99 protein-coding genes, 2 pseudogenes, 3 CRISPR repeat arrays and 2 riboswitches are annotated in these 108,858 nt (G+C 73.3%); of the genes and pseudogenes, 53 read left to right on the plus strand and 48 right to left on the minus strand.

All coding sequences use genetic code 11. The annotated features are described in order from the left end of the window. Nucleotides 1–156: 156 nt before the first annotated feature. The 10 genes from clsA (at nucleotide 157) to AC3EVP_RS28460 (ending at nucleotide 10,360) form a co-directional block, all read left to right on the plus strand. Nucleotides 157–765, plus strand: coding sequence for a cardiolipin synthase ClsA (gene clsA, locus AC3EVP_RS28415; protein ID WP_335984268.1), 609 nt, complete (start codon nucleotides 157–159; stop codon nucleotides 763–765). Nucleotides 766–787: 22 nt separating this feature from the next. Beyond that, a complete protein-coding gene (locus tag AC3EVP_RS28420; RefSeq protein ID WP_335984270.1) occupies nucleotides 788–3,283 on the plus strand; it encodes a sugar phosphate nucleotidyltransferase in 2,496 nt (831 codons plus the stop codon). Nucleotides 3,284–3,481: 198 nt separating this feature from the next. Next, the gene (locus tag AC3EVP_RS28425) at nucleotides 3,482–4,417 is read left to right on the plus strand and encodes a DUF881 domain-containing protein (RefSeq protein ID WP_335984272.1); all 936 of its coding nucleotides are present in this window, start codon (nucleotides 3,482–3,484) and stop codon (nucleotides 4,415–4,417) included. 4 nt (nucleotides 4,418–4,421) lie between these two features. Next, nucleotides 4,422–4,754 carry a small basic family protein gene (locus tag AC3EVP_RS28430; RefSeq protein ID WP_202237672.1) on the plus strand — a complete coding sequence of 111 codons (333 nt, stop codon included), beginning with the start codon at nucleotides 4,422–4,424 and terminating at the stop codon, nucleotides 4,752–4,754. Nucleotides 4,755–4,761: 7 nt separating this feature from the next. Continuing rightward, nucleotides 4,762–5,574, plus strand: coding sequence for a DUF881 domain-containing protein (locus tag AC3EVP_RS28435; RefSeq protein ID WP_335984274.1), 813 nt, complete (start codon nucleotides 4,762–4,764; stop codon nucleotides 5,572–5,574). A 105-nt stretch (nucleotides 5,575–5,679) separates the two neighbouring features. Continuing rightward, a complete protein-coding gene (locus tag AC3EVP_RS28440; protein WP_435134678.1) occupies nucleotides 5,680–6,474 on the plus strand; it encodes a double zinc ribbon and FHA domain-containing protein in 795 nt (264 codons plus the stop codon). Nucleotides 6,475–6,507: 33 nt separating this feature from the next. After that, nucleotides 6,508–7,254 carry a transcriptional regulator FtsR gene (ftsR, locus tag AC3EVP_RS28445; protein ID WP_335984278.1) on the plus strand — a complete coding sequence of 249 codons (747 nt, stop codon included), beginning with the start codon at nucleotides 6,508–6,510 and terminating at the stop codon, nucleotides 7,252–7,254. 173 nt (nucleotides 7,255–7,427) lie between these two features. Continuing rightward, nucleotides 7,428–7,901 carry a bifunctional nuclease family protein gene (locus AC3EVP_RS28450; RefSeq protein WP_335984280.1) on the plus strand — a complete coding sequence of 158 codons (474 nt, stop codon included), beginning with the start codon at nucleotides 7,428–7,430 and terminating at the stop codon, nucleotides 7,899–7,901. Nucleotides 7,902–8,226: 325 nt separating this feature from the next. Beyond that, nucleotides 8,227–8,772 (plus strand): MerR family transcriptional regulator, encoded by a 546-nt coding sequence (locus tag AC3EVP_RS28455; protein ID WP_335984297.1) that lies wholly within the window; start codon nucleotides 8,227–8,229, stop codon nucleotides 8,770–8,772. A gap of 169 nt (nucleotides 8,773–8,941) precedes the next feature. Next, on the plus strand, nucleotides 8,942–10,360 hold the full coding sequence (locus AC3EVP_RS28460; protein WP_435134682.1) for a DNA polymerase IV: 1,419 nt from the start codon (nucleotides 8,942–8,944) through the stop codon (nucleotides 10,358–10,360). Here the strand turns inward: AC3EVP_RS28460 and AC3EVP_RS28465 are convergent. Further along, nucleotides 10,282–10,653 (minus strand): PRC-barrel domain-containing protein, encoded by a 372-nt coding sequence (locus AC3EVP_RS28465; protein ID WP_335984283.1) that lies wholly within the window; start codon nucleotides 10,651–10,653, stop codon nucleotides 10,282–10,284. The two genes, AC3EVP_RS28460 and AC3EVP_RS28465, sit on opposite strands and share 79 nt — an antisense overlap. 146 nt (nucleotides 10,654–10,799) lie before the next feature. Then, a riboswitch (glycine riboswitch) is annotated at nucleotides 10,800–10,912 on the plus strand. Between the two features lies 1 nt (nucleotide 10,913). Next, nucleotides 10,914–11,037, plus strand: a riboswitch (glycine riboswitch). A gap of 62 nt (nucleotides 11,038–11,099) precedes the next feature. On the opposite strand from AC3EVP_RS28465, the gene gcvP reads away from it, so the two are divergent. Both gcvP and AC3EVP_RS28475 read left to right on the plus strand, forming a co-directional pair. Further along, a complete protein-coding gene (gene gcvP / locus AC3EVP_RS28470) occupies nucleotides 11,100–13,997 on the plus strand; it encodes an aminomethyl-transferring glycine dehydrogenase (RefSeq protein WP_435134685.1) in 2,898 nt (965 codons plus the stop codon). 260 nt (nucleotides 13,998–14,257) lie between these two features. Then, nucleotides 14,258–14,452: a DUF5999 family protein gene (locus tag AC3EVP_RS28475; protein WP_335984286.1), complete on the plus strand. Its 195-nt coding sequence runs from the start codon at nucleotides 14,258–14,260 to the stop codon at nucleotides 14,450–14,452. A 96-nt stretch (nucleotides 14,453–14,548) separates the two neighbouring features. Here the strand turns inward: AC3EVP_RS28475 and AC3EVP_RS28480 are convergent, their stop codons facing one another. Next, on the minus strand, nucleotides 14,549–15,136 hold the full coding sequence (locus AC3EVP_RS28480; RefSeq protein ID WP_335984288.1) for a hypothetical protein: 588 nt from the start codon (nucleotides 15,134–15,136) through the stop codon (nucleotides 14,549–14,551). A 475-nt stretch (nucleotides 15,137–15,611) separates the two neighbouring features. Between AC3EVP_RS28480 and AC3EVP_RS28485 the strand changes: the two genes are divergently transcribed. Together AC3EVP_RS28485 and AC3EVP_RS28490 are read left to right on the plus strand one after the other, a co-directional pair. After that, nucleotides 15,612–17,105: a glutamate-cysteine ligase family protein gene (locus AC3EVP_RS28485; RefSeq protein ID WP_435134688.1), complete on the plus strand. Its 1,494-nt coding sequence runs from the start codon at nucleotides 15,612–15,614 to the stop codon at nucleotides 17,103–17,105. A gap of 235 nt (nucleotides 17,106–17,340) precedes the next feature. Beyond that, on the plus strand, nucleotides 17,341–18,147 hold the full coding sequence (locus AC3EVP_RS28490; protein ID WP_435134864.1) for a CPBP family intramembrane glutamic endopeptidase: 807 nt from the start codon (nucleotides 17,341–17,343) through the stop codon (nucleotides 18,145–18,147). A 118-nt stretch (nucleotides 18,148–18,265) separates the two neighbouring features. Here the strand turns inward: AC3EVP_RS28490 and AC3EVP_RS28495 are convergent, their stop codons facing one another. Then, on the minus strand, nucleotides 18,266–18,457 hold the full coding sequence (locus AC3EVP_RS28495; protein WP_335984292.1) for a DUF1059 domain-containing protein: 192 nt from the start codon (nucleotides 18,455–18,457) through the stop codon (nucleotides 18,266–18,268). Between the two features lie 119 nt (nucleotides 18,458–18,576). Between AC3EVP_RS28495 and AC3EVP_RS28500 the strand changes: the two genes are divergently transcribed. Next, nucleotides 18,577–19,437 (plus strand): MOSC domain-containing protein, encoded by an 861-nt coding sequence (locus AC3EVP_RS28500; RefSeq protein WP_435134691.1) that lies wholly within the window; start codon nucleotides 18,577–18,579, stop codon nucleotides 19,435–19,437. Nucleotides 19,438–19,514: 77 nt separating this feature from the next. Here the strand turns inward: AC3EVP_RS28500 and AC3EVP_RS28505 are convergent, their stop codons facing one another. Next, on the minus strand, nucleotides 19,515–20,339 hold the full coding sequence (locus tag AC3EVP_RS28505) for an SAM-dependent methyltransferase (protein WP_435134867.1): 825 nt from the start codon (nucleotides 20,337–20,339) through the stop codon (nucleotides 19,515–19,517). Nucleotides 20,340–20,504: 165 nt separating this feature from the next. Between AC3EVP_RS28505 and AC3EVP_RS28510 the strand changes: the two genes are divergently transcribed. Beyond that, nucleotides 20,505–21,116 carry a PadR family transcriptional regulator gene (locus tag AC3EVP_RS28510; RefSeq protein WP_335982019.1) on the plus strand — a complete coding sequence of 204 codons (612 nt, stop codon included), beginning with the start codon at nucleotides 20,505–20,507 and terminating at the stop codon, nucleotides 21,114–21,116. 103 nt (nucleotides 21,117–21,219) lie between these two features. Here the strand turns inward: AC3EVP_RS28510 and AC3EVP_RS28515 are convergent, their stop codons facing one another. Then, on the minus strand, nucleotides 21,220–22,299 hold the full coding sequence (locus AC3EVP_RS28515) for a LacI family DNA-binding transcriptional regulator (RefSeq protein ID WP_335982017.1): 1,080 nt from the start codon (nucleotides 22,297–22,299) through the stop codon (nucleotides 21,220–21,222). Nucleotides 22,300–22,531: 232 nt separating this feature from the next. Between AC3EVP_RS28515 and AC3EVP_RS28520 the strand changes: the two genes are divergently transcribed. The 3 genes from AC3EVP_RS28520 (at nucleotide 22,532) to AC3EVP_RS28530 (ending at nucleotide 25,902) form a co-directional block, all read left to right on the plus strand. After that, nucleotides 22,532–23,266, plus strand: coding sequence for a pyridoxine/pyridoxamine 5'-phosphate oxidase (locus AC3EVP_RS28520; protein WP_435134696.1), 735 nt, complete (start codon nucleotides 22,532–22,534; stop codon nucleotides 23,264–23,266). A 94-nt stretch (nucleotides 23,267–23,360) separates the two neighbouring features. Further along, a complete protein-coding gene (locus AC3EVP_RS28525) occupies nucleotides 23,361–24,437 on the plus strand; it encodes an EamA family transporter (protein ID WP_435134698.1) in 1,077 nt (358 codons plus the stop codon). 319 nt (nucleotides 24,438–24,756) lie between these two features. Then, nucleotides 24,757–25,902 carry a DMT family transporter gene (locus tag AC3EVP_RS28530; RefSeq protein WP_435134700.1) on the plus strand — a complete coding sequence of 382 codons (1,146 nt, stop codon included), beginning with the start codon at nucleotides 24,757–24,759 and terminating at the stop codon, nucleotides 25,900–25,902. Here AC3EVP_RS28530 and AC3EVP_RS28535 read toward each other — a convergent pair. Then, the gene (locus AC3EVP_RS28535; protein WP_435134703.1) at nucleotides 25,891–26,535 is read right to left on the minus strand and encodes an FMN-binding negative transcriptional regulator; all 645 of its coding nucleotides are present in this window, start codon (nucleotides 26,533–26,535) and stop codon (nucleotides 25,891–25,893) included. The two genes, AC3EVP_RS28530 and AC3EVP_RS28535, sit on opposite strands and share 12 nt — an antisense overlap. Continuing rightward, nucleotides 26,529–27,305: a pyridoxamine 5'-phosphate oxidase family protein gene (locus tag AC3EVP_RS28540; RefSeq protein ID WP_435134706.1), complete on the minus strand. Its 777-nt coding sequence runs from the start codon at nucleotides 27,303–27,305 to the stop codon at nucleotides 26,529–26,531. Before AC3EVP_RS28540 ends, AC3EVP_RS28535 begins: the two co-directional genes overlap by 7 nt. A 35-nt stretch (nucleotides 27,306–27,340) precedes the next feature. Here AC3EVP_RS28540 and AC3EVP_RS28545 point away from each other — a divergent pair, with 35 nt between their 5' ends. After that, a complete protein-coding gene (locus AC3EVP_RS28545; RefSeq protein ID WP_435134709.1) occupies nucleotides 27,341–28,672 on the plus strand; it encodes an aminotransferase class I/II-fold pyridoxal phosphate-dependent enzyme in 1,332 nt (443 codons plus the stop codon). Nucleotides 28,673–28,783: 111 nt separating this feature from the next. Here AC3EVP_RS28545 and AC3EVP_RS28550 read toward each other — a convergent pair whose 3' ends face one another. Next, nucleotides 28,784–29,767 (minus strand): serine/threonine dehydratase, encoded by a 984-nt coding sequence (locus AC3EVP_RS28550; RefSeq protein ID WP_435134870.1) that lies wholly within the window; start codon nucleotides 29,765–29,767, stop codon nucleotides 28,784–28,786. Between the two features lie 76 nt (nucleotides 29,768–29,843). Next, nucleotides 29,844–30,881 carry a DMT family transporter gene (locus tag AC3EVP_RS28555; protein ID WP_435134712.1) on the minus strand — a complete coding sequence of 346 codons (1,038 nt, stop codon included), beginning with the start codon at nucleotides 30,879–30,881 and terminating at the stop codon, nucleotides 29,844–29,846. 72 nt (nucleotides 30,882–30,953) lie between these two features. On the opposite strand from AC3EVP_RS28555, the gene AC3EVP_RS28560 reads away from it, so the two are divergent. Beyond that, nucleotides 30,954–31,868 carry a LysR family transcriptional regulator gene (locus tag AC3EVP_RS28560; protein WP_435134714.1) on the plus strand — a complete coding sequence of 305 codons (915 nt, stop codon included), beginning with the start codon at nucleotides 30,954–30,956 and terminating at the stop codon, nucleotides 31,866–31,868. A 97-nt stretch (nucleotides 31,869–31,965) separates the two neighbouring features. Here AC3EVP_RS28560 and AC3EVP_RS28565 read toward each other — a convergent pair whose 3' ends face one another. Together AC3EVP_RS28565 and AC3EVP_RS28570 are read right to left on the minus strand one after the other, a co-directional pair. Beyond that, nucleotides 31,966–32,457, minus strand: coding sequence for a Rieske (2Fe-2S) protein (locus AC3EVP_RS28565; protein ID WP_335981996.1), 492 nt, complete (start codon nucleotides 32,455–32,457; stop codon nucleotides 31,966–31,968). 78 nt (nucleotides 32,458–32,535) lie between these two features. Then, nucleotides 32,536–34,659, minus strand: a complete 2,124-nt coding sequence (locus AC3EVP_RS28570; protein ID WP_435134717.1) for a S9 family peptidase — start codon at nucleotides 34,657–34,659, stop codon at nucleotides 32,536–32,538. A 32-nt stretch (nucleotides 34,660–34,691) separates the two neighbouring features. On the opposite strand from AC3EVP_RS28570, the gene AC3EVP_RS28575 reads away from it, so the two are divergent. From AC3EVP_RS28575 to ung, 5 genes are all read left to right on the plus strand, one after another. Beyond that, complete coding sequence (locus AC3EVP_RS28575; protein ID WP_335981992.1) at nucleotides 34,692–35,510, plus strand: HipA family kinase; 819 nt, start codon at nucleotides 34,692–34,694, stop codon at nucleotides 35,508–35,510. Then, nucleotides 35,507–35,890: a DUF3037 domain-containing protein gene (locus AC3EVP_RS28580; RefSeq protein WP_335981990.1), complete on the plus strand. Its 384-nt coding sequence runs from the start codon at nucleotides 35,507–35,509 to the stop codon at nucleotides 35,888–35,890. The genes AC3EVP_RS28575 and AC3EVP_RS28580 overlap by 4 nt, the downstream gene beginning before the upstream one ends. A gap of 323 nt (nucleotides 35,891–36,213) precedes the next feature. After that, nucleotides 36,214–36,975, plus strand: a complete 762-nt coding sequence (fabG, locus tag AC3EVP_RS28585) for a 3-oxoacyl-ACP reductase FabG (protein ID WP_435134721.1) — start codon at nucleotides 36,214–36,216, stop codon at nucleotides 36,973–36,975. 39 nt (nucleotides 36,976–37,014) lie between these two features. Further along, complete coding sequence (locus tag AC3EVP_RS28590) at nucleotides 37,015–37,776, plus strand: SDR family oxidoreductase (protein WP_335981985.1); 762 nt, start codon at nucleotides 37,015–37,017, stop codon at nucleotides 37,774–37,776. 90 nt (nucleotides 37,777–37,866) lie between these two features. Continuing rightward, entirely contained in the window at nucleotides 37,867–38,550 is a 684-nt protein-coding gene (gene ung, locus AC3EVP_RS28595) for a uracil-DNA glycosylase (RefSeq protein ID WP_335981984.1), read from the plus strand. Nucleotides 38,551–38,615: 65 nt separating this feature from the next. Here ung and AC3EVP_RS28600 read toward each other — a convergent pair whose 3' ends face one another. Next, on the minus strand, nucleotides 38,616–39,035 hold the full coding sequence (locus tag AC3EVP_RS28600) for a hypothetical protein (RefSeq protein ID WP_335981982.1): 420 nt from the start codon (nucleotides 39,033–39,035) through the stop codon (nucleotides 38,616–38,618). Between the two features lie 208 nt (nucleotides 39,036–39,243). On the opposite strand from AC3EVP_RS28600, the gene AC3EVP_RS28605 reads away from it, so the two are divergent. Continuing rightward, on the plus strand, nucleotides 39,244–40,161 hold the full coding sequence (locus tag AC3EVP_RS28605) for a Gfo/Idh/MocA family protein (protein ID WP_435134873.1): 918 nt from the start codon (nucleotides 39,244–39,246) through the stop codon (nucleotides 40,159–40,161). On the opposite strand, the gene lnt is transcribed toward AC3EVP_RS28605, so the two are convergent. From lnt to AC3EVP_RS28620, 3 genes are all read right to left on the minus strand, one after another. Further along, nucleotides 40,124–41,704, minus strand: a complete 1,581-nt coding sequence (gene lnt / locus AC3EVP_RS28610) for an apolipoprotein N-acyltransferase (protein WP_435134724.1) — start codon at nucleotides 41,702–41,704, stop codon at nucleotides 40,124–40,126. The genes AC3EVP_RS28605 and lnt overlap by 38 nt on opposite strands. A gap of 203 nt (nucleotides 41,705–41,907) precedes the next feature. Beyond that, nucleotides 41,908–42,441 (minus strand): DoxX family membrane protein, encoded by a 534-nt coding sequence (locus AC3EVP_RS28615; protein WP_335981978.1) that lies wholly within the window; start codon nucleotides 42,439–42,441, stop codon nucleotides 41,908–41,910. A 128-nt stretch (nucleotides 42,442–42,569) separates the two neighbouring features. After that, entirely contained in the window at nucleotides 42,570–43,166 is a 597-nt protein-coding gene (locus AC3EVP_RS28620; protein WP_335981977.1) for a histidine phosphatase family protein, read from the minus strand. A gap of 326 nt (nucleotides 43,167–43,492) precedes the next feature. Between AC3EVP_RS28620 and AC3EVP_RS28625 the strand changes: the two genes are divergently transcribed. The 3 genes from AC3EVP_RS28625 to AC3EVP_RS28635 all read left to right on the plus strand — a co-directional run bounded on the left by AC3EVP_RS28625 (nucleotide 43,493) and on the right by AC3EVP_RS28635 (nucleotide 51,531). Next, a complete protein-coding gene (locus AC3EVP_RS28625; RefSeq protein ID WP_435134728.1) occupies nucleotides 43,493–44,923 on the plus strand; it encodes a dihydrolipoyl dehydrogenase family protein in 1,431 nt (476 codons plus the stop codon). A 200-nt stretch (nucleotides 44,924–45,123) separates the two neighbouring features. Continuing rightward, nucleotides 45,124–47,172, plus strand: a complete 2,049-nt coding sequence (locus AC3EVP_RS28630; RefSeq protein ID WP_435134731.1) for a vWA domain-containing protein — start codon at nucleotides 45,124–45,126, stop codon at nucleotides 47,170–47,172. A gap of 492 nt (nucleotides 47,173–47,664) precedes the next feature. Beyond that, nucleotides 47,665–51,531, plus strand: coding sequence for an ABC transporter ATP-binding protein (locus AC3EVP_RS28635; RefSeq protein WP_435134876.1), 3,867 nt, complete (start codon nucleotides 47,665–47,667; stop codon nucleotides 51,529–51,531). A gap of 10 nt (nucleotides 51,532–51,541) precedes the next feature. Here AC3EVP_RS28635 and AC3EVP_RS28640 read toward each other — a convergent pair whose 3' ends face one another. From AC3EVP_RS28640 to ku, 8 genes are all read right to left on the minus strand, one after another. Further along, on the minus strand, nucleotides 51,542–52,888 hold the full coding sequence (locus tag AC3EVP_RS28640) for an NtaA/DmoA family FMN-dependent monooxygenase (protein WP_435134733.1): 1,347 nt from the start codon (nucleotides 52,886–52,888) through the stop codon (nucleotides 51,542–51,544). Between the two features lie 28 nt (nucleotides 52,889–52,916). Next, complete coding sequence (locus AC3EVP_RS28645) at nucleotides 52,917–53,672, minus strand: GNAT family N-acetyltransferase (protein ID WP_335981970.1); 756 nt, start codon at nucleotides 53,670–53,672, stop codon at nucleotides 52,917–52,919. Nucleotides 53,673–53,793: 121 nt separating this feature from the next. Continuing rightward, nucleotides 53,794–54,807 carry a transporter substrate-binding domain-containing protein gene (locus AC3EVP_RS28650; protein WP_435134736.1) on the minus strand — a complete coding sequence of 338 codons (1,014 nt, stop codon included), beginning with the start codon at nucleotides 54,805–54,807 and terminating at the stop codon, nucleotides 53,794–53,796. A 161-nt stretch (nucleotides 54,808–54,968) separates the two neighbouring features. Continuing rightward, nucleotides 54,969–55,826, minus strand: coding sequence for an amino acid ABC transporter ATP-binding protein (locus tag AC3EVP_RS28655; protein WP_435134739.1), 858 nt, complete (start codon nucleotides 55,824–55,826; stop codon nucleotides 54,969–54,971). After that, nucleotides 55,823–56,848, minus strand: a complete 1,026-nt coding sequence (locus tag AC3EVP_RS28660) for an amino acid ABC transporter permease (protein WP_435134741.1) — start codon at nucleotides 56,846–56,848, stop codon at nucleotides 55,823–55,825. Before AC3EVP_RS28660 ends, AC3EVP_RS28655 begins: the two co-directional genes overlap by 4 nt. A gap of 461 nt (nucleotides 56,849–57,309) precedes the next feature. Then, complete coding sequence (locus tag AC3EVP_RS28665; protein WP_335981962.1) at nucleotides 57,310–57,924, minus strand: acyl-CoA-like ligand-binding transcription factor; 615 nt, start codon at nucleotides 57,922–57,924, stop codon at nucleotides 57,310–57,312. A 17-nt stretch (nucleotides 57,925–57,941) separates the two neighbouring features. Beyond that, nucleotides 57,942–59,564, minus strand: a complete 1,623-nt coding sequence (locus AC3EVP_RS28670; RefSeq protein WP_435134744.1) for an MFS transporter — start codon at nucleotides 59,562–59,564, stop codon at nucleotides 57,942–57,944. 96 nt (nucleotides 59,565–59,660) lie between these two features. Then, nucleotides 59,661–60,605, minus strand: coding sequence for a non-homologous end joining protein Ku (ku, locus tag AC3EVP_RS28675; protein WP_435134745.1), 945 nt, complete (start codon nucleotides 60,603–60,605; stop codon nucleotides 59,661–59,663). A gap of 38 nt (nucleotides 60,606–60,643) precedes the next feature. On the opposite strand from ku, the gene ligD reads away from it, so the two are divergent. Continuing rightward, on the plus strand, nucleotides 60,644–61,552 hold the full coding sequence (gene ligD, locus AC3EVP_RS28680; protein WP_435134747.1) for a non-homologous end-joining DNA ligase: 909 nt from the start codon (nucleotides 60,644–60,646) through the stop codon (nucleotides 61,550–61,552). Between the two features lie 19 nt (nucleotides 61,553–61,571). Here the strand turns inward: ligD and AC3EVP_RS28685 are convergent, their stop codons facing one another. The 3 genes and pseudogenes from AC3EVP_RS28685 to AC3EVP_RS28695 all read right to left on the minus strand — a co-directional run bounded on the left by AC3EVP_RS28685 (nucleotide 61,572) and on the right by AC3EVP_RS28695 (nucleotide 64,264). Further along, nucleotides 61,572–62,063 carry a DUF1269 domain-containing protein gene (locus AC3EVP_RS28685; RefSeq protein ID WP_335981955.1) on the minus strand — a complete coding sequence of 164 codons (492 nt, stop codon included), beginning with the start codon at nucleotides 62,061–62,063 and terminating at the stop codon, nucleotides 61,572–61,574. Between the two features lie 702 nt (nucleotides 62,064–62,765). Then, nucleotides 62,766–63,305 (minus strand): annotated as a pseudogene (locus AC3EVP_RS28690) (GNAT family N-acetyltransferase); the annotation flags it as partial. Between the two features lie 125 nt (nucleotides 63,306–63,430). Then, a complete protein-coding gene (locus AC3EVP_RS28695) occupies nucleotides 63,431–64,264 on the minus strand; it encodes a helix-turn-helix domain-containing protein (protein ID WP_435134751.1) in 834 nt (277 codons plus the stop codon). 127 nt (nucleotides 64,265–64,391) lie between these two features. Between AC3EVP_RS28695 and AC3EVP_RS28700 the strand changes: the two genes are divergently transcribed. After that, on the plus strand, nucleotides 64,392–65,474 hold the full coding sequence (locus AC3EVP_RS28700; protein WP_335981951.1) for an aldo/keto reductase: 1,083 nt from the start codon (nucleotides 64,392–64,394) through the stop codon (nucleotides 65,472–65,474). A gap of 156 nt (nucleotides 65,475–65,630) precedes the next feature. Further along, entirely contained in the window at nucleotides 65,631–66,746 is a 1,116-nt protein-coding gene (gene hemE, locus AC3EVP_RS28705) for a uroporphyrinogen decarboxylase (RefSeq protein ID WP_435134754.1), read from the plus strand. 25 nt (nucleotides 66,747–66,771) lie between these two features. On the opposite strand, the gene AC3EVP_RS28710 is transcribed toward hemE, so the two are convergent. Next, complete coding sequence (locus AC3EVP_RS28710) at nucleotides 66,772–67,179, minus strand: DUF779 domain-containing protein (RefSeq protein ID WP_435134757.1); 408 nt, start codon at nucleotides 67,177–67,179, stop codon at nucleotides 66,772–66,774. A 112-nt stretch (nucleotides 67,180–67,291) separates the two neighbouring features. Then, on the minus strand, nucleotides 67,292–68,368 hold the full coding sequence (locus tag AC3EVP_RS28715) for an SDR family oxidoreductase (protein ID WP_435134760.1): 1,077 nt from the start codon (nucleotides 68,366–68,368) through the stop codon (nucleotides 67,292–67,294). A gap of 137 nt (nucleotides 68,369–68,505) precedes the next feature. Between AC3EVP_RS28715 and AC3EVP_RS28720 the strand changes: the two genes are divergently transcribed. Then, on the plus strand, nucleotides 68,506–68,964 hold the full coding sequence (locus tag AC3EVP_RS28720) for a MarR family winged helix-turn-helix transcriptional regulator (protein ID WP_435134763.1): 459 nt from the start codon (nucleotides 68,506–68,508) through the stop codon (nucleotides 68,962–68,964). A 100-nt stretch (nucleotides 68,965–69,064) separates the two neighbouring features. On the opposite strand, the gene AC3EVP_RS28725 is transcribed toward AC3EVP_RS28720, so the two are convergent. After that, nucleotides 69,065–69,919, minus strand: a complete 855-nt coding sequence (locus AC3EVP_RS28725) for an alpha/beta fold hydrolase (RefSeq protein ID WP_435134766.1) — start codon at nucleotides 69,917–69,919, stop codon at nucleotides 69,065–69,067. Nucleotides 69,920–70,024: 105 nt separating this feature from the next. Between AC3EVP_RS28725 and AC3EVP_RS28730 the strand changes: the two genes are divergently transcribed. After that, the gene (locus AC3EVP_RS28730) at nucleotides 70,025–70,423 is read left to right on the plus strand and encodes a winged helix-turn-helix transcriptional regulator (RefSeq protein WP_435134769.1); all 399 of its coding nucleotides are present in this window, start codon (nucleotides 70,025–70,027) and stop codon (nucleotides 70,421–70,423) included. Nucleotides 70,424–70,481: 58 nt separating this feature from the next. Here AC3EVP_RS28730 and AC3EVP_RS28735 read toward each other — a convergent pair whose 3' ends face one another. Beyond that, nucleotides 70,482–70,946, minus strand: a complete 465-nt coding sequence (locus AC3EVP_RS28735; protein ID WP_435134771.1) for an ester cyclase — start codon at nucleotides 70,944–70,946, stop codon at nucleotides 70,482–70,484. A gap of 135 nt (nucleotides 70,947–71,081) precedes the next feature. Here AC3EVP_RS28735 and AC3EVP_RS28740 point away from each other — a divergent pair, with 135 nt between their 5' ends. Beyond that, the gene (locus tag AC3EVP_RS28740; RefSeq protein ID WP_435134774.1) at nucleotides 71,082–71,960 is read left to right on the plus strand and encodes a LysR family transcriptional regulator; all 879 of its coding nucleotides are present in this window, start codon (nucleotides 71,082–71,084) and stop codon (nucleotides 71,958–71,960) included. Between the two features lie 187 nt (nucleotides 71,961–72,147). After that, complete coding sequence (locus tag AC3EVP_RS28745) at nucleotides 72,148–72,585, plus strand: glutaredoxin domain-containing protein (protein WP_435134777.1); 438 nt, start codon at nucleotides 72,148–72,150, stop codon at nucleotides 72,583–72,585. 617 nt (nucleotides 72,586–73,202) lie between these two features. Here the strand turns inward: AC3EVP_RS28745 and AC3EVP_RS28750 are convergent. After that, nucleotides 73,203–73,499, minus strand: a complete 297-nt coding sequence (locus tag AC3EVP_RS28750; RefSeq protein ID WP_435134779.1) for a hypothetical protein — start codon at nucleotides 73,497–73,499, stop codon at nucleotides 73,203–73,205. A 40-nt stretch (nucleotides 73,500–73,539) separates the two neighbouring features. Further along, a pseudogene (locus AC3EVP_RS28755) lies at nucleotides 73,540–74,363 on the minus strand (helix-turn-helix domain-containing protein). 259 nt (nucleotides 74,364–74,622) lie between these two features. Here AC3EVP_RS28755 and AC3EVP_RS28760 point away from each other — a divergent pair. Next, entirely contained in the window at nucleotides 74,623–75,654 is a 1,032-nt protein-coding gene (locus AC3EVP_RS28760) for a PhlD (RefSeq protein ID WP_435134781.1), read from the plus strand. A gap of 391 nt (nucleotides 75,655–76,045) precedes the next feature. Then, nucleotides 76,046–76,320: a CRISPR direct-repeat array (repeat unit 29 nt). A 91-nt stretch (nucleotides 76,321–76,411) separates the two neighbouring features. Continuing rightward, nucleotides 76,412–76,686: direct repeats of the CRISPR family, unit length 29 nt. 703 nt (nucleotides 76,687–77,389) lie between these two features. Further along, a CRISPR array of direct repeats spans nucleotides 77,390–78,028; the repeat unit is 29 nt; unit sequence GTGCTCCCCGCGCGTGCGGGGTTGGTCCC. Between the two features lie 116 nt (nucleotides 78,029–78,144). Here the strand turns inward: AC3EVP_RS28760 and AC3EVP_RS28765 are convergent. Beyond that, nucleotides 78,145–78,750, minus strand: a complete 606-nt coding sequence (locus tag AC3EVP_RS28765) for a TetR/AcrR family transcriptional regulator (RefSeq protein WP_435134783.1) — start codon at nucleotides 78,748–78,750, stop codon at nucleotides 78,145–78,147. A 79-nt stretch (nucleotides 78,751–78,829) separates the two neighbouring features. On the opposite strand from AC3EVP_RS28765, the gene AC3EVP_RS28770 reads away from it, so the two are divergent. Further along, nucleotides 78,830–79,711, plus strand: coding sequence for an NAD(P)H-binding protein (locus AC3EVP_RS28770; protein WP_435134786.1), 882 nt, complete (start codon nucleotides 78,830–78,832; stop codon nucleotides 79,709–79,711). A 140-nt stretch (nucleotides 79,712–79,851) separates the two neighbouring features. Here AC3EVP_RS28770 and AC3EVP_RS28775 read toward each other — a convergent pair whose 3' ends face one another. Continuing rightward, entirely contained in the window at nucleotides 79,852–80,313 is a 462-nt protein-coding gene (locus tag AC3EVP_RS28775; RefSeq protein WP_435134788.1) for a MarR family winged helix-turn-helix transcriptional regulator, read from the minus strand. A 62-nt stretch (nucleotides 80,314–80,375) separates the two neighbouring features. Between AC3EVP_RS28775 and AC3EVP_RS28780 the strand changes: the two genes are divergently transcribed. Next, nucleotides 80,376–81,287: an LLM class flavin-dependent oxidoreductase gene (locus AC3EVP_RS28780; protein ID WP_435134791.1), complete on the plus strand. Its 912-nt coding sequence runs from the start codon at nucleotides 80,376–80,378 to the stop codon at nucleotides 81,285–81,287. Between the two features lie 73 nt (nucleotides 81,288–81,360). Here AC3EVP_RS28780 and AC3EVP_RS28785 read toward each other — a convergent pair whose 3' ends face one another. Next, nucleotides 81,361–81,708, minus strand: a complete 348-nt coding sequence (locus AC3EVP_RS28785) for a hypothetical protein (protein WP_435134793.1) — start codon at nucleotides 81,706–81,708, stop codon at nucleotides 81,361–81,363. Nucleotides 81,709–82,149: 441 nt separating this feature from the next. Between AC3EVP_RS28785 and AC3EVP_RS28790 the strand changes: the two genes are divergently transcribed. After that, on the plus strand, nucleotides 82,150–85,473 hold the full coding sequence (locus AC3EVP_RS28790; RefSeq protein ID WP_435134879.1) for a GH92 family glycosyl hydrolase: 3,324 nt from the start codon (nucleotides 82,150–82,152) through the stop codon (nucleotides 85,471–85,473). An 87-nt stretch (nucleotides 85,474–85,560) separates the two neighbouring features. On the opposite strand, the gene AC3EVP_RS28795 is transcribed toward AC3EVP_RS28790, so the two are convergent. Next, complete coding sequence (locus AC3EVP_RS28795; RefSeq protein ID WP_435134796.1) at nucleotides 85,561–88,224, minus strand: alpha-L-rhamnosidase-related protein; 2,664 nt, start codon at nucleotides 88,222–88,224, stop codon at nucleotides 85,561–85,563. 134 nt (nucleotides 88,225–88,358) lie between these two features. Here AC3EVP_RS28795 and AC3EVP_RS28800 point away from each other — a divergent pair, with 134 nt between their 5' ends. Then, nucleotides 88,359–88,652, plus strand: coding sequence for a hypothetical protein (locus AC3EVP_RS28800; RefSeq protein ID WP_435134799.1), 294 nt, complete (start codon nucleotides 88,359–88,361; stop codon nucleotides 88,650–88,652). 28 nt (nucleotides 88,653–88,680) lie between these two features. Here AC3EVP_RS28800 and AC3EVP_RS28805 read toward each other — a convergent pair whose 3' ends face one another. The 8 genes from AC3EVP_RS28805 to AC3EVP_RS28840 all read right to left on the minus strand — a co-directional run bounded on the left by AC3EVP_RS28805 (nucleotide 88,681) and on the right by AC3EVP_RS28840 (nucleotide 97,193). Further along, a complete protein-coding gene (locus tag AC3EVP_RS28805; RefSeq protein WP_435134802.1) occupies nucleotides 88,681–89,487 on the minus strand; it encodes an ABC transporter ATP-binding protein in 807 nt (268 codons plus the stop codon). Beyond that, on the minus strand, nucleotides 89,484–90,284 hold the full coding sequence (locus tag AC3EVP_RS28810) for an ATP-binding cassette domain-containing protein (protein ID WP_335981917.1): 801 nt from the start codon (nucleotides 90,282–90,284) through the stop codon (nucleotides 89,484–89,486). The genes AC3EVP_RS28805 and AC3EVP_RS28810 overlap by 4 nt, the downstream gene beginning before the upstream one ends. Next, on the minus strand, nucleotides 90,281–91,150 hold the full coding sequence (locus AC3EVP_RS28815; protein ID WP_435134806.1) for an ABC transporter permease: 870 nt from the start codon (nucleotides 91,148–91,150) through the stop codon (nucleotides 90,281–90,283). Before AC3EVP_RS28815 ends, AC3EVP_RS28810 begins: the two co-directional genes overlap by 4 nt. After that, entirely contained in the window at nucleotides 91,147–92,112 is a 966-nt protein-coding gene (locus AC3EVP_RS28820; protein ID WP_435134809.1) for an ABC transporter permease, read from the minus strand. The genes AC3EVP_RS28815 and AC3EVP_RS28820 overlap by 4 nt, the downstream gene beginning before the upstream one ends. Further along, a complete protein-coding gene (locus AC3EVP_RS28825; RefSeq protein ID WP_435134811.1) occupies nucleotides 92,112–93,629 on the minus strand; it encodes an ABC transporter substrate-binding protein in 1,518 nt (505 codons plus the stop codon). Before AC3EVP_RS28825 ends, AC3EVP_RS28820 begins: the two co-directional genes overlap by 1 nt. A 55-nt stretch (nucleotides 93,630–93,684) precedes the next feature. Continuing rightward, nucleotides 93,685–94,416, minus strand: coding sequence for a DUF1684 domain-containing protein (locus tag AC3EVP_RS28830; protein WP_435134814.1), 732 nt, complete (start codon nucleotides 94,414–94,416; stop codon nucleotides 93,685–93,687). 346 nt (nucleotides 94,417–94,762) lie between these two features. Next, complete coding sequence (locus AC3EVP_RS28835; protein WP_435134817.1) at nucleotides 94,763–95,914, minus strand: alpha/beta hydrolase family protein; 1,152 nt, start codon at nucleotides 95,912–95,914, stop codon at nucleotides 94,763–94,765. A 427-nt stretch (nucleotides 95,915–96,341) separates the two neighbouring features. Then, nucleotides 96,342–97,193 (minus strand): helix-turn-helix domain-containing protein, encoded by an 852-nt coding sequence (locus tag AC3EVP_RS28840; protein ID WP_435134820.1) that lies wholly within the window; start codon nucleotides 97,191–97,193, stop codon nucleotides 96,342–96,344. Between the two features lie 352 nt (nucleotides 97,194–97,545). Between AC3EVP_RS28840 and AC3EVP_RS28845 the strand changes: the two genes are divergently transcribed. The 3 genes from AC3EVP_RS28845 to AC3EVP_RS28855 all read left to right on the plus strand — a co-directional run bounded on the left by AC3EVP_RS28845 (nucleotide 97,546) and on the right by AC3EVP_RS28855 (nucleotide 98,868). After that, nucleotides 97,546–98,373 (plus strand): helix-turn-helix domain-containing protein, encoded by an 828-nt coding sequence (locus AC3EVP_RS28845; protein ID WP_435134823.1) that lies wholly within the window; start codon nucleotides 97,546–97,548, stop codon nucleotides 98,371–98,373. Further along, nucleotides 98,370–98,579, plus strand: coding sequence for a DUF397 domain-containing protein (locus AC3EVP_RS28850; RefSeq protein WP_435134826.1), 210 nt, complete (start codon nucleotides 98,370–98,372; stop codon nucleotides 98,577–98,579). Before AC3EVP_RS28845 ends, AC3EVP_RS28850 begins: the two co-directional genes overlap by 4 nt. Nucleotides 98,580–98,646: 67 nt before the next feature. After that, on the plus strand, nucleotides 98,647–98,868 hold the full coding sequence (locus AC3EVP_RS28855) for a DUF397 domain-containing protein (RefSeq protein WP_435134829.1): 222 nt from the start codon (nucleotides 98,647–98,649) through the stop codon (nucleotides 98,866–98,868). Here the strand turns inward: AC3EVP_RS28855 and AC3EVP_RS28860 are convergent. Beyond that, nucleotides 98,852–99,343, minus strand: coding sequence for a GNAT family N-acetyltransferase (locus tag AC3EVP_RS28860; protein WP_435134831.1), 492 nt, complete (start codon nucleotides 99,341–99,343; stop codon nucleotides 98,852–98,854). The two genes, AC3EVP_RS28855 and AC3EVP_RS28860, sit on opposite strands and share 17 nt — an antisense overlap. Nucleotides 99,344–99,470: 127 nt before the next feature. On the opposite strand from AC3EVP_RS28860, the gene AC3EVP_RS28865 reads away from it, so the two are divergent. The 3 genes from AC3EVP_RS28865 to AC3EVP_RS28875 all read left to right on the plus strand — a co-directional run bounded on the left by AC3EVP_RS28865 (nucleotide 99,471) and on the right by AC3EVP_RS28875 (nucleotide 101,732). Beyond that, complete coding sequence (locus AC3EVP_RS28865; protein ID WP_435134834.1) at nucleotides 99,471–99,680, plus strand: DUF397 domain-containing protein; 210 nt, start codon at nucleotides 99,471–99,473, stop codon at nucleotides 99,678–99,680. Between the two features lie 16 nt (nucleotides 99,681–99,696). Then, nucleotides 99,697–100,629 (plus strand): P-loop nucleotide/nucleoside kinase family protein, encoded by a 933-nt coding sequence (locus AC3EVP_RS28870; protein ID WP_435134837.1) that lies wholly within the window; start codon nucleotides 99,697–99,699, stop codon nucleotides 100,627–100,629. Between the two features lie 197 nt (nucleotides 100,630–100,826). Continuing rightward, the gene (locus tag AC3EVP_RS28875) at nucleotides 100,827–101,732 is read left to right on the plus strand and encodes an NADP-dependent oxidoreductase (RefSeq protein WP_435134840.1); all 906 of its coding nucleotides are present in this window, start codon (nucleotides 100,827–100,829) and stop codon (nucleotides 101,730–101,732) included. Between the two features lie 36 nt (nucleotides 101,733–101,768). Here AC3EVP_RS28875 and AC3EVP_RS28880 read toward each other — a convergent pair whose 3' ends face one another. Beyond that, a complete protein-coding gene (locus AC3EVP_RS28880; protein WP_435134842.1) occupies nucleotides 101,769–102,314 on the minus strand; it encodes a 2'-5' RNA ligase family protein in 546 nt (181 codons plus the stop codon). A 12-nt stretch (nucleotides 102,315–102,326) separates the two neighbouring features. Next, nucleotides 102,327–103,295 carry a LysR family transcriptional regulator gene (locus tag AC3EVP_RS28885; RefSeq protein ID WP_435134845.1) on the minus strand — a complete coding sequence of 323 codons (969 nt, stop codon included), beginning with the start codon at nucleotides 103,293–103,295 and terminating at the stop codon, nucleotides 102,327–102,329. 118 nt (nucleotides 103,296–103,413) lie between these two features. Here AC3EVP_RS28885 and AC3EVP_RS28890 point away from each other — a divergent pair, with 118 nt between their 5' ends. Further along, the gene (locus tag AC3EVP_RS28890; protein WP_435134848.1) at nucleotides 103,414–104,259 is read left to right on the plus strand and encodes an alpha/beta hydrolase; all 846 of its coding nucleotides are present in this window, start codon (nucleotides 103,414–103,416) and stop codon (nucleotides 104,257–104,259) included. A gap of 104 nt (nucleotides 104,260–104,363) precedes the next feature. Then, a complete protein-coding gene (locus tag AC3EVP_RS28895; protein ID WP_435134850.1) occupies nucleotides 104,364–105,743 on the plus strand; it encodes an MFS transporter in 1,380 nt (459 codons plus the stop codon). 50 nt (nucleotides 105,744–105,793) lie between these two features. On the opposite strand, the gene AC3EVP_RS28900 is transcribed toward AC3EVP_RS28895, so the two are convergent. Further along, on the minus strand, nucleotides 105,794–106,813 hold the full coding sequence (locus AC3EVP_RS28900; protein ID WP_435134853.1) for an SDR family NAD(P)-dependent oxidoreductase: 1,020 nt from the start codon (nucleotides 106,811–106,813) through the stop codon (nucleotides 105,794–105,796). Between the two features lie 63 nt (nucleotides 106,814–106,876). Between AC3EVP_RS28900 and AC3EVP_RS28905 the strand changes: the two genes are divergently transcribed. The 3 genes from AC3EVP_RS28905 to AC3EVP_RS28915 all read left to right on the plus strand — a co-directional run bounded on the left by AC3EVP_RS28905 (nucleotide 106,877) and on the right by AC3EVP_RS28915 (nucleotide 108,740). Next, the gene (locus tag AC3EVP_RS28905) at nucleotides 106,877–107,452 is read left to right on the plus strand and encodes a TetR/AcrR family transcriptional regulator (protein WP_435134856.1); all 576 of its coding nucleotides are present in this window, start codon (nucleotides 106,877–106,879) and stop codon (nucleotides 107,450–107,452) included. 139 nt (nucleotides 107,453–107,591) lie between these two features. After that, nucleotides 107,592–107,969, plus strand: coding sequence for a DUF2255 family protein (locus AC3EVP_RS28910; RefSeq protein WP_435134858.1), 378 nt, complete (start codon nucleotides 107,592–107,594; stop codon nucleotides 107,967–107,969). Between the two features lie 105 nt (nucleotides 107,970–108,074). Continuing rightward, a complete protein-coding gene (locus AC3EVP_RS28915) occupies nucleotides 108,075–108,740 on the plus strand; it encodes an SDR family NAD(P)-dependent oxidoreductase (protein WP_435134861.1) in 666 nt (221 codons plus the stop codon). Nucleotides 108,741–108,858: the final 118 nt, after the last annotated feature.

Genomic DNA, 108,858 nt, shown 5'->3' on the forward strand with positions numbered 1-108,858 from the left:
ATTGGGGCCCGGCCTCGGATGATGAATCCGAGGCCGGGCCTTTGTCATTTCCGGCCCTGGGGTAGAGTCGGCCCGCGACATCGGCACGGGGCCCCTCGGGATCGTAGCTGCCGGCAGCCAAACGTACACGCACAGACATCAGCAGGAGGGGCCCCGGTGGAGGTCCAGGAGACACGGGTGCAAACGGATCGGATCTTCACGATCCCCAACATCCTGAGTATGGCGCGCCTGGTCGGTGTTCCGGTGTTCCTGTGGCTGATTCTGTGGCCCGAGTTCGGCGGGCCGAAGGCCGACGGATGGGCACTCCTCGTGCTCGCCTTCAGCGGGGTGAGTGACTACCTCGACGGCAAGCTGGCCCGGCGCTGGAATCAGATCAGCGAACTGGGCCGGGTGCTGGACCCCGCGGCCGACCGCCTGTACGTGCTGTCCACCCTGGTGGGCCTGACCTGGCGCGGCATCCTGCCGCTGTGGCTCACCGTGCTGCTGCTGGCCCGGGAGGCCATGATGGCGGTGATGCTGCTGATTCTGCGGAGGCACCGCTACGGCCCACCCCAGGTGAACTTCATCGGGAAAGCGGCTACCTTCAACCTCATGTACGCCTTTCCGCTGCTGCTGTTGAGCGACGGCAGCGGGTGGGTCGCGAGCGTGGCGACTGTTTTCGGCTGGGCGTTCGCGGGTTGGGGTACAACCCTGTACTGGTGGGCAGGGTTCCTCTATGTGGTGCAGGTCCGGCGACTTGTCAGGACGGACGCCACGGCTGGCTGAGTCACGAGGAGGACGTTTCCATATGAAGGCGGTTGTAATGGCCGGCGGCGAGGGCACACGCCTTCGCCCCATGACGTCGAGTATGCCGAAACCGCTGCTGCCGGTGGTGAATCGCCCCATCATGCAGCACGTTCTCAATCTGCTCAAGCGGCACGGGCTCACCGAGACAGTGGTCACCGTCCAGTTCCTGGCGTCCCTGGTGAAGAACTACTTCGGGGACGGCGAGGAATTGGGCATGGAGCTCTCCTACGCCAACGAGGAAAAGCCGCTGGGAACGGCGGGCAGCGTCAAGAACGCCGAGGAGGCGCTCAAGGACGACGCGTTCCTGGTGATCTCGGGCGACGCCCTGACGGATTTCGACCTGACCGAACTGATCGCGTTCCACAAGGAGAAGGGCGCCCTCGTCACGGTGTGCCTGACCCGGGTGCCGAATCCGCTGGAGTTCGGCATCACCATCATCGACGACGACGGCAAGGTCGAGCGCTTCCTGGAGAAGCCGACCTGGGGCCAGGTCTTCTCGGACACCGTCAACACCGGTATCTACGTGATGGAACCCGAGGTGTTCGACTACGTCGAGCCCGATGTTCCGGTGGACTGGTCCGGCGATGTCTTCCCGCAGCTGATGAAGGAGGGCAAGCCGGTCTACGGCTTCGTCGCCGAGGGCTACTGGGAGGACGTGGGTACCCACGAGAGCTATGTGAAGGCCCAGGCGGACGTCCTGGAGGGCAAGGTCGACGTCGACATCGACGGCTTCGAGATCTCGCCCGGCGTGTGGGTCGCCGAGGGTGCCGACGTGCACCCGGACGCGACGCTCCGCGGCCCGCTCTACATCGGCGACTACGCGAAGGTCGAGGCCGGCGCGGAGATCCGCGAGCACAGCGTCATCGGCTCCAACGTCGTGGTGAAGACCGGCGCGTTCCTGCACAAGGCGGTGATCGCCGACAACGTCTACGTCGGTCCGCAGACGAACCTGCGCGGCTGCGTCATCGGCAAGAACACCGACGTGATGCGGGCCGCGCGGATTGACGAGGGCGCGGTCATCGGCGACGAGTGCCTGATCGGCGAGGAGTCGATCATCGCGGGCACCGTACGGGTCTACCCGTTCAAGACCGTCGAGGCCGGCGCGTTCGTCAACACCTCGGTGATCTGGGAGTCCCGCGGGCAGGCGCACCTGTTCGGCGCGCGCGGCGTCTCCGGCATCCTGAACGTGGAGATCACCCCGGAGCTGGCGGTACGGCTGGCGGGCGCGTACGCGACGACGCTGAAGAAGGGCGCCACGGTCACCACGGCCCGTGACCACTCCCGCGGTGCCCGGGCGCTGAAGCGGGCGGTCATCTCGGCGCTCCAGGCGAGCGCGATCGACGTCCGCGACCTGGAGAACGTGCCGATGCCGGTGGCCCGGCAGCAGACCGCGCGCGGCAGTGCCGGCGGCATCATGATCAGAACCAGCCCCGGGCGCCCGGACTCGCTGGACATCATGTTCTTCGACGAGCGCGGCGCGGACCTGTCGGGTGCCGGGCAGCGCAAGCTGGACCGGGTGTTCTCGCGGCAGGAGTACCGCCGGGCGTTCCCCGGCGAGATCGGCGACCTGACCTTCCCCGCGACGGTCTTCGACTCGTACACCGGTGCGCTGCTGCGGGCGGTGGACACCACCGGGATCGCCGACGCCGGGCTGAAGGTCGTGGTGGACGCGGCCAACGGCAGCGCGGGTCTGGTGCTGCCGAGCCTGCTCGGCCGGCTGGGCGTGGACGCGCTGACCATCAACCCCGGGCTGGACGAGGCGCGGCCGACCGAGACCGAGCAGAGCCGCCGGGCCGGGCTGGTGCGGCTCGGTGAGATCGTCTCCTCGGCGCGTGCCGCGTTCGGGGTGCGCTTCGACCCGGTCGGCGAGCGGATGTCGCTGGTCGACGAGCGGGGCCGGATCGTGGAGGACGACCGGGCGCTGCTGGTGCTGCTCGACCTGGTGGCGGCGGAGCGGCGCAGCGGCCGGGTGGCGCTGCCGGTGACCACCACCCGGATCGCCGAGCAGGTCGCCGCCTACCACGGCACCCAGGTGACGTGGACGACGACGTCGCCGGACGACCTGACGCGGGTGGGCCGGGACGAGGGCACGATCTTCGGCGGTGACGGGCGCGGCGCTTACATGGTGCCCGAGTTCAGCAGTGTCTTCGACGGCACGGCGGCGTTCGTGCGGCTGATCGGCCTGGTGGCCAGGACGCAGCTCACGCTGAGCCAGATCGACGCCCGTATCCCCAAGGCGCACGTGCTCAAGCGGGACGTGCCTACGCCGTGGGCGGTGAAGGGCTCGGTGATGCGGCGGGTGGTCGAGGAGGCCGGCGACCGGTCGGTGGACACCACCGACGGGGTGCGGGTGGTGGAGTCCGACGGCCGGTGGGTGATGGTGCTGCCGGACCCGGCGGAGGCCGTCACGCACCTGTGGGCCGAGGGGCCGGACGACGCGTCCGCGCAGGCGCTGCTGGACGAGTGGTCCGAGGTGGTGGAGAGCGCCGGTCCGTGACCGGTTCCGAGGGTCCCTGGCGGGTACCGCGACCGGTCGGTAGGTGACTGGTAGGTGATCGGCGGGTGAGCGGCAACCGGTCGGCTTCCGGCAGCATTGCGGTCGGAATGCCGACCGGGGCCGACCCGAACCGGTCGCGCGGTGTGAACGGCGCGTCGGCGGGGGCCCGTTCGAAAGTGGGCGCCGCGACGTGCGACGATGTGCGGCATGCCGCAGCAGCAACCCGATCGGAGTAACCCCGTGCCCGGGGCCGCCCCGCGACGCCTCGACGCGTCGATGTCGCTGCTGACGAACATCATCGAGCACAGCCTCGACGACGGGTACGCGCAGGCCGCGGCCCGGCGCGGGCAGGTCGGCACGTCGCGGCTGCCGAAGGCGCTGGGCGGGAAGTTGGGGCTGGCGGCCGGTCTGGTGCTGGCCGCGCTGGTGGTGACGCTCGGTGCCGCGCAGGCGCGGGTGTCGGCGCCCACGGTCGCCAAGGAGCGGCAGAACCTCATCGACCGTATCCGGACCGAGACCAAGAGCACCGACGGGTTGCAGCAGAACGTCGACGCGCTGCGTGCCACCGTCTCCGCGGAGCAGCAGGCCGCGTTGAAGCGGAAGGGCGACGGCGGGGAGCGGCTGGTCGAACTGCTCGCCGCCGCCACGCCTGTGCACGGTCCGGGGGTGAAGCTGGTCGTCAACGACGCCGAGGAAGCCTCTGAAGGGGGCACCGGCGGCCCGCGGGAGAGCAGTGGCTTCTCCGACACCGGGCGGGTCCGCGACCGCGACATGCAGCACGTGGTCAACGGGCTGTGGGACTCGGGCGCCGAGGCGATCTCGGTCAACGGCGAGCGGCTGACGGCGCTGTCGGCGATCCGGGCCGCCGGGGACGCCATACTGGTCGACAACAAGCCGCTGGTGCCGCCGTACACGGTGCTGGCGATCGGGGACGGGAAGCGGTTGGGCACGGCGTTCCAGCACAGCGCGGACGGGGACTACCTGCACGTGCTGGTGGCGAACTACGGCATCAGATCGAGCCTGAGCGTGCAGGGGGACGTACACCTGCCCGCCGCGCCCTCGCTGATCCTGCGGTACGCCACACCGGGCGCGTCCACGACGCCGCCGAAGACGCCGTCCAACGGGAAGGGTTGACGAAGTGATCGCCGTACTTGGCCTCGTCGTGGGGGTCGTGGTCGGGCTGGTGGTGCGCCCGGTGGTGCCCTCGGGTGTCGAGCCGTACCTGCCGATCGCCGTCGTGGCCGCGCTCGACGCCGTCTTCGGCGGGCTGCGTGCCATGCTGGACGGCATCTTCGACGACAAGGTCTTCGTGGTCTCCTTCCTGTCCAACGTGGTGGTGGCGGCGCTGATCGTCTTCCTGGGCGACAAGCTCGGGGTCGGCGCGCAGCTGTCGACCGGTGTGGTGGTCGTCCTCGGCATCCGGATCTTCTCCAACGCCGCCGCGATCCGCCGGCACGTCTTCCGGGCGTGAGGTCCGGATGAGCGACGAGCAGGAGAACCAGGAGAACGGGGACTGCGGCGTGCAGCCGGGTGCGGGGGAGCAGGAGCGGGAGAAGCCGGCCGCCGCACCGGGGAGCGGGCGGCAGCGCCTGCTGGCCGGGCTGTGGCCGCCGCGGCTGACCCGCGCCCAACTCATCGTCGCGGTGCTGCTGTTCGTGCTGGGGCTGGGGCTGGCCATCCAGGTGCGCACCACCAGCGACGACAACAGCACGCTGCGCGGGGCGCGCCAGGAGGACCTGGTCCGCATCCTGACCGAGCTGGACAACCGCGGCCAGCGGCTCCAGGACGAGAAGCGCGGACTGGAGAACCAGCGCAGCGAGTTGGAGACCAGTTCCGACCAGGCCGCCGAGGCGCTCAAGCAGACGCAGGAGAAGGCGCGGGAACTCGGTGTGCTGGCCGGTACGGTGGCGGCTCAGGGCCCGGGGATCACCCTGACGGTCAGGGACCCGCACGGCCAGGTCGAGGCCGACTCGCTGCTGGACACCGTCCAGGAGCTGCGTGCGGCCGGCGCGGAGGCGATCCAGGTCAACAACGTACGTGTCGTCAGCGACACTTACTTCACCGACGGCACCGACAGTGTGCTGGTCGACGGGCACCAATTGGCCCAGCCGTACGTCTTCAAAGTCATCGGCAACCCACCGGACCTCGAGCCGGCGCTGAACATCCCCGGAGGGGTGGTGCAGACGCTGGAGAAGGAGCAGGCGAGTGCTGATGTGGTCAGGTCGCAGAAGATCGTCGTGGACGCCTTGCGGCCGTCGAAGCAGCCTGACTACGCTCGGTCATCCCAGTGAGGATGGGGTCGGGGATCTGGCCGGGTGCTGAGTGGTGGAAACTGTGAGTAGTGAGAGTTCGTCCTGCCCCACGGGCGGGTCTGCTTCTTTCAAGGGGAATCGCCCGTGAAGTTGTTTGGGAAGTTGTTCGGCAAGAGCGCCCGCCAGTCGGGTGACCCGGCCACGGCACGCCACCGTGCGCCGCGCAGCGGGGCGGAGGACGTCGGCCAGCCGGCCGAGCGTCCGCTGTTCCGCGCGGACCCGTCGCAGGAGGGCGGCGGGTTTTCGGCTGCGCCCGGCGTGGCGCCTGTTGACCCCGGTTCGGCCCCGCGCATAGGTTTCGGGGAATCGTCGGCCTCGGACACGGGTGGTGAGCACGGCGTGCTGGTCTGCGGCAGGTGCGGGCACCAGAACGCGGCGGCGAGCCGGTTCTGCAACAACTGCGGCGCTCCGTTGCGCGGCGGGCAGGCCGCGGCGCCCTTCGAGCGGCCCTCGGAGACCACGTCGACGATCTCGATCTCCAGCATCGAGGCGTACGAGGCGGAGGCGACGGGGCAGACCCCGATGCCGTCGCTCTCCCCGGAGGCGCAGGCGGCCGTGGCGGCGCTGCCGCCGGGTTCGGCCCTGCTGGTGGTGCGGCGCGGACCGAACTCCGGCAGCCGCTTCCTGCTGGACGGCGAGCTGACCACCGCCGGCCGGCACCCGCAGAGCGACATCTTCCTGGACGACGTGACGGTCTCGCGCCGCCATGTGGAGTTCCGGCGCGGTGCCGACGGCGTGTTCACTGTCTCCGACGTCGGCAGCCTCAACGGCACCTACGTCAACCGGGAGCGGATCGACGCGGTGCAGCTGTCCAACGGGGACGAGGTGCAGATCGGCAAGTACCGGCTGGTGTTCTACGCGAGCCAGGCGGGTGTCTGACCCTCCCGCCGCACGGTCCCAGGGAAGGTGTGCATGCCGAGAACGTCAGGCGGTGCCGGTGACGGCACCGCCGCCGTCTCCGCCGGGGACGACGGCGCCCTGCTGAGCATCGGCGCGGTGCTCTCCCGGTTGCAGGACGAGTTCCCCGAGGTCACCATCTCCAAGATCCGCTTCCTGGAGGCGGAGGGGCTGGTGGAGCCGCAGCGCACCCCCTCGGGGTACCGGAAGTTCAACGGGGCGGATGTCGACCGCCTGGCGTACGTCCTGCGGGTGCAGCGCGACCACTACCTGCCGCTGCGGGTGATCCGGGAGCACCTGGACGCCATGGACCGGGGCGAGCCGGTCGCGCTGCCCGGCCCGGGTGAGTCGCGTGAGGCGCTGGAGGGCTCCCTGGAGCCCGAGGAGCCCGCGCGGATGCGGATCGGCCGGGACGAGCTGCTGGCCGCCACGGGGGCCGACGGCGACGCGCTCGCGGAGTGGGAGTCGTACGGGCTGATCGCGGCGGACTCCCGGGGCGGTTACGACGCCGACGCGGTGAACGTGGCCCGGCTGATCGTGGACCTCGGCCGGTTCGGGCTGGAGCCGCGCCATCTGCGCGCGGTGAAGGCGGCCGCCGAGCGGGAGGCGGGCCTGGTCGAGCAGGTGGTGGCGCCGTTGCGGCTGCACCGCAACCCGCAGACGCGGCTGCACGCGGAGGCGACCGCCCGGGAGCTGGCCACGCTGTCGGTGCGGCTGCACGCGGCGATGGTGCAGTCGGCGCTGCGGGTCCGGCTGGACTGACCCTCCGGCGGCCGACCGGCACCGGATTTCGGCCGGATCGCGGCCGGAAGTGCCGCCCGGGGCGGCCGGCAGGGGGAGAACCGCCGGGCGGAGGGGGCTCCGGATGGCTTTCGGGCCGCGCCCGGGGCCTGCCCGACTACCCAAACCCCGCGGGCACGGCCTAGGGTTGCTGTGTGAACGAGCTCGACGTTGTGGGTGTCCGGGTCGAAATGCCCTCCAACCAACCGATCGTGCTCCTGCGTGAAGTAGGAGGCGACCGGTACCTGCCCATCTGGATCGGGCCGGGAGAGGCGACGGCCATCGCATTCGCGCAGCAGGGCATGACCCCTGCGCGACCGCTGACTCACGACCTCTTCAAGGACGTGCTCGAGGCGGTGGGACAGACGCTGACGGAGGTGCGTATCACCGACCTGAGGGACGGCGTGTTCTACGCGGAGCTGGTCTTCGCCGGCGGGGTCGAGGTCAGTGCCCGCCCGTCCGACGCCATAGCGCTCGCCCTGCGCACCGGTACGCCGATCTACGGCAGCGAAGGTGTGCTGGACGACGCGGGGATCGCGATCCCGGACGAGCAGGAGGACGAGGTCGAGAAGTTCCGCGAGTTCCTCGACCAGATCTCGCCCGAGGACTTCGGGACCAGCAACCAGTAGGCCCGGACGTCGCCGCCGTGCGGCGGTGGGCCCGGCTCGCGGGCCGGGCCGCTGCGGGCTGCCCGGATGGGGGCAATATTGCCGCCGCGGGGGCATTCGGAACTGGGTTCCCGCTGTGCAATCAGATCAAACCACTCCTGGGGTGAATTTCACTCGGCGTGCCGAGCGTGGCGATCGTTGACGCACGTGTGACGACTGCCTACCGTCAGAGGGAAAGTCCGGTGGCACGTGCACGCGGCCAGTGGACGCGAAGGGGACGGAGGGCGTCGTGAGAAGTACCGGCGACGGTTTGGCGACCGGCGGCCCGTATCCGGCCCGGGGGACACTGGCTCCCGCGGCGGTGGGCGCCGACGGCGGCCCGCCGGCCGAGACGCCGCCCGAGCAGGTCGGCTACCGGGGCCCCGCGGCCTGCGCCGCGACGGGCATCACCTACCGCCAGCTCGACTACTGGGCCCGGACCGGCCTCGTCGAGCCCAGCGTGCGCCCGGCCTACGGCTCGGGCACCCAGCGGCTGTACGGCTTCTCCGACGTGGTCGTGCTCAAGATCGTCAAGCGGCTGCTGGACACCGGCGTCTCCTTGCAGAACATCCGCACCGCCGTCCAGCACCTGCGCTCGGTCGGCCCGGGCGAGCTGGCCCGGATGACCCTGATGAGCGACGGCGCGACCGTCTACGAGTGCACCTCGCCCGACGAGGTGGTGCAGCTCCTCCAGGGCGGCCAGGGCATCTTCGGGATCGCCGTCGGCGTCGTGTGGCGCGACGTCGAGAGCGCGCTGTCGCAGATGCACGGCGAGCGCGTGGACACCGGCGAGACCCTGATCGGCCACAATCCGGCCGACGAGCTGGCCCGGCGCCGCAACAAGGCGGTCTGAGCCCCCGGCCGCAGGTGCCTCCGGCCCGTGACAGGCCGGCCCCGCAAAGGCCCGGCCGATAAAGCCCCGCCCCGTAAGGACCTGACCCCACCCGTACGCCCCGGCCGCGACCCGCCGTCGCCGTACACCTGTACGGCTGCTGTCGGTGGGATGCGGGAGGCTTGGGGGTGTGAGAAGTGCGCCGACGATCCTGCACCTGGACATGGACGCGTTCTTCGCCGCGGTCGAGCAGGCGTCCAAGCCGAGCCTGCGGGGCAAGCCGGTGGTGGTCGGCGGCCTGGGACCCCGCGGCGTGGTGTCGACCGCGTCCTACGAGGCACGTGTGCACGGCGTCCACTCCGCCATGGCGATGGCCCACGCCCGCCGACTGGCCCCGAACGCGGCCTACCTCGTGCCGAGGTTCGGCCTCTACCGGCAGATCAGCGAGATCGTCATGGGCCTGCTGCGCGAGGCGTCACCGCTGATAGAGCCGCTGAGCGTGGACGAGGCGTTCCTCGACCTGGAAGCCGGCGCCTACGCCGACGACCCGCGGGCCGTGGCGCGCGGGCTGCGCGCCGACATCAAGGCCGCCACCGGCCTGACCGCCTCGGTCGGGCTGGCCGGCTCCAAGCTGCTGGCGAAGATCGCCTCGGAGCAGGCCAAGCCGGACGGCCTGGTCGTGGTCGAGCCGGGCACCGAGCGGGCGCTGCTGGACCCGATGCCGGTGCGCACCCTGCCCGGCGTCGGCCCGGCCACCGCCGAGCACCTGCGCCGGGCCGGCATCCTCACCGTCGCCGAGATCGCCCAGGCGGGCGAGGCGGAGCTGGTGCGGCTGCTCGGCAAGGCCCACGGCGCGGGCCTGCACGCCATGGCCGCCGGCGTCGACAACCGCCCCGTGGTCGCCGACCGCGACGTCAAGTCCATCTCCGTCGAGGACACCTTCGACAGCGACCTCACCGACCGCGCCCATGTGCGGTACGAGATCGACCGGCTCGCCGAGCGCTGCGTGCAGCGGCTGCGCGGCGCGGGCCGCTCCGGCCGCACCGTCGTGGTGAAGGTCCGGCGGTACGACTTCTCCACCCTCACCCGCTCCGAGACGCTGCGCGCCCCCACCGACGACCCGGCCGTCGTCCGCGAGACCGCCCGCCGTCTGGTGGAGGCCGTGGACACCACCGGCGGGGTGCGGCTGCTCGGGGTGGGCGTGGCGGGGCTGGCCGACTTCACGCAGGAGGACCTGTTCGCGCAGGCCGAGGGCGAGCGCGCGCTGCACGGCGGCCCCGAGCCGGACGCCCCCGAGCCGCTGCCCAGCCGCCCGCCGCCCGCGGCCGAACGGGCCGACCGCTGGATGCCCGGCCATGACGTCACCCACGACAGCTACGGCGCCGGATGGGTGCAGGGCAGCGGCGTCGGCCGGGTGACGGTCCGCTTCGAGGTGCCCACCGACACCGTGCCCGGCCGGGTGCGCACCTTCCCCGTGGACGACCCGGCACTGCGCCGCAGCGACCCGCTGCCGCTGGCCGCCCAGCAGGCTCACTCCTCGTCGGCCAGCTCCCCGAAGTCCCCGGACGGCGCCGGCTCGGCCGCCGAGCGCGGCACGTCCATCCCGTAGTGGTGGTAGAGCTGCAACTCCTGCTCGGGCGACAGGTGCCGGCCCACCCCGAAGTCCGGGGCGTCCTTGATCAGCGCCTTCTCGTACGGCACCCGCAGCTTGTCGCCGTCCAGCTCGCTCGGGCCGAGCGGCACGAAGGCGTCCCGGGTGAACAGGCCGGTGCGCACCGCGGCCCACTCCGGTGTGCCGGTCGCGTCGTCGAGGTAGACCTCGTCCACCGTGCCGATCCTCGTCCCGTCACGGTCGAAGGCGCGGCGGCCGATCAGGCTGCGCGGATCGATGTCGGTCTGCACGGTCCCTCCAACCAGTCCAACCAACCCCAGGCCGCCGCCGTACGGCGGCCGCTGGTACCTACCCAAGGCCACAACCGGGGCGGTGTCGACTCGGCACCTGTTCCGACCCCTGTTCGGAACGCGCTGGTAGGCTGGACAACGGCCGTCGACCCCGTGCGGGAGAGTCCTCCGAGAACCCCGCCTGGCGGCGGTTGGCGGAGGGCGCCGAAGGAGCAAATCCTCCCCGGAAACTCTCAGGCATCCGTACCGCTCGGGTGAGGTCACTCTGGAAAGCAGGACCTGTCCCGGAAGCAGAGCGGCCGCCGGGACGCGTCCTCACCGACGGTGAAAGCCGCCCTGTGGGCCGGGGCGGTGAAGCTCTCAGGTTGTGATGACAGAGGGGGAGGCCGTACGGGTGCCCTGGCGGCACCCCCCGAAGGTCGTCACGGACCAGGAGGCCCCCGAAGATGAGTGACCGCCGAACCACCCTCGCCGAGCTGGAAGCAGGCCGGCCCTTCGCCCGCCGCCACATCGGTCCCGACGTCGAGGCGCAGGCCAAGATGCTCGCCCAGGTCGGCTACGGCTCGCTGGACGAACTGACCGCCGCGGCCGTCCCCGACACCATCAAGAGCACCGAGGCGCTCGCCCTGCCGGCCGCCGTCACGGAGGCCGAGGCGCTCGCCGAGCTGCGCGCGCTCGCCGACCGCAACCAGGTGCTCACCCCGATGATCGGCCTGGGCTACTACGGCACCTTCACCCCGCCGGTCATCCTGCGCAACGTGCTGGAGAACCCCGCCTGGTACACCGCCTACACCCCTTACCAGCCGGAGATCTCCCAGGGCCGCCTCGAAGCGCTGCTGAACTTCCAGACCGTCGTCGCCGACCTCACCGGCCTGCCCACCTCCGGGGCCTCCCTGCTGGACGAGGGCACCGCGGCCGCCGAGGCGATGGCGCTGTCCCGCCGGGTCGGCAAGGTCAAGAACGGCGTCTTCCTGGTCGACGCCGACACCTTCCCGCAGACCCTGGCGGTGATCCGGACCCGGGCCGAACCGACCGGCGTCGAGGTCGTCACCGCCGACCTGTCCGCCGGCATCCCCGCCGACGTCGCCGAGCGCGGTGTCACCGGTGTGCTGCTCCAGTACCCGGGCGCCTCGGGCGCCGTCCGCGACCTGCGGCCGGTGATCGAGCAGGCGCACGAGCTGGGCGCGATCGTCACCGTGGCCGCCGACCTGCTGGCGCTGACCCTGCTCACCCCGCCCGGCGAGCTCGGCGCGGACATCGCGGTCGGCACCACCCAGCGCTTCGGCGTCCCCATGGGCTTCGGCGGCCCGCACGCCGGCTACATGGCCGTCCGCGACGCCTACGCCCGCAACCTGCCCGGCCGCCTGGTGGGCGTGTCGGTCGACGCCGACGGCGACACCGCCTTCCGCCTCGCCCTCCAGACCCGCGAGCAGCACATCCGCCGGGAGAAGGCCACCAGCAACATCTGCACCGCGCAGGTGCTGCTCGCCGTGATGGCCGGCATGTACGCCGTTTATCACGGCCCCGACGGGCTGGCCGCCATCGCGCGCCGCACCCACCGCTACGCCGCGGTGCTCGCCGCGGGCCTGCGCGCGGCCGGCGTGGAGGTCGTCGAGGACGCGTTCTTCGACACCCTGACCGCCCGGGTGCCGGGCCGGGCCGCCGACGTGGTGGCCGCCGCCCGCGCCGCGGGCATCAACCTGCGGCAGACCGACGCCGACCACGTCGGCATCGCCTGCGACGAGACCACCGACCGCGCCGCGCTCACCTCGGTGCTCGCCGCGTTCGGCGCGGACACCGCGGACACCGCCGACCTCGACGCCCTCGACGCGGCCACCGCCGACGCGCTGCCGGCCGCGCTGCTGCGCACCGGCGACTACCTCACCCACCCCGTCTTCCACCGGCACCGCAGCGAAACCTCGATGCTGCGCTACCTGCGCCGGCTCGCCGACCGCGACTACGCCCTGGACCGCGGCATGATCCCGCTGGGCTCGTGCACCATGAAGCTCAACGCGACCACCGAGATGGAGCCGGTCACCTGGCCGGAGTTCGGCGCGCTGCACCCCTTCGCGCCCGCCGACCAGGCCGAGGGCTACCTCAGCCTGATCCACGGCCTGGAGGACCAGCTCGCCGCGATCACCGGCTACGACAAGGTCAGCCTCCAGCCCAACGCCGGGTCGCAGGGCGAACTGGCCGGGCTGCTCGCGGTCCGCGCCTACCACCGCGCGGCCGGCGACCTGGACCGCACGGTCTGCCTGATCCCGTCCTCCGCGCACGGCACCAACGCCGCGAGCGCGGTGATGGCCGGGATGAGCGTGGTCGTCGTCAAGACCGGCCAGGACGGCGACGTGGACGTCGACGACCTGCGGGCGAAGATCGAGCAGCACCGCGACCGGCTCGCCGTGCTGATGGTCACCTACCCCTCCACGCACGGCGTGTTCGAGGAGCACATCACCGACATCTGCGCGGCCGTGCACGACGCGGGCGGCCAGGTCTACGTGGACGGCGCCAACCTCAACGCGCTGGTCGGGCTCGCCCGCCCGGGCCGCTTCGGCGCCGACGTCTCCCACCTGAACCTGCACAAGACGTTCTGCATCCCGCACGGCGGCGGCGGACCCGGCGTCGGCCCGGTCGCGGTCCGCGCCCACCTCGCCCCGCACCTGCCCAACCACCCGCTCCAGCCGCAGGCGGGCCCGGCCACCGGCGTCGGCCCGGTCTCCGCCGCGCCGTGGGGCTCGGCGGGCATCCTGCCGATCTCCTGGACGTACGTCCGGCTGATGGGCGCCGAGGGCCTCAGGCAGGCCACCCAGATCGCCGTACTGAGCGCCAACTACGTCGCCAAGCGGCTGGAGGCGCACTACCCGGTGCTCTACACCGGCCCCGGCGGCCTGGTCGCCCACGAGTGCATCATCGACCTGCGGCAGCTGACCAAGGACACCGGCGTCAGCGTCGACGACGTCGCCAAGCGGCTCATCGACTACGGTTTCCACGCCCCGACGATGTCCTTCCCGGTGGCCGGCACCCTGATGATCGAGCCCACCGAGAGCGAGGACCTCGCCGAACTCGACCGGTTCTGCGAGGCGATGATCGCGATCCGCGGCGAGATCGACCGGGTCGGCGCGGGGGAGTGGCCCGCCGACGACAACCCGCTGCGCTCCGCCCCGCACACCGCGGCCGCCCTCGGCGGCGACTGGCAGCACCCCTACAGCCGCCAGGAGGCCGTCTTCCCCGCCGGCGTGCACCCCGCGGACAAGTACTGGCCGCCGGTGCGCCGGATCGACGGGGCGTTCGGCGACCGCAACCTGGTCTGCTCCTGCCCGCCGCTGGACGCCTACGAGGGCTGACCGGCCCGGCGGCAGCACTGTGGGAAGGCGGCGCCTTCCGACCCGGAAACGGGCGGAAAGCGCCGCCTTCGTGTCCGCAACCGGCCGCGCGGATGGCGCGTCCTGCACCAATGAGCAGCGCGCACGTGAAACACCTGCGGAAGGCCGTCCGGGGCGCAAGACTGGGACCGGCCGCGCGAGAACGGGGGACCCACATGAGCCAGGCAGGCCACGCGACCGACCGCACCATTCACCTCTCGCAGCGAAAGACACCAGTGACCATGTGCAAGCACGAGCCGCAGTGCCCCACCGCCGACAGCGCCGACCGTGAGGCCGCCCTGATCGTGGCCCACCACCCGGAGCAGGGCTGGAGCCTGCTGTGCAATGGGGTGCTGCTCTTCGAGGACACCGGGGAGATCCTGCCCGACGGGCAGATCATCGCGCCGCACCGGCCGCTGGCCGCGGCAGGCGCCTGACGGGGAGTACGACGGGGGCAACGAAAGCCGGTTCCCCCGGGCCTTGCCGCGCCCGGGGAAACCGGCTTTGCTCGTGCCGAAGGCGTGCTCTGCGGGCTACGCGGGCGAGCCGGCCAGCGGCGGCGGGGCGAGCCAGCTGTTGAGCAGCGGCGCCATCTCCACGATCCGGTACACCCGGTGCGAGGCGATCCCGGGCGGCGCCGGGGCCAGCGGGATGACCAGGTCGGCCGGGTCCGGCTGCGCGGTGGCGGCGTCGGCCCGCGGCACCGAGTGCAGCCACAGCGCCATCATGTAGCGGCTCGGCACCGACAGCAGGTGCGGCTGGTAGGTGGCCGGCAGCGGTTCGGCCTGGCGCAGCGCGCGCTCGGTGGAGGCCAGGTAGGGGCCCTCGGAGAAGCGCGAGAACACCCATCCGTCGGGGGTCGCCACGGTCTCGCCCGCCGCGGCCACCCGGGCCCCCGCCCTGATATGGAACCGCCAGCCGGCCAGCCGCGCGTGGGGCAGGCCGCCGGGCACCGACGCGGGTTCGAACACATGGACCGGCAGGGGGTGTTCGGCGTCCAGCGGCCCCTCCGCGGTGCGCAGGGCGGGGGTACGGGCTTCCAGGACCGCGGTGGGCGAACTGAGCGCCGCCAGGACGCTCAACAGGGCGGGTGCGGGTGCTGGGGGGACAAGCAGCGGCATGGTGTTGTCGCCTCTCACTGGGAGACACGTGGTGCGGGCACAAAGCGGTGCGGGCGAGATGCGGACGGCCGCGGTCAGTACCTGGTGAGGGTTACTGCTCAAGCTCGCCCGGCGACGGCGGATACTCTGCCTCGTGCGCGGAGTTTATACGACGTATGTTCGCTCCATGTTTCATCTACCGGCCGCCGGCATTACCCGCAAGGCGGTAATCCGCCTTCCTCCGGACGGCCGCAGCCGACATTACCGCAGGCTGCCGCGCGGTCGTCGGCGATTTCCGCGGTGTACGGTCGGCCGGAAACATACGGTGCCAATAGGCGGGATTTCCCGCCGTGTCCTGGGCCGAATGTGCCATCGGCACGTGCCCGCTGTCGGCCACTACGGCAAGCGTAGCGTGCACACCCGGTCGAGGTGGGCGTTATCGATCAGTTCCATGGGGCATCCTCCCGTGAGGACCCGCACGAGGAGGGACGCTTCGATGGGGGAGAAGGTCGCGGCCGGGGCGTTCGACCTGGCCGACCGGCGCATGTACCGGAACAAGCTCCAGCAGTGCCTGCTGGGGCTGGAGCGGCTGCTGGCGGAGAAGCGCTTCGACCGGCCGCGCAATCTCATGGGCCTGGAGATCGAATTGAATCTCGCGGATTCCCGCGGGCTGCCCCGCATGATGAACGAAGAGGTGCTGGAGCGCATCGCGAGCCGTGATTTCCAGACCGAGCTGGCCCAGTTCAATATCGAGGTGAACATCGCGCCGCACGCGCTTTCCGGCCGGGTCCTCGACCGGCTCGCCGAGGAACTGCGCACCGGCCTCGGCTACGCCGACCGGATGGCCGGCGAGGTCGGCGCCGGCATCGTGATGATCGGCATCCTGCCCACCCTCCAGGCCCAGGACCTGGTCTCGGCGAACCTCTCCCGCGCCGACCGCTACACCCTGCTCAACGACCGCATCCTCGCCATGCGCGGCGAGGACATCACCCTCGACATCGAGGGCGTCGAGCACCTCGTCTACACCTCCGCCTCGATCGCGCCCGAGGCGGCCTGCACCTCCATGCAGATGCACCTCCAGGTCACCCCGGGCCGCTTCGGGCCGGCGTGGAACGCCGCGCAGGCGGTGTCCGCGCCGCAGGTGGCGATCGGGGCGAACTCGCCCTTCCTCTTCGGCCGCGAACTGTGGCGCGAGACCCGCCCGCTGCTCTTCCAGCAGGCCACCGACACCCGCCCGCAGGAACTGCGGGCCCAGGGCGTACGGCCGCTGACCTGGTTCGGCGAGCGCTGGATCGATTCCGCGGCCGACCTGTTCGCGGAGAACCTGCGCTACTTCCCCTCGCTGCTGCCGATCTGCCACGAGGAGGACCCGCTGCGCGTGCTCGACGAGGGCGGGGTGCCCGAACTGCGCGAGCTGACCTTGCACAACGGCACTATCTACCGCTGGAACCGCCCGGTCTACCAGGTCGTCGACGGGGTGCCGCACCTGCGGGTGGAGAACCGGGTGATGCCCGCCGGGCCGACCGTCGCCGACGTCATCGCCAACGCGGCGTTCTACTACGGCCTGGTGCGCTCGCTCGCCGAGGCGCCGCGGCCGGTCTGGCAGCGGCTGCCGTTCGGCGCCGCCGCCGCGAACTTCGACGCGGCCTGCCGGGACGGCGTGGACGCGGTGCTGCACTGGCCGCGCCCGCGCGGCACCGCGCTCGCCCAGGTGCCGGCGGCCGACCTGATCCGCGACGAACTGCTGCCGCTGGCCGCCGCCGGGCTGGACGCCTGGGGCATCGACCCGGCCGACCGCGACCACTACCTCGGCATCATCGAGCAGCGCTGCCGCCGCCGGACGAACGGCGCCCGCTGGCAGGCCGACGCCTTCCACCACTACCTCGACCGCGGCCTGGACCGCCGGGCGGCGCTCGCCGCGATGACGCAGCGCTACCGGGCCCTGTCCACCGAGGGCGCCCCGGTCCACACCTGGCAGCTCCCGGGCTGACCGGCCCCGGCCGCACATCCCTCCGCACACCCCGCCGCCCGCCCCGCCGCGCGCCTGCCGCCGTACGGGTGCCGGGGCGCGCTGCGGACCGGTCGCGGACATGACGACCCAGGCGGGTGGCGTAGGCTCGCGCGGCGCACCCACCGCGCGAGCGCGGCACCGGGGCGGGGTGGTGCGGTGGTAGGGCGGCGGGCGGGATCTTCGTATCGTGTCCACGACGACACGGGAGGACCGCGTGCAGGCATCAGTACAGGCCGAGGCCGGGCAGCCGGAGCGGCCGCAGCCGCTGCTGGAGGAGCGGACGCTGCGCAGCGAGACGCTGATCGTGCTGGCGCTGTCGCTCGGCGCGAGCGGCGTCTCCGCGGTGATCAGCTTCATCGGGTCGGTGACCCGGCCGGGCGCGCTGAAGGACCAGGCCGCGACGCTGGTGGGTTCGGCGGCGCCCGGCCGCCCCTGGCTCGACCTGGCCTGGCAGGTGTTCTACATCGCCACCGCGCTCGTCCCGGTCGCGCTGGTCGCCCACCTGCTGGCGCGCGAGCGGGTCGGGATGCCCGCGCTCGGCTTCGACCTCACCCGGCCGCGCTGGGACCTGGCCCGCGGCGCGCTGGTCGCGGCGGTGATCGGCGGCACCGGGCTCGCCTTCTACCTGGGCGCGCGGGCCGCCGGGTTCAACCTCACGGTGGTGCCCGAGTCGCTGCCGGCGGTGTGGTGGCGCATCCCGGTGCTGATCGCCTCAGCCGTGCAGAACGCGGTGCTCGAAGAGGTCATCGTGGTGGGGTACCTGCTGCGCCGGCTCGACCAGTTGAAGTGGTCGCCGACCGCGGCGCTGGCCGCCAGCGCGGTGCTGCGCGGGTCCTACCACCTGTACCAGGGCGTGGGCGGCATGGTGGGGAACATGGCGATGGGCGTGGTGTTCGTGCTGCTCTACCGCCGCTGGGGCCGGATCGGGCCGCTGGTCGCCGCGCACTCGCTGATCGACACGGTCGCCTTCGTCGGGTACGCGCTGCTCGCCGGGAAGGTCGGCTGGCTGCCCACCGGATGACGGGCGCCGCGGCGGCAGGAGGCGGCGCCGGGGCGTACCGCGTACGGGCCGCGCACGGAAAGAGGGGTACCGGTCGTGCGCGGGAGCCGGGGACGGGCCGCCCGGCGCCGGGGGCGGGTCAGACGTGCTGCGGGACCTCGTCCTTGAGCATGCCGCGGATCTGCTGGCGCAGTTCAGGGCTGTCGTCGTGGCCGTGCACGGATGTCGCGTGCTCGCTGGCGGCACGGACGACCTCGTCCTCCTCGCCGGAGATGGTGAGGGTGCAGTTCGACTCGCTCGGGTAGTCCCGGCAGTCGGCTACTTTGCGCATGACGCACCTCCTCTCCTTCGTCTCCCAGGGTAGTGCGGGCGCTGCCCGGGACGCGGGGACCGGTGCGGCACGGGATATATGGCTTGACCGGGAAAACCGGGGTGGGCAGGCTCTGCACGGTGACCGGACCCGAGGCTGTGCCCGCTGCCGTGGTGGGGGCGCTGCTGCGCTACCCCGTGAAGTCGATGCTCGGCGAGGCGGTCACCGCTGCCGACGTGACCGAGCGCGGGATGCCGTACGACCGGGCGCTCGCGCTGGTGCACCGCGGCAGCGGCAAGGTCGCCAGCGCGAAGAACCCGAGGCTGTGGCGGCGGCTGCTCACGCTGAGCGCCGAGGCGGCACCGGAGGCGGTACGGATTCTGCTGCCGGACGGCAAGGAGCTGCGGAGCACCGACGCCGACGTGGACCAGCGGCTCTCCGACGTCCTGGAGCAGCCCGTCACGCTGACCGCCCGGCCGCCGGAGCGGGCGGAGCTGGACCGGGCACACCCCGACGAGGTGCTGCGCGAGGGCGTCCGCGCCCGCGTCGGCGTGGACGTGGGACGGCTGGGCGGCGCCGCCCCCGCCGGCACCTTCTTCGACTTCGCCCCGCTGCACCTGATCACCTCGGCCACGCTGCGCCGGATCGGGGAGCTGAGCCCGCAGGGGGCGCCGGCGGTGGCGCGCTACCGGCCGAACATCGTGATCGACGGCGCCGGGAGCGGCTTCGTGGAGAACGACTGGCTCGGCCGGGACCTGCGGATCGGCGACCACCTCACGCTGCGGGTCATCGCCCGCACCCCGCGCTGCGCCATCCCGACCCTCCGGCACGGCGCCCTGCCGCGCGACACCGGCGCCCTGCGGGTTCCGGCGGCCCACAACCGGGTGGCCCCCATGCCCGACTCCGACCCGCAGCCCTGTGCCGGTGTGTACGCGCAGGTCCTCCGCCCGGGCCGCATCACCCCCGGTTCTCCGCTCACCCTCCTCCCGGCGGCCGGGTAGCCCGCCCTGCGCGCCGCCCGCGGCGGCCCCCGCGCCTCCCGCGGCGGCCCCCGCGCCGCCCGCAGCCGCGCCGAGCGCTACCGGCGGACCGCCGAGACCAGCCTGCCGAGCCGCTCCTCGCGGTGCGGCGGGGCGCCGTACGGGCGGCCGTAGGCGGCGGCAAGCCCGCGCAGGGTGTGGTCATCGGCGTCCCAGCCGTGCCCGGCCAGCCAGCCCACCGGGTCGTCGGGCACCTCCGAGACCCACAGGGACGTGGCCGAGCCCGGCGCGGCGTCCGCGCCGAAGCGCCTCACCGCGCCGCGCGCGGCCAGCGTCAGCCCCATCCGGCTGCCGGCCGCCGACTGCGCGCCGATCCGGGCCACCAGCCCTTCCACCGCGTCCCGCGGCAGGTAGACCAGCAGTCCTTCGGCGACCCACACGGTGGGCGTGGACGGGTCGTGCCCCGCGGCGGCCAGCGCCGCCGGCCAGTCCTCCCGCAGGTCCACCGCGACGGTGCTCCGCTCGCAGCGGGCGACGGCCCGCTCCTGGCGCAGCACCGCTGCCTTGAAGTCCAGCGGCGCGGCGGTGTCGACCTCGAACAGCCGGGTGCCCTGCGGCCACTCCAGCCGGAAGGCCCGGCTGTCCAGTCCGGCGCCGAGCAGCACGACCTGCCGGACCCCGGACGCCGCCGCCTGCCGCACCAGGTCGTCCAGGAACCTCGTCCTGATCACGATCCAGGACGCCACGGCCAACCGGCGCCGGCGCTCGCCCGCGTCATCAGCGACGTCGGCCGGCGGCGCGGAAGCGGGCCACCGTCCGCCCGCGGCGGCGAACGCCCGGGCCAGCGGGTCGTGGAACAGCGCGTCGTGCCGCTCGCTCTCCAGCGCCCGCACCCGGGCCACCTCCACGGCCGTGGCCCACACCCCCGACGGCCGCACCGGCTCCCGCTCATCCGTCACCGCGCCAGCCTAGAGGACTGCTCCCCTCGGGGGGCCGGGTCGGCGGCTTCCACCCGGGGGTTGCTCTTCGATGTATTCCGATATATCGTTGAGCTGTCGCGAACGATCAACGATGGAAGGAGCGACATCATGCGTTCCCAAGGACATGCACATGGACACGGAAAGCGCGGACCCGGACATCACGGGTGGGGCGAGTACGAGGGGTCGCGGGCGGCGTTCGGGCCGTTCGGGCCGCCCTTCGGCGGTGGGCCGTTCGGGCCCGGCGGGCGGGGGCGCGGCGGACCGCGCGGACGCGCCCGGCGCGGTGACGTGCGGGCGTCGATCCTGGCGCTGCTCACCGACCGCCCGATGCACGGCTACGAGATGATCCAGGAGATCGCCGACCGCAGCGGCGGCGCGTGGCGGCCGAGCCCCGGCTCGGTGTACCCGACGCTGCAACTGCTGGAGGACGAGGGCCTGATCGGCAGCGAGACCGAGGGCGGCAAGAAGCTGTTCACGCTCACCGACGCGGGCCGGACCGAGGCCGAGGCCGGCCCCGACGCGCCCTGGGAGGACGCCGGTCGCGGCGTCGACTGGGACGCGCTCCATGAGGTCAGGAAGGCCGGCGGCGGGCTGATCGAGGCGTTCCGCCAGGTCTGGGCGACGGGCACACCGGAACAGCGCGACAGGGCGCTGACCGTGGTGAACGACGCGCGCAAGAAGCTGTACCTCATCCTCGCGGACGAGGACATCGGGAAGTAGGACCCGTGGCGGCGCCGGACGGACCGGCGCCGTGTCCGACGTATCCGAGCGGTCCGCCGCCGGGCATCGCGCCCGGCGGCGGACCGCTCGTGCGTGGCAGGCCCTACCCGCCGCTGGAGCCGCGCACCAGCAGCCGGGTCGGCACGATGTAGGAGTGCACGAGGTCCGCCGGGCGCCCGGCCTCGGTGTCCAGCAGCCCGCGCAGCGCCGCGACCGCGGCCTCGCCCAGCGCGCGCTGGTCCTGCGCGACCGTGGTGAGCGCCGGGCGGACCAGCGCCGCCGCGTCGATGTCGTCGAAGCCGACGACCGCCAGGTCCCGCGGCACCGACAGCCCCGCGTCCGCCGCCGCGTGCATCGCCCCGATCGCCATCTGGTCGCCCGCCGCGAAGATCGCGGTCGGCGGCTCGGGCAGGTCCAGCAGCCCCCGCGCCGCCGCCTCGCCGCTGGCCAGGAAGAAGTCCCCCTCGACCACGTAGGAGTCCGGCACCGGCAGCCGCAGCCGTTCGCACGCCCGCCGGTATCCGGTCAGGCGCTCGGCCGCGGGCGGCAGGTGCAGCGGGCCGGTGACGGTGGCGATCCGGCGGTGCCCCAGCTCGTACAGGTGCTGGACGGCCGCCGCCGCGCCCGCCGCGTTGTCGGAGCTGACCCGCACCGTACGCGGGCCGGTGAACGCGGTGTCGATGCCCGCGCAGGGCACCGTGGAGGCGGCGAGCGCGCGCAGGCAGCGGTCGTCCGGCGGCGTGGTCAGCACGATCACGCCCTCCAGGTTGTGCCGCCGCACCGCCTGGAGATAGGCGCCGTCGGGCTCGTCGGCGCCCGCGGTGGTGAGCAGCATGAGGTGGTAGTCGGCCTCGGACAGCGCGGTGCGCACCGCGCTGAGCAGCCCGAGCAGGAACGGGTTGTGCAGGCCCTGCGCCTCCTGCCCGCTGTCCCAGATCAGCCCGATCGTGTCCGAGCGGCGCCGGACCAGGGTGCGGGCCGGCTCGTTGGGCGCGTACCCCAACTCCGTGGCCAGTTGGCGTATCCGCGCGCGGGTGGCCTCGCTCACCTCCGCGCGGTCGTTGAGCGCCCGCGAGACGGTGGCGGTCGACACCCCGCTGCGGCGGGCGAGTTCACGGATGTTCACGAGGTACCCGTTCTGCGCGAGTTCGGACAGGAAAGCGCTCCCGTAAGGGTGCGGCACGACAACAGCCTGCGTACAGTCCCGGCCGCCGGCGAATACCGGCGGGGGCGTCCGCGGGGCCGGAAGCGTTTACGGCTCCGGCGGCCTGCTCGGGCCCGCCGGGCGGGGCAACCCGCGCTTCCCCCGGGCGCGGTGTGTGATGGACGGTGCCCGCTGCGACAAGGTGGCGGGACGGCGCAAGCGGGCCGACCCAAGCGGGACGGCGCAGGCGGTACGGCAGAAGGGGCACGGCATGGACGAGCAGGCGGACGGCGGCAACAGCCCGGGCGAGGGCCCCGGTTCGGACCCGGCGCGGCGCGCGGACGAGGAACTCCTCGCCCGTACCCGCGCCGTGCCCGTACTCGCCGGAGCGCTGCCGCACCTCGATCCGGAGCGGGTACCGGACGCCCCCGGGCCGTTCTTCGCCCGCTGGCTGGCCGAGGCGATCGACGCCGGAGTGCCCGAGCCGCAGGTCATGACGCTCAGCACGGCCGCCCCCGACGGCGCCCCCAGCGCCCGCGTCCTGATCCTGCGCGGCATCGACACCGCCGGCTGCGCCTACGACTTCGCGTCCGACTCCCGCAGCCGCAAGAGCCGCGACCTGGCCGCCAACCCCCGGGCGGCCCTGACCTGGTACTGGCCCTCGCAGGGCCGGCAGATCCGGATGGCCGGACCGGTCGAGGTGCTCGGCCGCGACGCCGCCGCGCGCGACTTCCGCGGCCGCGGCGAGTCCGCCCGCGCCGCCGCCTTCGCCGGCCCGGTGAGCGCGCCGCTGGAGTCCGCCGGACAGTACGACGCGGCGCTGCGCGCGGCCCGCGACCTCGTCGCCGCCGAGCCGGAGCGGGTGCCGGCCACGCACACCCTGTACCGGCTGCACGCGGCCGAGGCCGAGTTCTGGCAGGCCGACCCGGCGCGTTTCCACGTACGGGTCCGGTACGGGCGGGCGGCCGCGGGGGAGGGGTGGTCGCGGACGCTGCTGTGGCCGTGACCAGGGTCTTCCGGATGATCGGCTTCCGGATCGCCGCAGGTGGGCGGGCGGCACCCGGCGTGACGCTGCTGTCGTGGACTGCCATCATGTCCTGATGCGGTCAACTCAGGTGCGGAGCAACGGTGTCGGGCTCGCCCTGCTGTCGGCCGCGGCCTTCGGCGGTTCCGGGGTGGCGGCGAAGCCGCTCATCGAGGCGGGCTTCGAGCCGCTGCACGTGGTGTGGATGCGGGTGGCGGGCGCGGCGCTGGTGCTGCTGCCCGTCGCGCTGCGGCACCGGCGGCTGCCGTTCCGGCAGCCCGGGCTGGTGATCGGCTTCGGGCTGCTCGGCATCGCAGGCGTCCAGGCGCTGTACTACCTGGCGATCTCCCGAATACCCGTCGGCATCGCGATCCTCGTGGAGTACCTCGGCCCGGCGCTGCTGCTCGGCTGGGTGCGGTTCGTGCAGCGGCGCCGGGTCAGCCGCTCGGCGGTGGCCGGTGTGGTGCTCGCCGTCGGCGGCATGTGCTTCGTGGTCCGGATCTGGTCCGGGCTCGCCTTCGCTCCGGTCGGCCTGGCCTGCGCGTTCGGCGCGGCCTGCTGCCAGGTCGCGTACTTCCTGCTGGCCGGCCACCGGGGGCGCGACGGCGCGGCCGCCGAAACCGGCCGCGAGCGGGCGAACGGCCTGCTGGACGGCGGCGGTGACGACGGCCTGCTGGACGGCGGCGGTGACGAGGAGGGCGGGCCGGACCCGGTCGCGGTCATCGCCCACGCGCTGCTGGTCGCCACCGCGGCGCTCACCCTCGTCGCGCGCCCGTGGGACATCGCCTGGACCTCCCTCGCGCACCAGGTGCCGCTGGGCGACGCGGACGTCCCCGGCATCCTGCTGGTCGGCTGGATCGTGCTGGTCTGCACGGTCGTCGCCTACCTGACCGGTGTGATGGCCGTACGGCAGCTGAGCCCGCCGGTCGCCGCGGTCGTCGCCTGCATCGAGGCCGTGGTCGGCGCGGTGCTCGCCTGGTTCCTGCTCGGCGAGCACCTCGGGCTTCCGCCGGTGCTGGGCGGTGCGCTGGTGCTGGCCGGGGCGTTCGTGGCGCAGACGGCCCTGCCCGGCGCGGTGCCGGAGCCCGGCCCGGCCGCACCGCCGGCGCTTCCCGAGCAGCCCGCCGAACCGGACCTCGCGCCGCCGCGGTAGCGCGGGGGCCTGCGGGCGCGGGTCGGCGGATCTGTGGGTCGGCGGTCGGCGGGTCGGCCGGTCTGCGCGTCGCCGGGTCCGCCGAGTTGTGTGATCGCGTCCGTCCGTCGGCCGCGCGACCGCTAGGGTGGTCGCATGCGCTCTTTCGCTGTGCTCCCCCCGCCCGCCGCCTGACGCGGGCGGCGTGAACCGGGCCGCAGGCCGGCCCGGGTCCAGATAACGGCCCGCCGTGGCGCCGTTCGGCGCCCCACGGCGATGTGTGCTGCCCGCAGACGGTGATGTTCGCTCCTCAACTCACCTTTCCGGCGGGAGACTTCCCTTGTCACGTCCACAGGTTTCGGCTGCCCGGGTCACGTCCGGGCGAGGGCTGCTGTATGTGGTGTTCGCGGCGACCGCGTGGGGCACGGCGGGCGCCGTCGCCGCACTCCTCTACCGCGGGAGCGGCCTCGGCCCGCTCGCGCTGACCTTCTGGCGGGCGGCGGGCGGCTTCGCCCTGCTGCTCGCCGCCCGTGCGCTGCGCCCGGCGCGGGGCGAGGCCCCGGATGCGCTGCCCGCGCCGCGGGTGGCCGCGCCCGGGGCCGTCGCACCGGCGCCGGTCGCCGTACCGGCCGGCGGCACCGCGGGGGCGGCGCCCGACCCGTACGAGGGCGCCTATGAGGGCGCGTACGACGACGTCGGCGCGGGCGGGCTGCGGCCGTCGACCGTACGACCGGTTCCGGCCGTGCCGCTGCGGGCGCGGCTGGTGCGGATCGCGGTCACCGGCGCCGGGCTCACCCTCTTCCAGGTCGCGTACTTCTGCGCGGTGCGGTCGACCGGGCTCGCGGTGGCCACGGTGGTCACGCTCGGCTCGGGGCCGGTGCTGATCGCGCTGGTCGCCCGGGCGGTGATGGGCGAGCGGCTCGGCCGGGGCGGCGCGGTCGCGGTGGGCGGCGCGCTGGTGGGCCTGGCGGTGCTGGTGCTCGGCGGCGGTCACGCCCAGGTGCGCCCGGCCGGGGTGCTGCTGGCGGTGCTGTCGGCGGCCGGGTACGCCGGGATGACGCTGCTGACCCGCTGGCACGGCAGCCGCGGCGACGCCGGCGACCCGCTGACCACCTCGCTGTGGTCGTTCGGGATCTGCGCGGTCGTCCTGCTGCCCGCCGCGTGGGCGGAGGGCCTGCTGCCGCACGCCGAACACCTCGGCCGCACCCTGGCGCTGCTGTGCTTCCTCGCCTCGGTGCCGACCGCGCTCGCCTACGCGCTGTACTTCGCGGGCGCGGCGGTGCTGCGCGCGGCCACGGTGTCGGTGGTGGCGCTGATCGAACCGGTGTCGGCGGCCGTGCTGGCGGTCACCCTGCTCGGTGAGCGGCTCACCGCGGCCACCCTGGCCGGGACGCTGGTGCTGCTGGTGGCGGTCGGGGCGCTGGCCTGGGAGGAGGCCAGGCAGCAGCCGGGAGGCGCCGAGGCGACCGCTTCGTCAGCCGGCTGACCTGCGGCGCAGCTGGTGGGCTCGCGCGGCCGCGTCGCCGGGTGCGGCGCGGTCGGCGAGCAGGCCGGTGACGCGGCGCTGCACCTCCTCGGGCTTGTTGCCGCCGTACTTGAACTTCGCCCGGACCCGGGTGACTTCGATCCGCACCCCGCGGATGCCGGCGAGTTTGCGGCCGAAGGGCTCCTGGCCGGGGGCGACCGGGGCGATGCCGCCATCGGGCTGGAAGTGGGCGAGTTGGCGCTCCAGCAGGTCGGCCTTGGCCTGCGGATCGTCCAGGACGTGGGCGGTGCCGGTGAGTTGCACCGCGGCGTAGTAGCTAGTGGGGGTGCCGTGCTCGGGCGGGGTGCCGGGCACGGCGTGCCAGGGGCCGGGGATGAAGGTGTGGTCGTCCACGACGCTGAGGGTGACCTGCGGCGCGGCCGCCAGCGCCGGCCACATCGGGTTCGGCCGGGCCAGGTGCAGCAGGACCTCGCCGTGCGGGCCGGGCGCCGGGTCGTAGAGGAAGTGGGTGGGCTGGACGAACGGGGGCTCGCCGTCGAGGCCGTTCACCGCGAGCTGGCCGAAGTCGTGGGCGGCCAGCCACTGCTGCCACTCGGCGTCGTCGGCGGCCGCGTCCCAGGGGTGGATCAGCATGCCGCGCCCTCCGTCCGGGCAGTGCCGCGCGGGCCGGCGGGCGCGAGGTAGCCGGGCAGCGGCGCGGCCGGGGCCTGGTGGGCGGCCGGGACGGGGGCGGCGTAGGCGGGCGCGACCGGGACCACCCCGGCCCAGTGCGGCAGGTCGAGGTCCTCGGGCTCGTCGTTGGGGCCGCCGGTGCGGATCTTCGCCGACACCTCGTGCAGGTCCAGCCGGATCACGGCGGTGGCGGCCAGCTCCTTGGCGTTGGCCGGGCGGGAGTCGGCGGCCCGGCCCGGTACGGCCTGGTCCACGATGGCGTCCAGCGCGAGGGCCCGCTCCTGCGGGTCGGTGACCTGGTGGGCGGTGCCGTGCACCACCACGGAGCGGTAGTTGATCGAGTGGTGGAACGCCGACTTCGCCAGCACCAGCCCGTCGATGTGCGTCACCGTCAGGCACACCGCCAGGCCCTCGGCGCCGCGCGCGCCCCGCAGCGGCCGCGAACCGGTCGACCCGTGCACGTACAGCCGCTCGCCGTGCCGCGCGTAGAGGGTGGGCAGCACCACTGGGGCGCCGTCGCGGACGAAGCCGAGGTGGCAGAGGTAGCCCGCGTCGAGGATGGCGTGCACGACGTCGCGGTCGTAGGAGGCCCGGTCGGCGGAGCGGGTGGGGACGGTGCGGTCGGTGGCGGGGTAGGGGCCCGGGGTGGACGCGGTGGAGGCGGCGGAGCCGGCAGGGGGTGCGGGTTCGGCGGGGGAGGGCCCGTCAGGGGAGGTAGGCGCGGTGGACATGGCGCGATCCTTTGAACTAGTGCATACTGTCGTTTGTGCTAGGAGAATACTCAATTACCGGGCGCGGCGCATCGGCAATTGCCGCCGACATCGAACGCGCGGTCGGCGCGGGCGCGTTGGGGCCCGGTGCCCTGCTGCCGCCGCTGCGCGAACTCGCCCGCGAACTGGCGGTGAACCCCAACACGGTGGCCGCCGCCTACCGGCTGCTGCGCGACCGCGGTGTGATCGAGACCGCCGGGCGCCGCGGCAGCCGGGTGCGGGAGCGCCCGGCCGTCGCGCCGCGCGCGGCCATCCGGATCGAGGTCCCCGCCGGCACCCGCGACCTGTCGACCGGCAACCCCGACCTCGCGCTGCTCCCGCCGCTCGCCGACGCCCTGGCCGCGGCCGCCGCCCACCACGCCATCGCCCCCGGCCTGTACGGGAGCACCGCCGTCGACCCCGACCTCGCCGACCTCGCCCGCGCCGCCCTCGACGCCGACGGGGTGCCCGCCGGGCCGATCGGCCTCGCCTCCGGCTCGCTCGACGCGATCGAACGCGTCCTCACCGCCCACCTGCGGCCCGGCGACGCGGTCGCCGTGGAGGACCCGGGCTGGGGCAGCGTGCTCGACCTGGTACCCGCGATGGGGCTGCGCGCGGTGCCCGTCGCCGTCGACGACGAAGGGCCGCGCACCGCCGACGTCGAGCGCGCGCTGTCCGCCGGGGTACGGGCCCTGCTGGTCACCGACCGCGGCCAGAACCCCACCGGCGCGGCCCTGTCCGCGCCCCGCGCGGCCGAACTGCGCGCCCTGCTGGCCGCCCACCCGCATGTGCTGGTCGTCGACGACGACCACCTGCACGGCATGGTGGACCTGCCCCTGCACTGCCTGTCCGGCGCCACCGACCACTGGGCGCTGATCCGCTCCACCGCCAAGGCGTACGGCCCCGACCTGCGGCTGGCGGTCTTCACCGGCGACGAGGTCACCGTCGCCCGGGTGCGGGGCCGGCACCGGCTCGGCGCCGGCTGGGTCAGCCACCTGCTGCAACGCGCGGTGGTGCACCTGTGGGAGCAGCACGCCGTGGACCCGGTGCGTACCGCCCGCTCCTACGCCGTACGCCGCGACGCGCTGATCGGGGCGCTCGACGCGCGCGGGATCGCCGCCCACGGGCGGTGCGGCCTCAACGTCTGGGCGCCGGTGGCCGACGAGACCGGCGCCGTCGCCGGGCTGCTCCAGCGCGGCTGGGCCGTCGCACCCGGCGCCCGCTTCCGGCTCGACTCCTCACCGGGCATCCGGATCACCGTCTCCCCGCTGGGCCCGGCCGACATCGAGCCGCTCGCCGACGCCATGGCCGAGGTGCTGCACTCCCCGGGGGCGAGCCGCTTCGGCTGAGCCCGGCCGGCTCAAGAGCGCGCCGACTCCCGTGCACGCGGCGGCTTCCCTGCACGCCGACCTTCCTGCACGCCGACTTTCCCGCACACGGCGGGCGCCGGGCCGCCGCGGTCAGTGCGCGGCGGCCGGGGCCAGCAGGTCCGTCGGGTCGGTGTTCGCCCCGCACAGCACCACCGCGACCTTCTCCCCGGGCGCGGCCCGGTACCCGTGGGAGGGGTTGCCCGGCGGCAGCAGCGCGGCCAGCGCGGTGGCGGCGGCGTGCTCGACCACGATCCGGCGCTCCTCCCACAGCAGCCGACGGGCCGCGACGATCTGCTCCTCACCGACCAGCACCGACCGCGCGTCCTGCTGCCGCACCGCGGCCAGCGCCCCCTGCCAGGTGCGGCGCGCGCCGAGCGCGTCGGCGGCCACGGACGCCACCTCCACGTCGACCAACTCGCCCGCCGCCAGCGCCGCGTTGAGCGCCCGGCAGTGCTCCGGCTCGACCGCGACCGCCCGCACCCCGTGCTGCCGCGCGGACGCCGCGACCCCGGCGAACAGCCCGCCGCCGCCCACCGAGACCACCACCGTGTCCAGGTCCGGCACCAGCGCGTGGATCTCCTCCATCAAGGTGCCCGCACCCGCGCTGACGTACGGGTCGGCGTACGCGTGCGCGGCGAGCGCCCCGGACTCCGCGGCGAAGTGCTCGCACGCTTCCAGCGCCTCCGCGTACTGCGTGCCGGCCAGCCGGACCTGCGCGCCGTAGCCGCGCAGCCTGGCCACCTTCAGCGCCGGGGCGTTCTCCGGCAGGAACACCGTGGCGGTCAGGCCCTGCTGGCGGGCCGCCCAGGCGCACGCCAGCCCCGCGTTGCCGCCGCTGGCGATGCAGACGCCGGCCTCGGGAAGGGTGCCCGCCTCGCGGTGGGCGGCGAGGAAGTTCTGCGCGCCGCGCGCCTTGAAGGAGCCGGTGTGCTGCATGTACTCCAGCGCGAGCCACACCTGCGGCTCCTGCGGGTCCCGCGCGCCGCCCGCGGGCGGGACGACCGTCACCGGCCGGACACGGCCGGCCACCCGGTCCGCGGCGGCCTTGACGTCTCCGTAACTGATCTCGTGCACCTGGGCTCCGTAGCGATAGGGGTCGGTGAGGGCGGGCGGCGGCCGGTCGCGGGTGGAGGCGCGCCGCACCGACACGCTACGCCCGGCCGTCCCTGGGCCGCCGCTGGGTCAGCGCCGCACCCACCAGGATCACCACGGCCCCCACCGGTTCGTTCCAGCTCAGCGACTCGCCGAGGAGCAGTACGCCGGCGGCGGTGGCGACGATCGGTATGAGGTAGGTGACCATCGACCCGATCGTGGGGCCCTTCTCCGCCACCAGTCCGTACTGGACCAGGAAGGCCGCTCCGGTGCCCAGCGCGCCCAGCGCCAGCACCGCGAGCACCGGCCTCACCGGGAACGACGACGGCATCGAGGTGAACAGCGGGGTGATGACGAGGAGTTGCAGCGCGGCCAGTGCCAACTGGCTCGCCGACATCGCCAGGTGGGAGTTGCCGCTGGTGCTCAGCGTGCGCCGCACATACGCCCAGCCCACCGCATAGCAAAGCGCCGCGGTCAGCGCCATCAGCGTGCCCTTCGGGTCCTGGCCGGAGAAGCCCTGCCAGGCGCCGAGCACCGTCAGCACGCCCGCGAAGCCCAGGCCCACCCCGGCGAAGCGCTGCCGCGACGGCCGGTCCTCCGACAGCGCCACCAGCGAGACCAGCATCGAGAACAGCGGGGTGGCCGCGTTGCATATCCCCGCCAGCATCGACGGGATGCTCTGCTCGGCGGTGGCGAAGAGCGTGAACGGCAGGGAGTTGAGCAGGATGGCGGCGACGAACAGATGCAGCCAGGTGCGGGCCCCGCGCGGCAGCCGCTCCCGCTTCACCGCGACCGCGACGGCCAGCACCGCGGCGCCGAACACCAGGCGGCCCAGGGTGACCTGGAGCGGCGCGAACGCTTCGTTCCCCACCTTCATGAACAGGAAGCTGAAGCCCCAGACCAGGCCCAGCGCGGTGAAGCGCACCCGCCAGTCCAGCAGCCGCCCCAGCCGCGGCAGGCGCGCGGCGGGGACCGGCTCGGGAAGGTCCGCGGCGGGCACCGGGACGAGTGGTGCGGCGGACGGCGCGGCGGAAGACCCGGCGGACGGCGCGGCGGACAGGCCGGCGGCCGCGCCGGGACGGGCGGAAGTCGTCATGGCTCCACGATGACCGCTCCGACGTCGTAGAACAAGCGAGTTTTTCTGCACGAACACCGTAGAATCACTTACATGTTGTCCCTCGAACGGCTCCGTATCCTGCACGCCATCGACACCTACGGCTCGGTGAGCGCCGCCGCCGACGCGCTGAGCGTGACCACGTCCGCGGTCTCGCAGCAGATGTCCAAGCTGGAGCGGGAGACCGGGCAGGCGCTGCTCGGGAAGAACGGGCGCGGGGTGCGGCTCACCGACGCCGGGCGGCTGCTGTCCGGGCACGCCGAACGGATACTGTCGCTGGTCGAACTCGCCCACGCCGACCTGGAGGCGCACCGCGGCGCCGCGGTCGGCGAACTGCGCGCCGCCGCCTTCCCGACCGCGGTGCGCGGGCTGTTCCCCGCCGCGCTCGGCGAACTGCGCGCCGCCCACCCCCAACTGCGCACCGTCGTCCACGAGATGGAGCCGCACGACGCACTGGCGCGGCTCGGCCGCGGCGACATCGACCTCGCCGTGGTGCTCGACTGGTACAACAAACCGCTGTCCCTGCCCGGCGGCCTCGCCAAGGCGCCGCTCTTCGACGACATCGTGGACGTCGCGCTGCCGCTGGGGCACCCGCTGGGGGACCGCGCCGAGATCGCGTTGGACGAACTGGCCGGCGACGAGTGGATCGCCTGGCCGGACGGCGGCTTCTGCCACGAGTGGCTGCTGTTCACGCTGCGCGGCAAAGGCATCGAGCCGCGCGTCGCCCACCACGCCGAGGAGCACGCCACCGTGCTCGCGCTGGTCGCCGCCGGACTCGGGGTCGCCGTCATGCCGCGGCTGGGCCGCGACCCGGTGCCGCCGGGGGTGCACATCATCCCCGTCCGCCACACCATGCGGCGCCATGTGTACGCGGTCTGGCGCGAGGACGCCGACCGCCGCCCGGCGATCCGCGTCGCCGTGGACGCGCTGCGGGCGTCCGCGGGCGGTTACCGGCCGCCCGCGGCCTGAGCGCGCGGGCGGCCGCCGGCCGGCCATCCGCAGGACCGGCCGGTGGGCCGGTCCGGGTTCGGGGCCCGCCCCGCGAACCCGGACCGGCGTTCGGGAGTCAGGCGAGCGTGATCTCGCCGCCCGACACGGTGACGTTCTTCGCGGGCAGCGCCGAGGTGGCCGGGCCGCTGGCCACGGAGCCGTCGGCCACCTTGAAGGTGCTGTTGTGGCACGGGCAGACGATCACCCCGTCGGCGACCTTCGCGACCGTGCAGCCCTGGTGCGTGCACACCGCCGAGAAGCCCTTGAACTGGCCGCTGCTCGGCTGGGTCACCACGACCTTCTGGTCGGCGAAGACCTTGCCGCCGCCGACCGGGATGTCCGAGGTCTTGCCCAGCGACGTGCCGCCCGCGCCGCTCCCGGCCGACGGGGTGCCGGAGCCCGCGGCCCCGGTCGAGCCCTGCGCGGCCGAGGAACCGCCGGCGTCGTCGGAGGAGTGGGAGGAGCCGGAACCGCAGGCGGTCAGGACGGCGGCGAGGCCCACGCCACCGGCCGCCGCGACAACGCCGCGGCGGGTCGGTGACTCGGGGATTCCGGAGCTTTCTGCCATGGGGTTGCATCCTGTTCATGGGTCGGACCGGACGGCGGGGCCCTCGCCGCCCGGCAGCGTGCTGTCACGCGTACCCGTTCATACGGCCGCCCGCGGCGCGGTGTTCAACGCGTCCCGAAGAAATTTCACCTGGTGTCGCAGCAGCCCCTCCACCACCACCGGATCGCTCGGCCCGTGCGTGGCGTGCGACAGCGGAAGCACCTGGTGGTAGCGGCCCGCGGCGAGCAGCGCCTCCGACAGGCGCAGCGTGTGCGCGGCCACCACGTTGTCGTCGGCGAGGCCGTGCACCAGCAGCAGCGGCCGCTCCAGCGCCGCCGCCGAGGTGATCGGCGAGCACCGGTCGTACGCCTCCGGGTCATCGTCGGGGTGGCCGAGGAACCGCTCGCGCCAGTGCGTGTCGTACAGCCGCTGGTCGCTGGGGGCGGCGCCGCTGATCGCCGCGTGGAAGACGTCCGGGCGGCGCAGCACCGCCATCGCCGCCAGCGAGCCGCCGAAGCTCCAGCCGCGGATCGCCACCCGGCCCAGGTCCAGGTCGGGGCAGTGCGCGGCCGCCGCGTGCAGCGCGGTCACCTGGTCGGCGAGCGGCACCTCCAGCGTGTCCTTGTACACGCTCTTGTCCCACCGCGGACCTCGCCCCGGGGTGCCGCGGCCGTCCGCGACGACCACCGCGAAGCCCTCCTCGGCGAACCACTGCGCCTCGGCCAGCGGCCAGGTCGCCGCCCGCACCACCAGCCGCATGGCAGGGCCGCCGTACGGCGCGAGCAGCACCGGCAGCGGGCCCGAGCCGGGCCGGTGCCAGGACGGCAGCAGCAGCGCGGTGCGGACGGCGTGCTCGCCCGCCCGCAGCCAGGTCACCCGCGGCGTCACCACCGGCCGGGCCGCCAGGCACGGCACCCGCAGCTCACCACCGGACCCCGCCGCCCCGGCGGGCGGCAGCACCCGGATGGCGCGGCCGCCCTCGGTCAGCGACGACAGCAGCAGCGCGCCGCCGGCCCGCTGCCCGGTGTGCAGGCCCGGCCCCTCGCTCAGCCGGACCGCGCCGCCCTCGGGCCCGTACGACCACAGGTGCTCCTCGGTCGGCTCGTCGCACGCCGTGAACAGCACCGACTCGCCGTCCACGGACAGCACTTCGCACACCTGGAGGCCCTCGGGCGTGACGGGCGCGCCGCCGACCGCAAGGAAGCGGGTGCCGCCCGCGTCCTCGGTGTGCACCAGGGCGCCGGACGCGGTCCGCGCGGGAGTGCCGGGCACCAACTCCACCCACTTCGGGTCGCGCTGCTCGTGCAGCAGCCGTGTCGCCCCCGTCGCCGGGTCGGCGGCCAGCACCCGTACGGTGCCCTGGTCGCGGCTCTGCACGCTCAGCAGCGGGCCGTGCGCGTCCCAGGAGACGGCCGCCAGGTACTCGAAGCCGGCCCGGTCCCAGACGACCTCGGTGCGGCGGCCCGACCCGTCCGCGTCCAGGAGGTGCAGCGACACGTCGGCGTTGGCGGTGCCCGCCGCCGGATAGGCCGTCTCGCGCGGCGGGTGCGCCGGGTCCGCCGGGTCGGCGATCCACCAGCGCGCCACCGGCGCGGTGTCCACCCGGGCTGCCAGCAGCCGTTCGCCGTCCGGCGCCCACCAGTAGCCGCGGTGCCGGTGCATCGACTCGGCCGCCACGTGCTCGGCCAGGCCGTACGCCACCTCGCCGCTCTCCGGCGCGGCGAGCACCCGGTCCGCGCCGGTCGCCAGGTCCCGCACGTGCAGCGCGCCGCCGGTCACATAGGCGACGCGGCGGCCGGTCGGGTCGGGCCGCGGGTCGATCACGGGCCCGGCGGTGGGGTGCCGGCGCGGCGGCCGGGGGCCCGCGGGGTCGGCGGTCCACAGCGCGCCGTCCAGGGCGAACGCCACCAGGCGCACCGCCCGGTCGGCCGCGTAGCCGACGATGCCGGTGGTGCGCTGCCGGGCCCGCTCGCGCCGGACCAGCTCCTCCGGCGGCACCTCGCCGCCCGGGTCCGCGAGCGCGGCCGGGTCGGCGAGCAGGCGCTCGCCGTCGGCGTCCAGCCGCCACAGGCAGCCGGCGCGGTCCTCGGGGCCGCGGGTGCGCACATAAAGAACCGACGAACCGTCGGGGGAGAGGGTGAGGGCCTGCGGGACGCCCAGCGAGAAGCGCTGGGTGCGGGCGAACTGGCGGGGGAAGTCGCGGTGATCGTCGATCGTGTCCATAAGGGCAGTCTTCACCCCGCTAACCTGGGGGGATGTTGAGAGAAGTGACCGGCATCCGCTATGTCACGCCGCTGCGTGAAGGCGGTTCGGTGCCCGGTGTGGTCGAGGCCGACGACCTCGGTACCTACGTCGTGAAGTTCAGCGGCGCGGCCCAGGGGCGCAAGGCGCTGGTCGCCGAGGTGATCGCGGGCGAACTCGGCCGCCGACTGGGGCTGCGGGTGCCCGAGCTGGTGCGGTTCGACTTCGACCCGGTGATCGGACTCGGGGAGCCCGACCAGGAGATCCAGGACCTGCTCAAGGCGAGCGGCGGACTCAACCTCGGGATGGACTTCCTGCCCGGCTCGCTCGGCTTCGACCCTCTGGTGTTCACCATGGAACCCGAAGAGGCCAGCCGCATCGTCTGGTTCGACGCGCTCATCGGCAACGTGGACAGGTCGTGGCGCAATCCTAACATGCTGGTCTGGCACCGGAACGTGTGGCTGATCGACCACGGCGCCTCGCTCATCTGGCACCACAACTGGAAGTCGGCGCAGGCCGCGTCCGCCAAGCCGTACGACGCGACCGACCACGCGCTCTCCCGCTTCTCACCCGAACCCGCGGCGGTGGCGGCGGAGTTGGCCGCACAGGTGACGGAGCCGCTGCTCACCGAGGTGACCGCCCAGGTGCCCGACGAGTGGCTGGTCGACGAGCCCGGGTTCGACGCGCCCGACGACGTGCGCGCCGCCTACCGCGAACTCCTCGGTGCCCGGGCGCTGGACATCCACGAGCGCATTACCACGGCCCGCCAGAAGGCGAAGCAACCGCCACCCGAGTGGCTGCGGACCTGGGTCGAGGGGAAGAACGCGAAATGAGCGGGCGGGACGTCTTCGAGTACGCGCTCGTGCGCGTCATGCCGCGGATCGAGCGCGGCGAACTGATCAACGCGGGCGTGCTGGTGTACTGCCGCGCCCAGGCGTACGTCGGTGCCCGCGTCCACCTCGACGTCGCCCGTCTGCGCTGCCTCGACCCGGACGTCGACGTCGAAGGCGTCGAGGCGGCGCTGCGCGGCTACGAGGGCATCTGTGCGGGGGGCGCTGCCGCTGGGCAGGCGGGGGAGGACGACCCCGGGCGGCGGTTCCGCTGGCTCACGGCTCCGCGCAGCACGATCGTGCAGCCCGGGCCGATCCACACCGGCCTCACCCAGGACGCCCGTAAGGAGGCCGACCGCCTCCTCGCCCTCCTCGTCCGCTGAGCGGCTCTTCCGCCCCTCCCCCCGGGCTGCCCGGTCCTGTGGGTGCCGGGACCACCCGCCGGTGGGGGCTGGTCGCGCCGTTCCCCGCGCCCCTTGTTTTCGCTCGGGTCTTCCCGCGGAAGAAGCTCGCGCCCCAAAGGGGCGCGGGGAACGGCGCGACCAGCCACAGCGGACCGCAAGGTCCCGGAACCGACAGGACGGGGCAGGACCGGGGGTCCTGTTGACAGCGTCAGCGCCCCCTCTTACGGTTCGGGGCGTGACCTACTAAGCGGTCGCTCATGTGAGGGCGGGCGCGCCAACCGGCCGAGGTTGAGGAGACGAAGATGTCCACCACCGAGCAGCGCGTCGCGATCGTCACGGGCGGCGCCCGCGGAATCGGCGCGGCGACCGCGGTGCGGCTGGCCGCGGAGGGCCGGGCCGTCGCCGTGATCGACCTGGACGAGGACGCCTGCAAGGGGACCGTGGAGTCGATCACGGGCGCGGGCGGCCGCGCGATCGCCGTGGGCGCCGACGTGTCGGACGAGGCCCAGGTCCAGGCGGCCGTCGCCCGGGTGGCCGAAGAGCTCGGCGCGCCCACCATCCTGGTGAACAACGCGGGCGTGCTCCGCGACAACCTGATCTTCAAGATGTCCGTGGCGGACTGGGACACGGTGCTGGGCGTCCACCTGCGCGGCGCGTTCCTGATGACCCGCGCGGTGCAGAAGCACATGGTGGACGCCAAGTTCGGCCGCGTGGTGAACCTCTCCTCCTCCTCGGCGCTGGGCAACCGCGGCCAGGCCAACTACGCCGCCGCGAAGGCGGGCATGCAGGGCTTCACCAAGACCCTCGCGATCGAGCTCGGCAAGTTCGGCGTCACGGCGAACGCGGTCGCCCCCGGCTTCATCGTCACCGACATGACCGCGGCGACCGCCGCCCGCGTGGGCATGGGCTTCGAGGAGTTCCAGGCCGCGGCGGCCACCCAGATCCCCGTGCAGCGGGTCGGCCGCCCCGAGGACGTGGCGGGCGCGATCGCGTTCTTCACCGGCGACGCGGCCGGCTTCGTCTCCGGCCAGGTGCTGTACGTGGCCGGCGGCCCGCTCGACTGACCGCGTCACCCTCCACCAGCAGCGAAGGCGTACCAGGACATGACTGAACTCCCCCCGGACAGCGGCCGCGCCGCGATCGTCACCGGTGCCAGCCGCGGCATCGGGTACGGGATAGCCGAGGCGCTCGTCGCCCGCGGCGACCGCGTCTGCATCACCGGCCGCAACGAGGACGCCCTCAAGGAGGCCGTCGAGCGGCTGGGCGGCGGCGACCGGGTGATCGGCGTGGCCGGAAAGGCCCACGACCAGGCGCACCAGGAGGCGGCCGTCGCCCGCGTGATGGAGGCGTTCGGCCGGATCGACCACCTCGTGAACAACGCGGGCACCAACCCGGTCTTCGGCCTGCTCACCGACCTCGACCTCGGGGTCGCCCGCAAGGTCTACGAGACCAACGTGCTCTCCGCGCTCGGCTTCGCGCAGCAGACCTGGCGGGCCTGGCAGAAGGAGAACGGCGGCTCGATCGTCAACATCGCCTCGATCGCCGGGATCGCCCCCTCGCCGTTCATCGCCGCCTACGGCATGAGCAAGGCCGCGATGGTCAACCTCACTGTGCAGCTCGCCTCCGAGATGGCGCCCAAGGTGCGGGTCAACTCGATCGCCCCCGCGGTGGTGAAGACGAAGTTCGCCGCGGCCCTGTACGAGGGCCACGAGGAGGAGACGGCGGCCGGCTACCCCATGCAGCGGCTGGGCGTGCCCGAGGACATCGGCGGCGCGGCGGCGTTCCTGCTGTCGGACCAGGCCGCGTGGATCACCGGGCAGAACCTGGTGATCGACGGCGGCCTGTTCCTGAAAGCGGGCGTCTGACCGGGCGGAATGCCGACGGGGACCGGATTGTCAGAGGGGCGCGGTAGTTTCGGGGGCAGTGAAACCGATCGCGTACCGGAGGTTCCCGACGTGCCCAGCATGCTGCCCGACTCCTGGCAGGCCGTTCTCGGCGAGGAGTTGGACAAGCCCTACTTCCAGCAGCTCACCGACTTCGTCGCGGCCGAGCGGCGCGAACACCACGTCTTCCCGCCCGAGGACGAGGTGTTCGCCGCTCTGGAGGCCACACCGTTCGACAAGGTGAAGGTGCTGGTGCTCGGTCAGGACCCGTACCACGGCGCGGGTCAGGGCCACGGGCTGTGCTTCTCGGTGCGTCCCGGGGTGCGCACCCCGCCCTCGCTGCGGAACATCTTCAAGGAGCTCAAGGACGAGTTCGGGTACCCCGTGCCGGACAACGGGTATCTGATGCCGTGGGCCGAGCAGGGCGTCCTGCTGCTCAACGCGGTGCTGACGGTGCGTGAGGGCGAGGCCAACTCGCACAAGGGCAAGGGCTGGGAGAAGTTCACCGACGCGGTGATCCGCGCCGTCTCCGACCGCCCCGACCCGGCGGTGTTCGTCCTGTGGGGGAACTACGCGAAGAAGAAGAAGCCGCTCATCGACACCGGCCGCCACACCGTCATAGAGGGCGCGCACCCCTCGCCGCTGTCGGCGAAGCTCTTCCTGGGTAGCCACCCCTTCACGCAGATCGACGAAGCGGTGAAGTCCCAGGGCCACGAGCCGATCGACTGGCGCATCCCCGACCTCGCGTCGGCGTAAACGGGGGCAGTGGTGTACGGGCGGCGCTGAGCGGGAAAGCGGGCACCGGCGGCGGGCGCGGGCGGTCAGCGGCGGTAGACCTCGTGGCAGATCGAGGACGCCCGCCCGCCCCGTGCCCACCCGCCGTACGTCTCGCCGAGCCCGCACACGTCCGGCGCGGTCGGGAGCAGCGGGCGGGCCGGCCCCTTGAGGCGGGGGACGGCGGGCCGCAGCGCCGGGCGCGGGGGAGCCGGCGCCGGTACGGCCCTGGCGGTGGGCCGCGCATCCGGTGCGGGGGCGTCCGGGCGCGCGGTGGCCAGCACCCGGTGAGCGGGCGTCGACGCCACCCGCGCGTCGTCGGGCCGCGCGGTCCGGGCGGGCGGGGCGGACGCCGAGGGCGCGGGAGCGGGGGCTCCGGGCTGCGGCGAGACAGTGGTGCACCCGGCGGACGCGAGCACCGCGCACAGCGCGAACACCGGGGGCAGGAACGGGGAGAGGCCACGCACCCGCGCCACTGTGCCGTACCCGCGACCGTCCGGGTATTCCCCGCAGGGGTGAACATGCGGCGCCCCCGTATGCTGCCCGGACACGGCACCACACGGCACGGCACCACACAGCACGGCACCGGCCCGGCACCGCCCGGCCGGGTAGGACTGACGACGGCACCGCACGGCACCAGGAGCACGGATGGCAGCGCGCGACGGCAGCGCCCCCCTGAAGATCGGCGTCATCGGGCTCGGTGACATCGCGCAGAAGGCGTACCTCCCGGTGCTCGCCGCGCAGCCGGGCCTCGAACTGCACCTGCACACCCGGACCGCCGCCACCCTGGCCGCCGTCGGCGACGCCTACCGGCTGCCGCACCGCCACCCCACCCTGGACGCGCTGCTCGACCAGGGCCTCGACGCGGCCTTCGTCCATGCCCCCACCGCCCACCATGTGGAGATCGGCACCCGCCTGATCGAGGCGGGCGTCCCCACCTATGTCGACAAGCCGCTCGCCTACGACCTGGACGGCGCGCGCGGTCTGGTGGACCTCGCGGGCACCCGCGGTGTGCCGCTGGCGGTCGGCTTCAACCGCCGCTTCGCGCCCGGGTACGCGCAGTGCCTGGACCACCCGCGCGACCTGATCCTGATGCAGAAGAACCGGGTCGGGCTCGCCGAGGAGGTCCGGACGGCGGTCTTCGACGACTTCGTGCACGTGGCCGACACGCTGCGGTTCCTGGCGCCGGGCCCGATCGAGCAGGTCCGCGTCTCCGCCCGGGTCCGCGACGGGCTGCTGCACCACGTGGTGGTGCACCTGTCCGGCGACGGCTTCACCGCGATCGGGTCGATGAACCGGATGAGCGGCTCCACCGAGGAGACCCTCGACGTCAGCGGCGCCGACGCCCGCCGCCAGGTGCTCAACCTCGCCGAGGTGATCGACCACAAGGGCCAGCCGACCGTGCGGCGCCGCGGCGACTGGGTGCCGGTGGCGCGGCAGCGCGGCATCGAGCAGGTGGCGCTCGCCTTCCTCGACGCGGTGCGCGCCGGCACCCTCCTCGACGCGCGGGACGCCCTGCGCACCCACGAGTTGTGCGAGCGGATCGTCGCCGAGATCACCGGGAGTCCCGTGCCGGGTCCGGCGACCGCCTGAGCGCGGCCACGTCCGCGGGGACCCCTTCGCCGCCCACCGGCCCGGCCCCGGCAGCCCGGCGGCGTAGCGCGCGGACCCCTTCAACGGCCCCTGCGGCGAGCATCAGCAGCAGCGCCAGCCGCGGCACCCAGTCGCCGAACCGCACATACGGGCTCGTCCCGGTGGCGGTCGGCACCTCGTACACCGCGGTGGCGCCGCCGCTGGTGCCGATCCGGTGCCCGACGGGCGCGCCGCCGGGACCGTAGACCGCGCTGATCCCGGTGAGGGTGGCGTGCACCATCGGCCGCCAGGTCTCCGCGGCCCGCAGCGCCGCGAGCGAGGCGTGCTGCGCCGGGGCCCAACTGCCCTGGAACGACGCGGTGGAGGACTGGGCGACCAGCAGCCGCGCGCCGTCCGCGGCCAGGTGGCGGCTCATGTCGGGGAACGCCGACTCGAAGCAGACCAGCGGCCCGAAGCGCAGCGCCCCGGTGTCCATCACCACCTGCCGGCGGCCCGGCCTGCGGTCCTGCCCGGCGGCCTTCCCCACGGACGTGGCCCAGCCCAGCAGCGACCGCATCGGGATGTACTCGCCGAAGGGCACCAGCCGCATCTTGTCGTACGTCGGGCCGGTCACGCCGTGCGGGCCGACGAGTGTGGAGGTCTTGGAGATGCCGGTGCCGTCGGCGCGTTCGGCGTCCACGTTGACCAGCAGGTCGGCGCCGACCAGGCGGGAGAGCGCGGCGAGCGTCGCGGTGGTGCCCGGGTGGTCCGACAGGTCGACGCCGACGCTGCTCTCGCCCCACACCACCAGGTCGGGGCGGCGGCCGGCGAGTTGCCGGGTGAGGCGGACCTCGCGGGCGAACCGGGCAGCCGGCCCTTCGACCACCCCGGGCTGCACGACCGCGACCCGGACCGGCGCGGTGGCGTGCGGGCGCGGCGCCCACAGCCATACGGCGCCGGTCGCCACCGAGGCGGCGAGCAGTGTCGCGGCGGCGGTACGGCGCGCGGACGGCAGCACGCACAGGACGGCGACGGCGGTGTTGACCAGCACCAGCGCCGCGCTGACCAGCCACACCCCGCCGAGGGAGGCGAGCCGCAGGGCCGGGCCGACCTGCCACTGGCTCGCGCCGAGCAGGCCCCAGGGGCCGCCGAGGTACTGCCAGGAGCGGACCAGTTCGATCAGCAGCCAGCCGCTGGGCAGGAGCACCAGGGCGGCGCCCACCGCGGGGGCGCCGCCGAGCAGGCGGTGGACCAGCCAGCCCCAGGGCGCCCACAGCGCACCCAGCAGCAGGGCGAGCACCGGGAGGAAGACGGTCATGCTCGGCAGCAGCCAGTTGTGGACCGCGAGCATGAAGCCGGCGCCGCCGAACCACCCGTCCAGCGCCGCGCGCCGGGCGCTCGGCGCCGAGCGGATCAGCAGGAGCCAGGGGACCAGGGCGAGGTAGGCGAGCCACCACAGGGACGGTGCCGGGAAGGTCAGCGCCGGCACCGCGCCCGCCACTGCGGAGGCCACTCCGCGGCTCCACCCTCGCGTACCCGGGAGCAGGGTGCCTGTCGGGCTCATCCGCGGCTCCCTCCGGGTGGGGTGGTGCTGTCGGTTCCGGGACCACCTGCCGGTGGGGGCTGGTCGCGCAGTTCCCCGCGCCCCTGGTTTGCTCGGGCCTTCCCGCGAAAGAAGCTCGCGCCCCAAGGGGCGCGGGGAACGGCGCGAGCAGCCACGGCGGACCGCAAGGTCCCGGCACTCCCGGGACGTGCCCGCCGGGTGGGTCAGGCCGAGGCGTCCGCTGAGGCGTCTTCGGAGACGGCGCGGGCGCGGGTGGTGACGACGGCGGCCGCGGCGAGTGCGGCGGCGCCGAACGCCGCGGCGATCACCCAGGGCCGGTCCAGGCAGTGGCCGGTGGCGTGGTCGAGGGAGAGCCGTCCGGGCCCGGACAGCCCGAGGGACGCGGCGGTCCAGCCGAGCAGCGCCGGGTGTTCGAAGCCCCCGGACATCGCGAAGAAGCCGGCCGGGGCGTGCACCGCGACGGCCCCGGCCATGGCCCCGGCGGCGGCCGCACCGGCCGCGGGGGTGGCCAGGCCGAGCGCGAGGAGGGCGCCGCCGCCCGCCTCGCCGAGCCCCGCCGCGACGGCCGCGGGCTTGCCGGGCCGGAAACCCATGTGCTCCATGGCCCCGGCGGTGGCGTCGAGCCCGCCTCCGCCGAACCATCCGAACAGTTTCTGCGCGCCGTGCGCGAAGAGCGCCGACCCCGCGCCCAGACGCAGCGCCAGCAGTCCGATGTCCTTGCGGTACGCCGTTCCCATGACCGCGTCCTTTCGTTCGCCCGGGCCCGGTCGTCGAAGGGCCCACCCGGCCAGTGTGTGCGGCCCGGCGGGCATCGCGCCGCGCCAGGCGGTCTGTCCGGGCGAACGGGGGGCGCCGCGCCGGGCGGCTACGGCAGGCGGTTCCAGGAGGTCAGCACATGGCGGCCGTGTTCGATGCCGAGCCGGCTGACCGTACCGGTGGCGAGCTGGAAGAGCGCGCCGTCGGCGGGGGGCAGGCCGAGCCGCCGGGCGGTGAGCACCCGCAGGAAGTGCGCGTGCGCGACGAGGACGACGTCGCCGCCCTCGCCGTTGGCGAAGGCCGCCTCGACCCGGGCGAGCACCCGGTCGGCACGGTCGCCGACCTGCTCGGGGCTCTCGCCGGGATGCCCCTCGGGCCCGGGCACGACGCCGTCGGTCCAGATCTCCCAGCCCGGGCGGGTGCGGTGGATGTCGCGGGTGGTGACGCCCTCGTAGCCGCCGTAGTCCCACTCGTGCAGGTCGGGGTCGATGCGTACGTGGTCCAGGCCGGCGAGCTTCGCGGTCTGCTGCGCGCGCTGGAGCGGGCTGCTGATCACGCACCCGATGTGCCGGCCGGCCAGCAGCGGCACCAGCGACCGCGCCTGCTCCTCGCCGTGCTCGGTGAGCGGCAGGTCGGTGTAGCTGGTGTGCTGACCGGACTGCGACCACTCGGTCTCGCCGTGCCGGATCAGAACGAGCTCACCCATCGGACACCTCCCGTGGCGCCCCGCGGCGCCCGTTTGTGATCATATGCCGACCGCCCGCCGCGACCACCGCGCGGCCGTCGGGCCGACCCGTCGGCACAACCGCGGACCGGCCGAAAGACTTCCCGCCCGCGGCGTCGTTACGATGGCGCGCGGGTCGCTCCGGTTGCGGCGGCGGCGTGTTCTCGGTCGGATCGAAGCAGCGTACGGGGGACACCCGCGGGTCCGCGCGGCACACGGGGCGGCCGAGGCGGCGGCAGGGCGGAGCGTTCCGCCCGTGCGGCGGCCAAGTGACCAGCAAGCGGCAGCGACCAGCAACAGGAGCCGGAATGAACGACGCACCCCGCACATACGACGTGGTCGTCATCGGAGCGGGCCCGGTCGGGGAGAACCTGGCCGAGCGGACCCGGGCGGCCGGGCTCAGCACGGTTGTCGTGGAGAGCGAACTCGTCGGCGGTGAGTGCTCCTACTGGGCGTGCATGCCGAGCAAGGCGCTGCTGCGGCCGGTGGCCGCCCGGGCCGACGCGCGCCGGCTGCCGGGGCTGGCCGCCGCCGTGGCCGGGCCGCTGGACTCCGCGGAGGTGCTGGCCCGCCGGGACGAGTTCACCTCGCACTGGAAGGACGCGGGCCAGGTGGGGTGGCTGGACTCGGTCCACATCGACCTGGTGCGCGGCCGCGGCCGGCTCGACGGGCCGCGCCAGGTCGTGGTCGACACCCCGGACGGCGGTGTGGTGCGGCTGGCGGCCCGGCACGCGGTCGCGGTGTGCACCGGCACCACCGCGGCGCTGCCCGACCTGGCGGGGCTGGCCGACGTCCGGCCGTGGACCAGCCGCGAGGCGACCAGCGCCAAGCAGGTGCCCGAGAGCCTGGTGGTGGTCGGCGGCGGCGTGGTCGCCGTGGAGATGGCGACGGCCTGGCAGGCGCTCGGCGCGCGCGTGACGGTGCTGGTCCGCGGCGGCGAACTGCTCGGCCGGATGGAGCCGTTCGTCGGGGAGATGGTCGCCGACGGGCTGCGGGAGGCGGGCGTCGACGTACGGTTCGGGGTGTCCGTGGCGTCGGTGGTGCGCGAGGGCCGCGAGGTGCGGGTCGGGCTCGACGACGGCGGCGAACTGACCGCGGACGAGATCCTCTTCGCGGTCGGCCGCGAGCCGCACACCGGCGACCTCGGGCTCGACACGGTCGGACTCACGCCCGGCGACTGGCTCACCGTCGACGACACCTGCCAGGTCACGGCGGTGCCCGACGGGTGGCTCTACGCGGCCGGCGACGTCAACCACCGGGCGCTGCTGACCCACCAGGGCAAGTACCAGGGGCGGATGGCCGGCACCGCGATCGCCGCGCGCGCCACGGGGCAGCCGGTGGACAACGCGCCCTGGGGCGCGGCCGTCGCCACCGCCGACCACGCCGCCGTGCCGCAGGTCGTCTTCACCGACCCGGAGGCGGGCTCGGTCGGCCTGACCCTCCAGGAGGCCGAGCGCTCCGGGCGGCGGGTGCGGGCGGTGGACTACGACCTCGGGCAGGTCGCGGGCGCGAGCCTGTACGCCGACGGCTACACCGGCCGGGCCCGGATGGTGGTGGACCTCGACCGCGAGGTGCTGCTCGGGGTGACCTTCGTCGGGCCCGGGGTGAGCGAACTGGTGCACTCCGCCACGATCGCGGTCGTGGGCGAGGTGCCGATCTCCCGGCTGTGGCACGCGGTCCCCTCCTACCCCACCATCAGCGAGGTGTGGCTGCGCCTGCTGGAGACCTACCGCGGCTGACGGCCCGCGCGGCCCGGGTGACCGGCAGGTGCCCGCGGGATCGGCAGGTGTGATCGGCGCGTGTCCGCCATACGCATCGATTCCGCGCCGTGGTCCGTGCGCGGCATGGCGAGCCCCCAGGAGATGTGACGCTGAGTAGCTAGGGTGCGGCGTGCGAACCGTTCCATAACGGTCATCGCGCACGCTTCTGGCGAAAGGTCATGATGACGTACAGATCCCATCTCGCCGCGGCGGCCGCCCTGCTGCTCGCCCTGGGCGGCGCGCCGGCCGCGGGTGCCGTCGGCGCGCCGGGCGGCCCGGCCGTCCAGCCCCGCGCCGTGCCCGCGCCCGGCCCCGACAGCTCCGTGGTGACGGTGCGTACCGGTGGCGACCGCGACCCCGCGACCGACACGGTCCTGCCGCTGGCCGGGGTCCGGCTCGCGCTCTTCCGCGACGCCGACGCCGCGGACCCGATCGACGCCCCCTGGGCCCAGTGCACCTCCGACGCCGACGGGGACTGCAACTTCGTCGTGCCGCAGACCGGCGCGGGCGAGGCCGAGAACGGCAGCGTGCTGACGGTCCGCCAACTCGCCGCCCCCGCCGGCTGGTACACCAACCCGGTGCTGCGCACCGGCCCGGGCAGCGGCTCGAACTCGGTCGCCTCGCCGTACGAGTTCCAGACGCCGGCGCTGGAGGGCGGGGCGACCTACCGCTCCACCCGCGAGTTCATGTACAGCTCCAGCAACTCGCTGCCCACCCGCTCGGGCGGCATCTGGCAGTCCTCGCGGGACAACCCGCCGCTGCCGCAGTCGTGCGGGCTGGACGTCGCGGTGGTCCTCGACCTGTCCGCGTCCGTCGGCAGCCAGCTGCCCGCGCTGAAGGCGGCCACCGACGCGTTCACCGACGCCCTGACCGGCACGCCCTCGCGGCTGGCGCTGTTCTCCTTCGACCAGGCGTCGCCCGCCACCAGCGTGGACGCCAACCACCCCGAGCTCCGGTCGGTCTCGACCCCGGCCGGTGCCGCCGCCTTCAAGAGCCTCTACGCGGACTGGACGCTCGGCAAGGGCACCAACTGGGACCGCGCGCTGCACGCCGTCGCCCAGGCACCGGAGCACTACGACGCCACCGTGGTCCTCACCGACGGCAACCCGACCCGCTTCGGCAGCCTGCACGGCGACGGCGCCAACACCCACTTCATCGACGTGGAGAACGGCATCTTCTCCGCCAACTCCGTCAAGGCCCAGGACACCAGGGTGATCGCCCTCGGCGTCGGCAGCGGCGTGGCGGGGCTGTCCGGGCTCAACCTGCGCGCCATCTCCGGCCCGACGGCCTTCGACGGCGGCAACACCACCGCCGCGGACTACTTCCAGACCACCGACTACGGACAGGCCGCCGACCAGTTGCGCGCCCTGGCACTCGAGCACTGCACCGGCAGCCTCACCGTCGTCAAGCAGATCGCGCCCGAGGACACCACCGGCGAGGACGTCACGGGCGCCGAACCGGCCGGTCCCGGCTGGACCTTCGACGCCTCCACGACCACACCCGGCGTCACCGGCCTGCCCGCCACGCAGACCACCACCTCCGACGGCACCGGCGCCGTCACCTTCCAGCCCGGCTTCGGCGTGAACCCCTCGGCGGACGTCACCGTGGGCGAGATCCAGCACCCCGGCTACGCACTCGTCACCCAGGACGGCGGCAACGCCGTGTGCACCGACCTCGACACCGGGCAGCGCGTACCGGTGGAGAACACCGGCACCGACGAGATCCCCGGCTTCACCGTGGACGCACCCCGCCAGGCCGCCATCAGCTGCACCGTCTACAACCGGCCCGTCGGCAGCACCGACGACTCCGCGGACATCACCGTCGACAAGGAGTGGAACGTCGACGGCCACCTGTACGCCGAGGGCACCCAGCCCGACGGGCTCAGCGCCCAGCTCACCCTGACCGGTCCCGGCGGCGCCGGGGCCACCCCGCAGCCGTGGGGCGACCCCCGCACCGGCTACACCATCGGCGACCGCGTCACCGTGGCCGAGAGCGTCCACCTGACCGCGCCCGGCTGCACGCTCGGCGGTTCGGAGGTCACCAGCGTCGACGGCGCCGGCACGCACCTGCCGCTGCCGTACGACGCGACGCTCACCGCGCACCACCAGCACCTCGTCGTCACCAACACCGTGACCTGCTGCCCGGACGACGGCGGGCAGCAGGGCTACGGTGCCGGGCCGCAGAAGGCCCAGCCGCGGCCCGCGGCGGTGCACCCCGCCCGTCGCTGAGCCGACGGACCGAGCAGGAGCAGCAGGACCCGGGGCCGGGTGCGCGGACGGACGCGCGCCCGGCCCCCGGCACGCCGACGCGGACCGCGCAGGGGGCGCACAGCAACGGCGGGGCACGGCCGTGGAAGGGCGGGGTGAGCCGTTTGTGGTTCAGGGCGCCGGGTCAAGGCGCTCAAAGGTTGGGGATAGATGATGATGTGCCTGGCCCGGTGGCGCGAGTCCAGCCGGACGCGACTGTCGCCGGGCATGGTCGCTGTATCCGCACCCGCACCCGCACTCGCACCCGCATCCGTGACCGAGGAGACGAAGTCCCATGAGCCGCACGGTCGACTGCCCGCCGCCGCACGCCCCCGCCCGCCCGCGACCGGTGCGCCGGACCCCCGTGCCCGGCGCGGCGGCGGGCGCCCGGTGACGGGCCGCCCAGCGCAGGACCACGGGCCGCACCGGGCGGACGACGCGGGCGCCGGTACGGCGCAGCCCGCGGCCGGCTGGGTGCGCCGGATCGGCGCGTACTGCCTGCGGCACCGCCGGGACGTGCTGATGGCGTTCGGCGCCGCCGTCGCCGTCGCGATCGCCACGGCGACGCTCCCGCTGGTGCTGCGGCATGTCGTGGACCGCGTCGCCTCCGGGCGTACCGGGTCGCTCACCGCGTGGACCGTGGTGCTCGCGGGGCTGGGCGCGGTCCGCTTCGCCGGCGGCTTCACCCGCCGCTACACCGCCGGCCGGCTGTCGCTCGGCGTCCAGTACGACCTGCGCAACGACGCGTTCGCCGCGCTGCTGCGGCTGGGCGGCGCCCAGCAGGACAGCCTGCGCACCGGCCAGATCGTCAGCCGCTCCATATCCGACATCACCCTGATCCAGACCCTGCTGCAGTTCCTGCCGAACATGACAGGAAACGCGCTGATGTTCGTGGTCTCGCTGGTCTTCATGGCGTGGCTGTCCCCGCTGCTGACCCTGGTCGCGCTGGTCGTCGGCCCGCTGCTGTGGCTGATCGCGCTGCGCAGCCGCCGCGACCTGTTCCCCGCCAACTGGCACGCCCAGCAGGAGGCCGCCGAGGTCGCCTCCGGTGTCGAGGCGACGGTGACCGGGGTGCGGGTGGTCAAGGGCTTCGGGCAGGAGGAACGCGAACTGGCCGGCCTGGAGCAGCGCGCCAAGCGGCTGTTCGCCTCCCGGCTGCGGGTCGTGCGCTACAACAGCCGCTACAACCCCGCGCTCCAGGCGGTGCCCGCGCTCGGCCAGGTCGCGGTGCTCGCCTTCGGCGGCTACCTGGCGCTGCACGGCCGGATCTCGCTCGGCACCTTCCTGGCCTTCACCAGCTACCTCGGCTCCTTCGTCACCCCGGTCCGCCAGGTCGCCACGCTGCTGACCGTCTGGCAGCAGGCCCGGGCCGGCGCCGAACGTGTCCTGGAGGTCGTCGACGAGGCACCGGTGATCACCGACGCGCCCGGCGCCCGCGAACTGCCCGACGAGCCGCCCGCGCTGTCCTGGCAGGACGTCACCTTCGGCTACGGCGACGGGCAGCCGCTGCTGCGCGGCTTCAGCCTCGACATCGCGCCCGGCGAGACCGTCGCCCTGATCGGCCCGGCCGGCTCCGGCAAGTCCACCGCGGCGGCGCTGCTGCCGCGCTTCTACGACGTCCCCGCCGGGTCGGTCCGCGTCGGTGGCACCGACGTAAGGGAGTTGACGCTCGACTCGCTGCGCGGCCGGATCGGGTTCGTCTTCGAGGAGAGCCTGCTGCTGTCGGACACGGTCCGCAACAACATCGCCTACGGCGAGCCCGGCGCGAGCCAGGAGCGGGTCAAGGCCGCCGCCCGGATCGCCCGCGCCGACGAGTTCGTCGAGCGCCTGCCGCAGGGGTACGACACGGTCGTCGGCGAGCAGGGCCTGACGCTGTCCGGCGGCCAGCGGCAGCGCGTCGCGCTCGCCCGGGCGCTGCTGTGCGACCCGGCGGTGCTGGTGCTCGACGACGCGACCTCCGCGATCGACGCCCGGGTGGAGGCGGAGATCCACGCGGCCCTGCACGAGGCGGTCCGCCGCCCCACCACGCTGATCATCGCGCACCGCCGCTCCACCCTCGAACTCGCCGACCGCATCGCGGTGCTGGACGGCGGCCGGGTGGTCGACACCGGCACGATGGACGAACTGCGGTCCCGCTCCGCGCTGTTCCGCTCCCTGCTGTCGGCCGTGGACGCGCCCGAACCGGCCGGGGAGCATCGGACCGGCAACGCGATGGCCGCCGAACATGCCTCCGGATCGGGGGAGTTGGGGACGCCCGCGGGCGCCGAACTGTCGGCCGCGAGCGACGACGGGCCCGACCCGACGGCCGCGCCCCCGGCGCACCCGGCCCCCGCCGTCACCGCGCACCTGTGGCGCCGCCCGGACGGCGAGGACGGCCCGGCGGGCGGTGAGGGCGCCGCGCTGCGCGCCGCGCAGGCGATCTCGCTCTCCTCGGCGACGGCCGGGCGCGGCCGGGGGCCGGGCGGCGGGGTGCTCGGCACGGCGCCGCCCACCCCCGAACTCCTGGCCGGGCTGGCGAAGATGCCGCTGCCCGCGGCCGACCCGGACGTGCCGGCCGACCGCACCCGGGCCGCCGACCCGCACTTCGGGCTGCGCCCGCTGGTGCGGCCGTTCCGGCTGGCGCTGCTGCTGGGGCTGGCGCTGGTCGCCCTCGACGCGCTGGCGCAGATCATCGTGCCGGTGCTGGTCCGCCGGGGCGTCGACGACGGCGTGGCGCACCACTCGGGCCGGGTGCTGCTGGAGGCGGCCGCGGCCGCGGCGGTGGTGGTCGCCGCGGACTGGCTGATCGGCGTCGGCCAGATCCGCACCACCGGACGCACCGGCGAGCGGCTGCTCTACACGCTCCGGGTCAAGACGTTCGCCCAGCTCCAGCGGCTCGGACTGGACTACTACGAGCGCGAGTTGGGCGGCCGGATCATGACCCGGATGACCACCGACGTGGACGCGCTGTCGAACTTCCTCCAGACCGGGCTGATCACCGCCGTGGTCAGCCTGCTCACCGTGTTCGGCGTGCTGATCACCCTGCTGGTCATCGACGCCGGGCTCGCGGTGGTGCTGCTCGGCGCACTGCCGCTGCTGGTGGTGGGCACCGCGGTCTTCCGGCACCACTCGGTACCCGCCTACCACGAGGCGCGCGAGCGGGTCAGCGCGGTCAACGCCGCCCTCCAGGAGAACGTCACCGCGATCCGCGTCACCCAGGCGTTCCGCCGCGAGCGCCGCAACGCCGCCGACTTCGCCGAACTCGCCTGGGCCTTCCGCGACTCGCGGCTGCGCGCCCAGCGCTACATGGCGACGTTCTTCCCGTTCGTGGAGTTCCTGGGCACCCTGTCCACCGCGGCGGTGCTCGCGGTCGGCGCCGGGCAGGTGCACTCCGGCACCCTGACCGCCGGGACGCTGATCGCCTTCCTCCTCTACGTCGACCTGTTCTTCTCCCCGATCCAGCAGTTCTCGCAGGTCTTCGACGGCTACCAGCAGGCCGTCGTGGGCCTGGGCCGGCTGCGCACCTTGATGCGCACCCCCACCGCCACCCCCGTACTCGAACACCCGCGTGAGGTGCGGCAGTTGCGGGGCGAGGTGGTCTTCGACGACGTGTCCTTCGGATACGCCGGGGGCGGCGGGCAGGAGGTGCTGCACGGCGTCCGGCTGCGGATCGCGCCCGGTGAGACGGTCGCGCTCGTCGGCGCGACCGGCGCCGGCAAGTCCACCGTGATGAAGCTGATCGCCCGGTTCTACGACCCCACCAGCGGCGCGGTCCGGGTCGACGGCCACGACCTGCGCGCGCTGGACCTGGCCGGCTACCGCGCCAGGCTCGGCGTGGTCCCGCAGGAGGCCCACCTGTTCAGCGGCACCGTGCGCGACGCCATCGCCTACGGCCGGCCCGGCGCCACCGACGCCGAGGTGGAGGCCGCGGCGCGCGCGGTCGGCGCGCACGACATGGTGGCCGGGCTCCCGGCCGGCTACCTCCAGCCGGTCGGCGAGCGCGGCCGCAACCTGTCCGCCGGGCAGCGGCAGCTGCTCGCGCTGGCCCGGGCCGAACTCGTCGACCCCGACGTGCTGCTGCTCGACGAGGCCACCGCGTCGCTGGACCTGGCCACCGAGAGCCGGGTGGCGGCCGCCACCGAGGCGCTGACCCGCAAGCGCACCACGCTGGTGGTCGCGCACCGGCTCACCACGGCCGCCCGGGCCGACCGGGTGGTGGTGCTGGACCGCGGCACCGTCGTGGAGACCGGCACCCACGCGATGCTGCTCGCGGCGGACGGGGTGTACCGGAAGCTGTGGGACGCCTTCCGGCAGCACGGCGCCGCCGCGACCGTCGACCAGCTCGCCGCCGGGGGCGGCTGACCCGGCGGCCTCAGGGGCGCGGGGCGAGCCCGAGGTGGTCGCGGAGCGTCGTGCCGGCGTAGTCGGTGCGGAAGACCCCGCGCTCCTGGAGCAGCGGCACCACCGTGTCGGCGAAGGCGTCCAGGCCGCCGGGGGTGACGTGGGGCACCAGGATGAACCCGTCGCTCGCGTCGGCCTGGACGTACGCGTCGATCGCCGCGGCCACCGTCTGCGGCGAGCCGATGAAGGTCTGGCGCGCGCTGGTCCTGATCACCAGGTCCCGGATCGACAGGTCTTCGGCCGCGGCCAGTTCGCGGTACTCGCGGGCGACGGCCAGCGGGTCGCGGACCATCCGGACGCTGGCCCGGCCGCGGGCGAGGGTGTGCTCGCCCGGGTCGGGGTCGACGTCCGGCAGCGGGCCGTCCGGGTCGTACGCCGACAGGTCGCGGTTCCAGACCTGTTCGAGCAGCTTGATCGCGGTCTGGCCGCTGACCTGGGCCCGGCGCACCTCTTGGGCGGCGTCCTGCGCCTGCGCGTCGGTGTCGCCGAGCACGAAGGTCGCCGCGGGCAGGATCAGCAACTCCTCAGGGTTGCGGCCGTACTTCGCGAGCCGGCCCTTCACGTCGCGGTAGAACGCCTGGCCGGCCTCGAGTTCGGCGTGCCGGCTGAAGATCGCGTCGGCCGAGCGGGCCGCGAACTCCCGCCCCTCGTCGGAGTCCCCGGCCTGGAAGACGACCGGGCGGCCCTGCGGGCTGCGCGGCACGTTGAAGCGGCCCTCGATGGCGAAGTGCTCGTCCTTGTGCCGGAAGGAGCCCGCGGCCGGGTCGGCCAGGAAGCGGCCGGACGAGCGGTCGGCGGCGATCTCGCCACCGTGCCAGGAGTCGAACAACTCCTGTGCGGTGCGCAGGAACTGCTCGGCGCGCGTGTAGCGGTCGGCCTGTTCGAGGAAGCCGCCGCGCCGGAAGTTCTCACCGGTGAAGGCGTCCCAGGAGGTGACCACGTTCCAGGCCGCGCGCCCGGCCGACAGGTGGTCCAGCGACGCGAACTGCCGGGCCACCTCGTAGGGTTCGTTGAAAGTGGAGTTGATGGTGCCGGCCAGCCCGATCCGCTCGGTGACGGCGGCCAGCGCGGCGAGCACCGTGAAGGTGTCGGGACGGCCGACCACGTCCAGGTCGTAGATCCGGCCGCCCTGTTCGCGCAGCCGCAGGCCCTCGGCGAGGAAGAGGAAGTCGAACTTCGCCCGCTCGGCGGTGCGGGCGAAGCGGGCGAAGGAGTCGAACGCGATGTGGCTGCCGGCCTCGGGGTCGCTCCACACGGTGGTGTTGTTGACGCCCGGGAAGTGGGCGGCGAGATGGATCTGCTTCGGCTGCGTGCTCATGGGCGCGCGCTCCTCCGGCTCGGGCGGGTCATGGGGTGGCGGTCGGGCCGGGCACGGTGACCTGGCGGAAGACGGTGGTGCGGCGCAGGGTGAAGCCGAGCGCCTCGTACAGGGCGATGGCGGGGGTGTTCGAGGCGGCGGCGTGCAGGAACGGGGTGTCGCCGCGGGCGCCGATCCCGGCCGCGGTGTGGCGGACCAGCCGCCCGGCCAGGCCCTGCCCGCGGTGGGCCGGGTCGGTGCACACCGCGCTGATCTCGGTCCAGCCCGGCGGGCGCAGCCGCTCCCCGGCCATCGCCACGAGCGCGCCCGCGCGGCGGATGCCGTAGTACGCGCCCATCTCGACGGTGCGGGGCAGGAAGGGGCCCGGCTGGGTGCGCGCGACCAGGTCGAGCATCTCGGGCACGTCGGCCGGCCCGAGCCGTACCGCCTCCGGGTCCGGCACCCCGCGCAGCGTGGTAGCCACCAGTTGCACGCCCGGGATCGGGTCGCTGCCGCTCCACCCGGCGGGCAGGTCGGCGAGCCCGGCGGCGGTGAAGGAGTTGCCCGGTCCGACCAGTGCGGCCAGGTCGGCCCACGCGCGCGGGTCGGCCGCGTCGGCGAGCGCGACGAAGGGCGACACGTCGGTGCGGTAGCGGCCCGCACGGCCGGCGAGCTCCGCCAGGTGGCGGTGCGGGCCGCTCAGCGAGGCCCAGGCGGGGTTGTCCAGGACGTGCGCGCCGGGCGCCGGGTGCTGCGGGCGGGGTGCGTGCGGCGGCGGGGGCGTGGTGTGCGGGCTGGTCGACATGGGGGCGGTGCCTCTCCGTTCCTGGTGCGGTGCGGTGCGGCCGGCGCCGGCGGGCGCCGGCCGGAGCGTGCTCTCGCGGGACAACGCCGGCCCGGGCCGCGGAAAGTCCCGGGCCCCGCGGTCAGGAGTTGCTCAGCGGCAGCCCGGGCGGGTTGACGAGCGAGCGGTCCACCGCCTCGTCGCTGAGGTTCCACGCGGCCAGCCACTTCGCGTACTGGCCATTGGTGACCAGGTAGTTGATGGCGTCGGCCAGCGGTTTCGCCAGGCCGTCGTCCTTCTTGGTGGTGGCGCAGATCAGCCCTTGCAGGCTCGCCCCGGCACCGGAGTAGGTGCCCGCGCTGCGGGTGGCCTGCGGGCTGCCCGCGGTCTTGGCGACGTGGTAGGCGACGCTGGGGTTCGGCGCGAAGTAGGCGTCGATCCGGTGGGAGTTGAGCGCCAGGTAGGTGCTGTTCGCCTCCTGGTAGTACTTGATGGTGAGCTTCTTGCCGGCTGCCTTGAGCCGGGCCTGCCACTCCAGCAGGATCTTCTCCTGGTTGGTGCCGGAGCCGACCGCGACCGTCTTGCCCGCCAGCTGGCGGTAGTCGCCGGTGAACGTCCAGGAGTCGTCCTTGCGGACCTCGAAGCCGAGGTTGTCCTGCCGGTAGCTGGCGAAGTCGTACTTCTGCTTGCGCTGCTCGGTGTCGGTGATGTTGGAGAAGCCGACATCGGTCTTGCCGCTGTCGATGCCGATGAAGAGGTTGTCCCAGGTGGCGTTGGTGAGCACCGGCTTGAGCCCGAAGACCGCCGCGACCAGCCGGCCGAGGTCGGGCTCGGAGCCGGTGAGGGTCTTCTGGTCGGTGCCGGTGTAGCCGATCGGCGGGGAGCCGGCCGGCAGGAAGCCCAGGCCCACCACCAACTGGCCGCGCTTGCGCACGGCCGCGGGCAGTTCGGCGCGGATCGCGGCCACCTCGGGCACCTTCAAGGTGGTCTGGTGGGCGGCGCCGTTGGACAGCGCGCCGACCGTCACCGTGCCCTTGGCGTCCGCCGCGGCCGCGGCGGACGAACCGCTGCTGCCGCTGCCGCAGCCGGTCAGGCCCAGCAGGAGGGTGGCCGCGGCGGCGGCGCTCAGGGCGAGGCGGGAAGCGGTACGGGGCATGGCGGCCTTCCTTGGCAGGGGCAACAGGCATACGGGCGTACGGAGTTACGGGGCATACGGGCGTACCGGTGTCGGTGTCGGGACCCGGACTGACGGGCCTGCGTACGGCCTACGGGTGCGGCGGGCCCGGCGAATACGGCCGGTACGGCCCGGGCGGCGGCTCACAGGACACGGCTGAGGAACTCCCGGGTCCTGGGGTGGCGCGGCGCCGACAGCACCTGCGCGGGCGGCCCGTGCTCCACCACGCGGCCCCCGTCCAGGAAGACGGCGCTGTCGGCGACCTCCCGGGCGAAGCCGATCTCGTGGGTGACCACGATCAGCGTGGTGCCGCCCGTGGCCAGGCCCTTGATCACCGCCAGCACCTCGCCGACCAGCTCGGGGTCGAGCGCGGAGGTCGGCTCGTCGAAGAGGATCACGCCGGGCTCCAGGGCCAGCGCCCGCGCGATCGCCACCCGCTGCTGCTGCCCGCCGGACAGCTGCCGCGGATACGCCTCGGCCCGGTCGCTAAGTCCGACCCGCTCCAGCAGCTCCCGGGCGGCCGCGCGGGCCTTGGTCCGGGTGCTGCGGCCGGTCGCCACGGGCGCGGCGGCCACGTTCTCCAGCACGGTCAGGTGCGGGAAGAGGTTGAAGTTCTGGAAGACGAAGCCGATCCGGGCGCGCTGCGCCAGGATCGCCCGCTCGCCCAGCTCCTTGAACCGGCCACGGTGGCGCCGCACCCCGATCGGCTCACCGCCGACCTCGACGTGCCCGGCGTCCAGCTTCTCCAGGTGGTTGATCGCCCGCAGCAGCGTGGACTTGCCAGAGCCGGACGGCCCGAGGATCACCGTGACCTCGCCGGCCGGCACCGTCAGATCCACCCCGGCGAGCACCTGCTGCGCGCCGAACCGCTTGTACGCGCCCCGCACGGTCACCGCGACCGGCCGGGCCGCGTCGGCAGGGGTCCGTTCGGCCCGTTCAGCCCGTTCGGCCTGTTCGGCCTGTTCGGCCGCGGTCCCGCCCGTCTGCTCCGCCGCGCTCATCGGGCCGCTCCCGCCGCGAAGCGGGCCCGCGCCCGTACGTCCAGGAGCGCGGCGCGCACCCGTTGCAGCGGCGTCGGCGGCAGGGTCCGCAGCGCGCCGCGGGAGAAGTACCGCTCGACGTAGAACTGCGCCACCGACACCACGCTCGTCAACACCACGTACCAGACCGTCGCGACCAGCAGCAGCGGCACGATGTCGCTCGGGTAGGTGCTGCCCAGCGTCTCGACCCGGCCGAAGACGTCGAGCAGCGAGACGTAGAAGACCAGGGAGGTGCTCTTGACCAGCCCGATGAGCTGGTTGACGTAGGCCGGCACGATCGCGCGCAGCGCCTGCGGGAAGATGATCCGGGTGAACTGGTAGCGGCGCGGCAGCCCGAGTGCGGCCGCCGCCTCGTGCTGGCCCTGGTCCACCGAGAGCAGCCCGCCGCGCACCACCTCGGCGGCGTACGCGGCCTCGTTGAGGCTGACGCCGACCACCGCGACCACCATGCTGGTCGCCGCCCTGGACTCGTCGAAGTCCACGAAGTGCGGCCCGAACGGCACCCCGAGGCTCAAAGTGGCGTACAGCGCCTGGAAGTTGGCCAGGAAGAGCAGCACCACGATCAGCGGCACCGAGCGGAAGAGCCACACGTACACCCAACTGGCGATCCGCAGCACCGGGCTGCGCGACATCCGGGCGAGCGCCAGCACGATCCCGGCGAGCAGCCCGAACACCGCGCTCCAGGCGGTGACTTGGAGCGTGATGCCGAGGCCGTCGAGGATCACCGGCCGCAGGAACCAGTAGCGGAACCTGCTCCACTGGAAGAAGGGGTTGGTGACCAGGCCGTGGCCGATCTGCGCGACGACCACCAGCACGGCCGCGGTCAGCACCCACCGCAGGGGGTGGCGCAGCGGCACCACCCGCTCTGCGTCGGCGTGTTCGCGGCCACCGGGCGTGTCGTCGGAGGGCGCGTCGTCAGGGAGCGGGCCGTCGGAGGATGGGGCCTCGGCGGGCTGGGCGGCGGCGCGGGGCAGGTCGGTCATCTGGCGACTCCGGCGCGGGGAGGGGCGGCCGCGGCGCACCGAGCGTCGTCCACCCGGGAGGGCGGCACACGCGGCGGCGGACGGCGGCGGGGGAGGTGGGGAACGTGCGGGCGGCTGGTGCTGGTACCTCAACGGGCCTGCGGCCCGGGCGGGTTCAGCGCCGACAGAGTGCGCTGCTGACGCGCAGCAGGTCGATGTGCCGGGCCAGGACCGGGCGGTGCGGATAGCGGCAGCGACACCGCTCCGAGCCGTTCGCCGCGTCCATCCCGCCCACCTCGCCCGCCCGTCGTCGCGGGCCTCGCGTCACTCCACCACGGCCGGGCGGCATCGCCTCGACCCGGCCGTCACCGTAGGCAGCGCCCCGACACGTGTCAACGACGCCCCCGCCGTTACACCCCCGTCTGTACGGTTTTCCCCCGCCGGGTTTCACGCCCCGTTCAAAAACCCGCCCGGCGGGCCGGTCAGAGCCGCAGGCCCTCGGCAAGCATGCGGAAGGGCGCCTCGTACAGGGACGGCAGGTCCGGCGCGCCGTCGCGTTCGACCCAGTAGCGCACCACGGCGGTGGACACGGCCATGATCGCGGCGGCCGCGGCGTGGACGTGGAGGTCGTCGGGGCCGCGGCCGGTGCGCGCCATGATCACCTCGGCCAGCCGGTCCTGGCTGCGCTGCAACTCGTCCCACGAACGGGCCCTGATCGCCGGGTCGTTGAAGCCGAGCCGGGTGCGCAGCAGCAGCTCGTCCAGGTCGGACTTGATGACCGGGCCGAAGGAGCCGGTGAGCGCGGCCAGCAGGGAGTCCATGATCGGCTCGCCGGCCGGGCGGGCCAGCAGCGCGTCGGCGAGCACCGAGTCGTAGTCGTCGACGAGGACCACGTCCTCCTTGGTCGGGTAGTACCGGAAGAAGGTGCTCGGGGAGACCTCGGCCGCCTCGGCGATCTGGTCGACGGTGGTGGCTTCGTACCCCTGCTCGGCGAAGAGCCGGTACGCCTCCCGCCGGATCGCCTCGCGGGTGCGCTGTTTCTTGCGCTCCCGCAGGCTCGGCGCCGCCACGGCCGGGGTCTCCTCTGCGCTGCTCATGCCGTCGATTGTCCGGGTCAGGCGCCGCCCGCGGCCACCCCGTCCGCCGTGTCGGCCGCGGCGGGCGCCGGGAGGACGGGCCGGGCGGGGGAGCCGGCGAGGTCGGCGGCGGGCGCGGCCGGCGCCTTCCGGGGGAGCAGCAGCAGCCCGAGTACGGCCGCGAGTGCCGCGCAGGCGCCGCAGGTCAGCAGCACCAGGTCCATGCCGTGCGTGAACGCGGCGTGCGCGGAGCCGAGCAGGCGGCCGTCGTGCAGCCGGGCGGCGACCGCGTCCGCGCCGGTGACCGAGTCGCGGGCGGCACGCGCGGCGGCGGGGTCCAGCCGGTCGGTGTCGAGCCGGCCGAGGTAGCCGGAACTGAGCACGCTGCCCAGGGCGGCCACCCCGAGGACGCCGCCGACCTGCTGGACGGTCTCCAGGAGGCTGGTGCCCTGCCCCGAGCGCTCGGCGGGCAGCGATCCCATGACCAGCCCGGTCGCGGGCACCATCGCGGTGCCGAAGCCGACGCCGATCAGGGCCAGCCACAGTGCGGCGGTGCCGTAGCCGTCACCCGCCGTGGTGGTCGCGCCGAGCAGGGTGCCGGTGGCGAGCAGCAGCAGCCCGGCGGGGATCACCAGGCGCGGCCCGAAGCGGTTCGCGACCGGCTCGCTCGCGGCGGCGGCGACCATCAGCCCGGCGATCAGCGGAAGGATGCGGAGACCGGTGCCGAACGCGTCGTGTCCGAGCACCGACTGGAGGTACTGCGGCACGACGAACAGGATGCCCATCACCGCGAAGTTGACGAACACCGCGAGCAGGGTTCCCCAGCGGAAAGCGCGGTCGGCGAACAGGCCCAGGTCGACCAGCGGGTGCGCGGTCCGCCGCTGCCGTACGAGGAAGCCGGCCAGCACCGCGGCGCCGCCGACGATCCCGGCGAGCACCCGCGGGCTGCCCCAGCCGTCGTCCGGCACCAGGATCGTGCCGTAGACCAGGGCGGTGATGCCGACGGTGCTCAGTACGGTGCCAGCGGCGTCGAACGGGGCAGCACCGGCCGCGGGCGCCCGGTCGCGGTCGCCGGGGAGCAGCCACACCGCGGCCACCAGCGCGACCGCGGCGACCGGCACGTTGAAGACGAACACCGCACCCCACCAGTAGTGGTTGAGCAGCCAGCCGCCGACCAGCGGGCCGGCCAGCATGCCCAGCGCGGTGGCGGCGGTCCAGATGGCGATCGCCTTCGGCAGCTCCTGGCGGGAGAAGATCCGCGGCAGGATCGCCATCGACAGCGGCATGATCATCGCGGCGCCCGCGCCGAGTACGGTGCGCACCGCGATCAGTTCGCCCGGCGTCGCGGCCCTCGTCCCGGCGAGCGAGGCAAGGCCGAAGAGCGTGATCCCGCCGACGAGCAGGCGCTTGTGGCCGTAGCGGTCGCCGAGCAGCCCGACCGGCAGCATCACCACGGACAGAGCCAGCAGGTAGCCGCCGCCTATCCACTGCAACTGGGCTCTGTCGGCGCCGAGTTCACCGGCGAGCGTGGGCAGGGCGACGTTGATGACGGTGCCGTCGAGCCCGATGACCAGCACGCTCAGCGTCAGGGCGGCCAGGGCCAGCCAGCGGCGTGGCGAGTCGGCGAGAGGGGGTGTGGTGACGGTCTCGTGAGTCGACATGGGGCAGCCTCCTGGGAGTCGTCTATAAAAAGACAGTACACTCCCAAAAAGTTGTCGTCTCTCATTTTGACGAGGGCCTTCGGGTCGAACGGACCGTCAACTCGCCTTGCGCCCGGAGGACGCGGTCTTCTTCGCGGCGGTCTTCTTGCCGGCGCCGGACTTGGCGGCGCTCTTCTTGGCCGCGGTCTTCTTCGCGCCCGCGCGCTTGGACGACGCCGCCTTCTTCGCGCCGCGGGCAGGCCCGCGGGGAGGCCCCCCGGCCTGCTCGCCGGACGGCTTGGCCTGCTCCACGGAGGCGCGCAGCGCCGCCATCAGGTCCACGACCTTGCCGCCGCCGCCCTCCTCGGACACGGTCGGCGGCTCCACGCCCTCCAACTTGGCGGTCACCATGGCCTCCACGGCCTGCGCGTACTCGTCGTGGTAGGCGGTCAGGTCGGCCTCGCCGAGCGCTTCGATCAGGGTGTCGGCGAGCTTCAGCTCGGAGTCGCTGATCTTGACGCTGCCCTTGGGCGCCGCCTCCGCGGGGTTGTTCAGCTCGTCCGGCCAGCGCAGCGTCTGGAGCAGCAGCACGTCGTCGCGCGGGGTGACGAGCGCCAGGTGCTCGGAGTTGCGCATCGCGAACTTGCCCACCGCCGCCTTCCCGGAACGCTCCAGCGCCTCGCGCATCAGGACGTAGGGCTTGTTCGCCCCGGCCGAGGCGGGTGCCAGGAAGTACGGCGTGTCGAGCTGCATCGAGTCCACCGACGCCAGGTCCACGAAGCCGCTGACCTCGATGGTCTTCGCGGTCGGCAGCGGCAGCGCCTGGAGGTCGGAGTCGGTGACCTGGACGAGCTGGTCGTCGGGCGTCTCGTAGGCGCGCCCGATGTCCGAGGCGGTCAGCACCTCCTCGTCCAGCTCGCAGGTCTTCTGGTAGCGGACCCGGCCCTGGTCGGCCAGGTGGATCTGCCGGAAGCTGACCTTGTGGCTGGAGACGGCGGAGCCGAGCTTCACCGGTATCGAGACCAGACCGAAGGCGAGGTTGCCCGACCAGACGCTGCGCATGGCGTGTCCTTTATGTCAGGTTGTGGGATGTTTATGGTATGCCGATCACCGAGGTCGAGGGCCACCGGATCAGGCTCACCCACCTCGACCGCGTGCTGTGGCCGGCGACCGGCACCACCAAGGCGGAGCTGCTTGCGTACTACGCCGCCGTCGCCGACCTCCTGCTGCCGCACACCAGCGGGCGGCTGGCCAGCTTCGTGCGCACCCCCGACGGCGTGGACGGCCAGCGCTTCTTCCAGAAACGCCCGCCCGCGGGTACGCCCGAGTGGGTGACGACCACCGCGCGCGTCCGCAGCAGCGGCGAGCTGATGGACCAGGTCGAGGTGAACGACCTCGCCACCCTCGTCTGGTCCGGCAACCTCTCCTGCGTGGAGATCCACACCCCGCAGTGGCGCGCCGCCGACCCGGACACCGCCGACCGGCTGGTGCTCGACCTCGACCCGGGCCCGGGCTGCACCGTCGCCGACTGCTGCCGGGTCGCTCTGGACCTGCGCGAGCGGCTGGCCGCCGACGGCATCGCCGCCTGGGCCAAGACCAGCGGCGCCAAGGGGCTGCACCTGCTGGCCGCGCTGCGCGGCGCCACGCCCGACCGGGCGCGGGCCTACGCCAGGACGGTCGCCCGCGAGCTGGAGGCGGCGGACCCGCGCCGGGTGGTGTCGCGGATGGCGAAGGCGGACCGCGCCGGGCGGGTCTTCATCGACTGGTCCCAGAACTCGGCGAGCAAGACCACCGCCGTGCCGTACACGGTCCGCGCCCGCGACCGGCCGACCGTCTCCGCGCCGCTGACCTGGGACGAAGTGGCCGAAGCGGTCGCCGACGCCTCCGCGCCCGACCGCCTCGCCCTCACGATCGGCGACATGCCCGACCGGCTGGCGGAGGTCGGCGACGCGCTCGCCGCGCTGCTCGACGAGGGCGAGGGGGGCGGCGCGGGCGAGCTGCCGGGGTGAGGGCCGGGGGCCGGCCCGCCTACTGCTGGGCGCCCGCCAGGTGCTCCGCCAGCTCCTTCTCGTCCTCGTCGTTGAGCGACGTCTTCAGCACGGTCCCGCCGTAGGAGCCCATCGCGTCCGCGAACTTGTCCTCGGTGATCTTCGACGCCATCACCACCACCGCCGACGTGCCCGGCTTGAGCATCTCCTGCACCTGGCCGCGGAACTGGTCGTCGATCCCGGACTTGCCCAGCTTGCCGAGCAGCCCGCCCATGGCCGCCCCCGCCAGCAGACCGAGGCCGGGCACCAGGAAGAGCAGGCCGAAGACCATGCCCCACACCGCGCCCGAGGCCGCCGACACCCCGACGATCTTGCTGGGGGTGTCGACATGGGTCCGGCCCTCCGCGTCCACCGAGACCACGGCGAGCCCGTTGAGGTTCACCACGTAGTCCTGCTGGAGCTGCTGGACCTGCTCGTAGGCGCGCTCGGCGGTGGCGTGGTCGTCGTAACCGATCACGATGAGTTCGGACATCGGGGCCTCCTCGGGGCGTGGCGTGCACGACGTGAGGAACCCTATGTCCGAATTGTCGGTACGTCCTGGTGGGACGGGTCAGCCGCGCGGCTCCCCGTGCCAGCGCCACTTCTCCAGCCGCGCCCGGCCGGGCAGTTCGATGCGGCCGGTCGACCACAGCAGCGCCGGCCACGGCTCGGCGTCCGCGGGGGCGTCCGGGAAGAGCCGGTGCAGCGTCCGCGCGCACAGGTCGGCCGGCGGCTGCCACGGCAGCCCGAACGCGGCCGCCACGTCATGGGTGTGCACCAGCGCCTCCACGACACCCATCGCCCCGAACCCCTCGGGGTCCGAGGCGCCGAACCCGTGGTGCGCGCGCACCTCCGGCGCGGTCACCCGCACCATCGCCACCAGCAGCGCGCCGCACGCCTCCAGCGCCTGGAGCAGCCCGGCCGGGCCCTCCGTGCGCGCCACGAAGACGGTGCTGGTCGGCCCGTCCGGCCGCTCCTGCCGCCAGGAGACCGGCACATGTGTCGTCAACGGCGGTGTCACCGGGCCGAGTTGGAGGGCGTACGCGAACAGGTCGTCGGCCAGGTGCTCCACGGTCTCCCAGCAGGACCAGGTCAGCTCGCCCGCCGGCCGCTCCCAGCCGTCGGCCGGCACCTTGCCCAGGGTGTGCACCGACAGGCGTACGGCCAGCGCCACGTCGTCGGCGGTGACCGGCCCCGGCGCGGGCGGGGACCAGATGCCGAACCACTGCTCGGCGCCGTACTCCTCGAACCGCCCCGCCGCGGTGAACCCCAACTTCGTCGCGACGCGCACCGCACGGGAGTTGGCGGTCTGGGTGGTGAGGACCACCTGCTCGCCCGGATGCGCGGCGGCACACCAGCCGAGCGCGGCCCGGCACGCCTCGGACGCGTAGCCGTGCCCCCACGCCCGCGGCAGGAACATGTAGCCGAGTTCGGGCTCGCCGCCCTCCGGCCGTACGTGGCCGGGCCGTTCGGCGTCGCGCGGGTCGAGCGTGACCATGCCGATCATCGCGCCGTCCAGCTCCACCACGAAGACCCCCGGCCGCTGCCCGGGCACCTCGGGCATCGCCCGCTCCAGCTCCGCGCGCGGTTGGGCCCCGCCGACGTAGGTGCCCACCTCCTCGGAGGAGAACAACTCCACGAACGCCGGACGGTCCCGGGCCTCGGCCGCGCGCAGCACGAGGCGGTCGGTACGGAGCGGGGCGGGCGGCCAGGCGGCAGGGTGCACAGACGTCATGGCGCGCCAACCTACCCGACGCCCCCGGGGGGAAGGGCGCGTTCCGCGGGCGACGGACTATGGCGCCGCACCGCGCCGCGCCGCACCCACCCCCGCCGTCGCCGTACGCGACGGCATGCCGCGGGTCACCCCCCGCACAGCCGCTCCAGGGCCGCGCGGCTGTCGGGGTCCGCCGGGCGGAAGAGCAGCAGCCGCTGGTCGGGGTCCTGGAGCGGCACGAGGACCTCGAAGTCCAGCGCGATCCGCCCCGCGTCCGGGTGCCGGACCACCTTGCTGCCGCGGCCGGTCACCTTCACGTCCCGCTCGGCCCACAGCCGCGCGAACTCCGGGTCGGCGGCGAGCAGTTCGTCGACCAGGCCGGTCAGCGCCCGGTCCTGCGGGTGCGCCGCCCACGCGGTGCGCAGGTGGGCGACGCCCTCCCGCAGTACCCGGTCCCGGTCCACGTACAGCTCGCGGACCCGCGGATGGCGCAGGCACAGCCACATCGCGTTGCGCCGGGCCGGGGGCAGGGTGGCGAAGTCCAGCAGCAGCCGGGTCGCCTCGCGGTTCCAGGCGAGGATGTCGAAGCGGTGGTTCAGCAGCAGCGCCGGGAGCGGTGACAGGTCGGTGACCAGGCCCGCCAGCGGGGCCGGCGCGGCGGTGGCGGGCGGACCGGGGTCGCGCGGGCGCTGCCGGGTCAGGTCGAAGAGGTAGGCGCGCTCGGCCGCCGGCAGCCGCAGCGCCCGGGCCAGCGCCTCCACCACTTCCGACGACGGCCGCAGCCCCCGGCCCTGCTCCAGACGTACGACGTAGTCGACGCTGACCCCGGCCAGCTCGGCGACCTCCTCCCGGCGCAGCCCCGGGGTGCGCCGGGCCTGGCGGCGCGCGGCCAGGCCGAAGTCGCGCGGGTCCAGCCGCTCGCGCCGGGCGCGCAGGAAGGCGGCCAGCTCCTGCGCGGTGTCCACGGTGTGGGTCGTCATGCCGGTGCAACACCGAGGGTGGGACGGACCTTCCCAGGAAGCGGCTTCCCTTACTCCCCGTGCGCGGCCGTCGCAGCCTTGGAGGGTCCCGGTCTTCCGGGCCACCTGACACCTTACGGAGGACACCATGCCGCTCACCCTCGACACCTACCGGCTGCTGGGCCGCTCGGGGCTTCGGGTCTCACCGCTGGCACTGGGCACGGCCACCTTCGGCACCGAGTGGGGCTGGGGCGCCGGGCCGGACCAGTCCCGCGCCCTGTTCGACCACTACGTGGACCGCGGCGGCAACTTCCTCGACACCGCCGGCACCTACACCGAAGGCAGCTCCGAGCGGCTGCTCGGCGAGTTCGCCCGCGGCCGCCGCGACAGCCTGGTGCTGGCGACGAAGTACTCCACGCTGCGCCGCCCGGGCGACCCGAACTCCGGCGGCAGCCACCGCAAGAACCTGTTCGCGTCGGTGGAGGAGAGCCTGCGCCGGCTCGGCACGGACTACCTCGACCTGCTCTACCTGCACGTCTGGGACTCCACGACCTCCGCGGACGAGGTGCTGCGCGGCCTCACCGACCTGGTCCAGCAGGGCAAGGTCCTCTATGTCGGGATCAGCAACGCCCCCGCGTGGCAGGTCTCGTGGATGCAGGCGGTCGCCGACCTGCGCGGGTGGGCGCCGCTGGTCGCGCTCCAGATCGAGTACAACCTGATCGAGCGGACCGGTGAGCGCGACCTGATCCCGATGGCGCGGGAGATGGGGCTCGGCGTGGTGCCGTACTCGCCGCTGGCGGGCGGGGTGCTCACGGGCAAGTACGGGCGGGAGGACCTGGAGGAGGGGGCGGCTGCCCCTTCCCCGGCTGCCGACGGCGAGGACAGCAACCGCAAGGAGTTCAACCGGGCCCTGGGCACCGTCACCGAGCGGAACCTGTCCGTCGCCGACGCCGTGCGGGAGGTCGCCGCCGAGCTGGGCCGTACGCCCGCGCAGGTCGGACTGGCCTGGACGTTGCAGAACCCGGGCGTGACGGCGTCGACCGTCGGGGCCCGCACCCCCGCGCAGTTGGCGGACAACCTCGGCGCCCTCGACGTGGACTTCACCGCCGGCCAGCTGGCCCGGCTGGAGGCCGCGAGCGCCGTCGAACCCGGCTACCCGCACACGATGTTGGCCGGCGAGCACATCCGCCGGGTGACCTCGGGCGACCTGAGGATCGAGCCCCGCCGCTGACGCACGGGGTGCGACGCCCGGCCCCGCGTCCGCCCGCCGTGGCAGCGGGCGGACGGACCGGGCGCTGCTACGATGACAGCCCCCGGAAGGGGATCAGGAGTCCGCTCCTCGAGTCCCGTGGATACCGGCCGGGGCAACTCGACAGGACGGACCGGCGTGAACATCGGTACTCAGGACGCAGTCGATCCGAAGCCGGTGTCCGGCACCGCCCCCGCCAAGAAGCTGCTTCTGCGCGCACTCGCGGGCGAGCGGACCGAACGGCCGCCGGTCTGGCTGATGCGGCAGGCCGGGCGCTACCTGCCGGAGTACCACAAGGTCCGTGACGCGGCGGGCGGCATGGTGGGGCTCTGCACCACGCCGGAGCACGCCGTCGAGGTCACCCTGCAACCGCTGCGCCGCTTCCCGCTCGACGCCGCCATCGTGTTCGCGGACCTTCCGCAGGTCGCCGCCGCGCTGGGCCAGACCCTGGACTACCGGGCCGGCGAGGGGCCGGTCCTGACGCCGCCGGTCCGCTCGTCGGCGGACATCGCCGAGTTCCTCAGTGCCTCCCGCCTGCACGAGGAACTGGCCCCGGTCTACGAGACGGTGCGCCGGCTGACCCGCGCCCTGCCCGCCGACGTGGCCCTGATCGGCTACGCCGGCGCGCCGTGGACCATCGCGACCTACATGGTCGAAGGGCGCGGCGGCGCCGCGTCGGAGCACTCCGTCGTCAAGCAGTGGGCGCTGGGCGACCCCGACGGGTTCCAGCCGCTGATCGACCTGCTGACGACGGCCGTCATCCAGTTCCTCAGCCGCCAGATCGAGGCGGGCGCGGAGGCGGTCCAGTTGTTCGACACCTGGGCCGGGGTGCTCCCGGACGCCCTCTTCGACCGCTGGTGCGTCAAGCCGGTCGCCGCCGTCGTCAGCGCGCTGAAGGCCCGGTACCCGGAGGTGCCCGTCATCGCCTTCCCCCGGGGCGCCGGCCTGTCCTACGACGGCTTCGCCGAGGCGACCGGCGCGGACTGTATCGGCCTGGACTCCACGGTCCCGCTGGCATGGGCGGCGGACAAGCTCCAAGGCGAGCTGGGCCGCTGCGTGCAGGGCAACCTCGATCCCCAACTGCTGATCGCCGGCGGCCCCGCGCTGACCGCCGGGACCGAGCGCATCCTGCGCGGCCTGAGCGGGGGGCCGTTCGTGTTCAACCTGGGACACGGCATCGCGAAGACCACGCCCATCGAGCACGTCAGCGCCGTGGTCGAGCAGGTGCGCGCCTGGAGCACGCCCGCCGTCTGACGCGCCCGCTCGCCCGCCCGGCGGGCTATTCCGCCACCTCGGCCCCGGTGAGCGGGGCCGGGGCGGCCGCGAGGAGGTCGGACTCCTCGTCGGTGAGCAGGCGGGAGCGCAGCAGGAACCGTACGCCCTCGGGCGCCTCCACGGAGAAGCCGCTGCCGCGCCCCTTAACCACGTCGACGGTGAGGTGGGTGTGGCGCCAGTACGCGAACTGGCTCGCGCTCATCCAGAACGGCACGCCGTCCCCGACCCGCCCGAGCAGCACGTCCGCGGAGCCCACCCGGAACTCGCCGCGCGGGTAGCACATGGGGGAGCTGCCGTCGCAGCAGCCGCCGGACTGGTGGAACATCAGCGGGCCGTGGCGGGCGGTGAGGCGGGCGAGCAGCTGCTCGGCGGCGGGGGTGAGGGCGACGCGGTGGGGGAGCGGGGGCGTCATGCGCGGTCCTCCTTGCTCGCGGGTCGGCGCGGGCCGGCCCGCGGGCGTCGCACCGTACATCGAGGCTACCGCCGCGGTCGGCCCGCCGGGAGCCTCCTGACATGACGGTTCGTCAGGCGGGCAGGGGATCGACGGCCGTGCCGTCGCCGAGCGGGACCGGCTCGAACAGGGTGGGAGGCTTGGGGGGTGTGGCGAGGAGTGCGCCGAGCCTCGGTATCTGGCCGGCCACCTTCGCACTGTGCTCGGTGAACGCCTGGATCGAGGCGAACATCTGGACCACCAGCAGGGGACCGCTGTCCTCGCCGCGCGTGCGGTGTACGGAGTAGTGCAGGCAGCCCGGTTCGGCACGGATCTGCTCGGCGAGTTCCGCCAGGACCTCGAGCAGGTCGGCGCGTCGTTCGTCCTTGGGCTCCATCGTGGACACGGCGAGCACCGTGCCGGGCGCCGCGGGCCGGGTGCCGCGAAGCAGGTCCAGGGCCTCCTCGGCCTCGGCCCGGCTGCGCATCCGGATCTCTCGCCCCGCCTCCTTCGACGCCGAGGCCGCGACCGCGACCTCGCCGACCTGGTCGGCGGTCACCTGGTCCGGGTCGCCGGCGCCGGTCAGGCGCGTCGCCACCGGCCCGAGCTGTAGGGCGAAGACCCGCTGCCGGCCGTCGAGTTCGGCGGTGAGAACCTGCTGCATCATCCGTAGGGCGGCCTGTTCCATGCTGACCAGGCCGCTGCCCGGAATCGGCGTGACCGCGGACTCCCCGACGATCAGCGTGTAGGCGCCGCGGGAGCTCAGCCGGGGCAGGAAGGCCCGCGCGACGGCCATGTGCGCGGTCGCGAGACCCACGAAGGCGCTCTGCCAGTCGGCTTCGTCGATCTCCCAGAGGGACCTGCCGGCCCACCAGCCGCCGATCGGGGCCACCACGTCGTCCACGCCGCCGAGCCTGCGCACCATCTCGTCGGCGAGCTGCTCGGCGCCGGCGAACGTCGTGTAGTCGTGGACGACCAGGTGCAGGCGGTCGGTCGCGGCGTCGCCGAGCACGCGCCGGAACTCCTCGGCCCGCTCCTGGGTGCGGGTGGGGACGACGACGTCCGCACCGGCGGTGAGGTATCGGCGGACGATGCCCTCCCCCACGGCGCCGGTGCCGCCTGGAACGGCCACCTTGCGGCCGGAGAGGTCGGCTGGGGTGCTGCTGTTCATGAGATCGCTCCTTGGAGCGGCGCGGGACAGCCTGCCGCTGGTCCCTGCGCCGACGTACGGGCATGTTGGCCTGGCCAACGTTGGTTAGGCCAACATAGCTCGGGAGCGTTGGGAAGTCCAACGGTTAGGATGGCCGGATGACGGACACGGACACCGCACCGCGGCCCCCGGCCCGGCTCCGCGGGCTCGCCAGCTGGCAGGCGAACAAGGCGTCCACGCTCGGCGCGCGGCTGACCGCCCAACGCATGCCGCTGAGGGCCCGCTCGGACTTCGCCGTACTGGCGGCTCTGGAGGAGTACGGGCCGCTCAGCCAGGCCGATATCGGCCGCCGCCTCGGCCTCGACCGCAATGACGTCAGCGGCGTCCTCGACCGCCTCGAAAGCCAGCACCAGGCCGACCGCCACCCTGACCCCGGCAACCGGCGCCGCAACGTCGTCACCCTGACCGCCGCCGGCCGGCAGCGCCTCGAGGAACTCCAGCGGCACGCCGACGCGGTCCAGGACGAACTCCTCGCCGGGCTCGACCCCGCGGAACGCGAGCAACTCCACTTCCTGCTCGCGAAACTGCTCGACAGCCACACACCGCAACCGGCATAGCGGCGTCCGGGAGGGGTGCGGCGCCCTCGCGCCGCGGCGTCGAACTCCCCGCGGCGTCGAACTCCCCGCGGCGTCGAACTCCCCGCGGCGGGGCCCGCGTTCAGCCGAGGAACGGCCGCAGCAGCGCGAGCAGCGCCTGCGGCCGGTGCAGCGGGATGATGTGGCCGCAGTCCTCGATCACGTGGCCGGCGAGGTCGTCGGCGATCGGCCGCAACTGCCGTTCCAGCGCCGCGCCGACAGGGTGTGCGCCGATCGCCAGCGTCGGTACGGTCAGCCGGGTCCGCGCGGTGACCTGCCGGATCTGCCGGGCGGTGTCCGGCAGCGCCCGGTAGAAGCCGAACGCGCGGCGCAGGGCCGGCCCGCCGGTGTACGCGGCCGTGAACGCGTCCCGCACCTCGGCCCGCAGCCCCTGGCCGAGGGTGCCCGCGTCGAGGAACCAGCCGATGTAGCGCGCCTCGTGGCCGGTCAGCACCTCCTCCGCGAGGCCCGGCACGGCGTGGAAGCCGAACCACCACGGCGGGACGGCGAGGAAGTCCTCGGCGCCCGGGAGCGTACCCAGCAGCGCTTCCATCACCACCAGGCGGCGCACCAGGTCGGGGCGGCGCATCGCCAGCAGGAAGGCGGGCGGGGTGCCCGCGTCGATGCCGACCACGGCGGCGGAGGTCTCGCCGAGGGCGGCGAGCAGTGCTTCGGCGTCGGTGGCGAGCGTGCCGACGTCGTATCCGCTCTCAGGGCTTTCCCCGGGTCCGCCCTCGGGGCTCCGCGCGCCCAGCCACCGCAGGTCGGGGGCGATCACCCGGTGGTCGCGGGCGAGGTCGCCGATCACGTCGGTCCACAGCCGCCAGGTGTGGGGGAAGCCGTGCAGGAGCAGTACGGCGGGGCCTTCGCCGGCGGTGGCCACGTTCAGGGTGACGCCGTTGGCTTCGACGCTGTGCAGGGCGATGTCGGTGGGCATGGTGGGGGTCCTCCCAGGGGTGGTTACCAATGGTGACAACCCCACCGTAGGAAACTATGCTGGACCGGCCAAGACCGTACTTCTGCCACAGGTGGTGAGCTCGAGGTGACCGCCTCCCCCGCTTCCCCGGCGCCCCCGCGCCGCGGCGACCTGTTCGACCCGCTCTGCCCGACCCGGCGCCTGCTCGACCGGATCGGCACCAAGTGGACCTCCATGGCCGTCAAGGTGCTCGCCGAGGCCCATCCCGGCGAGGTGCGCTTCGCCGAACTTCAACGCCGCATGCCGGGGGTCTCGCAGAAGATGCTCTCCGTCACGCTCCGCAACCTCCTCCAGGACGGCCTCGTCTCCCGCCGTGTCGAACCCACCGTCCCGCCCCGCGTCCACTACCGCCTCACCGACCTCGGCCTGTCCCTCGAGGTCCCCCTCGCGGCGCTCCGCGCATGGGCCGAGTGCCACATGGCCCAGATCGACGCGGCCGCCGCCCACTCCGAGGGCCCGCGCTGACTCTCCGTGCCCCGCCGTGGGGGTGCGGCCCGGAACGGCACGGGAACGGTCGGACAGGTCACTTCGGGGCACCGGCCGGCGCGGGCACCACGCCGAGCTGCGTCAGGAGCGCCGCCACGTTCCAGTAGTCCCGGTTCTCCGAGATCAGGCCGTCGCGTCGCTCGCCGATGGTCAGACCCGGAACGGTGAACGCCTGTCCGGTTCCGGGCAGGCCCATGGCCGGGTTCGCCCGGTCGTTCGTTCCGGAGAGGTCCCACTCGAACGCGTAGGAGCTGCCGGAGACGAGGTACTTCCGCACCGTGAACCGGTAGTCGCTGGAGAGGCCGGCGTCCATGCCCGACAGCAGCTGTTCCACGGCCGCCCGGCCGGTGTACGAGCCGCCGAAGGCCGTGTCGACCACGACGACGTCCTCGCTCATCATCGCGACGACATCGGCCGGGGCGTGCTTGTTGACCGCCTCGACGTAGTCCGCGAGCCACGTCGGCAACTGGTTCTTCGACATCATCACCTCAAGTTCGACCATGCGTCAGGGCGTTCCGTCCGCTGTTCCACATCGTGGGCCCGCGCCCGGCCCGCCGGCCAATGCCGATCCGCGCCCGTGTCATGCCGATCCGGCATGGGGGCAGGCCAGCGGGACGGGGTGGCTACCATGCCTGCCATGGATCTCGACATCCGGCGGCTGCGCTACTTTGTCGCCGTAGCCGAAGAGAGCAGCTTCGTGCGGGCTGCGGCGCGGCTGTACATGACGCAGCCGGCCCTGAGCCGTCAGATCCGAGCGCTGGAGGACGACCTCGGCGTCGCGCTCTTCGCCCGTGACCGGCAGGGGACGGTGCTGACCCGTGCGGGACGCCAACTGCTCGAGGACGCCCGGCCGATGCTTGCCGCGTCGGTGGCGCTGGAACAGCGGGTGCGCACCGCGGCCCGTGCGGAGAACCAGTTCACCGTCGGGTTCATGCCCGGTGTCGTGGTCACACCCATCGTGCGGGAGTTCTCCCGGATGGCGCCGGATCTGCGGGTCGACGTCGTCCACACCTCGATCACCGATCAGGTCGACTACCTGCTCGACGGGCGGGTCGACGTGTGCTTCGTCCGGCTGCCGCTGCCTCCGGGAACGTTCAAGGTGGTTCCGCTCTTTCCCGAGCCCCGGGTCGCGGCCCTGTCGCGCGAGCACCCCCTTGCGCGGCGCAAGGCGGTGGGTATCGACGACCTGCGGGACGTACCGCTGCTCCAGGCCCCCGAGGACGTTCCCGAGTGGCGGGGAAGTGCTTTCTCCAGCCCGGCCGCGCCGGGGAGAGACCTCAGCAGCCTCCCGGTGACGATCGAGGAGTGCCTGGAGGCGGTCGCGTCCGGCGCCGGTTTCCACGTCATGCCGGCGGGAATGGCCGACTTCTACCGCCGGCCGGATGTCGAGTACCTCACGCTCGACGGCGTGGCCCCGCGCATGGTCGCCCTTGCCTATATGGAGCACCGCACGATGCCCGAACTCCAGCGGTTCTCCGAGATCTCGCGGCGCATGCTCGGCCCGGCTCCCGACTGACGAGCCCTCCGCCCGGGTCCTTGTTCCGCACCGGCAGTCCGTAGCGCGCGGTGCAGTTCGCCGAGGACGGCGGGGTTTTGCCGGTGAAGGCCGCCGGCACGGCGTCTCCGTGGGCACGCCGTACGTGCCGTTCCCGGTGGAGCACACCGTACGTGCCGTCCTCCGTGAACCGATAACCTGCATCACCGTGATGCGTGCCTGGGTCCCGCCGATGCTGCTTGCGCTCAGCGGCTCAGCCGTCGCGGCCGGGGAGCTCTTCCAAGGGAGCCCCGCCACAGCCGCAGCACTCCTGCTGGCGTTCCTGGCGCTGGCCGGCGCGACCTCTCCCTTGATCTTCCCGAGGTCGATCGCTGCGCAGGAAGCACAACGCCGCAGCGCGGCCGACGGCCGACCGGTCGTCTTCTGGCGGCCGGGCTGCATGTACTGCATACGGCTGCGCATCCGGCTGGGCCGCAGCGCCCGCCAGTTGCACTGGGTCAACATCTGGCGCGACCCGGCAGGAGCCGCGGCGGTGAAAGCGGTCAACGACGGCAACGAGACCGTCCCGACCGTCATGGTGGCCGGCCAGCCGCACACCAACCCCGACCCCGCATGGGTGCGCGGACAGCTCTCCTCTTCCGTGTGATCAGAAACTGAAAGGCAAGTTACGAGAGAACCGGGTGTTCAGCGGCCGCGGGTGGGGGGAGGCCGCGCCGCTCCTCGGACGAACTGACCGGCATCCGTCCCCTCGATCCGCACCACCGCCGCCGCCGCCAAGTCGGGCCTTCCGCAACCCACATCGCGGTCGCGCCGTCGCCGTCGCCGCCTGCCGGGCTAGCCACTCGCTTTGCTGCACCGGCTCGGTTACCAGCCCCTGCGTCGGTCTCCGCGCTCGAAGCCAGCCCCGGTCAACGGTCCGCATGATTAACTCGCCTGGAAATAGCCCCGGTTGTTCCGTATCGCCAAGGATTTCCTGAATGCCGGAATGTGCAGAAGTGACGGAACCCCGGGCCTCGCCGCCGTAAAGTCGCAGGCCACGAAGAGCGCTCCCCGCGCGTGCGGGGTTGGTACTCAGGATGGACCCCGCCGCATTCCCGGGGGTGTGTGCTCCCCGCGCGTGCGGGGTTGGTACGACGTGCCGATGGGGGCCGCCAATTGCCGTATCCAGCGGTACGTGGACCAGTTCGGGGGACATGCGGCGGCGAGAGGGCGCCTTCCTAGTGCTCTGACCGGGAAGGTTCGCCGGGTTGGGTGACGCGTCGGTTAGGCGGGTGGACGTGGGCCGGCGCTGGTGACGGTGCCGGTCCACCAGTCCGGTTGATCCGATTCGCGCCACTGGACTTCCAGGAGTCTGTGCGTGAGTTCTTCGGTCTTCAGGCGGCATGCCGTCTGCGCGGTATCGGGCTCGGACGTTGGCGCGGGATCGTCGAGAGCACCGTCGGCGACACCCGACGGTTCGGTGAAGTAGATCGCGTACCGCCATCTGTCGACGGTTCGGTAGAGCACGAGGGTCCTCGGGGTCCCGATGGTGCGCCAGTACGGCTGCCGCTTGCTTGCCATGTCCGCACGGTACTGGTCCAGGTCGGATTCACCGGCACGATCAAGCAGCTCGGGTCAGTGGGCGTCCGCCCCAGCGGATTCCCTTCTCGCCGCGGATGCGGGCGCGTTCCCTGCGTTGCGGCCAGAACATCGGGGTGGCGGGCGTTGATGTTCCGCCACCGGAGGTAGGCGTGCAGGGCCCGGGTATGCACGGTGTGGTTGCGGTGGTTGGAGTTGGCGACGGTGAACTGCCGCAGCGGCCCGAAGTGAGCCTCGATCGGGTTGTCCCCCGAGGCGTAGGTCGGGGTGAAGCACAGCTCGACCCGGTTCTTCTTTGCCCAGCCCGGATCTGCTCGCCCTTGTGGGCGGAGAGGTTGTCCAAAATGACGTAGATCGGGGCGCCGTCCGGACGCGCGGTGCGGATCGACCTGAGCGCGGCCAGGGTGTTGTCGGCGCACTTCTTGCGGCGGTTGACTCCCCAGAGGGTGTCGTCGCCGATCGAGTAGCAGCCGTGGAAGTAGCGGACTCCGTGGGTGCGGTGGTAGGTCGCTGGATGCCGTGACGACGAAGTCCTCGTCATCAGGACTGAGCAGGCGGGGACGTCCTCCCGCCCACCGAGGGTCCAGAGCGGCCAGGTCGATCTCGTTGAACCGGTGGATCACATCGCGGACGGTGTCCTCGTCGGCCTGCACCAACTGGGCGATCACCGGGACGCGGTTCCCGCCGGCCGGCCAGCAGCATCATCGCGTGCCGGTAGTGCACCGAGCTGGTGCTGCCCCGGCAAACGATCTGCTGCAGTTTCTGCCCCTCCTGGTCGGTCAACCTACGCGCGCGGACAGGCTCAGCCTCCACACCCCCAACGATCAGACGGACGTCACTGCACATCCAATCGCGGGAGCGACCAACCCGGCGAACCTTCCCGGTCAAAGCACTAGACGACGTGCTGTCGGCCGGCCTCCACCCGAACTTTCCCCACGGCACCGCGAACACGTGGCGCCTCGCCCACGACGTGCGCAGGGAAAAGAGGCGGACTCCCGGGCGCCCCTCTTTCGGAGGAAACCGGGGCGCCCGGCGGACGTAGGCCGCGTCACGGCGGGAGACTGCCGTCGCACGGTACGCCCGGAATGACGCCCGAGGAGCCGATATGGCTGTACATGTGAGCCGCCCAGCGGTGGCCCTGCCCGAGCACCGGGTCCCGACTTCCGCCGTGATCGCGGATCTGGAGCGGTACGGGGCGAGCGGCGCCGTACTCCGCATCGTGCGGAACCTCGGCGTCGAGCACCGGTACACGAGTCGTACCCTCGCCGAACTCGCCGAGCCCGAGGGCGTCGAGGCCCGGAACACCGCGACGGTGGCCGCCGTCAACCACCTCGGCGCGCGGGCCGCGGCCGCCGCGCTCCATGCCGCGCGCCTGGACGCCGACGAGATCGACGCCGTGATCGCCGTCCACTCCAGCGGCATCGCCATGCCCGGCCTCGGGGTGCACCTCGCCGCCACCCTGGGCCTGCGGCCGGACACGCTGCACATCCCCGTCACGCAGGTGGGATGCACCGGCGGCGCATGGAGCCTGGCGCTGGCCGCGGACCTCGTCGCCGCGCAGCCCGACCGGCGCGTCCTGGTCGTCGTCGCTGAATCCCTCACCACCTCGTACCGGCCAGCCGAGCCCGGCACGGTCGCGGCGATGTACCGCGCGCTGTTCGGCGACAGCGGGGCCGCTGCCGTCGTCACCGCAGAATGGCACGGGCCGGGACTGCGCGTAGAGCGCACCTGGTCACACCTGCTGCCCGACAGCGCCCGGTACTACTGGATGACGGTGCGGGACCGCGTGGGCCAGCATTTCGACTCCACGTCCGCGGCTGTGACCGCGGTCGCCGAGTGCATGCCGCTCCTGGTCGACTGGCTCAAGGAGTCCGGGGTGCCCCAGTGGGTTGCGGCCCACCCCGGAGGCCCGAAGATCATCGATTCCGTGGCCGACGGCCTGCCGGTCCCGGTCGACCTGCGGCACTCCTGGGACAGCCTGCGCGAACACGGCAACACCGGCGGGCCGGCCGTCCTGGATGTCCTCCGCCGTATCCACGAAGCCCCGCCCCCGCACGGCGCCCGCGGTCTGGTGGCCGCGTTCGGCCCGGGCTTCTTCGCCTCGGCGCTCACCGGGACCTGGCAGGACCACGACTGACGCGCATTTCGTATGGGGCGGGCGGACCGTACGGGAGTTGGGTGCGGCCGCGGTCGTGTCCGGGTGGGAGTGGGGGCGCTTCGGTGGGGGCTTCGACAGAGGTCGGCGGTGCGGTGACTGTACGACGGCGCCTTGGCCGTCGGGGCCGTACGTGTCGTGCGGTGCGGGCTGCTCGGGCACCGACAACGCTTGCTCGTACGTCTCCACGGCCCCCGGCCGGCGGGTGGGTCCGCGTGTTCTCGGTCTCGGGCGGTCCGGTGCCGGGCCACCGTGGTGCACCCGTCTCCGGTACATTCGGCGGAGCCGCCGCGCGTGGGTGTCCGGAATGCCGGAATGTGCGGAAGTGACGGAAAACCCGGCCCTGGCGTCGTAAAGGCCCAGGTCAAAAAGGGTGCTCCCCGCGCACGCGGGGCTGGTCCCAGCGCCTTGACGCGCCGGAAGCCTTCCATCGAGTGCTCCCCGCGCACGCGGGGCTGGTCCCGACTTCAACTTCGGCAAGACCTACGCCGCGAAGTGCTCCCCGCGCACGCGGGGCTGGTCCCATCACGTCAGCCACGGGACTCACCACCCGGCTGTGCTCCCCGCGCACGCGGGGCTGGTCCCCCCACCCCGCCGCATGGCACCTGCACGGACGCTGTGCTCCCCGCGCCCGCGGGGATGGTCCCGTGCGGGACCACACCGAGGTGAAGCAGGCCATGTGCTCCCCGCGCCCGCGGGATGGTCCCGTGATCAACGCGAGGTTGCTTCAGTGCGTTGAGTGCTCCCCGCGCACGCGGGGATGGTCCCTTCGGAATGGGCGCCGAGGAACTCCTGCGCATGTGCTCCCCGCGCCCGCGGGGATGGTCCCTTGCTACGGGGGGAGATGTGGTCAACCACCCGGTGCTCCCCGCGCCCGCGGGGATGGTCCCCGGCTCGCGTCGCCCGCGCCCGTGCTCGGGATGTGCTCCCCGCGCCCGCGGGGATGGTCCCCAGGGGTTCGGTGCCGTTCGGGGTACGAATCTCGTGCTCTCCGCGCACGCGGGGCTGGTCCCCGAGGTCGTACTCGCTGAGTCCGTCAAGGTCTGTGCTCCCCGCACATGTGGCGATGCCAGTCGGGGGACAGGGCAGTTCGGCTTCATCGTGCAGGCGTTGCGGCGGCCGCGTGGATGTATCGGTTTGGGCGGGACGGGTTGGGGGCGTAGGTGCGCCGTCGTCAGCAGCGAGGACTGGGTCTCCGGTGCCAGTGAGGCGGGGGTGGACCGGCGGCGAAGCGATCGGGACGAGCCGCTCGGAAGCGGCGGATTGAGGGGGTCGCCGGTTCGGGGCCGGCGGTTACGCGGGTGTTGCGGGGGAGCCAGTTCTTTCGGGGTGGGGTGTGGGTCGATGGCGACTCAGTCGTGCGGAGGGCTCTGTAGGGGCGCTCGGGTTGGAGGTAGGGGTGTGCCATTCGCGGGGGCTCGGGACGTCGACTGATGGGGGTCTGGCCCGTGCAGCACACCGGTTGTCAGGGCCGAACGTGGAGTGCGGTGCGTGGCTCGCGCAGCCGGTTGCGGTGCGTGCGTACAGCGCCAAGATGCTTAGGCTGGCAGATACGGTGCCGGACTTTTGTTTCCGAGCCGGTCGGCATGCGGCCCACATGGTTCACTCGCTGCTGGGCGTTCGGCAGGGCGGTTGCATAGGGAGGTCTGAAATGTCCGAAACTTTGGAGGTGATGGGAAAGCTGGTCCCGGCTGCGTAAAGGGCCAGGTCGCGAAGGGTGCTCCCCGCGCGTGCGGGGTTGGTCCCGGCTTCGATCTCGGCCTCGAAGGTGTCAACCAGTGCTCCCCGCGCGTGCGGGGTTGGTCCCCTGGTGCCGGCTGCTCCGTTCTGCGCGGCCGGGTGCTCCCCGCGCGTGCGGGGTTGGTCCCGCTCCGCATCACCGTCGCCGCCCTGATGCGCGGTGCTCCCCGCGCGTGCGGGGTTGGTCCCCTCGACCGCGCCGGCACGCCGACCGGTTCGGAGTGCTCCCCGCGCGTGCGGGGTTGGTCCCCCGTACTGGGCGCTCCAGTCCTACATCAAGGAGTGCTCCCCGCGCGTGCGGGGTTGGTCCCCGTCATGCCCTCAAGCGGGGCGTACCGGGTCTGTGCTCCCCGCGCATGCGGGGTTGGTCCCTCGCCCAAGAAACTTGGTGCGACACGCCCCAAGTGCTCCCCGCGCATGCGGGGTTTATCCCCTGCTCCGGCAGTCCCCGGCGCTCGCCGAGGCGTGCTCCCCGCGCGTGCGGGGTTGGTCCCGGGGCGAGGTCGTCACGCAGCTTGGCGGCGTGGCGCTCCCCGCGCGTGCGGGGTTGGTCCCGGCCGTCCTCCGCAGCAGCGTTGCACCGGACCGTGCTCCCCGCGCGTGCGGGGTTGGTCCCCACAGGGCCATGACGCAGTCGGTCAGGCCCTTGTGCTCTCCGCGCCCGCGGGGCTGCTTCCCGGGTGGGGTGCCCGGCACCCCGGAAGTGCGGCTCTGCACGAAGAGACGGGCGGGTCAGGGGTTGGAGAAGAAGGCGAACGCCTGGGTCGCGTCGGCGACAGCCTCGGGGTGGACGTCGTCCGCGGTGCGGCCGGCCGCGATCTTGTGCCAGGTAGTGCGCGCGAGGACGCGCTGGGTCGCGAGGAGTTGGGCCGCGAGAAGGTGAGCACCGAGATCGGCCCCGAGGGCGTCGGCCAGGGCCGCTTCGTCGTCGAGTTGGTAGCGGGTGAGGCGGCCCGCCAGGGCAGGCGTGTCGAAGACGAGGCGGTGGAAGGCGACGACGGCCGGGTGGTCGTTGAGGCCGGTGACGGGGTCGCGGCGGTCGAGGCCGGCGCGGAAGTGGGCGTGGAGGGCGGCGGCGGGGGAGACCCCGGGGCCGCGGTCGCGGACGACGCGGGCGGCCTCGCCCTGGTGGTCGGCGAAGCGGTGGAGGACGAGGTCCTCCTTCGTGGGGAAGTAGCGGAAGAGGGTCGGCTTGGAGACCTCGGCCGCGGCGGCGACGTCGTTGACGGACACGGCGTCGAAGCCGTGCGCCAGGAAGAGGGAGATGGCCGCGTCGGCGATGGTGTCGCGCGTGCGGGCCTTCTTGCGGGCACGCAGCCCCGTCGGCTCGTCGGTCACGCGCACACCGTAGCATTTGTGACCAGGTTGCTTTTGTGTATGAGTTGCTTTTGTGACCGGGTAACGGTTTCATGGCCGGGTGCAGACGACGGACACCCTCCCCGTACTCGTGACCGGCGCGACCGGCCGGATCGGCCGCGCCGTGGTCGACCGGCTCCTGGCCGCGCGCGTGCCGGTACGCGCCCTCGTACGCCGACCGGAAGCCGCGGAACAACTACCGCCGCAGGTCCAGGTATTCACCGGCGACCTGACCGAACCGGCCTCGCTGGACGCCGCGTTGGACGGCGCGGGCACCGCCCTCCTCGTCTGGACCGCCCCACCGCAGACCGTCGGCGCCGTCGTCGAGAAGCTGGCGGCCCGCGTACGGCGGGTGGTCTTCCTCTCGTCCCCGCACCGCACCCCGCACCCGTTCTTCCAACAGCCCAACCCCATGGGCGAGTTGCACGCGGACATCGAGCGGCACATCGCGGCTGCGGGACTGGCCGCGACCATCGTCCGCCCGGGCATGCTTGCCTCGAACGCGCTGGCCTGGTGGGCGCCCGCGCTCCGGGCCGGCGAGACCGTACGGTGGCCGTACGCCGCCGCCGAGACCGCGCCGGTCGACGACCGCGACGTCGCGGACGTCGTGGCCCGTACGCTCTGCCAGGAGGCGCACGCCGGGGGCGACTACGTCCTCACCGGCCCCGACGCGCTCACGCACGCCGCCCAAGTGCAGGCCATCGGCGCGGCGTTGGGGCGCCGCCTGACCTTCGAGGAGATGACGCCGGACGAGTTCCGGCGCCTGTCGGAGGGTACGGCGCCCGCGCCCGTCGTCGAGATGCTGCTCGCCGCGTGGCGCGCGGCAGTCGGTCCGCCCGCGTACGTCACCACCACGGTGGCCGACCTCCTCGGAACGCCGCCCCGTACGTTCGGCCAGTGGGCCGCCGACCACGCTGCCGCGTTCACGCGCGACCGCCCCTGACGCCCGACCACGCCTCCGCGTTCGCCCGCGACCGCCCCTGACGCCCCGAAGCGCGTCCGCGCTGTCGGCTCATCAGTCCGCCGTTGCCGGCGGACGGGTCCGCGACCTCCGCCGGGGGCATTCCGTTCGCATGAGGGCCCTCAGGGACTGTTCGGAGTCCTGATCAGCATCCGCAGCGCCTCGACCAGCCGCGCCGCGTCCTTCGCGCCGAGCGGGGCGAGGAACTCGCGTTCCGCCGACTCGCGAGCGTCTTCCGCATCGGCCAGCACCCGCTTGCCCAGCTCCGTCAACTCGACGACATTGCGGCGGCGGTCCTCCTTGCTGCGGCGCCGCTCCACCAACTCCTGGCCCTCCAGGACGTCGACGAGCGCGACCATCGTCGTGCGGTCCACGCCCAGCCGCCGCGCGGCCTCCACTTGCGACAGCGGGTGGCCCGCTGCCAGCACGGCGAGCACCGCCAACTCCCGCGCGTCCAGTCCGAACGGGGCCAGGGCGGGCCCGGCACGCTCGGCCAGCCGAAGCTGCGCGTGCTTGAGCAGGTAGCCCAGCCGTATGCCGAGCAGATCCTCGACCGCCGCTCCGTCGTCGTCGTTCTCCGCCATCCCGGCATCTTAACCACCGGGCTGATGGTCAGCGAGACTGACGATCAACTAGGGTGACGGTCATGCCTCTTGACGCACCCCAGCGCGTGCTCCGGTTCGGAGTCAAGACGACGCCCATGCACTTGGCCTACGACGACATCCTCCGCGTCTGGGAGGAGGCCGACGAACTGCCCGCACTCGACGACGCCTGGCTGTGGGACCACCTGATGCCGCTGGCCGGACCGCCCGGCGGCGCCGTCCTGGAAGGTTGGACGCTGCTGGCCGCACTGGCCGCTCGGACCACCCGGCTCCGCCTCGGCCTTCTCGTCACCAGCAACATGCTGCGCGCCCCGGCCCACCTCGGAAAGATCGCCACGACCGTGGACGTGATCTCCCGTGGGCGCCTGATCATGGGCCTGGGCGTCGGCGGCACGCGACAGCCCGACGGCCCCAACCCGGCCGTCGCCGAGTACGCCGCCTACGGCCTCCCGCTCCCGAGCCCCGGCGAGGGCCTGGCCCGGCTCACCGAGACGATCACCATCCTGCGCCGGATGTGGACCGAGGAGGTCTTCGACCACGACGGGCCCTTCACCACGCTGCGCGCCACCCGCAACGGTCCCGGTCCGGTCCGGCCCGGCGGCCCGCCGCTGCTGCTCGGTGGATGGGGCAACCGCACGCTGCGCATCATCGCCGAACACGCCGACATCTGGAACGTGCCCGGCCCGCCCCACAACGGCACCGACTGGATCGCCGAGCGCGTCCGCGTCCTGAACGCGCACTGCGAGGCGATCGGCCGCGACCCCGCCGAGATCACCCGCTCCGCCCAGATCATCGTCGACTACGCCGACCCCGCCGCCACCCGCACCCACGTCCACGCGCTCGCGGCCGCTGGAATCCAGCACGTCGCGCTCGCGCTGCCCCGACCGTACCCGGACCATGCCGCCCGCTGGCTCGTCGACGAGATCGTCACCCCTGTCCATGAGGAGGGAGCCTGACGGGATCTCCGCGGCAACCCACGAGGGCGCGCACCAGTTCCCGACGCCCCCGACCCGGCCGCGGCCCCCGCGGTCAGCGGAAGGTGTGGACCACCTCGATCCGCCCCACGATATGGGCGTTGAACTCATCCAACTCCTCCGCCGGCACCCACAGTTCGAGGATCGTCCGGCCCCCGACCTGCCGTACGGGGTAGCGGGTGAGGAAGTCCGAGGAGACCTCGAAGCGCGTCACGAAGCCGGCGCCGCTGTGCGGCACGTTCCAGTCCCGGGCGATCCGGATCGCGTACTCCTCGTCGAGCACCGGGTAGAAGATCGGCTGCTCGGGCAGCCGCGGCGGCCACGCCCGCCACCCGAGCGCCCGGACGAGCGCCAACTCCTCCGGGCCGGTGGGGCGCCACAAGGTCGTCGTCCCGCCGTTCACGTCCCCACCGCCCTCTCCGTAAGCGGGCCGCCACCGCAACGCCCCCCGGGCTCCCGGACGATACCGGCGCGCCCCGCCCCCCGACCACGGGATTTCGGAGCGGAGCGGGCACCCGTCAAAGAGGGCCGGTGCCCACCGAAAACCCCCGGCCCCGCCCCCAACCCTGCCCTCAAACCCCCCACTTGCCCCCCTTTGCCCACCCCACCCCCACCCCTTTCCTTGACACCCCTCCAACCCCCGGAGGAACATCATCTGTCAATCTCCTGACAACGTTGTCGGGTTCGGCCCTGTCGCCCGCCCAGCCGGGCGCAGCGGCCGTTCCCCTGCCGATCACCTTGTACGCCTCGTACGCCACGTACTTCACGAAGGGCAGGATTGGTGCACGACTCAACCCCGCACCGGACGGTCGCCGGCCGCCGCAGGCGCAGAGCCGCCTGCGCGCTGGCCGCGGCCTCCGCACTCCTCGGACTCGGCCTCGGCGCCGGGACCGCGAACGCCGCCTCGGCGAACACCTCCGCGGCGAAGGGCGCGCCCGCCGACCCGGCCGCCACCGTCAACCCGCTGATCGGATCGTCCAACGCGGGCAACACGTACCCGGGTTCGGTGGTCCCGTTCGGCATGCTCGCCTGGAGCCCGCAGAACTCGACGGGCAACCAGTTCTCCACGCCCGCCCCCGGCGGCTACCGGTACGACGCCACGAAGATCCGCGGCTTCAGCCTCACCCACCTCAACGGCGTGGGCTGCTCCGGCGCGAACGGCGACATCCCGATCATGCCGTACGTCGGCGACGTGGACTCCTCGCCGAGCGCGGACACCAAGGACGCCACGTACGCGAGCACCTTCAGCCACGCCAACGAGACGGCCTCGCCCGGCTACTACAAGGTCGGCCTGGACAGCGGCGCCAGCGCCGAGCTGACCACCACCGAGCGCACCGGCACCGGCGAGTTCGGCTTCCCGGCGGACAAGCCCGCCAGCATGCTGCTGCGCACCTCCAACTCCGAGAGCGGCAGCAGCGCCGCCGACGTCCACGTGGACGAGGCGACGCAGACCGTCACCGGCTCGGTCAGCGCGGGCAACTTCTGCGGCCCGCAGAGCGCGAACAACCGGCACGACCTGTACACCCTGTACTTCACCGCGCACTTCGACCAGCCGTTCGCGAAGGTCGGCACTTGGACCGACGGGACGCTGAACCCCGGCTCCACCTCGGCCTCGGGCGGCACCGGCTACAACTCCAGCGGCAACGCGGCCGCGGGCAAGGGCTCCGGCGCCTACGTCACCTTCGCCAAGGGCACCACCCACGTTCAGGCCAAGGTCGCGATCTCGTACGTCAGCGCCGCCAACGCCGAGGCGAACCTGCGCGCGGAGAACCCGCCGAAGAAGACGTTCGCCGCGGTACACACGCAGGCCGTCGCAGCCTGGAACACCGCGCTGCGCAAGGTCCAGGTCTCCGGCGGCAGCGACGATCAGACCAGCACCTTCTACACCGCGCTCTACCACTCGATGCTGGAGCCGACGCTCACCAACGACGTCAACGGCCAGTACCTGGGCGGCGACCGCAAGGTGCACCGGCTCGCCAAGGGCCAAAAAGCGCAGTACGGCACCTTCTCCGGCTGGGACCAGTACCGCGCTCAGGTGCAGCTGCTGACGCTGCTCCAGCCGAAGGTCGGCAGCGACTATGCCCAGTCGCTGTACAACTACGCGCAGCAGCGCGGCGGTGAGTGGGACCGCTGGCTGCTGGAGAACGGCAAGACCAGCGTGATGTCCGGCGACCCCTCCGACGCCGCGCTCGCCGGGATCTACGCTTTCGGCGGCACCGACTTCGACGCCAAGGGCGCCCTCGCCTCGCTCGTCAAGGCCGCCACGGTGCCGACCGCCAACGACTCCGACAGCTCGGGCTGCAACGTCGAGTGCGTCGGCCAGCGCCCCGCGCTCGACCAGTACCAGGCGCTCGGCTACGTGCCCGCCGACAACTGCCACTGCTGGGGCGGCGCCGCCGAGACGCTGGAGGACGCCGCGGCCGACTTCGGCATCTCGCAGCTGGCCGGCCAGCTCGGCGACCGCTCCGACGCGCAGAAGTTCTCGCAGCGCAGCGGCAGTTGGAGCAACGTCTTCGACCCGAACGCCACCGCACAGGGCGGTTGGATGCGCAACCGCAACTCCGACGGCTCCTGGGCCGGCACCAACTTCAGCCCCGCCACCGGTGACGGCTTCGTGGAGGGCACCAGCTCGCAGTACAGCTGGATGGTCTACTCCGACATCGCCGGCCTCGCCCAGGCGATGGGCGGGAACAAGGCGGCCATCGACCGCCTCGACGCCTTCTTCCACGACGCCGACGGCAGCTTCGACTTCACCGCCGACGACCCGACGAAGAACGACCCGACCAACGAGCCCGACATCAACGCGGCCTACCTGTACGACTACTTCGGCGCTCCGTACAAGACGCAGGAGACCACCCGCGCCGAGACCGACACGCTGTGGACCAACACCCCCGGCGGCATCCCCGGCAACGACGACGCGGGCACCATGTCGTCCTGGTACGTCTTCTCCGCGCTCGGCATGTACCCGCAGGTGCCCAGCCGCGCCGACCTGGTGCTCACCGCGCCGGTCTTCCCGCACGCGGTGATCCACACCGGCCACGGCAAGTCCATCACGGTCAACGCGCCGCAGACCTCGGCGAAGAACGTCTACATCCAGAGCCTGCGCACCAACGGCAAGAGCTCCGACCAGCCCTGGGTGCCCGCCTCCTTCGTCACCCACGGCGGCACCCTGGACTACACCCTGGGCAGCACCCCGAACACCAAGTGGGGCAGCGCCGCCAAGGACGCGCCGCCGTCCTTCCGCGACGGTGAGGCGCCGTTCTTCGCCAGCACCGCGCCCGACGCGGTCAAGGCCGAGCCCGGCACGTCGGCGGACAGCACGCTGAACCTCTCGACGATCCAGGACAGCCGCCAGGACGTGCGCTGGTCGGCGTCCGCGCCCGACGGGATCACGCTCAGCCCGGCGAGCGGCCGGATCAGCCTGCCCGCAGGCGGCACGGCCAGCGCGAAGCTGTCGGTCTCCGTCGCCAAGGACACCAAGTCCGGCGTCTACGAGGTGCCGATCACCCTGACCTCCTCGGCCGCCGCGGCCGGCAGCACCCCCGCCCCCAAGGCGTGGCTGTCGGTGACGGTCGGGGTCAAGGGCAGCATCAGCTGGTACGTCAACAACCGCGGCATCTCCGCCGACGACACCAACCCGGCCGCCAACTTCGACGGCGGCGGCTGGAGTTACTCGGCGAAGGCACTGGCCGCGGCCGGGGCCACCCCCGGCAGCACCGTCTCCGTGAACGGCTTCGACTTCACCTGGCCGCAGGTGACCGCGGGCGCCCCGGACAACATCCAGGTCGGCGGCGGTGATCAGGTGCTGGACGTCTCCAAGACGTCGGCGGGCGCCACCCGGCTCAGCCTGCTGGGCAGCGCGGACGACGGGCCGACCAGCGGCACCGCCACCCTCACCTACACCGACGGCACCACCCAGCAGGCCGACATCGGCTTCAGCGACTGGACCCTCGGCGGGGGCGGCGACCAGCCCTCCTTCGGCAACATCACCGCGGTGCACACCACGTACCGCGACGTGATGGGCAGTCCCACCACCGACCCGGTGGGCACGGACGTGTTCGCGACCGCGCCCATCGCCCTCCAGGCGGGCAAGCAACTCGCCTCGGTGACGCTGCCGGCCACCACCTCGGGTGGCGACATGCACGTCTTCGCAGTGGCGACGGCGTAACGCACACCGCGGGCGGCCGTCCCCGGGCTCTCCTGCCCGGGGCGGCCGCCCGCGGCTGTTCGCGCGCCGCCGGATCAGTCCGCCGGATCAGTCCGCCGGGCGGACCGACACCGCGCGGGTGCCCGCGGTCAGCCCGTCGAGCACCACATACCCCTCCTCGGCCGCGGCGTCGTACGCCTTGGCCTTCTTCCCGTTCCAGGCCAGCTTGCCGTCCACCCGCACACTGACCGCCTTCCCGTCGGTGGGCACCGCGACGCTGCCCCGGGTGCCGCCCGGCACCCGCAGTGTCAGCGCGAACGCACCCTGGCCGGGGTGGCGCCAGTCCACGCCCAACGGTCCGTGCGGGGTGGGCAGTTGGCCGCGCGCCCAGGCCACCGAGCCGGGCCGGGGCCGTACTGACCAGGTGGTGAAGCCCGGAGCGGTCGGCCGGGCGCCGAGCAGTTCGTTGGTGAGCGCCGGGACGACGCCGGTGGACCAGCCGTGCGCCATGCTCGTGTAGGCGCCCTCGTACAGCGAGCCGTCCGGGCCGATGCCCTCCCAGTTGGTGATGCCCGGGTCGTGGCGGTCCATCCAGCCGTAGGTGCGGCGGATCTGGTCCAGCGCGGAGTCCGCGCGGCCGGTGCGGAAGCGCGCGACCAGCTCCGGGTAGGAGGTGAAGGCGTAGACCCGCTGCGAGGCGCCGTCGAAGAGCGTGTCGTTGTCCATGAACGCGTTGCCGTAGGGCAGCACCGTGGTGGCGTCCAGGTGGGCCAGCGCGGAGGCGGCGCGGCTCGCGTCGGCGACCCCGGCGGTGATCGCGATGGCGTTGCCGTCCTGGGCGTGCCGGGCCGGGCCGGTGGCGGAGTCCAGGTAGGCGCCGGCGGCCGCGTCCCACAGGTGGGCGTTGACCGCGTTGGCGACGGTGGCCGCGCGGGCCGTCCAGCGCGCCGCGTCGGCGGAGTTGCCGAGCCAGCCGGCGAGCGAGGCGGCGTCGTTGAGCGCCTGGACGTAGTTGGCGTTGTAGTACGTGATCTGCCCGGAGCGGCCGAGGAAGGCGTAGTCGCCGTACCCGGACGTGCCGTTGAGGCCCTTGCTGAGCAGCCCGTCCCCGTCGGTCACCGACGGGTACCAGGAGTCGAGCACCTTCGTCAGCTGCGGGTAGTAGCCGGTGGCGTAGCCGCGGTCGCCGGTGTGCAGGACGTAGTCCCAGCTGCAAGTGACCCACCACAGCGGGTAGTCGAAGAGCGGGAGGGTGTAGCCGTTGATCGACGCGGGCGGTATCCAGCCGTCGGAGCGCTGGTGGTCGGCGAGGTCGGCGAGCACGTTGCGGGCGGCCTCGGCCGCGTCGTCGTGGGTGAGGTACAGCGTGCGGGCGGAGACCGCGAGGTCCCCGACGTACGGGTCCCGGTCGCGCTTGGCGCCGTCCTGGAGGACCGACTTGCCGTCCAGGGACGGGCTGTCGGCGCCGCGCGGGTCGATGTCGTCGGACCGGAAGGTGTCGGTGACCAGCTCGTTGGTGTACGCGGCCCCGTACCAGTAGCGGTTGAGGTCGTCGTCGGAGCTGAGGAACCAGCCGCTGTACGACTCGGGCGTGCCCAGGTAGGCGGTGAACTCCAGCCACACCTCGTCGATGGACACCTCGCCCCACGGCTGGGCGGCCGGGGCGTCGGAGGCGAGGGCGTCCAGGCTGATCTGGAGGTAGCGGAAGCCGTGCAGGCCGTCGGCGTAGACCTGGTCGCCGCTCTGGTAGCCCTTGGTGTCCTTCCAGTCCGTGCCGCCGGCCGGCACCGCGACCTGGTCGGTGCCCTGGGAGGCCACCCCGGACTGGTCGGCCCGGGTGAAGTCGCTGCGCTCGGTGAGGTATTCGACGGTCTCGGAGAACGCCAGCCGCACGCCGGGGGAGTTGTCCGACGCGGAGCTGAACCTGATGTGCGGGTAGCCCACCACGACCTTGCCGAAGTCCACCACGACGCGGGGGACATCGTTGTCAGGCAGCAGGCCGGGATAGACCTCGTTGATCCGGGTGAACTCGCCCTGGGGCGTGCTCTGGTCGGCGGTGACGCTGATCCGTACCTGGGTGGTGGACACGGTGGCGGCGAACGGCACGGCCCGCTGGACCTGGGTGTTGCCGCTGACGGTGGCGGCCGGCTGCCAGGCGGCGCCGTCCCACGTCTCCACGGTGAAGTCGCTCGGTACGCCGTCGGCGTTGGACAGCAGGGTGATGCCCGGCAGCGACAGGGGCGCGGTCGTGGTGACGGTGAGGGTGTCCGGATACGCCGCGAGGGTGTCGTCGTTCCAGAAGGTACCCGGGTCGCCGTCGATCGCGTTGGCCGCGTCATAGGTGCGCGGCCGGCCGTCGTCGCCGTTGTTGGGGGCGTGGGCGGAGGAGGCGGTGGCGGTGGTGCCGTCCGGCCAGCGCGGCGGCTGCGGGGGCTGCGGGCGGCTCAGCTTGGTGCTGCCGCCGCCGGGGGTGAGCAGCGCGTCGGGGTCGGTGACGGCGCCGCTGCTGCGCAGGATGCCCACCGGGCGGACGGTGCGGTCGGTGGGGCCCTGGAGGTAGCGGTGCCAGTCGGCTCCGGGGCTTTGGGGCGCCGCCGGGTCTGGCGTGCTGCCGGTGCGGGCGGGGTCGGCGGCGGCGGTTCCGGCGGCGCCGAAGGTGAGCCCGGCGGCCGCGAGGGCGGCGCCGCCGAGTCCGGCTCTCATCACGGTGCGGCGCTGGGGTCCGTGGGGGCGGGGTTCGCCGGCGGGGGAGTCGGCGGGGGAGTGGGGCATGGGGCGGCTCCAGACGGGGGTTGGTCATATGAAACGATTCAATGACGCAGTGCGGCTTGAGGCTACAAGCGGGTGCGGACGGCGTCCAGATCTCGCGCGGTGCCGAATCGGGTGCGGCCGGGTGCTTCGTCCGTGTGACCCGGCCGCGGATCGCCGACGCCGACGGCCTGCGGCTCACGGCGTTCGCCACCAGCACCGCCGAAATGCCGAGCGCCGTACTGGAACTGCGGCACCGCCAACGCGCCACGGCCGAGGGCCGCATCCTCGACGGCATCGCGGTCTCCACCACCAACACCTACGGCGACACCGGCCAGTCGGTGCCGGTGACCGTGCCCGCCGGGCTGACGGCCGACGTCGTCTCCGGCGGCACCGCCCCCGCCTCCTGCTCCGGCCTGACGGTGCCCACCTACACGGTCCCGGGCTACTAGCCGGCCGCGGTGCGGCCTTCGCTTCCTGCTACGCCGGCAGGCGCGGGACGCTGTCCAGCAGCCGGCGGGTGTAGGGGTGGGCAGGGGCGCCCAGCACCTGGCCGGTGTCGCCCTGTTCGACGACACGGCCCCGTTCGAGGACCGCGGTGTGCTCGCAGAGGGACGCGACGACGGACAGGTCGTGGGAGACCATCACGATCGTCAGGTCGTACTCCTCCTTCAGTTCGGCGAGGAGGTCGACGACCTTGACGCGGGTGGTGACGTCGAGCGCGCTGACCGGTTCGTCGGCGAGCAGGACGCGCGGGTCGCAGACCACGGCCCGCGCGATCGCGATGCGCTGGCGCTGGCCGCCGGAGAACTCGTGCGGGTAGCGGCTCGCGGCATCCGCGGGCAGCCCGACCCGTTCGAGGGCGGCGGCGACCTTGGGGGCGGCGGTGCTCCGGCTGTCGATGCCGAGGGAGCGCAGCGGTTCGGCGACGATCGCGGCGACGCGGCGCCGGGGGTCGAGGGAGGAGTAGGGGTCCTGGAAGACCACCTGGACGCTGCGGCGGAAGCGGCGCAGCTGCTGCCGGTCGCGCGCGGTGAAGGGGTCGCCGTCGAAGCGGACGGTGCCCGCGGTGGGCCGCAGCAGCCCCGACAGGAGCCGCAGCAGGGTCGTCTTGCCGGCGCCGGACTCGCCGACGAGGGCGAGGGAGCGGCCGGGTTGGACGGCGAAGGAGACGTCCCGGACCACGTCGGCGGCGCCTCCCCGGTAGCGCACTGCCACGTCGTCGAGTTCCAGGAGCGGCGTCCCCGGCCGCTCCGCCGTCTTCGCGTGGGCCCGGACCGGGGTCATCGTGCGCTCCTTCGGTCCAGCGCGTCCTGCAACTTCCGTGCGCCCGCGATGAGTTCCCGGGTGTACTGCGCGCGGGGCGCGGTGACGACGTCGAGCACGGCGCCCTCCTCGACGGCGCGGCCGTCCTTGAGGACGAGGGCGCGGTCGGTGATGCGGGAGACCACGGCGAGGTCGTGGCTGACGAACAGGACGGCCATGTCGCGTTCCCGGACGAGGGTGTCGAGGAGGTCGAGCATCTCGGCCTGCACGGACACGTCGAGCGCGGTGGTGGGCTCGTCGGCGATGAGCAGGCTCGGTTCGCAGGCCAGTGCCATGGCGAGGGCGACGCGCTGGCGCTGGCCGCCGGAGATCTCGTGCGGGAAGGCGCGCGCGATGCGCCGGGGTTCGGGCAGCCGGACGCGGTCGAGCCCTTCGAGCACGGCGGCGCGCAGGGCGGCGCCCTTCAGGCCGGTGCGGCGACCGAGCGGACCGGCGATCTGGCGGCCCAGCCGCATCAGCGGGTCCAGGGCGGTCAGCGGTTCCTGGAAGACGACGGCCGCGTCCTTGCCGCGTACGGCGTTGAGGCGCCTTTCGGGGGCGCCGACGATCTGGGTGCCGGCGAGCTCCACGCTGCCGGAGGCGGTCATGCCCTCGGGCAGCAGACCGAGGACGGCAAGCGTGGTCAGCGACTTGCCGGAGCCGGACTCGCCGATCAGGCCGAGCCGCCCGCCCCGGTCGACGGAGAAGGTCAGGCCGTCGACGAGGGTACGTCCCGCGGCGGTGCGGATGGTCAGGTCGCGTACGTCGAGGAGGGTCATGCCCGCCTCCCGCGGCCGGCCGGGTCGAGGGTGTCGCGCAGCCCGTCGGCGACGAGGTTGACGCCCACGACGAGCACGACGAGCAGGATGCCGGGGGCGAGCGCGCCCGCGGGGGCCGTGGTGAAGGTGGCCTGGGCCTCCTGGAGCATCCGCCCCCACGAGGCGTTGGGCGGGGGAGCGCCGAGGCCGAGGTAGGACAGTCCGGCTTCGGCGAGGACCGCGAGGCCGAACTGGAGGGCGAGGTTCACCACGAGGGTGGGCCAGATGTTCGGCAGGACGTGCCCGAGCACCGTACGCGGCCAGGAGGTGCCGGAGGTCCGTGCCGCGGTGATGTAGTCCTGGGTGAGGACCCGCTTGACCAGGATGCGGACCAGCCGGGCGACCACGGCGCTCTGCGCGAGGCCGATGGCGATGATCGCGGAGCTGAGGGTGGCGGAGCGGGCGGTGACGACGAGCATCGCCAGCAGCAGCGTCGGGAACGCGATGAGGATGTCGAGGAACGCGGCGAGCGTGTCGTCGAGCCAGCCCTGGGCGAACGCGGCGAGCACCCCGAGGGTGACGCCGATGAGCGCGGCGATGGCCACCGAGCCGAGTCCGGCCTCGACGGCGATACGGGAGCCGGTCATCAGCTGGGTGAACAGGTCGCGGCCGAGCTTGTCGGTGCCCAGCAGATGCCCGCCGCCGGGCCCGGCGAGCCGTCCGCCGGAGGTGTCGTCGGTGGCGTAGGGCGTCCAGAACGCGGAGACCAGGGCGAGCAGCACGATCAGGCCGGTCAGGGTCACACCGGACACCAGGGTGGCAGAGCGGCGCCGCCCGGCGGGGACGGGCTCGACCTCCTCGGTGAGCAGGTCGGGGGCGGCGGTCATCGGGCACCTCCGGAGAGCCGTCCGCGTAGCCGTGGGTCGATGAGCCGCTGCACCAGGTCGGCGGCGAAGCCGATCAGCAGCACGGCGAGGGTGGAGACGAACAGGACGCCCTGGATGACCGGGTAGTCGTGCTCCGAGATGCCGGTGGCGAGCAGGGAGCCGAGGCCGGGCAGCGCGTAGACCGACTCGACGACGACGGCGCCCAGCAGGGTGGAGGCCAGTTCGATGCCGAGGACGGAGATCACCGGCACGGAAGCGCTGCGCAGCCCGTGGCGCCACATCGCGCCGGCGAAGGACTCGCCGAGGGCCCGCGCGGTGCGCAGGTGGTCGCTGCCGAGGACGTCGAGGACGGCGGAGCGGACGTAGCGGGTCAGGGAGGCGCTCATCACCAGGGCGATGGTGAGCACCGGCAGGACGAGTGAGCGGACGGCGTCGCCCGGCGCGGACCAGCCGTCCGGGGGGAACCCGCCGGCGGGCAGCCAGCGCGCGTTGAGCGCGAACACCGAGATGAGGATCATGCCGAGCCAGAACACCGGGACGGCGATGCCCAGTTGGGATATCCCGCTGAGCAGTGCGCCGTACCAGCGGTGGCGTTTGTGGGCGGCGACGAAGCCGACGGGCACCGCGATGACGACGGCCAGCACGAACGCGGCCAGCGTCAGCGGCAGCGTGACGTCCAGGCGGGAGGTGACCTCGGGGCGGACCGGCAGCGAGCTGACGAAGGACGTGCCGAGGTCGCCGCGGGCCAGCTGCCCGATCCAGTGGGTGAACTGTCCGAGCAGCGGCCGGTCGGAGCCGATGGAGTGGCGGGCCGCGGCGATCTGCTCCGGGCTGGCGCCCACCGAGGTGAGCGCGTTGGCCGGGTCGCCGGGCAGCAGGCGCAGCAGGACGAACAGCACCACGCTCGCCAGCGCCAGCGACACCAGCAGGAACGCCAGGCGGCGCAGCAGGTAGCGCCCCATCAGCCCTTCTTGATGGCGTAGGCGTAGAACTGGGAGTTGAGGCCGTTGAGCGGGTAGCCGGACACCTTGGTGCTGGCCACGACGATCTGCGGGTAGAGGTAGAGCCAGTCGCTGGCCGCGTCCTTCGCGGTCTGCTCGTTGACCTTCTTCAGCAGCGCGGTTTGCTCGCCGGTGGTGGAGGCTTCCTCGGCCTCCTTGACCCACGCGGTGACCTGCTTGTTGTCGTAGCCCCAGTAGAAGTCCGGGTTGCCGTACCAGGTCAGGTCGCGGTCGTTGACGTGCTCCTGGAGGGTGGCGGTGAAGTCGTGGTTCTTGTAGACCTTCGTGTACCACTCGTCGGGCGTGACCGTGTTGATCTTGACGGTGATGCCGACCTTGGCCAGTTGCGACTTGACGAAGGTCGCGACGGTGGGGTGCGGGTCGTAGTTGGGTGTGTCGAGGGTGAAGCTGAAGCCCTTGGCGTAGCCGGCGGCGGCGAGGAGCTTCTTGGCGTCGGCGACGTTGTAGGCGTTGACGCCGGTGAGGTCCTCGTACCAGGGGTCGGTGGGCGGCACCATCGAGCCGATGAGCTTGCCGTAGCCGCCCCAGATGGACTCCAGGAGCTTCTTGTCGTCGATGGCCTCGGAGACGGCCTTGCGGACCTTGACGTCGGTGAAGGGCTTCGCCTTGTCGTTGAAGGCCAGCAGCAGCTTGGTGGTGGAGTTGCCGTCGTTGACCTTGTAGTTCTGGTTGCTCTTGAACTGGTCGAGGGCGTCGGGGGACTGCTCGCTGGTGACCACGTCCACGGCGTTGGTCAGCAGGGCGTTGTTGAGGGCGGTGGCGTCCTTGAAGTAGTGGAAGACGACCTGCGCGTTGGTGGCCGGGGTGCCCCAGTAGCCGGCGAACCGCTTCAGGCTCAGTGCGGAGCCGCGGGTCCACTTGCCGAGCTCGTACGGGCCGGTGCCGTCCTCGGTCGTCTTCAGGTTCTTCGCCTGGGAGTCGATGATCCAGACGTAGGAGAGGTTGTAGACGAAGGAGATCGACTTCTGCGACAGCGTGACCTTGACGGTGTGCGCATCGGGGGTGGCGATGTCCTTGACGACTTCGAGGTTGCTCTTGCGGGCGGACTGCGAGTCGTCGGCGAGGACCTTGCGCAGGCTGTACTTGACGTCGGCGCTGGTGAGTTCCCTGCCGCTGTGGAACTTCACGCCGTCGCGCAGGGTGAAGGTGTAGGTGAGGCCGTCGGCGCTCTTGGTGTAGCTCCTGGCGAGGAGGTTCTCGACCTTGCCGTCGTCGGTGAGCTTGAACAGGCCCTCGTAGACGTTGCCGTTGAGGGCCTCGGTGACGCCCTGGCCGCCGCCCGCGGTGTTGTCGAGGTTCTGCGGTTCGTACAGGGAGCCGATGTTGACGGTGGCGTCCTTGTTCCAGCCGCCGGACGAGGAGGCGCTGCTGCCACCGGAGCCGCCGCAGGCGGTGAGGGTGATCCCGAGGACGGCGGAGGCGGCGACGGCGTAGCGGGCGGTCTTGTGGATTCTCATGGTGTCCAGAGCGCTTTCGTGCGGAAGGTGCGAGGGGTGCTGCGGAGGGGGTCGATCAGTGCTGTGCGGCGAAGCCGTCGCGGAAGACAGGGCGCTTCTCGCCGGCGTGGACCGGCAGGTGGAAGCGGTTCTGCCGCGGCGGCATCGGACAGTTGTACTGATCGGAGAATCCGCAGGGCGGCACGAAGGCCCGGTTGAAGTCGAGGACGACACGGCTGTCGTCGTCGGTGCGCTGGACGAACAGGAAGCGGCCCGCGCCGTAGGTGGTGTCCCCGTTGGTGGGGTCGCCGAAGACGAGCAGGAGGGTGCCGTCGTCATCGAAGGCGCTGAGGGTGTAGGCGCGGCCGTCCACGGTGAGCGTGATGTCGCCGGGGACGACCAGGTCGCGGGTGCCGCCGTTGTCGCGCAGGTGCTCGAAGGCGACGCGGCGGGCGCCGGGGACGGGCGTGTAGTCGGCTTCCAGGACCCAGGAGGGGTCGTACGGGAAGGTCTCGACGCCCTCGAAGTGCGCGATGGCCGGCGAGTCCGCGTCCCACAGGCGCAGGCCGTGCTCGGGGGCGCCGGTGACCAGGTCGGTGCGGCGGAGGGTGGTGACCGTCACCGTGTCGGGAAGTCCCGCGCGGACGGCGTCGGCGTCCGCCTCCTCACCGGCGGGCAGCCAGCGGGTCTCGACGAGGGCGAGGTTCCCGGTGGGCGCGGTGAGGGCGCGCACGCGCTCGGCACGCCAGGTGTTCCACTGCTCCTCGGGGCCGGCGGAGGGCGAGGGCGAGGCGGGGAGCTGGGACACGGCGTACTCATTCGGCTAGAGGGTGGTGAACGTGACGCCCGTCACGGACCGTGAGGGGATGGCCAAAGCAAGTACTTTATCGGCCATAAGGTCTCCTAATGTCAAACCGTCGTCTCGCCATGCGGAACAACCTGTCTCACCGCCGGGCGTGCGCCCGCCGCCGGGGCCGGAAACCGTGGTCGAGCAGAAGGGGTCGGGCCTCCGGTCCGGGGCCCGTGCCCGTCGATCGGTCAGACGGCTTCGGGTTCCATGGCGAAGTACCCGGCCGCCGACCGCGGTGGTCCTGGCACGGCAGGAGCGCGGTCTTGCCGCGTGGACCGGAGGGCCCGCAACCGTCTGCTGCCGGTCAGGAGGTGTGGGGTGCGGGCGCGGCGAGGTGGTGGGTGAACCAGGCGCGGATGCGGTGGAGGGCGTCGAGCTGGTGGGCGCGTTCGGTGAGGCCGTGCCCCTCGCGGGGGTAGACGGCGAACTCGTGCGGGACGCCGAAGTGGCGCAGGGCGCGGTGGAAGGAGAGCGACTGCCCCAGCGGCACGTTGGTGTCGTCCTGGCCGTGGAGGATGAGGACGGGAGTGCGGACGCGGGCGGCGAAGCTGATCGGGCTGTGCGCGTCGTGGCGGTGCGGCCCCGGGCCCTCCCAGCCGCGGCTGCCGCTGAGCGCGCCCTCCAAGGCGCCTTCCTCGCCGATCGCGGCCTGCATGCCCCAGTCGCTGATCCCGGCGCCCATCATGGCGGCCCCGAACCGGTCGGTCTGCCCGACGGCCCAGGCCGCCATGAACCCGCCGTGGCTCCACCCGCCGATCCCCAGCCGGCCCGGGTCCGCGACGCCCGCCTCCACCAGCAGGTCGATCCCCGCCAGGATGTCCGTGAACTCCTCCGCGCCCAGCCGGCCCGCGACGGCCGCCGCGAACGCGTGGCCGTGACCCTGGCCGCCGCGCGGGTTGGGCAGGAACACGGCGAGGCCGGCCGCCGCGAGCCACTGGCCCGGATCGAACCAGCCGCTGGTCAGCTCGTCGGCCCAGCGGTGGTACGGGCCGCCGTGCACGAAGGTGACCAGCGGGAACGGGCCGTCCCCGCGCGTCCGGCCGGGCGGGAGGATCAGCAGGCCGTCGAGCCCGAGCCCGTCACCGGCCCGGTAGGACAGGCGCTCCTGGGTGCCCCAGGCGATCCGGCGCAGCTCGGGCCTGGTGTCCGTGAGCCGGGTCAACGGTCCCCGCGCCGCCCCGGCGAAGACGTCCATGGGGTGCGGCGCGGTGCTGACCAGCGCGGCGACGCGCCCGAGGCCGCGTACCGCGCCGCTGCCGGGATCGACCAGGTGCAGTTCGGCGGTGAAGACGCCCGGATCGGTCTCGGGTTGGGCCCAGCTGAGGACGGCGAGGGGTCCGCCGTCCGGCCGTTGGGACACGTCGACCACATGCCGGTCGCCCAGCCCGTCCACGGTCCGCAGCGTGCGCGTGCCGAGGTCGAGCAGCCGGAGCCGGGCGCTGGGGCCGCGCCCCACAGGATCGGGTCACCCGCGCTGTCCTCCCCGGCCCCGCCCGGCTCGTCCAGCGCCGATACGGCGACGGTGGCGCCGTCGGCCGACGGCCAGTGGTCCACGATGCCGCCCGGACGGTCGGTCAGCGGTCGCGGGGCGCCCACCGCCGTACCGTTCACCGGCACCTGGTGCAGCTGGCCGCCCGAACGGAAGACCAGCGAGGCCGAGTCGGGGCCCCAGCACGGGCGTTCGCAGGCCGTGAACCCGGCAACGACCGGCGCGGGAGGAGCGGAACCGTCGCTCGGGCCCACCCACAACCTGCTCGTACGCCCGCCGTCCGCGTCGAACGCCTCCACGCAGTACGCGACCAGGCGCCCGTCCGGCGAGACCGCGGGGGAGTGCGGCACGGCGCCGTCCACCAGCAGCTCGGCGCGTAGAGGCGTATCGGCGGTCAATGCTGCGGCCCGTTCCCCATGTGCTCCTCCAGCAGGGTGCGGAGGAAGGTGAGGGATTCGGCGGGGAGGAGGGCGGTGTCGCGCAGGGCGTCGAAGGCGACGCGTAGGGCTTCGACGTCTTCCGGGTCGTCGGTGAGGTGGCCGCTCCAACTGCCCTGGGTGTAGGCCACGGTGGAGCCGTCGCGCAGGGAGATCAGCTCCAACGAGCCGCGCAGGTGGTGCGGTCCGGCCGCGAACGGTACGACGTGCAGCGCGATCCCCGGCCACTGCGCGGCCTCGATCAGGTGCTCCAGCTGGGCCGTCCACGTCTGCGGGTCCCGCGCCTTGCGCCGCAGCGCCGCCTCGTCGATCAACGCCCGGTAATACACCGGCTCCGGCCCGGCCAAAGCCGTCTGGCGCTCCAACCGCTCCGCCACTTCGGCCGCCACCTGCTCCTCGGCCAACTGCGCCCCCTCCAACAGCTCTCGCGCATACGCCCGGATCTGGAGCAGGTCGGGAATCGTGTGGCCGGCGTACTCGCGGATGCGGGCCGCGTTCACCTCGAACGGCGCCGGACTCCGCACCAACTGGTCCTTCGTCTCCCGCTTCGCCAGGCGCCACAGCCGCTCCAGCAGGTCCCCGGTCCCGTACACCTTGTCCAGCATCCGGGCCACCTCCAGCGTGCCCAGGCGCTGCCCGCGCTCCAACCGGTGCAGATACGACTGCTCGTACATGCACAACGCGCCCAACTGCATGTAGCTCATCCCCGCCTTCTCGCGGAGTGCCCCGAGCTGACGTGCGTACAACGCCCGCGCCGAATGCGGGTCCGAGGCGATCACTGCCTCGTTGACCCCGACCCTGTCGGACATACGATTTCCCTTTCCCCCGGCCACCCATTACGGCTGACGCGTAGTTGTGCGTAGCGGAAATTCCGTGGCGCTTTCGAATTCGCCGAAAGCCGTCCGACGAGAAAGCCCCCGCGGCTAACTGGCCCCGATGCGTGCGGTATTGTGACACCGCTTGCACGTGCACGGCGGCAACGCCCCACGCGTGTAGTCCGGAACTCTTCCGGGGGCAACGTTGTAGCGCTTCCGGTGCTTGGCAAGCGTCGTATCCGTGCCCCGTTCCTTTCCTTGGCGGATCACCACCGGGAAGGCCAGCGTGGCCTAGAGTCCGGGCGTGTTCAACTTGCGGAATTTGGATGAGGAGTTGACGTAGCCGTTGAACCGCAAAGATCTGGAGCCCGACAGTTCTCCGGCCGCGGCATTCGGCGAGCGTCTGCGCAGGCTGCGGGATGCACGGGGATGGACGCAGGATGAGCTGGGCCAGCGCACGGGGTGCTCCGGCTCGCACGTATCGGCAGTGGAAACCGGTCGCCGCTCTCCAACTCAGCGGTTCGCGGCAAGTGCTGACCGGGCGTTGGGTACCGGTGAGCAACTACAGCGTGAGTGTCGAGCGGTCCGGCACACCGCACTCATCGAAGGCTTCCCGGAGTATGTGACCCACGAGGCTCGAGCAGCCGAGATCCGGCTGTACGAGGTCGGTGTCATACCCGGTCTCCTTCAGACGCCCGACTATGCCGCCGTTCTGGAAGCGGACGCGGTGCGGAGGGAGGCGATCACTCCCGAGCAGGCGGACGAGCGAGTTGCGCTCGTTGCGAGACGGCAGGCGGGCCTCGCGCGGTCACCGTCGCCGTTGATCATCGTGGTGCTGGACGAAGGGTGCATCCACCGGCCGATGGGAACTCCCGCGATCATGGACGCCCAGCTGGAACGCCTTGTCGAGTTCGCGGACCTGCCCAACACCGTGCTCCAAGTGGCCCCCTTCACCGTGGGGGAGCGTCGGCCGTTCAGCCTGCCCGTCACTGTGCTCACGATGCCGGACCGCTCGCTCATGTTGTACGCCGAATCGGCATACAGGGGACATCTTGAGCGCGAAAGCACGTTAGTGGTGCCCATGCTGACGGCCTACCATCAGCTACAGACAGAAGCGCTGTCACAGGCGGAGTCTGTCGCCTTGATCAATCAGTTGCGAAAGGGCACCCCGTGACGACCCAAACTCCGCGTTGGTTCAAGTCTTCTTACAGCGGCAACGGCGGCCAGTGTGTTGAGGTCGCGGCGAACCTCGTCGCCTCGCGCGGCGTGGTCCCCGTCCGTGACTCCAAGGACCCGTCCGGCCCGGTGCTGGACTTCCCGTCGGCCGCGTTCGCTTCCTTCATTGCAGGTGTGAAGTCGGGCGAGTTCGGCACCGTCTGACCCGGGTAGGTATGTCCTGTGCCGTCCACGGCGGCGGCACAGGCAGCCAACCGCGAAAGGGCACCCCGTGACGACCGAAACTCCGCGTTGGTTCACGTCCTCCTACAGCAACAACGGCGGCGCGTGCGTCGAGGTGGCCGCCAACCTCGTTGCCTTGTGCGGCGTGGTTCCGGTGCGTGACTCCAAGGACCCGTCCGGGCCCGTGCTGGACTTCCCGGCCGACGCGTTCACGTCGTTCGTCGCGGCTGTGAAGGCAGGGGAGTTCGGCACCGTCAGTCGGCGCGGCTGAGGTCCTTGCCGTACCAGATCTCCATGTACGGCCCCGTGCAGTAAGCCGGAATCTCGCGGTAGCCGTGGCGGACGTACAGCCCGCGGGCCTCGACCAGGTCGAGGCGGGTGTTGAGGACCGTACAGGAGGCGCCGAGCAGCCGTGCCTCGCTCTCCAGCAGCTCCAGCAGGAGATCGGCGCCCTTCTTGCCGCGGAAGGCGGGGGCCAGGTAGATGCGCGTGAGCTCGGCGAGCTCCGTGTCCAGCATCAGCAGTCCGCCGCACGCGGCCGCCTCGCCGTCGAAGCGGCCCACGACGAACTGCCCGGTGGGCGGGGTGAGCAGTTCCGCGCCGTCGTCCGCCAAGCCCTGGTCGATCTCCGCGGAGGTGGCGGGGCGCTTCCAGTAGCGGCTGGCGACCTCGTCGTAGTAGTCCCGCCGCAGACGGGTCGCGTCCGCCGTGCCGACGGCCTCGGGGGCCAGCTGCCATGCGCTCATACGACTTCTATAACCGCCACGTGCTTCCCCCTCCAACCGATTTGACGGCCTACCATCGACTCCAGGCCGACGCGCGGTCGTAGGCGGCGTCGGTGGCCGTGCTCAACCGGTTGCGAAAGGGCACCCCATGACGACCGAGTCCCCCCGCTGGTTCACGTCCTCCTACAGCGGCAACGGCGGCCAGTGCGTCGAGGTCGCCGCCAACCTCGTCGCCTCGCGCGGCATCGTCCCGGTCCGCGACTCCAAGGACCCGTCCGGGCCCGTGCTGGACTTCCCGGCCGACGCGTTCGCGTCATTCGTCGCGGCCGTGAAATCCGGCGAGTTCCCGCTCGCCTGACCGCCACCCCCGCACCATGGCACGCGACGGCAGCGCGCAGCACCGCATCGGCGGTCCGGCGATGGCCCGGCTGGAGTGGTTGCTCGACGGTCTCGCCGGTCGGGCGGACTGGGGGAAGGACGCGGCCGAGGTCCTGGCCCCGGCTTTCACGGCTCGGGTGGCGCCGGACGTCTTCGTCGAACGGTTCCGCGGCCGCGCGGCCACGTACGCCCCTTTGACCGTCGTCGCGTTGGAGGGCGGTGCCACCACCGCCCGGGCGCGCGTGCGGCGGCACGCCGACGGGACGGCGGGCCCTTCCGTCGATGTCGTCACCTGCACGATCGAGCCCGACGAGCCGCACCGCATCGTCGCGGCATACACCACGGCCCTGGTACCCGACCATGTGACGCCGCGGCTCCCGGCGGACTTCTCCCGCTATCCGCTGGACCGGGCGCCGGGGGCTCGGCTGATCGTGTTCTCGGGGGTGCCGGGGGTCGGCAAGAGCACGCTGGCCGACGCCGTCGGGGCGCGCCTGGGCGTTCCCGTGTTCGCGGTGGACTGGCTGCTGGGTGCCTTGACGCCGTTCGGCGGCCGTCACGTCGACGACCTGCTGGGCATCGGCGGCGAACTGCTCACCACGCTCGCCGTACGGCAGTTGGCGTCGGGCCGGTCTGCGGTGCTGGACCACCCCGCGGAGAGCGTCGCCGACCGTGAGCGCTGGGCGAGTCTGGCGGGCCGCGCGGGAGCGGAGTTCGTCGCGGTGCACTGCGTGTGCTCCGATCCGGTCGTCCACCGGGCCCGGCTGGAAGGGCGTACGCGCGGCATCCCCGGGTGGCATGATGCCGGGCTCTGGCCGAACGTCGAGCAGCGCATGGCGCTCTTTCCGCCCTGGCCCGAGGGCACGCTGACCGTCGACACCACGGGGCCGCACGAGGAGAACGTGGCCGCCGTGCTCGCCCGGTTGGCGTAACGCCGGCGGCGGGACCGTACCGCCGCGGACACGCCCCCGGGCACCCCGCCACCGCCCCTGAGCCGGGGTCGCGGTCCGCCCGACTTGCATCTGACACTGATGTGAGGTTCTAGCGTAGTGGTGTCGGCGTTCGCCGGCAGTTATCGCGGCGATCTTGAGCAGCGGCCCGCCGCGGCCGTGTGGAAAGGCAGAACATCATGCGTGCAGCCCGCTATCACGAGTACGGCGGCGTGGACACCCTCGTGGTCGAGGAGGTGCCGGACCCGCATCCCGGGCCGGGCGAGATCCGTATCCGCGTTGCGGCAGCCGGCGTCAACCCGGTGGACTGGAAACTGCACTCGGGTGCGGTGCGCGAGGTGTTCCCCCTGGACCTGCCCGCGATTCCCGGGCGTGAGGCCGCCGGTGTGGTCGACGAGATCGGTGCGGGCGTGGAGGGGGTGGCCGTCGGCGACCGCGTCTTCGGGCTGGGCGGCCTCACGGGCACGACGGCGGAGCTGGCCGTGCTCTCCGCCTGGACCCTCGCGCCCATCTCGTGGAGCGATGAGCAGGCCGCAGGTGCCGCACTGGCGTCCGTGACCGCGCTCGGCGGGCTCAACGCGCTCGGCCCCCTGTCGGGCCGGACCCTGCTCATCGAGGGCGCCGCCGGTGGCGTGGGCAGTGCCGCGGTCGAGATCGCGGTGGCCAGGGGAGCGAAGGTGATCGGGACGGCCAGTGAGCGCAACCACGAGTTCCTCACCTCCCTGGGAGCCGTGGCGACCACCTACGGTGCCGGCCTCGCGGAGCGCCTCGCCGACCTGGCGCCCGACGGCGTCGACGTCGCGCTCGACACCGCGGGTTCCGGGTCGCTGGCCGACCTCGTCGCGATCGTCGGCGACCCCGCGCGCGTGTCGACGGTCGCCGACCACACCAACGCGCAGGGCCTGGGCGTCGTGGTGGCACACGCGACGAACGACTCCGCGCTCCTCGCCGAAGCAGCCGAACTCGGCCGCCGGGGCCGCTACGCACCGCACATCGAGCAGACCTACCCGCTCGAACAGATCGCGGAAGCACACACCTCCTCCGAGGGCGGCCACACCCGGGGAAAGATCGTGATCCGCCTCTGACCCGGTCCACTTCCGACGACAGACGAGCGTGCGCGGCTACCCCAGCGGGAAGGAGGCCCGCTGCCGCCACCGCGTCCCGTCGTAAACCAGCAGGTCGACGGCCGAGACCCGGGCGACGACGGGAAGGCCGGTGCGCAGGTCGGCCTCGACGTGCTCCACGACCGCCTCGTCCTGGCCCTGGGCGACGGTCAGATGCGGCACGGCATCCTCGAACTGCCCGCCGAACGGCGGGTGTTCCGGCCACCGCCGCACGATCGCCCCGGTGAGGCGCCTGAATCCGGTGTCCGGTTCAGGGGCGAGATACAGCACTCCGGGGAACCGGCCGCAGTGGCCGAACCGGGCCTCGAAGGACTCCTGTCGGCCGAGCACCTCGCCGATGGCGGCGCGGACACCCCCATCGATGCGGCTCGCGTCGAGAAACGGGAAGAGCACGGTGACGTGCGCGGGAACTCCGGCGCGGGCCGAGGGGTCGAGCCGGTCCCGCCACGCGCCTACCAGGGGCTCCGCCTCCGGAACCCGCACGATCAGCCCTGACTGTCCTGCCCGGGGTGCCCGGGGTCCTTGCGCCTCGTCATCGGCCATCGTGTCTGTCTATCAGCGGGGTCCGACCGGCGGCGACCCGGGGGAGGCCGGGCCGGACGGCCGGAGCCGGTCGTCCAGCGCGGCCCCGACCTCGGGGCAGTTCGACCGGATCGTGTCGAGGAAGGCGCGCAGCACCGGGGAGTGGTCGCGGGCCGCGAAGGACAGGACGAGGTCGGGCAGGCCAGTGCGCGGGGTCACCTCGCAGAACCGCACTCCAGGCCGCGGGACCGCCCTCATGCGGGACGGCCCCAGCCCGACGCCCACACCGGAGGCGGCCAGGCCGATGATCGTGTGCACGTCCCGCGCGACGGTCGCGCCGCCGAGCGCAGGGGAGTCCGCACCCAGCAGGGCGCGCAGCCCGGCGACCACCGCGGGCTCGTCCTCGCCGGCCGACACGATCAGCGGCTGCCGCCGCAACTGGTCGGCGGTGACCGCCCGTTGACCCGCGTACGGGTGCGCCGTACTGACCACGGCGATCACATGGTCGCGTCCGACCGGGACGGACACGAGATGCTCCGCTCCGGCACCGCGGGGCGGGCCGAGGGTGAAGGCCACGTCCAACTCCCCGGCGACGAGGGCGGGGCTGCTGCGGCTGGTCGCCATCTCGTGCAGTTCCAGTCTCACGTCGGGCCGGTCGCGGCCGAACCGGCTCAGCACGCCCGGCAGCGGGTCGAGCAGCGCCGAGGCGACGAACCCCAGGCGCAGCCGCCCCGTCTCGCCGCGCGCGGCCCGGCCGGCGTCGACGGTGGCCGCCGCGATCTCGTCGAGCGCCCGGCGGGCCCGCGCGAGGAACGCCTCGCCGGCGGCGGTCGGGAACACGCCCTGGCGTGTGCGGTCGAACAGCCGGACCCCGACCTCGCGCTCCAGGTCGGCGATCTGCTTGGACAGCGGCGGCTGGGCGATGCCCAACTCGCCGGCCGCCCGGCCGAAGTGCGCGTGCTCGGCCAGAGCGACCGCGTACCGCAGGTGCCGCGCCTCCACGTCCCGCCCTCCGTTCCCTCGACCCCATCCCACTGCCGACCATACCTCGAAGGTATCGCCACGCCACTTGCCAGATCTACGCATGGATGGCGCCCCGGTTCCCGCCTGGAATGGAGCCATGAAGAACGCATCTGCGACCGACACCGTCTTCGTCCTCGTGCACGGCGCCTGGCACAGCTCCGCGCAGTGGGCGGCGACGCAGCGCGCGCTGGCGGGACCGGGCACCGCGAGCGTGGCAGTCGACCTGCCGGGGCACGGCTTCGACGCGCCCCTGCCCGCCGGATACCTGCTGCCCGGCCAGCCGGGCCTGCTCACCGAGAAGTCCCCGCTCGCCGCCGTGACGATGGACGACTGCGCCGAGGCCGTACTGAACGTCCTGCGCCAGGTGCGCCACCACCGCACCACCGTGCTCGTCGCGCACAGCGCGGGCGGCGGTCCCGCGTCCCTGGCCGCGGAGCGGGCGCCCGAGCTGGTGGACCGGATCGTGTACCTGTCCGCCTTCGTCCCGGGCGGGCGGCCGCGGTTCTTCGACTACCTGGGCGCACCCGAGAACGCCACCGCGCTGGGCCAGCACCTCAACCTCGGCGACGCCGCGGCCCTGGGTGCCGTACGGATCAACCCGCTCTCGACGGACCCCGCGTACGTCGACGAGCTGCGGCAGACCCACTACCACGACACCCCGCCGGACCGCTTCGACCGGTGGCGGACCGCGCTGAGCCCCGACCTGCCCCTGGCGATCCCGACGGCGCCGGTCACCCTGACCGTGGCACGGTGGGGGCGCATCCCACGGACGTTCCTGCGCTGCGCCGAGGACCAGGCACTGGCACCGGCCGCGCAGGACCTGATGATCGCGGAGGCCGACCGGGCCTTCCCCGACAACCCGTTCACGGTGAGCACCCTGCCCGGCAGCCACAGCCCGTTCGCCGCCCGGCCGAGCGAGCTCGCCGCGGCCCTGGCGTCGTGAGCCGGCAGCGGTTCGTGAGCCCGCGGCGGCCCGCGGCGGTTGTCCCGTCGCTGAGCAGGGGACGGCCGGCGGCCGGTGGCGGCTCGCGGCTCGTCCTGCCGGTCGTGCTGAGCGCGACCTTCGTGCAGCTGCTCAACGTCACCATCGCGCAGATCGCCGCCCCGGCGATCCGGACCGACCTGGGCGCCGGCTCGGGCGCCGTGCAGCTGATCCTGGCCGGGTACACCCTGACCTACGCCTGCCTGCTCATCACGTCCGCGCGCCTCGGCGACCGGTACGGCTACCACCGGCTGTTCGTGCTGGGCACGATCGTCTTCATGGCCGGCTCGGTCGCCGCCGCGTGCGCTCCCGACGCCGCGACCCTCATCGCGGCCCGGCTGGTCCAGGGCGCGGGCAGCGGCCTGGTCGCCCCGCAGGTGCTGTCGATCATCCAGGTCGCCGTCCCCGCTGCCCGGCGCCCGCGGGCTCTCGGCCTGTTCGGTGCCACGATGGGTCTGGCGTCGCTGGCCGGGCCGCTGATCGGCGGACTCCTCGTCGGCGCCGACCTCTTCGGCCTCGGCTGGCGCTCGGTGTTCCTGGTCACGGTGCCGGTGGCGCTCGTCTCGCTCGCGGGGGCGACCGTACTGCCCCGTACGCGCGGCGCGGCCGGGCAACGCGTCGACACCGCGGGCGTGTTGCTGACCACCGTGGGCTTCGGCGCGCTGGTGCTGCCGCTGGCGCTGGGCGGGCAAGTCGGCTGGCCCTGGTGGACCTGGGCCCTGCTGGCCCTGTCCGTCGCCGTACTGGGCTGCTTCGCCCTGACGCTCCCGCACCGGCCGGACCCCCTGGTGCAGCCGTCGCTCTTCCGCGACCGCGGGGCGCGTGCGGGGGTGCTGCTGGTGTTCGTGTTCAACGCCGGGGTGCCGTCCTTCACGTATCTGCTGTCCCTGCACCTCCAGTCGGCCATCGGGTACTCCGCGCTCACCGCCGCACTGACGTCGGCGCCCTTCGCGGCCGCGGCCGTACTGGGCAGCCGTGCCGCACCCGCTATGGCCCGCAGGCACGGGTCGGCCGTGCTCACGGCGTCGGCGCTGGTGCTGGCCGCCACGTCCCTGGCTCTCGCGCCGCTCATCGGCACAGCGGCCGGGCGCTGGGCCGCGCTGCCGGTCCTGGCGTTCGGAGGCGCCGCGTTCGGCGCGTTCACCGCCTCGGTATTCGCGCTGGTGCTGGCACGGGTGGACGGCTCCGCCGCCGGTTCGGTCTCCGGGCTGCTGCCCACCGCCCAGCAACTGGGCGGCTCGATCGGGGTGGCGGTGGCGGGCCTCGTCTACTTCGCCCCCGCGGCCTCCCCGGGCACCGCGTTCCGCCACGCCATGATCTACGAGGCCGCCGTCTTCGCCCTCACCGCGCTGATCAGCCTCCGCATGCACCCCCGCCCCCACCCGCCCACGGAGCGGACGGACGCGGCGCGCGCCACGGCGACGTCCGGAACCCCCGGAGTGTGAGCCCGCCGACCGGGCAGGCCGACGCGGTGCAGAAGCGCGGGCCCTTGCGGTCAGAGGTGGAGCAGGGTGGTCGAGATGGTCCAGAGGTGGTGGGCGGTGGCGGGGTCGAGGGCCCATTCTTTGACGCCGTGCGGGTGTTGCGCCAGGTCGGCGTCGTTCGGCACGGTGTACGCCTCGCGGCAGTCGTCGAGGTAGTGGCCGCCGGAGTGGGCGAACTGCGGGGCGACGGCCGCGACGATGGTGGTGGCTGCGCCCTGCTCGACCGTTTTGTAGGTGAAGACCCCGGCGGCCTCGGCCGCGTCGAGGGACTCCCGCTGCCGCGCTGTGAAGTTCCGTTGCAGTCCGGTCGCGACGCCGCCGGGGTTCACCGCGTTGGCCACGATGCCGTCGGAGGCCCAGCGCCGGCTCGCCTCGACCGCGAAGAGGGAGTTCGCCGTCTTCGACTGGGCGTAGGCGATCTGCGGATCGTAGCCGCGGCGCTCGAAGTGCAGGTCGTCGAAGTCGATGCCGGCACGCATGTGGGCGGTCGAACTGACCGCGACGATCCGTGCTCCGCCGCGGTCGGCCGCGCCCAGCGCCAGGGCGTCGTGGAGACCGGTCGAGAGGGCGAGATGGCCCAGGTGGTTCGTCGCGAACTGCAACTCCCAGCCCTCGCGGGTGCGTTCGAGGCCGCCGGTGACCACGCCCGCGTTGTTGATCAGCAGGTGGAGCGGGCCGTCCCACGCGTCGACGCAGCGTGCGACGGACGTCCGGTCGGCGAGGTCGAGCCGGACGACCCGGGGCCGTGGCCCCCCGGTTGCGCCGCCGCTTCCGCCGCTTTCCCCGCTTCCTCCGCTTTCCGCGGTCGATTTCGCGATCGCCTCGGCGACGGCTTCCCCCGCCGCCGTGTTCCGGACGGCGAGCGTCACTTCCGCCCCGGCAGCGGTCAGCGCGCGGGCTGTCTCGATCCCGATCCCGGATGACGCTCCCGTCACGATCGCGCGGACGCCGGCGAGGTCGATGCCCCGCAGGACATCGTCCGCGGTGCTGGTGGCGGTGAAGGGCGTGGACAGGGGTTCGCGTGTCGTCATGGCGGCGACTATACGCACTAGCCTTTATTTGTATAGTGCGGCGCACACTCGTATGCTCGGCCCATGAACAGCCCCACCGCCGGCGGCCACCCCTCGCCGTCGGCCGCCGACACCGACCGGCGAACGAAGGTCCTGGACTCCGCCATGGCCACGTTCGCGCGATTCGGCTACCGGAAGACCTCGATGGAGGAGGTGGCGCGTGCCGCCGACATCTCCCGGCCCGGGCTGTACTTCCTCTTCTCCTCCAAGGAGAGCCTGTTCCGCGCCGCCGCCACCCAGGCGCTGGAACGCGACATCGCGGCCGTCGACCATGCCCTGGCCGCCACCGGCCGGCCCCTTGCGGAGCGCCTCCTCGACGCGTTCGACCACTGGGCGGGCCGCTACGTCGGCCCGCTGGCACGCGACGTGGCGGGGGTCATCGAGGCCAACCCCGGCCTGCTGGGGGAGATCGCCGAGACCGCACCGCGCCGTTTCGAGCAACTGATCACCGACGCGATCGCCGCCACCGCGGGGCGGGCGGCGGCCCGCCGTATCGCCCGGACGATGATCAGCGTGTCGATCGGCCTCAAGCACCAGGCCGCGGCACGGGACTTCTACCGCGAACGGATGGGGATCGCGATCGACCTGCTGCTGCGCTGAAGACGCACCGGAGGAAACGGGTGACCCCGCCGACCGTCACCTGAGCGGACCCGCACCGCTTCCCACGCCCGCGACCGGGTGGACGGGATGATGACGGTCGTAGCCCCACCACGCCCCGCGCCGTGAAGGAGAGCAGCCCGTGAGCACCTGGAACCCCCGGACGCTGGAGCGGATCGCCGCAGCCGACGAACTGCGCGTCGCACCCCGCCGCGGCGACGGCTCCCTGCGCAAAGCCACCACCATCTGGGTCGTACGGGACGGCGACGACCTGTACGTCCGCTCCTGGCGCGGTGCGGCCGGCTCCTGGTGGAACACCGCCCGGGAAAGCGGCACCGGGCACATCGCCGCCGGGGGCGAGGAGGCCGACGTCGCCTTCACCCCGACCACCGACGACACGGTCAACGCACAGGTCGATGCCGCCTACCGGGCCAAGTACGGCCGCTACACCGGCTACGTCGAGCCGATGGTCGCCGACCAGGCCCGGGCCACTACCCTGCGCCTGACCCCGCAGCCGTAGCCCGATCCGGCCTCCGCCGGCCCGCCGGTCACCGCTTGCCGACCCGCGCTTGCCGTCCCGCCGGACACCGCCGCCCGCATCCGACCACCGCTCAGGAGAGTCCCCATGCCCACCCTCGCCATCATCGGCGCCGGCCCCGGCCTGGGCGCCGCCGTCGCCCGCCGCTTCGGCCGGGAAGGCTTCGACATCGCCCTGATCTCGCGCAACCAGCAGCACCTGGATGCCCTGGCCACCGCACTGAACCAGGAAGCCGTGCACGCCCGCGGGTTCGCCGCCGACGTCCGCGACCAGCAGGCCCTGATCGCCGCCCTGGACGCCGCGACCGCCGCGCTCGGCCCCATCCAGGTCCTCCAGTACAGCCCCGTCCCGCACAAGGACTTCATGAAGCCCGTCCAGGACACCCGCCCCCAGGACCTGGCAGGACCCCTGGCGTTCTCCCTGTTCGGGCCCATGACCGCCGTGGAGCACGTGCTGCCCGGCATGCGTGAACGGGGCCGGGGCACCCTTCTGTTCGTCAACGGCGGCAGCGCGGTCCAACCACACCCGCAGCGCGCCGGCACCTCCATCGCCTTCGCCGCCGAGAGCGCCTACGCGCACATGCTCCACGACGCCCTGGCCGGCGAGCACATCCACGTGGCCCAGCTGATCATCCCCGGCGCCATCACCCCCGGTGACGAGCACGCCGACCCCGACCGACTCGCCCGCACACTGTGGACACTGCACGAACGGCGCGACGGCTTCCGGCACTACGCCGCACCGATCAACGGCTGACCCCGCTGAGGCGCGCGCTGCCCCGCCGCTACGTCACCGTGGGCGCGGAACACCTGGGCGCCCCCGCACGGCCGGCTGCTCCTGCTGCGCCCGGACGGGGGGGGGGGGAGGGGGGGGG

The organism is Actinacidiphila sp. bgisy144 (genome assembly GCF_057708105.1).

What these genes read in the sequence shown, in the direction of transcription:
- AC3EVP_RS28420 (WP_335984270.1), top strand. Translation starts at nt 788, where the DNA reads ATGAAGGCGGTTGTAATGGCCGGCGGCGAGGGCACACGCCTTCGCCCC.
- AC3EVP_RS28425 (WP_335984272.1), top strand. Translation starts at nt 3,482, where the DNA reads ATGTGCGGCATGCCGCAGCAGCAACCCGATCGGAGTAACCCCGTGCCC.
- AC3EVP_RS28435 (WP_335984274.1), top strand. Translation starts at nt 4,762, where the DNA reads ATGAGCGACGAGCAGGAGAACCAGGAGAACGGGGACTGCGGCGTGCAG.
- ftsR (WP_335984278.1), top strand. Translation starts at nt 6,508, where the DNA reads ATGCCGAGAACGTCAGGCGGTGCCGGTGACGGCACCGCCGCCGTCTCC.
- gcvP (WP_435134685.1), top strand. Translation starts at nt 11,100, where the DNA reads ATGAGTGACCGCCGAACCACCCTCGCCGAGCTGGAAGCAGGCCGGCCC.
- AC3EVP_RS28475 (WP_335984286.1), top strand. Translation starts at nt 14,258, where the DNA reads ATGTGCAAGCACGAGCCGCAGTGCCCCACCGCCGACAGCGCCGACCGT.
- AC3EVP_RS28480 (WP_335984288.1), bottom strand. Translation starts at nt 15,136, where the DNA reads ATGCCGCTGCTTGTCCCCCCAGCACCCGCACCCGCCCTGTTGAGCGTC.
- AC3EVP_RS28485 (WP_435134688.1), top strand. Translation starts at nt 15,612, where the DNA reads ATGGGGGAGAAGGTCGCGGCCGGGGCGTTCGACCTGGCCGACCGGCGC.
- AC3EVP_RS28495 (WP_335984292.1), bottom strand. Translation starts at nt 18,457, where the DNA reads ATGCGCAAAGTAGCCGACTGCCGGGACTACCCGAGCGAGTCGAACTGC.
- AC3EVP_RS28510 (WP_335982019.1), top strand. Translation starts at nt 20,505, where the DNA reads ATGCGTTCCCAAGGACATGCACATGGACACGGAAAGCGCGGACCCGGA.
- AC3EVP_RS28520 (WP_435134696.1), top strand. Translation starts at nt 22,532, where the DNA reads ATGGACGAGCAGGCGGACGGCGGCAACAGCCCGGGCGAGGGCCCCGGT.
- AC3EVP_RS28525 (WP_435134698.1), top strand. Translation starts at nt 23,361, where the DNA reads ATGCGGTCAACTCAGGTGCGGAGCAACGGTGTCGGGCTCGCCCTGCTG.
- AC3EVP_RS28535 (WP_435134703.1), bottom strand. Translation starts at nt 26,535, where the DNA reads ATGCTGATCCACCCCTGGGACGCGGCCGCCGACGACGCCGAGTGGCAG.
- AC3EVP_RS28540 (WP_435134706.1), bottom strand. Translation starts at nt 27,305, where the DNA reads ATGTCCACCGCGCCTACCTCCCCTGACGGGCCCTCCCCCGCCGAACCC.
- AC3EVP_RS28555 (WP_435134712.1), bottom strand. Translation starts at nt 30,881, where the DNA reads ATGACGACTTCCGCCCGTCCCGGCGCGGCCGCCGGCCTGTCCGCCGCG.
- AC3EVP_RS28560 (WP_435134714.1), top strand. Translation starts at nt 30,954, where the DNA reads ATGTTGTCCCTCGAACGGCTCCGTATCCTGCACGCCATCGACACCTAC.
- AC3EVP_RS28565 (WP_335981996.1), bottom strand. Translation starts at nt 32,457, where the DNA reads ATGGCAGAAAGCTCCGGAATCCCCGAGTCACCGACCCGCCGCGGCGTT.
- AC3EVP_RS28570 (WP_435134717.1), bottom strand. Translation starts at nt 34,659, where the DNA reads ATGGACACGATCGACGATCACCGCGACTTCCCCCGCCAGTTCGCCCGC.
- AC3EVP_RS28575 (WP_335981992.1), top strand. Translation starts at nt 34,692, where the DNA reads ATGTTGAGAGAAGTGACCGGCATCCGCTATGTCACGCCGCTGCGTGAA.
- AC3EVP_RS28580 (WP_335981990.1), top strand. Translation starts at nt 35,507, where the DNA reads ATGAGCGGGCGGGACGTCTTCGAGTACGCGCTCGTGCGCGTCATGCCG.
- fabG (WP_435134721.1), top strand. Translation starts at nt 36,214, where the DNA reads ATGTCCACCACCGAGCAGCGCGTCGCGATCGTCACGGGCGGCGCCCGC.
- AC3EVP_RS28590 (WP_335981985.1), top strand. Translation starts at nt 37,015, where the DNA reads ATGACTGAACTCCCCCCGGACAGCGGCCGCGCCGCGATCGTCACCGGT.
- lnt (WP_435134724.1), bottom strand. Translation starts at nt 41,704, where the DNA reads ATGAGCCCGACAGGCACCCTGCTCCCGGGTACGCGAGGGTGGAGCCGC.
- AC3EVP_RS28615 (WP_335981978.1), bottom strand. Translation starts at nt 42,441, where the DNA reads ATGGGAACGGCGTACCGCAAGGACATCGGACTGCTGGCGCTGCGTCTG.
- AC3EVP_RS28620 (WP_335981977.1), bottom strand. Translation starts at nt 43,166, where the DNA reads ATGGGTGAGCTCGTTCTGATCCGGCACGGCGAGACCGAGTGGTCGCAG.
- AC3EVP_RS28625 (WP_435134728.1), top strand. Translation starts at nt 43,493, where the DNA reads ATGAACGACGCACCCCGCACATACGACGTGGTCGTCATCGGAGCGGGC.
- AC3EVP_RS28630 (WP_435134731.1), top strand. Translation starts at nt 45,124, where the DNA reads ATGATGACGTACAGATCCCATCTCGCCGCGGCGGCCGCCCTGCTGCTC.
- AC3EVP_RS28640 (WP_435134733.1), bottom strand. Translation starts at nt 52,888, where the DNA reads ATGAGCACGCAGCCGAAGCAGATCCATCTCGCCGCCCACTTCCCGGGC.
- AC3EVP_RS28645 (WP_335981970.1), bottom strand. Translation starts at nt 53,672, where the DNA reads ATGTCGACCAGCCCGCACACCACGCCCCCGCCGCCGCACGCACCCCGC.
- AC3EVP_RS28650 (WP_435134736.1), bottom strand. Translation starts at nt 54,807, where the DNA reads ATGCCCCGTACCGCTTCCCGCCTCGCCCTGAGCGCCGCCGCCGCGGCC.
- AC3EVP_RS28655 (WP_435134739.1), bottom strand. Translation starts at nt 55,826, where the DNA reads ATGAGCGCGGCGGAGCAGACGGGCGGGACCGCGGCCGAACAGGCCGAA.
- AC3EVP_RS28660 (WP_435134741.1), bottom strand. Translation starts at nt 56,848, where the DNA reads ATGACCGACCTGCCCCGCGCCGCCGCCCAGCCCGCCGAGGCCCCATCC.
- AC3EVP_RS28665 (WP_335981962.1), bottom strand. Translation starts at nt 57,924, where the DNA reads ATGAGCAGCGCAGAGGAGACCCCGGCCGTGGCGGCGCCGAGCCTGCGG.
- AC3EVP_RS28670 (WP_435134744.1), bottom strand. Translation starts at nt 59,564, where the DNA reads ATGTCGACTCACGAGACCGTCACCACACCCCCTCTCGCCGACTCGCCA.
- ku (WP_435134745.1), bottom strand. Translation starts at nt 60,605, where the DNA reads ATGCGCAGCGTCTGGTCGGGCAACCTCGCCTTCGGTCTGGTCTCGATA.
- ligD (WP_435134747.1), top strand. Translation starts at nt 60,644, where the DNA reads ATGCCGATCACCGAGGTCGAGGGCCACCGGATCAGGCTCACCCACCTC.
- AC3EVP_RS28685 (WP_335981955.1), bottom strand. Translation starts at nt 62,063, where the DNA reads ATGTCCGAACTCATCGTGATCGGTTACGACGACCACGCCACCGCCGAG.
- AC3EVP_RS28695 (WP_435134751.1), bottom strand. Translation starts at nt 64,264, where the DNA reads ATGACGACCCACACCGTGGACACCGCGCAGGAGCTGGCCGCCTTCCTG.
- AC3EVP_RS28700 (WP_335981951.1), top strand. Translation starts at nt 64,392, where the DNA reads ATGCCGCTCACCCTCGACACCTACCGGCTGCTGGGCCGCTCGGGGCTT.
- AC3EVP_RS28710 (WP_435134757.1), bottom strand. Translation starts at nt 67,179, where the DNA reads ATGACGCCCCCGCTCCCCCACCGCGTCGCCCTCACCCCCGCCGCCGAG.
- AC3EVP_RS28715 (WP_435134760.1), bottom strand. Translation starts at nt 68,368, where the DNA reads ATGAACAGCAGCACCCCAGCCGACCTCTCCGGCCGCAAGGTGGCCGTT.
- AC3EVP_RS28720 (WP_435134763.1), top strand. Translation starts at nt 68,506, where the DNA reads ATGACGGACACGGACACCGCACCGCGGCCCCCGGCCCGGCTCCGCGGG.
- AC3EVP_RS28725 (WP_435134766.1), bottom strand. Translation starts at nt 69,919, where the DNA reads ATGCCCACCGACATCGCCCTGCACAGCGTCGAAGCCAACGGCGTCACC.
- AC3EVP_RS28735 (WP_435134771.1), bottom strand. Translation starts at nt 70,946, where the DNA reads ATGGTCGAACTTGAGGTGATGATGTCGAAGAACCAGTTGCCGACGTGG.
- AC3EVP_RS28740 (WP_435134774.1), top strand. Translation starts at nt 71,082, where the DNA reads ATGGATCTCGACATCCGGCGGCTGCGCTACTTTGTCGCCGTAGCCGAA.
- AC3EVP_RS28750 (WP_435134779.1), bottom strand. Translation starts at nt 73,499, where the DNA reads ATGGCAAGCAAGCGGCAGCCGTACTGGCGCACCATCGGGACCCCGAGG.
- AC3EVP_RS28760 (WP_435134781.1), top strand. Translation starts at nt 74,623, where the DNA reads ATGGCTGTACATGTGAGCCGCCCAGCGGTGGCCCTGCCCGAGCACCGG.
- AC3EVP_RS28775 (WP_435134788.1), bottom strand. Translation starts at nt 80,313, where the DNA reads ATGGCGGAGAACGACGACGACGGAGCGGCGGTCGAGGATCTGCTCGGC.
- AC3EVP_RS28780 (WP_435134791.1), top strand. Translation starts at nt 80,376, where the DNA reads ATGCCTCTTGACGCACCCCAGCGCGTGCTCCGGTTCGGAGTCAAGACG.
- AC3EVP_RS28795 (WP_435134796.1), bottom strand. Translation starts at nt 88,224, where the DNA reads ATGCCCCACTCCCCCGCCGACTCCCCCGCCGGCGAACCCCGCCCCCAC.
- AC3EVP_RS28805 (WP_435134802.1), bottom strand. Translation starts at nt 89,487, where the DNA reads ATGACCCCGGTCCGGGCCCACGCGAAGACGGCGGAGCGGCCGGGGACG.
- AC3EVP_RS28810 (WP_335981917.1), bottom strand. Translation starts at nt 90,284, where the DNA reads ATGACCCTCCTCGACGTACGCGACCTGACCATCCGCACCGCCGCGGGA.
- AC3EVP_RS28815 (WP_435134806.1), bottom strand. Translation starts at nt 91,150, where the DNA reads ATGACCGCCGCCCCCGACCTGCTCACCGAGGAGGTCGAGCCCGTCCCC.
- AC3EVP_RS28820 (WP_435134809.1), bottom strand. Translation starts at nt 92,112, where the DNA reads ATGGGGCGCTACCTGCTGCGCCGCCTGGCGTTCCTGCTGGTGTCGCTG.
- AC3EVP_RS28825 (WP_435134811.1), bottom strand. Translation starts at nt 93,629, where the DNA reads ATGAGAATCCACAAGACCGCCCGCTACGCCGTCGCCGCCTCCGCCGTC.
- AC3EVP_RS28840 (WP_435134820.1), bottom strand. Translation starts at nt 97,193, where the DNA reads ATGTCCGACAGGGTCGGGGTCAACGAGGCAGTGATCGCCTCGGACCCG.
- AC3EVP_RS28860 (WP_435134831.1), bottom strand. Translation starts at nt 99,343, where the DNA reads ATGAGCGCATGGCAGCTGGCCCCCGAGGCCGTCGGCACGGCGGACGCG.
- AC3EVP_RS28865 (WP_435134834.1), top strand. Translation starts at nt 99,471, where the DNA reads ATGACGACCGAGTCCCCCCGCTGGTTCACGTCCTCCTACAGCGGCAAC.
- AC3EVP_RS28870 (WP_435134837.1), top strand. Translation starts at nt 99,697, where the DNA reads ATGGCACGCGACGGCAGCGCGCAGCACCGCATCGGCGGTCCGGCGATG.
- AC3EVP_RS28875 (WP_435134840.1), top strand. Translation starts at nt 100,827, where the DNA reads ATGCGTGCAGCCCGCTATCACGAGTACGGCGGCGTGGACACCCTCGTG.
- AC3EVP_RS28880 (WP_435134842.1), bottom strand. Translation starts at nt 102,314, where the DNA reads ATGGCCGATGACGAGGCGCAAGGACCCCGGGCACCCCGGGCAGGACAG.
- AC3EVP_RS28890 (WP_435134848.1), top strand. Translation starts at nt 103,414, where the DNA reads ATGAAGAACGCATCTGCGACCGACACCGTCTTCGTCCTCGTGCACGGC.
- AC3EVP_RS28900 (WP_435134853.1), bottom strand. Translation starts at nt 106,813, where the DNA reads ATGACGACACGCGAACCCCTGTCCACGCCCTTCACCGCCACCAGCACC.
- AC3EVP_RS28905 (WP_435134856.1), top strand. Translation starts at nt 106,877, where the DNA reads ATGAACAGCCCCACCGCCGGCGGCCACCCCTCGCCGTCGGCCGCCGAC.
- AC3EVP_RS28915 (WP_435134861.1), top strand. Translation starts at nt 108,075, where the DNA reads ATGCCCACCCTCGCCATCATCGGCGCCGGCCCCGGCCTGGGCGCCGCC.